The organism is Herminiimonas sp. Marseille-P9896 (genome assembly GCF_903993245.1).
GTDB classification, from domain to species: domain Bacteria; phylum Pseudomonadota; class Gammaproteobacteria; order Burkholderiales; family Burkholderiaceae_D; genus Oxalicibacterium; species Oxalicibacterium contaminans.
Map to the genome: position 1 here is coordinate 286,713 of NZ_CAJEVT010000002.1, position 115,343 is coordinate 402,055.

A 115,343-nucleotide genomic window follows, 5' to 3' on the forward strand; every position below is an offset into this window, starting at 1 on the left:
GCTCATGACCGATATGCCAACATCTCCCGAATCTACGCCGCCAGCAACTCCTGCTGCGGCGCCATCCAACGGTGTGCCGCCGAGCCCGCCGCCTGCGTCATCAACCAAAAGTAATGCCTCCGGCAAGCAGGGCCTGATATATGCAGCCCTGGTGGCTTTGGCCGCCCTGGTGGGTGTGCAATGGTGGATGTCGCATAAAGAACTTTCCACGGTGCGTACCGAAGTAGCGCGCCGTATCCAGAGTGGCGATGCCATCAATACCGAAACCAAGGTCATTGTGAAATCGGCACAGGAAACCATCACCGAATTGCAAGCCAAGGTGAATGTACTCGAAGGTAAGCAGGTTGAAGCCCAAAGCCAGCAACTGGCACTGGAACAGCTGTATCAGGATCTGTTCAAGAAGCGTGAAGACTGGGCCCTGGCAGAAATCGAACAAGTACTGTCGACCGCCAGTCAGCAGTTGCAACTGGCAGGTAATGTACAAGGTGCATTAATCGCCTTGCAAAATGCAGATGCGCGTTTGTCGCGTGCGGACACACCGCAATTCGTCAATGTACGGCGCGCGATCGGACACGACATCGCACGCCTGAAAGCCCTGCCTAGCCTGGACTTGACCGGTATCGCATTGCGCCTGGATAGCGTCATCAGCCAGATCGATAGCATGCCTTTGCTGGCCGATGAAAAACCGGCACAGCCAGCCAGCGAACCGAAGAATCGTCCGGTAGCAGCCAAAGCGCCAGTTAAAAATGCCAAGGCAGGTGCTGCTGCACCTGCGCCTGAACCGGCTGCTGATGACTGGTGGCCAACCGCCAAAGCCAAATGGGACAGCCTGAGCAGCGAAGTGTGGGGCGATATCCAGCAACTGATACGCGTACGCAGTGTCGATACTTCAGACGCTTTGCTGTTGTCACCGACCCAGGCCTACTACGCGCGTGAAAACCTCAAGCTGCGTTTGCTCAATGCGCGTCTGGCACTGTTATCGCGCAATGAAGTCGCTTTCCGTAGCGACATGATCGCGTCGCAGGATGCCATCAGCAAATACTTCGATACACGCGCTAAACAAACACAAACTGTACAAGCGATGCTCAAGCAAGTGCAGTCGAGCAATCTGGCGATCGAGATGCCGACCCTGGCCGAAAGCCTGAATGCAGTTCGTAATTACAAAGCCAAGCCTTGATGCCGGGCGCAAGCCTGGTTTCATCGTCAGCTTTAAAACAACAATGATGGCCTACCGTTTTTAATATGCGCATATTCCTCTGGCTTCTCGTTCTGTTTGCCACTGCCATCGGACTGGCGGTGCTGGCACGCTTCAACGCCGGTAACGTGGTGTTCTTCTACCCGCCGTACCGTGTCGACCTGTCGCTGAATTTCTTTATCTTGCTGTCCGTCCTGCTGTTCTTCCTGATCTATGCGGTGCTGAAGACGGTACGTGTCGCGCAAAAAATGCCAGGCAAGGTCGCGGCTTATCGTCGTGACAAACTGGAACGCAAGGGCAATCTGGCTTTGCGTGAATCGCTGAAAGCATACTTTGAAGGTCGTTTCGGTCATGCTGAAAAAGCAGCGATGCGCGCCACCGACTCCCCGGACAATGCAGGCCTGGCTGCGCTGATCGCAGCGCGTGCTGCACACCGTATGCAGCAAACCGAGCGTCGCGACACCTGGCTGGCGACAGTAGAAGAAGATCAAAGCCTGAAGACAGCGCGTTTGATGACCGCCATCGAATTGCTGGTCGATGAACGTCAGCCGGAACTGGCGCTCGATGTAGTCAAGGAACTCAACGCCAACGGCACCCGCCACATTCACGCCTTGCGTATGGCATTGAAGGCCAACCAACGCGCGAACAATTGGCCTGAAGTCTTGCGCCTGGTGCGTACACTGGACAAAAACAACGCCTTGCATCCGGCCTTGTCGAGCCGCTTGCGCGAGCTGGCGTATCAGGATTTGCTGAAGAACCCATCCAACGACGCTGAATCCTTGCGCAACATCTGGTGGGCGATTCCTGCTGATGACCGTACCAAGGCTTACGTCGCGATGCATGGCGCGAATGCATTCAATCAGCGCGGTTTGCATGACGATGCACGTGCGATTATTGAAAAATCGATGGCGCTGGAATGGGATGAGCGTTTGCTGCGTCCGTATCGTGCTTCGGCGGCAGGCGAGGGTTCACCGGCCTTGCTGGCGCAAATCGAACGTTGCGAAGAATGGACCAAAATACATCCGACCGACCCTGAACTGGCATTGACGCTGGGTACCCTGTGCCTGCGCCAAAACCTGTGGGGCAAAGCGCAACGTCATCTGGAACAAGCGTTATCAGATGCAAACGGCGCGCGCATGTTGCAGGAAGTACATTTGAAACTGGCGCAATTGCATGAAGCGCTGGGTCATGAAGAAGAAGCTGCGTCGCACTACCGCCAATGCGCGGTGGCGACCATACTGTAAATTTGCTGCAGTGGCAGGTGCACCAGGTGGCACCTGCCGGTATCTCCGCCAGGCAACATTTCCGCTGATTTCATCCGTAATACCACCGCAAGAAAAATACTGAAAGCCGCTATAATTCAGGGTTTGCAGCACTGTTCCCCACTTTTGAGAAAACAAATATGAGTCTGAATCACGTCCCAGCCGGCAAAGATCTGCCGAACGACTTCAACGTCATTATCGAAATCCCAATGAACGCCGATCCGGTCAAGTATGAAGTTGACAAGGAGTCGGGCGCGATGTTCGTCGACCGTTTCATGAGTACCGCGATGCACTATCCGTGCAACTACGGTTACATTCCACAAACCTTGTCGGACGACGGTGACCCGGTTGACGTATTGGTGATCACACCATTCCCGCTGTACCCAGGCGTAGTCGTACGCTGCCGCGCAATCGGCATGTTGAAAATGACTGACGAAGCTGGCGGCGATGCAAAATTGCTGGCAGTACCTATCGACAAAATCCTGCCTATCTACAGCCACTGGCAAAAACCAGAAGACATCAACGACCTGCGTTTGCAACAAATCCAGCACTTCTTTGAACACTACAAAGATCTGGAAAAAGGCAAATGGGTGAAGGTTGATGGCTGGGTTGGTCCAGACGAAGCCAAAGCCGAAATCATGTCGGGTGTTGAGAGCTACAAGAAGAGCGCTGGCAAGTAATTGCAGGTGATTCAAAAAAAGCACGCTATATGCGTGCTTTTTTATTGCTTGCCTGGTTTCGTATTTTTGATGCTGATGGTGTTTGCTCTTCGTGGAGAGCGGGGTTGCCGGGGGTGGCCCGGCGGCCACTCACTTTCTTTGCTTCGCCAAAGAAAGTAAGCAAAGAAAGGCGACCACGGCGCCGCTGCCCCTGCGGGGTCCCCGTTTGTGCGGAACAAAAAATGGGAAGTGGGCGAAACTCGCTACGCTCAGACACACCCACTTCTTTTTCCATTTTCTGCCCCGCACAAACGGCATCGTCACAGTGGAATTACGAGCACAGCCTTTATTAGTCGCTGGAGCCATGCTGAGTAAACTGAACTGGCAGTTTTACCTCAAATAATCCCGCGTCGCTCCAGCCATTTCTGTCCAAACTGATTAAACGCCAATCCTCCCAATACCAGTCCGCAAGCAGCAAATTTCCACCACTGCAAAGCCTCGTCCAGTATCAGCGCGGCACACGCCATCCCGATGATAGGGACCAGCAGAGTAAACGGTGCAACCGTAGCGGCAGGGTATTTACGCATCAACACTGCCCATGCGCCAAAGGCAAACATGGTATTCGGATAGGCCTGATAGAGAACCGTGGCAAAGGCGCGCCAGTTCATGTTGTGCGCAGCTGTCACCCAGCCTTGGGTACCTTCCATCAGCAACGACGCAATCAGCAATGGCGGCAGTGAAATGAGCGAGCCCCAGATCATTAAGGCCAAGGGATTTACCTTGCCGATTTTCTTGGTGACGATGTTGCCGCTGGCCCAGCACATGCTGGCGATGATGACCAGCATGAAGCCTATCAGGGTCGCCTTGCTTTCCAGTTTATAGGCCACCAGCGCCATGCCGCAGAAGGAGATGAGGGCGCCAACCAGTTGCGTGATGCGTGGACGTTCACCGACGAACAGGATGGCCAGTGCGATGGTGAAGAATACTTGCAGCTGCATGACGAGCGAAGCCAGGCCGGATGTCAGCCCGAGCTGCATGCCAGTGAACAGGAAGGTGAATTGCAGTGCGAACTGAAACAGGCCGAAGGCGCACAACAGGTGCCATGGAATCGCCGGTCGCTTGATGAAGAAGGCCATCGGCAAAGCAGCGAAGGCGAAGCGTAGTACGGTGAGTGCAATCGGTGACAGGTCTTGCAAACCGATTTTGATGACAACGAAGTTGAGGCCCCAGATGCTGACTATTCCAAGTGCTAGCAGGATATCGGTGGGACTCATGAGAAATACAGCTTTCTAAACATGAGATTTTAATACGATTCCGCTTTGTCGGCAGGACGCTGCCCGGAAGCGTCGGGTAGCGTGTTGTCAGTCGTTAGCCCTGCCAGAAGGTATAGGCGATAACTACCAGCGCGACCAGGCCACCACATATAGGCCAGAACAGCCGTGATTGTTGCAACGGCAAGGATTCGACGTTGGTTTCTATATCTTCGAGCTTGGCTTTGCGACCGTTTTCACGGCGGGTGCGGGCGACGAAACGCTTGATGTCTAGCGCCATGTCCTGCGCATTTTGATAACGCTTGTCGGCTTTTTTACTCATCGCCTTCATGACGATTTTCGATAGTGCCAAAGGCGCACTGATTTCGACCTTGTGCGGTTCTGCAGGAGCTTTGAACGCGATCTGGTGCAGCAGTTTTTCGGTATCGCTGGCCTGGAACGGTTTGCGGCCGGTCAGCATTTCATACATGACAGCGCCCAGCGAATAGATGTCGGTGCGGGCATCGACAGTCAGGCCCATCGCCTGTTCCGGCGACATGTAGTTGGGGGTGCCGAGGATGTTGTCGTGGAATAGCGTGTAGGGTTCTTCGCTCTTGTTCAACTGATCAGCGACGCGGTTCGGCGCGCGTGCGATGCCGAAGTCGACGACCTTGGGTTGCAGGTCGCGGCTGAGGAAGATGTTGGCCGGTTTGATGTCGCGATGTACGACGCCGTTCTTGTGTGCGTGATCCAGCGCATCGGCGATTTTCCAGCTAATGGATGCGACTTCGCTGGCGCTGAACAGGTGACCACCGTCCAGCATTTTATTCAGTTCGCGACCCTGCAGGTATTCCATCGCGATGTAGGTCGCGTCGCCTTCGCTGGACGCTTCGTAAATCGTGACGATGTTGGCATGGGCCAGGCGTCCGGCGGCACGCGCTTCATTGATGAAGTGCTGTTCGTGCTGCTTTTTCTCTACCAGCGATAGTTTGCTGCGGAAGGTTTTGATGGCGACGTCGCGATCTATGATGGGATCGTGCGCCAGATAGACCACACCGATGGAACCGCGTCCGAGTTCATGTTTGATCGCGAAGCGACCGACACGTATTAAGCGGGTTTGGGTGCTGCCGTTGGGAAGGGAATTCATCGTGCAGCTAGCATGCCCTGTGCCGTCAGCGCTGGCAAGGGCAGGCAGTGAAAAAGTTTCCGTGAATCAACGTATATTTGACAATATTTAACGTTTAAATGGGTTTCGCTCGTTCAATTCGTCGATATACGAGTCTATGCCGCCGCTTTCGCGTTTCAGGAAGTCTTCGATTGCATCTGAAAACACCGGATGCGCGAGCCAGTGCGCGGACCAGGTTTTTTGCGGCAGGAAGCCACGCGCCATTTTGTGTTCACCTTGCGCACCACCTTCAAAGCAAGCCTTGCCGGTGGCGATGCAGAACTCCAGCGGCTGGTAATAAGCCGTTTCAAAGTGCAGGCAATCGATATGCTGCAGCGCGCCCCAGTAACGGCCGTAAACGGTTTGTTCGTCGTGTATCAGCAGCGATGAGGCGATAGGGACGCCATCCTTTTCTGCCACGATGAGCAGGATGTTGTGCGGCATGTCGGCACCTATACGCTGGAAGAAGTCCAGGTTCAGGTAAGGCGTCGAATGATGCATCGCATAGGTGCGGTCGTAGCAGCGCTTGAAAAAACCCCAGTCGTCGGTGCTCGCTTCGTGTCCGGAAATATGGCGAAAGCTGACGCCTGCTTCCTGTACCTTGCGTCGTTCGGCGCGTATATTTTTGCGCTTCTTGCGCTCCAGGGTCTCCAGGAATTCTTCAAAATTGCGATAGCCGGCATTGAGCCAGTGGAATTGCACGCCACTACGCAGCATGAAGCCCGCTTCGTGCAATTGCTCCGCCTGCTCCGCTGGCGGATAGAGGATGTGGGTCGACGAGAATGAATTGTTTTCCTGCACATTGCTGATGGCAGCAATCAGGGCCGCCCGGGCTTCGCCGTCGCGTGCCAGCAGGCGGCTGCCGGTAACAGGCGTGAACGGAATGGCGGACAGCAGTTTGGGATAGTATTGCAGGCCGTTGCGCTCATAGGCATCAGCCCAGGCCCAGTCAAATACATACTCGCCATACGAGTGTCCCTTGGCATACAGCGGCAGGGCGGCGGCCAGTTCCTGCTCGTGCCAGAGCGTCAGGAATTGCGGTTGCCAGCCGGATTTGACCGAGGCGGAGCCGCTTTCATGCAGGGCATCAAGAAAAGCATAGGAAAGGAAGGGATTGGCCTCGGGCTGTAGTTGTACCAGTGCATCCCAGGCGTTTTGACCGATTTCTGACAGAGAAGAAACGATACGCGTGCGATAATTAACAGATTGATTAACAGGTTCACTCACTTTGATTCAACTTTATCCTAGCGTTTAGTTGCTTCAGTTTTCTTGATCAGCCAGTTTTTGAGTTTTACTCAGTTTTTATAAATTCACGCCATGACAGTCAAAGTAGCCATCGCGCAAATCAATAGTACCGTCGGCGATCTCGCCGGTAACCGTGCCAAGATTGCCGAATTCTCCCGCCGCGCCGCTGAGCAGGGTGCCGACATCGTATTGACACCAGAGTTGTCGCTGGTCGGTTATCCGCCGGAAGACTTATTGCTGCGCCAGTCATTCTACGCAAAAAGCTCGGAAGCGTTGCTTGCCCTTGCAAGCGATCTCGCTCCGTTGCACGGCTTGCATGTAATCGTCGGTCATCCGTTCGAACAGGACGGCCTGCGCTACAACGCTGCGTCGGTGCTGCTGAATGGTCAGATCGCTGCTACTTACTGCAAACATGATTTGCCGAATGCAACCGTGTTCGATGAAAAACGTTATTTCACTTCGGTCGATGAACCGCTGGTGTTTGAAGTGAAGGGTGTGCGTTTCGGTATCAATATCTGCGAAGACACCTGGTTCCCGCATGCACCTGCACGCGCAGCCGAAGCGGGTGCACAAGTATTGCTGGTACCGAACGGTTCGCCGTTTCACATGAATAAGCAGCATCTGCGTGTCGACGTGATGCATGCAAATGTGACTCAGCATGGCATGAGCCTGGTGTACGCGAATCTGGTCGGTGGCCAGGATGAATTGATTTTCGACGGCAATTCCTTTGTGCTGGATCAGGCAGGCGAGATACGTGCGCAATTGCAGCACTGCGTCGAAGATTTGCAGATTATCGAATTCCAGGGTGGACAACCGGTCGACGGCACCATCGTCGAAGAGTTGTCGGTCGAAGCGCAGGTGTATAAGGCGCTGGTGCTGGGCGTACGCGATTACATAGGCAAGAACGGCTTCCCGGGCGCGCTGATCGGTATGTCGGGTGGCGTGGATTCGGCGCTGACACTGGCGATAGCGGTAGATGCGCTGGGCGCAGACAAGGTGCGCACGATCATGATGCCGTCACCTTATACGGCCGAGATTTCCTGGGTAGATTCGCGCGACATGGTCAAGCGCGTCGGTGTGCGCTACGACGAAATCGGTATTAACGACTGTTTCGAAGCATTCAATCGCACGCTGGCCGAGGAATTCAAAGGCCTGAAGCTGGATACCACCGAAGAAAACATCCAGGCGCGCATACGCGGCACCATCCTGATGGCGCTGTCGAACAAGTATGGCTCTATCGTCCTGACGACCGGTAACAAGAGTGAAATGGCGGTCGGCTATTGCACGCTGTACGGTGATATGGCGGGCGGCTTTGCGGTGCTCAAGGATATTGCGAAAACGCTGGTGTATCGCCTGTGCACCTACCGCAACTCGGTATCGGACGTGATCCCGGAGCGTATCCTGACGCGTGCGCCGTCGGCTGAATTGCGTCCGGACCAGACTGACCAGGATTCGCTGCCGCCGTACGACATATTGGACGGCATCATGCAAATGTATATGGAAGAGAACCAGAGCGGTGCCGAGATCATCGCTGCCGGTTATCGCCAGGAAGACGTGGCGCGTATCACCCATTTGATCAAAATCAATGAGTACAAACGGCGTCAGTCGCCAGTCGGTATTCGCGTCACACATCGTGCTTTCGGACGTGACTGGCGGTATCCGATTACATCCAAATTCCGCGAATGATGGCAAAATAAACGAAAGTTTTCCGCCGGATGCATCTGCCCGGCGTAGACTTATGCAAGTGCACTAATTAACTGAGGGAGTACTGATGAAACAAGTAACCGCAATTATCAAGCCATTCAAACTGGACGAAGTGCGTGAAGCACTGGCCGAAGTGGGCGTTACCGGCTTGACCGTGACTGAAGTAAAGGGTTTTGGCCGTCAAAAAGGTCATACCGAGCTGTATCGCGGCGCGGAATACGTAGTCGACTTCCTGCCTAAGGTCAAAGTGGAAGCGGTGGTGGACGACTCCGGTGTAGAGCAAGCCGTGGACGCGATCATCAAGGCCGCACGTACCGGCAAGATCGGCGACGGCAAGATTTTCGTACAGGCGGTAGAACAGGTAATCCGTATTCGTACCGGTGAAACCGGCGCGGAAGCGGTTTAAGACTTACTTCAACTGCATGCAAGGTTGCTGACCAGCATCGCGTGGCCGTATCCTGAATACGGCCGCGGCTGGTTTTAGCTTGCCCTGAGCAGTACGATCAAGGCGCCGGCGCCACCGTCGGCCGCCTTGGCCTGGCAAAAGGCGATGACTTCGTCTTTCTGCGTCAGCCAATTCCTTACCTTGTTTTTCAAAACCGGCTCTTTATTGATCGAGCCCAGTCCTTTGCCGTGGATCACGCGTACACAGCGCAAGCCGCGTTTCACCGCGCCACGCAGATACTCACCCAATGCCTCACGCGCCTCATCGGTACGCAAGCCATGCAGGTCGAGCTGACTCTGGATGACCCAGTGGCCGCGACGTAGCTTGCGTATCACGTCCGGTCCTATGCCGTTGCGGGCATAGCTGAGTGCTTCATCGGTATCGAGCAGGGTTTCGACGGTGAAGTCATCCGACATGGATTCGCGCAGGGCTGCTTCTTCGTCGGCCAGGCGCTGGCGGGCGATAGGCAGCGGGCGTGGGCTGCTGGTGTGGAGTTTATTGGAGGGGTTGAGGGGAGCGACATCGCCTATGCTGCGGCGAAACAGGTCGGCTTCCAGCGCGGCGGTTTTTTCCGCTTGCAAGCGTTCTGCCTCGGCAATCTTGCGCGCTTCTTCCTGCTTCTTCAAATCCTTGTGCAAAGATTTGAGTGCGGCAAAATCCTTGATAGAAGCAGGCATGGTGGTACGTCCAAATGGCTAGAGGCGGAAGCAAACTAAATACTGAATAAGGCGTCGCATGCCGGCACTCAGACCGGCATGCGCTGAACTACTGCTTACTCCTGGCTTTCCAGGTAGCGCTGTGCATCCAGTGCGGCCATGCAACCGGTACCGGCGCTGGTGATCGCCTGGCGATAGACGTGATCCTGTACGTCGCCAGCAGCGAAGACGCCAGGGACGCTGGTCGAGGTCGCCATGCCTTCCAGACCGGTCTTGGTTTTAATGTAACCGTTGTTCATTTCCAGCTGGCCTTCAAAAATGCTGGTGTTCGGTTTGTGACCGATCGCGACGAAGACGCCGTGTAGTTTGATATCCGTGGTGCTGCCATCTATGGTCGATTTGATGGTCATGCCAGTCACGCCGCTGTCGTCACCGCACACTTGTTCCAGTGTCGAATTCCATTTGACGTCGATTTTGCCTTCTGCGACTTTGGCCATCAGGCGGTCGATCAGGATGGCTTCGGCGCGGAATTTGTCGCGGCGATGAACCACGGTGACCTTGTTCGCGATATTCGACAGGTAGAGCGCTTCCTCGACTGCGGTATTACCGCCGCCGATAACAGCGACTTCCTGGTTACGATAGAAGAAGCCGTCGCAGGTTGCGCAGGCAGATACGCCTTTGCCCATGAAGGCCTGTTCCGATGGCAGGCCCAGATATTGCGCTGAAGCACCTGTTGCAATGATGAGGGAGTCGCAGGTATATTCGCCGGCGTCGCCTATCAGGCGGATCGGTTTTTCATCCAGCTTGGTAGTGTGGATGTGATCGAAAATGATTTCCGTGTTGAAGCGCTCTGCATGCTGCAGCAAACGCTGCATCAATTCAGGACCTTGCACGCCCAGCGGATCGCCCGGCCAGTTTTCAACATCGGTAGTGGTCATCAATTGACCGCCTTGCTCGACGCCGGTGATTAATACCGGTTTGAGGTTGGCACGTGCGGCATAGACTGCAGCACTGTAACCGGCGGGGCCGGAGCCGAGAATTAAAACGTGGGCGTGTTTTGCGCTGGACATGTGGATAATTAATCGTAAAAAGTGAGTCGGAATGCTGTTTTGAACAGTAAAACCTGCTGCCAGGAGCTTATATATGTCGCTCTGGCATGAAATTTCAAGCTGTTCCTGAATTATTCGGTGTAACCGGGAAAAACTGGTTAAGATTATAGACGAACCAGCCGTTCCAGCAGGGGCGGCAGCCAGAAACGGCGCTTACCTGAGCTTTTATTCTGTGCTTTTTGCAGTATTTACGCCGTTTGCCGCGTTACCCGCGGCAGTCGTGCATGTTGATTATTGACGCTACCGCGTCTGGATTTATGACTAAAACAAGCCAAGCCTACACTCGCAAGACCGACGCCACAAAAGCCCCTCCATTACCGGGCAGACTAGTGCGGCTTCTGTCCGAAGCACGCTGGTTGATACTTGCCGCCCTGACCCTGTACCTGATCCTGATTTTCCTGACGTATTCGCCGGTTGACCCGGGGTGGTCGCACGCGAATGTTGTCGCAAAATTGAATAACGTCGGCGGCCGCGTCGGTGCGTGGATGGCCGATTTGCTGCTCTTCATCTTCGGTTTGTCCGCGTGGTGGATTTGCATCTTCCTGCTGCGCCATGTGTGGGTCGGTTATCGCCGCCTGTCGCAGCGCTTCTTGCTGAAAAAAGAACCCGAACCTGAACACCATCAGGAAGGCCTGATCCGTGGCATCGGTTTTTTCCTGCTGATGACAGGCAGCGTGGCGCTGGAATACCTGCGCATGCACTCGCTCAAGGCTGCATTGCCGCGCTCGCCGGGCGGTGTGCTGGGTGAATTGATCGGTAGCGCGGCGCAAAATACCTTTGGTTTCATGGGTGCGACCTTGTTGCTCTTGCTGGTGTTCGGCCTCGGTTTCAGCCTGTTCTTCCATGTTTCATGGCTCGGCGTCGCAGAGCGCATAGGCGAAACCATAGAGTTGTCTTTCCAGGCTATCCGTAACCTGTACGGTGCACGTGAAGACCGCAAGGTCGGTGTGGTTGCAGCCGTCAAGCGTGAAGAAGTCGTCGTCAATGAACGTGCGAAGATCGTCGACGCGCCACCTATCCGCATTGAGCCCCAAATCATCGCCGTGCCGAAATCCGAACGCGTGGAAAAAGAACGTCAGGTCTCGCTGTTCAACGATTTGCCGGATACCAATCTGCCGCCGCTGTCTTTGCTGGATGAAGCGCCGCAATCGCAGGAAACTGTCAGCATAGAAACCCTGGAATTCACCAGCCGCCTGATCGAGAAAAAACTCTCAGACTTCGGCATCTCGGTGAAAGTCGTTGCTGCTTATCCGGGGCCAGTCGTCACGCGCTATGAAATCGAACCGGCCACCGGCGTCAAAGGCAGCCAGATCGTCGGTCTCGCACGTGACCTGGCGCGCTCCTTGTCACTGACTTCTATCCGCGTGGTGGAAACTATCCCGGGTAAAAATTACATGGCACTTGAGCTGCCGAATCCTAAGCGTCAGATCGTGCGCCTGACCGAGATCGTCAGCTCCAAGGTCTACAACGATAGTTCGTCCAGCCTGACCGTCGCGCTGGGCAAGGATATCGCCGGTAATCCAGTGGTCGCCGATCTGGCCAAGATGCCGCACTTGCTGGTAGCGGGTACGACTGGTTCCGGTAAGTCAGTCGGTATTAACGCGACCATCCTCTCGCTGCTGTACAAATCCGATCCTAACCAGGTACGCCTGATCCTGATCGATCCGAAGATGCTGGAACTGTCGATATACGAAGGCATCCCGCATCTGTTGGCACCTGTTGTCACCGACATGCGCCAGGCCGGCCATGCGCTGAACTGGGGCGTCAACGAGATGGAACGCCGCTATAAGCTGATGAGCAAGCTCGGTGTGCGTAACCTCGCTGGTTACAACACCAAAATCGCCGAAGCGGAAAAGAATGAACAAAAGATTCCGAATCCTTTCAGCCTGACACCGGACGCACCGGAGCCACTGGAAAAACTGCCTACCATCGTCATCATCATCGACGAGTTGGCGGATCTGATGATGGTAGTCGGTAAAAAGGTCGAAGAACTGATCGCACGTATTGCGCAAAAAGCGCGTGCCGCTGGTATCCATCTGATCCTGGCAACGCAGCGTCCGTCGGTGGACGTCATCACCGGTCTGATCAAGGCGAATATCCCGACCCGTATCGCGTTCCAGGTCAGCAGCAAAATCGACTCGCGCACCATCCTCGACCAAATGGGTGCGGAAGCACTGCTGGGTATGGGTGATATGTTGTACATGCCGCCAGGCACCGGCTTGCCGGTACGTGTACATGGCGCTTTTGTTTCCGACGATGAAGTACACCGTGTGGTTGATCACCTGAAAGCTCAGGGTGAACCAAACTATATCGAAGGCATCTTAGAAGGGGGCGTTGCTGAAGACGGCGACTTGTCACTCGGTGCCGAAGGTGGAGCCGGTGGCGAAGCGGATGCCTTGTATGACCAGGCGGTGGCTATCGTATTGAAGAACCGTCGTGCATCCATCTCGCTGGTGCAGCGCCATTTGCGCATAGGCTATAACCGTGCTGCGCGTCTGCTGGAGCAGATGGAGCAAAGCGGTCTGGTCTCCACCATGCAATCCAACGGTAACCGGGAAATCCTGGTGCCGGCTGGAAATACTGCTGAATAAAGGATGGTATGAAGCAATCGCAATCTCTTGTTACAAAATTATTTGCCCCGCGTACTTTGCTCGTCAGTGCCTTGCTGGTCGGCGCTGCTCTGGCTGTGCCGCGCTTTGCGCACGCAGCGGCGCTGGAACAATTCAAATCCTTTGTCGCATCGACGCAATCGGCACGCGGTGAATTCACACAGCAACTGGTGAAAATAGAAAGCGGCACCAGCAAGGTCTCGAATAAATCGACCGGTACCTTCACCTTTGCACGTCCGGGCAAATTCATCTGGATCTATCAAAAGCCGTACGAGCAATTGCTGCAGGCTGACGGCGACAAGCTCTACATCTACGATAAAGACTTGAACCAGGTCACGATCAAGAAACTGGGCGATGCGCTCGGTTCTTCACCTGCCGCCATCCTGTTTGGCAGCAACGACCTGGAAAAGAATTTCACGCTGAAGGAAGCAGGTACCAAGAATGGCCTGGAGTGGCTGGAGGCCACACCTAAGGCCAAGGACACTACCTTCGATCACATCGGCATCGGTTTGCGTAACGGCGTGCCGGAAGCAATGGAGCTGCGTGATTCCTTTGGCCAGGTATCGTTGCTGACCTTTACCAAGTTTGAAAAGAATCCGCCTATGCCAGCGAATCAGTTCAAATTCGTCGTGCCTAAAGGCGCTGACGTTTTTCAGTAATTGCTCAATGCTGCCAATGACGGCAGCCCTGTAAAATAATCGCGACGCCAGTTGAAATATTCGACTGGCGTCGATTTCATTCTTACGACCGCTTTTCAGAATCAGGCTTTATGCGTTCCATCCCTCTTGCCGAACCACATGCGTTGATTTGTGGAGATGTACAACATGTCTGATTTGTTTGCACGCGAGCCTGCTGCGCCGCTGGCGGAAGCACTGCGCCCCAAGACCCTGGATGAGGTAGTAGGGCAGTCGCATCTGCTGGGTGAGGGCAAGCCTTTAAGACTGGCTTTCCAGTCGGGCAAGCCACATTCCATGATCTTCTGGGGGCCACCGGGTGTCGGCAAGACCACGCTGGCACGACTCACCGCGAGTGCCTTCGAGTGCGAATTCATCGCACTGTCCGCAGTGTTCTCCGGCGTAAAAGACATACGCGCGGCGATGGAGCAGGCTGAGCAGAATCTGGCGATGGGCAAGCACACCATCCTGTTCGTGGATGAAATCCACCGATTCAATAAATCGCAACAAGATGCGCTGCTGCCGTATGCAGAAAGTGGCCTGGTCACCTTCATCGGTGCCACCACTGAAAATCCTTCGTTTGAAGTGAATTCGGCGCTGCTGTCCCGGGCGCAAGTCTATGTGCTGAAGTCGCTGACCGACGAAGAGTTGAAACAGTTGCTGCAACGCGCGCAGGAAAAAGCACTGGGTGATCTGCAGTTTGACGAGCAGGCGACCGACACCATTATTGGTTATGCCGATGGTGATGCGCGCCGCTTCCTGAACCTGCTGGAGCAAACGAATACTGCTGCCAATACGACCGGCACCAAAATAGTCACAGCCGAGTTTTTGCAAAATGCCTTGACCCTGAATTCCAGGCGCTTTGATAAAGGCGGCGACAACTTCTATGACCAGATTTCGGCTTTGCATAAATCCGTGCGTGGCTCCCATCCGGACGCTGCGTTGTACTGGTTGACGCGCATGCTGGATGGCGGTGCTGATCCTCGTTACCTGTCACGCCGTATAGTGCGCATGGCGTGGGAGGATATAGGTTTAGCCGATCCACGAGCCATGCAGATCGCCAACGATGCGGCACTGACCTATGAGCGACTAGGTAGTCCGGAAGGGGAGTTGGCCCTGGGGCAGGCGGTCATCTATCTCGCTGTCGCGGCCAAAAGCAATGCGGGTTACAACGCATACAACCAGGCTCGTGCGTTCGTGAAGCAGGATAAAAGCCGTGAGGTTCCGGTGCATCTGCGCAATGCCCCGACCAAGCTCATGAAGGAACTGGGTTACGGGCACGAGTACAGATATGCGCATGACGAGCCGAATGCTTATGCTGCTGGCGAAACTTATCTGCCTGATGACCTGGAAGAGCCAGGCTGGTATCAGCCCGTACCTCGCGGGCTGGAGATCAAGATAGCTGAAAAACTAGCCCTGCTGAAAAAGTGGGATGAAGAGGCCGGGGAGTAATACCCCCCCCCGGTTAAAGCTGGATCGCAGCTGTCAGCCTTCGTTACGACGTATCCGGATTTGCTTCAGGAAGGCATACGCGGCACCGATGCTGACACCTGCAAGCACGCCATAGCCGAGGCTGTGACCGGAATTCAGGAACTGCAAGCCGCCCCAGATCGCCAGGGCGAGGGCTATGACCAGTCCGACGATCAGGACAGTGAGGGAAACCGGGCGCGGTGTGTTTGGATCTTCCATGATTCTGCTTGCTGAGTTCGTAAAGTACGGCAATGGTAACGCAGGCCGGCTGCTGGGAGCCGGCTAGCGATGAATTTTTCCGGCCACGTTGGAATTGGCTTGCGGCTTGGTACAATCTCTACTTATCTCATCTTTTAGCGTTTTTCCATGATAGACATTCAACTTCTTCGTAAAGACATCGATAGCGTTGCCGCCCGCCTGGCAGGCCGCAAGTTCAAGCTCGACGTCGCCGCCTTTAATGCACTGGAAGCGGAGCGCAAGCAGATCCAGTCCAGTACCGAAGACCTGCAAAACAAGCGTAATACGCTGTCCAAGCAAATCGGTGCCTTGAAAGGCAAGGGCGAAGACACCTCCGCTGTGATGGCAGAAGTGGCCGGTATCGGTGACGAGTTGAAAGCCTCGGCAGCGCGCCTGGATGTCTTGCAAACGAAAATCAGCGAATTCATGTTGTCCATTCCTAACTTGCCGCATGAGTCGGTACCGGTCGGTACGGATGAAGCAGGCAATGTGGAATTGCGCAAAGTCGGCACCCCGCGCAGCTTTGATTTTGAAATCCGCGACCACGTCGATGTCGGCGCTGCGCTCGGCCTGGACTTTGATGTCGCAGCCAAGATTACTGGTTCGCGTTTCTCGGTCATGAAAGGCGGCATCGCGCGCCTGCATCGCGCACTGGCGCAATTCATGCTGGATACGCATACCGGTGAGCACGGTTACACCGAGTGTTACACCCCTTACATCGTCAATGCTGACTCGCTGCAGGGTACCGGTCAGTTGCCTAAGTTTGAAGCTGATCTGTTTGCCGTGAAAAAAGGCGGCCAGGAAGGTGAGGGCGAAGCGCTCTACCTGATCCCTACCGCTGAAGTACCGCTGACCAACATCGTGCGCGATGAAATCGTCGCCGGTGACGCTTTGCCTATCCGTATGACCGCACATTCGCCTTGCTTCCGTTCCGAAGCCGGCAGCTATGGCCGCGACACGCGCGGCATGATACGTCAGCACCAATTCGACAAAGTGGAAATGGTGCAGGTCGTCCATCCTGAGAAATCCTACGAAGCGCTGGATGAGATGTGCGGCCATGCCGAAAACATTCTGAAGAAACTGGGCTTGCCTTACCGTGTGATCACACTGTGTACCGGCGACATGGGCTTTGGCGCAACCAAGACTTACGATCTGGAAGTGTGGTTGCCAGCGCAAAATACCTATCGCGAGATTTCTTCGGTATCGAATTGCGAAGCCTTCCAGGCACGTCGTATGCAAGCGCGTTTCCGTAATGCGCAAGGCAAAACGGAATCCGTACATACGTTGAATGGATCAGGCCTGGCAGTTGGTCGTACCCTGGTCGCCTTGCTGGAAAACTATCAGCAGGCAGATGGTAGCGTCACGATCCCGGAAGTGTTGCATCCATATATGGGCGGCTTGCAGCGTCTGACGCCACAAGCCTGAAGCTAGGTCAGGCGACGAGCTCCTGCGCTGCGTCGTCGTCGTTCTGCTTCTCCATCGCATAAGGTCCCTGGCGACGGTCTATAAACAGGCTGTTACCAGGGATTTTTTTCGCCTGTTTTTTCGCATCAGCAGTCGCCGCTGCGATCTGGTGATGCGAACCATAGTGACCGGGTTCGACTTTCACCAGCCCGAGTGAGATGGTGGCCAGGGTATGGAAGACTTGTTTGCCGCGGCGGTCTTCGCTGATGTAGCCACCACGCTTGCGATCTTCGGTGCAATAGAAATCAGGGACGGCTGCGACGAAGGCGTCGATGATGGCGCGGCAGCGTTGTTCCCAGTCTTCACTCTGGAACAGGATGATGAAATCATCGCCACCGATGTGACCAACGAAATCCTTTTGCGGATCACAATGGCCGCTCAGTATCTTGCCGGTCAGACGCAACATGTCATCGCCTTTGCGATAACCGTAGACATCGTTATACGGTTTGAAGTGATCCAGATCGATGTAGCAGGCGCAGAAGCGCGTGCCGTTTTCCAGTAAGCGGTCTATGTGTTCATCGATAGGGACGTTGCCTGGCAACAGCGTCAACGGATTTGCATAGCGCGCAGCATTGATCTGCATCTGCGTAATCTCGCGCATCAAATCATGTGCATTACCCATGCCCATGTACTGACCGTTGTCAGTGATGATGAAGCCGTTAAACAAATGGTGGCGATCAGCATCGACAATGATCTGACTCAAAGCATGCAAGGCGGTGTTCTTGTCTGTGATCAGTGGATTGGCATCCATGAACAGGGTGCACGACTTCTTGCCATGCAGCTCGCGCAGGTAAGGGCGGGCGAAGCGGTCAATCAGGTTTGCACGTGTAATCAGTCCGACAGGGATGCCGTTTGACACGACAGGAATCACTTCCAGCGTTGGATCATTGTTGAACATTTCATAGATACGATTGTTGTGTACTTCCGGTGCGACGGCTTTCACGCTGCGTAGTAGCTTCATCGCCGTCAGCATCTTGTGACCACGACCGTTTTCATGCGGATACACGGCGACGCCATTGTGGCGCAGCAGATTGCGTAAATCGATGGAGAGGGTGGTTGCCGGATTCGCGTGTGGCCGCGCGATCTTATAGCCCTGGCCATACACCACGCCGAGATCGCGGATCATCAGCAACTCGGCATCGGTTTCTATACCTTCGGCAATCACGATGGTGCCGGACTTCTCGGCGATCTCCTGGATAGAGCGTACAAATTGCAGCTTGATCGGATCAAGGTTAATGCCTTGCACGAAGTGCATATCGATCTTCACATACTCCGGCCGCAGCTCCGACCACAGACGCAAGCTGGAAAAGCCTTCACCCAGATCGTCGATCGCGATGCGGAAGCCCATCGCACGGTAATGTGTCACGGCTTCGCGCAGCAAATCGTAATCGTAAGTCGGCTGACTCTCGGTCAGCTCGATAATCACGCGTTCCGGATTGATGCCGACTTCATGGATATAACCGAGGGTTTCACCATGTTTGACGTCAGGCTGAATCAGACATTCAGGGCTGACGTTGAGAAACAACTTTCCCGGCAGGCGCAGCTCCGCAAATTTTTCCAGCGTAATGCGACGGCACAGGTGCTCGACTTCGACGCTGAGATTGCAGGCACGTGCGACTTTGAACAAGTTCAAAGGGGAGTGCAGCGGACTATCGGATGGGCCGCGTATCAAGCCTTCGTAGCCGATGATCTCACCGCTTTGCATGCGGATGATGGGTTGGAACAGCGGAGTCAGCTGGCGATGTTCGATGACTTCCTTCAAGCGCTGTACGAGATGATCCGCAGCTTGATCCGTGTCTTCATACTGCGCATTATTTTGGGCGACGGATGACAAATGAGCCTCCTTGGTCTTGAACCGTAAGGGCTGGGGCATAGAAATGGCTGACAGCGCCCATGCTTTATCGGCTAGCGGATACCTTCGTGTCTTGCTGGTCTGTACAGGGGAAAAGAACATCTAAATGACTCTTGGCTTAGTCGCTGCATATGCTGAGCGGATTGATCTCTGCCGAATGTTACTGGCCAATTATGACAAGATGATGATAGGAAACATTATATTTTTGATAATTTATTGAGAGGGGAGCGGATGAAGTTGTGGCGCGAATTCAGAAATTTTTTGCGTACATCTTCAACAAAGTGAAGAGAAGGTTTCCCGTCGCGCAAGACTCTGATATAATTTTTTGCTTCGCGGTATTCGACCATCGCGAAGGCAGTATCCAGGAGAGGTGGCAGAGTGGTCGAATGTACCTGACTCGAAATCAGGCGTACGGTTTTCCCGTACCGTGGGTTCGAATCCCACCCTCTCCGCCAATATTCAGTAAAAAAGCCCGCGCAAGCGGGCTTTTTTATTTTCCGCGGAGAGGAGCAAGCCCAAGGCTTGCGCGTGGGATTCGAAGGGTTGCGCTTGCAAGCGCAACCGCGGCCTGCGGAACGTAGGCGAATCCCACTTTCAATTTAAAAGCCCGCTTATGCGGGCTTTTCTATAAGTGCCGGGAGGGGCGAGCTAATAGCTTAGCGTGAATGTTAGGTATGCAGGGCTAAGGTATGTAGGGGCGCGTGCCACTATCCAGATCGTTCTATGCGATATTTCGCAGTGGTATTCCTGAAACAATTACTTTTTCAGATGGATTTTCGATACCTATGTCGGACAGTAGGGAAATGAAGGCCTCTTTTATTGTCTTAGGAAATTCAGTGGGTCCTATAATTATTCGATTCAGGAGTCCAGGAAGTGCAAGTCCAACCAAGCCATCTTCAGGTTGATCTTGAAGTTGAATTTTTTGAACTCGTTGTGGAATACCATTGATAACTTCAATTGAAGAGTTAAGTAATCCATTTCCATACATTTTGGGCACAGCAATAACTCGCCATTCTTTTTCCTCCAAAAATCCAGTGTGTTTGGTTGAAAGAACAGCAAAATGCAACATCGTAAAGATTGCGTTTCGTACTCGCTCACGCCCTAGAGAAATGAGAAATGCGGGCGAATTTTCTATATTGTTTATTACTGTTTCAAATTGCTGTTTAATTTCATGCGCTGTCATGTATCCGACAGGGCTTGTATAAGCGGACAAAACATCTGAAGCGCCATCCGTAATGACATGGCCATTGAGAATTAAGGCAACGCCTGATCGACCACCATAGGCACGCCACATTGATAGCCTTCCATGTGTATCTTCACTCGGGTTATGTTCGGAGATACAGGTTATGTAGGTATTTTCCTTAAATTGAGGAAGCCAGCCGTTAAACAAATCTTCTACTTCTTTTGTCAGGCCTGGAAATTGCTGGTCGACTACCTTTTTGAATCTCCCTTGCAATGGTTCATCGCGGTAGGCATCAAGCAAGCAATCTAATCCATGTTCGACTTCCATGTAGTCATTCATCATAGTTACATTGCGCATCCAAATTTCATTTTTTTTTAAAATATTGACGGCCGTTTCTGCGTTAGTGTAATAGGCAAAGCGTCCGCCGTTTTCCTTTATTTTTTTTGTTGCCTCATATGCATTTGGAAAAAATACTCGCTTAATCTCATTAATGGTTTCTTGGTCTTTCTGGTTCAGCATGGAAGCCCCCTCCCTTAGATTTTATGAATTCTTTAAAGGTATCGTAGCATGTAGATGAATATTTCCATTTGCTAGTTGTAGTTAAAAAAAAGCCCGCATAAGCGGGCTTTTTGAATATTGAATCTGCTAACTAACAATCAGAAGTTAGCCCGCAAAGTCACCATCACATTACGCGGGTCGCCGTAGTAATAGCTGATACCGGTAGGTCCATATTTCTTGTAGTAGACTTTATCAAATACGTTGTTCACGTTCATTTGTATCGAATAAGTCTTGTCGAAGCGATAGCCAACCATGGCGTTGTAGACAGCATAACCACCCTGGCGCGAGGTGATGGCACCCGAACGGACAAAGGAGTCACTTTGCATCTGCGCGCCGCCGCCGATGGTCCAGCCTTGGGTTTCACCGCCGATGCGGTAGCTGGTGAAGACGCGCAACTGGTGCCGCGGATCTATGCTGCGCAGCGGTTGTCCGGTGTTGGCAACCGTATCCTTCAGATACTTGGTACGTGTGTTCGTATAGCCCGCCATCATTTGCCAGCCTGGAGCCAACTCACCCGACAGTTCCATTTCCCAGCCATCGCTACGCTGTTTGCCGCCAGCGACACGGCAGTAACCAGTGGTGTAGTAGGGCAGGCACGGGCTGTATGAGCTGGTGTCTTCTACTGCCTTGCCATTGTTGTTGATGCGGAAGATACCCAGCGATGCGTTGAGGCGGCCATTAAAGAATTCGCCTTTGACACCAGCTTCATAATCCTGGCCGGTGACTGGTGGCAGGATGTTGCCATTGGCATCCTTGGCGTCTTGCGGCGTGAATATCTCAGTGTAGCTGGCATAGGCGCTGAGCTGTTTCGACAATTCGTAGGTCAGGGCAGCGTAAGGTGTGATTTCCTTGTTGACTTCATAGTTGCTGGCTGGCGTACGCGGTGCCTTGTAATCCCACCAGCTTACGCGTGCACCGATGATGAGCGTGAGCGGATCGGTAAGTGAGAGACGGGCTGTTCCATAAATACCTTGCTGACTGGTCGTGGACGGTGCGCCCGTGCCTGTGATGGTCGGGAAGGTCTCAGGATAGCTGGTGTATGGGTCCCAGTTACGGATGTCGACGCCTGCAAGTTTGTTCTGATTACCTACGCCATTGGTCGCGACCGCTTTGTTGCGCAGTGATTCAGCGCCGACGACTAATTCATGTTTACGGCCGAACAGTGTGAACGGTCCGTTGGCGCTGGTAGCCAATACGAGCTGGTCGCTGGCATCGCCGGTGTACATGGATGTCGTGACATCAAAGAGATAAGGGTTGGTAGTACTTGCACGCGTGAAGTAGCTTTGCTTGAAGCCGTTATCCTTCATGCGTAGTCGGGTGTATGCTGCACTTGCCTTGAAGGTCCAGTCGTTATCGAAGCGATGTACCAGCTCGGTCATCGCCTGCTGGTTATAACGGTTCCAGGTATTCCATGCTGCGCCCAGATACATGTCGCGCGGCAGATTCAATGGTGTGCCGTCGAAGTTGCCTGGCAGATTACCCCATGCGCCGGTGGCGTCCAGGTCGGTGTGTTGCAGGCTGGCGGTGAGAGTGGTGCGCGGACCGAGGTCGGCTTCGAGTACACCGTAGAACACCTTGCGGTCTTCATGCCGTGCTTTCTGGAAGAAGTCTTTGGAATCATCGACTGCGACTATACGGCCGCGCAATGTGCCTGCTTCATTCAATGGCCCGGAGATGTCTGCTTCGAGGCGGCGACGATCCCAGGAGCCCAGTGTCAATGCGGCGGAAACCTGGAATTCATGAGTAGGGCGTTTGCGCACCATGTTGACGGTGGCGGATGGATTGCCTGAACCACGGATCATGCCCGATGCACCGCGCAAGACTTCAACTCTATCCAGTACAGCCGTATCTGGCTGCACGAAGATGGAGCCGCTCTGGTTCATGGTGAGGCCATCGATTTGCAGGGCGTCGATCTGGAAGCCGCGCGAGAAGTAGGTGACGCGTTCACTATCGGTGTAGTCGACGGTAACGCCGGGTGTGTTTTGCAATACATCGGTGAGATCCAACAAGCCGCGATCTTCAATCAGCTGACGAGTCAGCACCGTGACAGGCTGCGGTGTTTCGCGCAGGGTTCTGGTTGATTTACCTACGGTGGTGGCGCGCGCAGCATAGGAGCGGCTGCCTTCTGAATTCGCATCCAGCGTTGGTGCGATGACGGACACAGTCGGCAGGGTGGTGTCGCTGACAGTCTGGCGACGTACCTTATAGCCACCGTTGGCACCCGGTATGGCCTCCAGCTTGTGCGGTGTGAGCAAGATGCTCAAGCCACTCGCGACGCTTTGTTTGCCTTGCAAACCATCACTGCGCAAACCACTGGTCAGCGCAGGATCGATGGCGATCATCACGCCTGCTGCACGACCGAAGCTGCCCAATACCTGATCCAGCGAACCTGCCGGAATATTGTATGACCGCACTTGGTCCGATTGTGCTGTTGCGTCTGCTGTACTTTGCGCCATCGCTGGTATCAGCGTTGCGCCGCCCAGCAGCAGTACGCCGCATAGTGCGATACGCGCAGCATGGGCAATCGGCGTCAGGGTTAGCGGCGCGGGGCGATGCAGACCGGCATCGGACTGGTGGTACAGGGGCATGGTGTTTCCTTTTCGTATCAAGCTGAAGATGCGGTGCCGCTTGTATTTGCAGCACCTCTATCCTGGTTGATGCGCGAAATCGGTAAACCTGCCTACACAATTGAAAATATTTTTATCCGGAGTGGATGACGGTCAGAAATGGTCTTAAGTTTGTGGGCTGGCCACTATCGTGGTCCAGTAACGGGTCATGCTGCGCACTTGCAAAGGCAGGGTTTCTTCCAGCAATGTGAGCACGGCGTCCGGATCGCGCAGCGGATAGGAACCGCTGACCAGCAGATCGGCTACCGCCGGATCGCAGCGTAGTACGCCGGGGCGATAGCGATCCAGCTCTGCGGCGAAATCGGCCAGGCGCATGCGCTCGACTACCAGCACGCCATCTGTCCACGCGGCGCTGCTGTTATCAAGTGCAAATGGAGTAAATGCTGCGAGGTCGGTGAAGTGGGTTTGTTCCCCCGCGTTAACGCGTTGGCTGATGCCGTCAGCGGGTGTGACATTGACTGCACCTTCCAGTACTGCCACTGCGGTGGACGACGGGCTTTCGTTATAGCGCACTGTGAAACGAGTACCGATAGGGCGGATGTGGCCATTGCTGGTGACCAGTTCGAATGGACGACCCGTTTGATCTTTTGCAGTTTCGACCATGATCTCGCCACGACGCAACACGAGCTGGCGTAATTCATCATTGAAATAGACGTCGATCGCTGTCGCCGTGTTGAGCATGATGTGCGTGCCATCGGCGAGGACGATGTTGCGTTGCTCACCGGTTGCAGTCTGGTGCTCGGCCATTGCCGTTTGCCAGACTGGCTGCTTGCGTACTACCGCAGCGCTTGCTCCCAGCAGAACCAGGCCGAACAGCGATTTCAGGACGATGCGGCGATTGCCGTGTTCGCTGTTGCGCAATACCGAACGCAACACAGGTGGTGCCAGGTAGTCACCGCTGCTGCGCAAATCCTGTCCGAGTGCATGCAGGCGTTGCCATGCTTGTTCATGCCTGCTGTCGGACGCACGCCAGGCGGCACATGCCTGACGCTCAGACGGACTGGCGCTACCGGATTGCAACGTGACGAGCCAGACGATCGCCTGTTTGACGATAGTCGAGTCGATCGCGCTGTCGGTGTCGTCATCGCGTTCGACGTGTGGCGAGAATAGTGTGCGGATGTGCATCGGATGACGATGGTCGGAAGTATTTTGCTTAAGCGGCATAGACGGCCGCATAACAGTGTTGAAAGGCGCGGATCATGGATTTCTGTACCGCATTGACGGACATGTCGTACTGTGCGGCGATCTCTGCATAGGTCAGCCCATCCAGTTGTGCCAGCAGGAAGATCTCGCGCACGCGTGGCGACAAGCCATCGAGTACACGGCTGATTGCAGTCAGCGCTTCGACTACCAGCATCCTTGCTTCAGGTGAGGGGACGGTGTCTTCCGGCATCCCGGCCAGTGCATCCAGGTAGGCGCGTTCCAGTGCAAGCCGACGGAAATATTGAGCAGTGAGGCGGGATGCCACGGTGGTGAGATAGGCGCGCGGTTCGCGTATCAGTTCTTCACTACGTATGGTTAGTAAGCGTGTGAAGGTGTCTTGCGCCAGGTCGTTGGCATTGTCTGCATTCCCCAGCTTCCGGCGTAGCAAGCCGACCAGCCAGCCATGATGATGGCTGTATATATGGGCGACTGAATCGGAATGACTGGCGGGATGCACGGTTTGCTCCAGTGGTGCGATGTCTGGCGGACATCGTTAAGCTGGCTTGCAATCCGAGAGACGCTGGCTGGGCTTTGTTGAGAATGATTCTCATTATTGCAAGATGCGCATGCCACGTCAATTTGTATCGGGGCTGGTGTTGCGTGAGGTGTACAGCTGTCGACTATTTCGTTTGCACAGCGAAACACTGGCTGGGTAAGGCTAAGCAGGAATGTAAGCGGGAGATTCGCCAGGCTGCGGATAAAAAAATAGGGCGGCTCCGGTAAGGAAGTCGCCCCAAAGAGTATCGAAGGAAAAGATGCAGGTCGAGTATCACTGAATCTTTTTTGCTTGACGATCCCATGTACATGGGATTTTTTCATTTATTTTTCATTTATTTGTTGGCGCGTCGGTGGATATCTTCATTTTAAGCAGGATAAATAATTTCTTTGAGATCAAACGCTTAGCTCACTAGCCGCATGCTTATCCACAGGACTGTCCACAGAATGCGGGGATAAGTCTGTATGGGTGGGTGAGTTGTACGCTGTCCTCAACTGGATGAGCCACTTCAAGATATCAACACTTGTAAATTCAAAGCCATGTTTGAAAGCAGCCGAAAAAAACATGGGCCGCCTTGTTGCCAGGGCGGCCCGAAGAGACATCAATGGAGTTGTAATTTGTTTGTGATTATCGGGTGTCTCGCTGGCAATAGCGATCCCATGTGTATGGGATATCGTGGTTTTCTATAGACAGACTAAATCTGTCAGGCACATGCTCATGCGTGGATAGCCGCTTCAGCGATGGCATCGAATCTGTAAATGCGGTCCATGTTAGGATGGTCAGGCTGACAAGGAGACAGAGATGCCGTCTGAAAAAATTGGTGAATATGAAGTCGAATGTTCCGCCGTCGAGTTGATAGGCGCACCAGGCTGGGTCGCACACCTGGCGATTTACGGGCATTCACATAATCCCATGCACAGAAATAATGTATTTCCCGATCAGCGTGTGTCGCTGGATGCAGTGTTCCCCACCAAAGAAGAAGCAGAAGCGGAAGCACATCGGGTGGCACTGACCATGCTGACGCCGAATAGCAATGGTCCAAGCGAACACTGATTGAATAGACGTAGCACCACTGTACTTTCCGTTCTCACTGTGTAAATGCATGTGCAAGTAGTGATGCACACTTATTTGAGGAGTGAATCATGAGTCGAGTGCCTGATGCTGTTTATAAGGGATATGAGATTTTCACCATCGTTGTGCCTGTCAGCGAGAACCTGTGGTCTGCCACCAGCGAGATAGAAGTGCATGGTGCGCAGGGCGAAGAAATATCGCAAGGTTTTGCCGGTCCGTTTGAAGCGCATAGCAGCGATGAAGCGAAGGCTCTGGTGATCGCAGATACCAAACAAAAGATAGACGACTTGCTGGCGCAACCGATTTGAATTGCGCAGTCCCTGGCGCAAGCCTTACTAGTAGTCTGCATCCGCTACTTGAATAATCGTTCGCGAACAATGATGCGTATGCCATAAGTGCGTATGCATATGCGGACTCCGAGCGGACAATTACCACCCGGTGGTTTATAGTCGCTTGTTACACGTTTTTTTCTGTTTATGTCCCATGACTGATCCACACACTGCCAACGCCGTCGTCGAACCATTGATCCAGGTCGGCATGTCGCTGCCTGAAATTAAATGGCCTTACCTGGTCAGCCTCACCCGTTTAAGTCTGGCTTTGGCACTGGGTTTGCTGATCGGCCTCGAGCGCGAGCGTCGCGGCAAGGAAGCAGGGCTGCGCACGTTTTCGCTGATTGCGCTATTGGGTGCAATGGGTGGCACACTCGGTGATAACTATGCATACCTGATTCTGTTCCTGGTCGGCATCCTGACGGTCTTCCTGAATGTGCAGCGTTTGCGCACCGATGACAGCAGCGAGTTGACGACTTCGGCAGCGATGCTGATTACCTGCGTGGCGGGGATTTTGTGCGGCAAGGGACATACCGCAACACCGGCTTCCATCATCGTTATCGTCACCGCACTGCTGGCGTGGAAAGATAGGCTGACCGGTTTCAGTCTCGGCCTGACAGAAAATGAAATGCGCTCGGCGCTGTTGCTGGCGATTCTGGCGATCGTGATTTATCCGGCACTGCCCGTTGGTGCGATAGGGCCGTGGAAGCTGATAGAACCGCGCGCGGCATGGGTGACAGTGATCCTGATTGCCGGTATCGGCTTCGTCAACTATGTGTTGTGGAAGTTGTACGGCACGCGCGGCATTGTGATGACGGGCTTCCTCGGTGGTCTGGTGAATAGCAGCATTACCGTCAGCGAGTTGGCTTCGCGGGCGCGTGATAATCAGCGTGATACTGTCAGCGCAGCTTATCGCGGTATTTTGCTGGCTACCGCCGCGATGCTGATCCGTAACGGCGGCTTGCTATTGATACTGGCACCAGCGGCGGCATTTTCGGCATTGATTCCGTTCGTCCTGATGCTGGTCATCAATGCAGTCTGGTTCTTCATCGATACCGATACCGTGAAGAAGACAGCAGAGGCACAGACGCAAACCGTTGCACTGCCTTTGCCGTTCTCTTTAAGCGCTGCATTGAAATACGGTTTGCTGTTCCTGATCCTGCATATCGCGGGTGTGATTGCGCAACAAGGTTTTGGTGAAGCCGGGTTCTATGCGGTCAGCCTGATTGGTGGTGTGGTGTCCAGTGCCAGTGCGGTGGCGGCAGCCGCCAGCCTGGTGACCGGTGGTTCGATACCTGAGCACGTTGCCTCGACCGGCGCGGTGATCGCTTCGCTGGCGAGTGTCCTGATTAACTTGCCGCTGGTATTGCGCGCGCACAATCGTGGACTGACCTTGCGACTGACTATCGCCATGCTGTCGATTTCGGTGGTGGGTATCGTCGGCGCGTTTGTCGCGAAACCGCTGATAAGTTTCCTGATAGAAGCATTTCCGATGTTGTCCCAGTTTAATTAGTGAGTACCGGGGAGAGAGCAGCTTTGCCACGGAGTAAGACAGCGTTATATGAATTCGCAACTATGCAAATAATTAATTGATCCTTGGGTTATATGTTGCGGTGCAGTATAGTGGCTCTGTCTCCTCCAACTCCTCAAGAATTGGATTCAGCCCGCTCCCACAAGGACGCGGGCTATTTTTTTTGCCTGTTCGCAGGGAAATGTTGCCAAGCGAGAATTAAAGTTTCCAGATGCAAACGAAAAACATGTTTTTGTTATCTTTTTGTCAGTGTGATCTCACACGAGAATGGGATATGCGCTGATTTTGATATGCGCTAGCCAGTGCAATGATGAAACCGTGGAAATTTTGACTATCCAGGGAGGAACACATGGCACAGATCGCTAACCATCGAAACACCGTTGCAAGCCATCAGATTGTGAACTCCAACGCGATTGCCGCGTTGAGGATGAAGGGTGACGCTGCTTACGATGCGCTACAGCACAGACCAGTAGCACCCAGGGCTTTGGCCGGTTTGCATGGTCATCACCCGCAACACAATGGTTTGCTGGCAACCTTGCCGGAAGCCGATTATGCTCGCCTGTCGCAGCATCTGGAATTCGTCGACATGCCTTTTGGTACGACGATATGTGAAGCTGGTGAACAGATGCAGTATGTCTACTTCCTCACCAGCAGCATCGTGTCGCTGCTGTATGAAACTGCCGACGGTGCATCCTCGGAAACCGCAGTGATCGGTTACGAAGGTATCGTAGGTGCAGATGTCTTCATGGGTGGTGGTGCATCCTTGCACCGTGCTTTTGTCAAAAGCGCCGGTTACGGTTTCCGTATCAAGGCTTCCATCCTGAACGAAGAATTTGCCCGCGGCGGCGCTATGCAACAATTGCTGCTGCGCTTCACACAGGCTTTGTTTACGCAAATGGCGCATACCGTTGCCTGCAATCGTCATCACACCATCGTGCAACAACTGTGTCGCTGGCTGGTACTCAGCCTGGATAGACTGCCGGGTGACAAGATCAGCATGACGCAGGACCTGATTGCCAATATGCTGGGTGTGCGCCGCGAGAGCGTGACCGAAGCAGCGCGCAAATTGCAGGATGAAGGTTTGATTCAATACAGCCGTGGCCAGATTACCGTGCTGGATCGCGATGGCCTGGAAGCGCATATCTGTGAGTGCTATGCAGGCATCAAGAAAGTGTATGAAGGCTTGCTGAAGAACTAGCTTGCTGCCGCTATGAAAAAAGCCCCGCATGCGGGGCTTTTTTGTGGGCATCAACTAATGCGGATTAGCGCAAAGGCTGTGGCTGATGTTGTTGCGGTTGTTGCTGTTGTGGTTCAGCGACGAAGATTTCAACACGACGATTACGTGCACGACCGGCTGCATCACCGTTGCTGGCGATCGGTTCGCGGCTGCCACGGCCATCTACCTGGATGCGTTGTGGTGAGACGCCACGACCTGCGAGGTAATCGCGGGTACGTGCAGCACGATCAAAGGACAATGGATTGTTGATCGCATCGGTACCGGTGCTATCGGTATGACCGATGATGGTGACAGTAGCGGTTGGGTTTTCTACCAGGCCGGAAGCAAAGCGATCAAGGATAGGTTGCAGGCTAGGATTGATATCGGAACGACCGGTAGCAAACGAAATGTCGCTAGGGATTTCCAGCTTCAGGCGATTGTCCGCGGTCTGGCTGACTTGTACGCCAGTGCCCTGGGTTGCCTGTTCCATCTGACGCTTTTGATTTTCCATGCGGCTGGACCAGACGTTACCTGCGACTGCACCAATCACGCCACCGATTGCTGCGCCGCCTGCGATGTTGCGCGAGCCGCCGGTGATGCCGCCGAGCAGCGCACCCACGCCTGCGCCTATACCTGCACCTTGTGCGGTACCGCGTTCTGTTTCAGACATATTGGCACAGCCGGAGAGGGCTAGTACTGCGGCAAGGCTGCCGATCATTAATGTGCGCATGATGAATTCCCTTATAAAAGATATGGTTTAACAACGCGTAATGAGTATTCGTTGGCCAGGTACACGCTGCAGCGCCGAACATTCATCATAATGCAGTTTCCGGCAAATGACAGTGCAGTTCTGCATGCTGTATCCATGTGCAGCATCGTTTATTTGTTCGATGCTGGTACAGCGCAAATAACGGTTTTTCACTACGATACGTTGACACGCGACTTGATAATTCAAGTGGGAACTATTCCAGATCTGGAATGTCGTTGGTGTATATTTTCAGACGAAAAAGAGGCCACGAGCGTGGCCTCTTTTTTATTGCGCTTACTTGACGATCAGATTGTTTTTAACAGCCTGTACGCCTTTGACACTACGCGCAACACTGGTTGCTTTCGGAATGTCTTGTGCCTGTTTGACGAAGCCGCTCAGTTGGACTGTGCCTTTAAAGGTTTCGACATTGATCTCTGTGGCTTTTAAAGTCGGCTCATTGACGATAGCCGCTTTTACTTTGGTGGTGATCCACGAGTCATCGACGTATTCGCCTGTGCCTTCTGTTTTTGAGGTCGAAGCGCAGCCGACGACAGCGGTCAGCATAACGGCGGTAAACAATGCGGTCATCCATTTCGATTTGGATTTATTCAGGATCATAATTTACTCTCCGGTTGATTTATCAGCAGGGGACAGGTGTCCGATGCATATGGTTGGGTATCAGCTACGACGCAATCATGTCGTCGTCGATGGAGAGAGATTACTGACCTGCAATGAGGGGGTCTGTACGTTAGCGTACACAAGATCAAAATGGCAATTGCTTGCAGCTGTGCATTAAAGCTGCGTGTTAATTTTCTTGCTGCACGGAATGGTGTTTTGTTTGCAGCCATTAAAAAAGCCCCTGCACCGTGTAGTGCAGGGGCTGTCTGATCAGCTCAGTAGTCGTTCAGGACATCAGTCACACAATTGCTGTGGTGTCCTTTGATTGTATGCGGCGACAAAGGCGTCAAAGTCACCGCATTGCGCACGTTCCATTTCTTCCTGCTCGGCAATAGAAGTCTTTGCCAGCGTATCGAAATAGGCATTTTCTTCAGCATTCAAGGGACGCGCACGGAAGTATTCCGCATGTGCCACGCTTTGGCGCAAACCGAATTGCTCGAATGATTTATCGGTCGCTTGCAGTTCCGCCAGTACACGCGCCGATGGTGTCAGGCTGGCATCCAGCAGTTTTTCTTTTTGTGCTGCCAGTGCTTGCGCGTGTTGCTGGTCATTGCGCTGTGCGTCCAGCAGATCGGCGGCTGACTGTATGCGTTCCAGTAATTCCAGTCCCCAGTCCTGCAGCTTGATTGCTACGCCATCGCGTTGCAGTTGCAGGCCAGGACGACGTCCCTCCTTGACGGTGCGGGCAAAGTTTTCGGTGCGTTCACGATTGTTAGCTTCATCCGTAAACGGACTATCGTCCAGTGCGCAGAACAACAGGAAGGCATCAAGGAAACGCGAAGTCGGCAGGCTGATGCCGAGTGGTTCAAACGGATCGATATCCATGCAGCGTACTTCTATGTACTGCACACCGCGTGCGCACAATGCTTCGACCGGACGCTCGCCGCTGTTGATGACGCGCTTAGGACGGATGGTGGCGTAATACTCGTTTTCGATTTGCAGCAGATTGGTGTTGAGCTGTATCCACTCACCATCGCGGCGTGTGCCTATCGCTTCATACGCAGGGTAGGGCTGGCGTACTGCGCGTGACAGGTTGCGCATATAGCTTTCCAGATCGTTATACGGCGGCATCAGCCCCGCTTGCGCATTGTTCTGGTAGCCGAGGTCGCTCATACGCAGGCTGGTGGCGTATGGCAGGTATAGCGTGTCGTCGGACAAGGTTGCCAGTTCGTGCTGACGACCACGCAGGAAGTGCGTGGACAGTGCAGGTGAGGCTCCGAACAGATACATCAGCAACCAGCTATAGCGCTGGAAGTTGCGGATCAGTGCGATATAGCTTTCGGACTGATAAGACTTGTCATCCAGCTGGCTGGCTTCATTTTTCTTAATGACGCGCCACAAATCTTCCGACAGCGAGTAGTTGTAGTGCAGACCGGCGATGCATTGCATCGCTTTGCCATAACGTACCGCCAGGCCGCGGCGATACACATGCTTGATCATGCCGATGTGCGAAGTGCCGTACCAGGCGATAGGAATGTCGGCTTCCTCTGGCAGCGTACACGGCATGGACTGGCTCCACAGTAGTTCATGGTCCAGCTTGGCATTGGCAAAGCGGTGTATGCGATCCAGTTCTTCCAGCGCGGTAGCCACATCGTGCTCGGCCGGGGTAATGAATTCCAGCAGGGATTCGGAATAGTCGGTCGTAATTTGCGGATTGGTCAGCGCCGAGCCTAGCGCACGTGGATGCGGCCCCAGTGCGAGCTGGCCTTGCGCGTCTACGCGTAGCGTCTCCCGCTCTATGCCGCGGCGTCCCTGGTTTAGCAGGCCGCGATGCGCGTCGTCTGCGAGTAGTGCGAGTCGGCGCGTGTATAAATTGCTCAATTGGTGATCCCCTATCGATACTTCCGTCATTTCAAGCGCGGTAACTTTGGCGGAAGAATAACCGAAAATCAGAAAGGAGGTAGGACGCCGGAATTTTTGTGCAAGCGCAAATCAGCTGTTTTATCGCGCCCGTCATAGCTAAAAAACCAGTTAACAACAGGGCGGCACGGGTAACTGGAAAAGCTTACTTGCGGCCGCCACGGTTGCTGACTGTCGTTGCCTTGCGTCCCGGCCTGGCGGTGACGGTAGTGCCCTTATTGCGTGCGACCGGGGTACGGACCACGGCGGCACCTGGACGCGGCTTGTTTTGGCCGAATTTCTTCGCCAGCTGGTTAGGGCCGGGTGTTTCGCGGCGGTGCTCGGCGGCGATGATGGCACGTGACGGTGCCGCATGGCGCGGCACCAGATGATGTTCACCGCTGCCTATCAGGTCGCTGCGCCCCATGCGTTGCAAGCCTTCGCGCAGGATTTCCCAGTTTTCCGGATCGTGATAACGCAGGAAGGCTTTGTGCAGTTTGCGGATTTTGCCGGTACGTACGGTTTCTACCGCTTCCGATTCTTCCGTCACCTTGCGCAAAGGATTCTTGCGCGTGTGGTACATGGTGGTTGCCAATGCCATAGGCGTCGGCATGAAGGTCTGCACCTGGTCGAGGCGGAAATTGTTTTTCTTCAGCCACAGCGCCAGGTTCAGCATGTCTTCATCGGTGGTGCCCGGATGCGCCGCGATGAAGTAAGGGATCAGGTATTGTTCCTTGCCTGCTTCCTTCGAATATTTTTCAAACAGTTCCTTGAACTTGTCGTACGCACCCATGCCCGGCTTCATCATCTTGGACAACGGGCCTTCTTCCGAATGCTCAGGTGCGATCTTCAGCAAGCCGCCAACGTGATGCGACACCAGTTCCTTGACGTATTCAGGTGAACGCACTGCGAGGTCGTAACGCAGGCCGGAGCTGACCAGGATTTTTTTGATGCCCGGAATTGCGCGCGCCTTGCGATACAACTGGATCAGCTTGCTGTGGTCGGTGCCGAGGTTGGAGCAGATGCTCGGGTAAACGCAGGACAGGCGACGGCAGGATTCCTCGATGCGTTTATCCTTGCAGGCAAGGCGATACATATTCGCAGTCGGGCCGCCGAGGTCGGAGATGGTGCCGGTAAAGCCTTTGACCTTGTCGCGTATCAATTCGATTTCGCGCAGGATGGACGGTTCGGAACGGCTCTGGATGATGCGGCCTTCATGTTCGGTGATCGAACAGAAGGTGCAGCCGCCAAAGCAGCCGCGCATGATGTTGACCGAGAAGCGGATCATTTCCCATGCCGGTATGCGTGCCTTGCCATAGCTGGGGTGGGGCGCACGGGCATAGTTCATGTCGTACACGCCATCCATTTCATCCATCGCCAGCGGCAGCGGAGGCGGATTGAGCCAGACGTCACGTTCACCGTGTGCCTGCACCATCGCACGGGCATTACCCGGATTGGATTCGAGATGGAAGACGCGCGATGCATGCGCGTACAGCACCGGATCATCCTTGACCACTTCATATGCAGGCAGTCGTACGACTGTTTTGTTGCGCACTTCGCGTTCGGCTTGACGGCGCTCTTCGCGGCTCATGATTTTGATGACTTTGACCGCGGGTTCCGGTGGTGCTGCATTTTCAGTTTTACAGCCTTCCGGATCCTTCATCTTCATTTCATACGGATCAGGATGCGGCTCTACCTTGCCCGGCGTATCGACGCGGGTCGAGTTGGCTTCGGTCCATTCCGGTGTTGGCTTCCAGCCGGGCGGCACCATGAAGGCAGTACCGCGCAGATCACGTATCGATGAAATCGGTTCACCCGCGGCGACGCGGTGGGTGAGGTCGACCAGTGCACGTTCAGCATTGCCGAAGATCAGGATGTCGGCCTTGGAGTCAGGCAGTACCGAGCGACGTACCTTGTCCGACCAGTAATCGTAATGGGCAATGCGGCGCAGGCTGGCTTCTATGCTGCCGATGACGATATTGACGCCGGGATAGGCTTCACGTGCGCGTTGTGCGTACACCGTGACGGCGCGATCCGGGCGCTTGTTGGGTTCGCCGTGCGGTGTGTAGGCGTCGTCCGAGCGTATCTTGCGGTCGGAAGTGTAGCGATTCACCATCGAATCCATATTGCCAGCGGTGATGCCGAAATACAGGTTCGGTTTGCCGAGCGCACGGAAGGGTTCTGCCGACAGCCAGTCCGGCTGGCTGATGATGCCGACGCGGAAGCCCTGCGATTCCAGCAAACGACCGACCAGCGCCATGCCGAAGCTGGGGTGATCAATATATGCATCGCCTGTCACCAGGATCACATCGCAGCTATCCCAGCCGAGCTTGTCCATTTCTGCACGTGACATAGGCAGGAAGGGCGCGGGCTTGAGGTCGCGGCGGCGCTGGCTGGTATAGGAAAACAGGTTTTTTGGCTGTGCGCTCATGAGATGCAAAGGTGGAAACAGCGGGCCAGCTTACAAACGCCGGGACTACGCCATTTCACGTCAGGCGAGGAAGGCGACAGTATGACAGCTTTGCTGCTTGGCGACGAGGCTTAACGTCGGGTAGCACCTTGATTTACATGGATATTTTTATCTGATGTTGCTTTTGCAGCAATAAAGCGCACGACCTGTTTTGCGTGTTACTCAGCTTTTCTTGTTTTCAGCCGTTAATCCTTATACGATTGCGGCGAATTTGAATGCGGTGTTGTCAATGCGATCATTTTTTACGAATGAACTTATGAATGAAGGAGTTCACATGAGCATTAGTATTTTAAATAGTACGCAAAGACCATCGACTGCCCCTGCCACTCCAGCGCGCGAGGCTGCCCAGCGTCCGGCCGATAAAAGTGACGCCGCTGCTACCGACAAAGTCACGCTGGGCGCGCAGCCCGCAGAAGACGGCACTTACGGTGATTTGCGCAATGCCGCCAGTGCAGCTAATACCACGCAGGCACGTCCGGCGGATGTTGCGGCCATGCTGGAAGAATCGAACCGCAAGGTAAAGGAAATCATCAACCTGATCCTGCCTTTGGTCGAACAGCAAGGCCTGAACCTGGCCAAGGTCGTCAGCGGTGAGCAAAAGCTGACGACGGATGCGGCGACCATAGAGGAAGCGCAAGCTGCGATTGCGGAGGATGGTGAATTCGGTATCAAGGCAGTCGCTGAGCGCATACTGAATTTTGCCAAGAGCGTGATCGGTGGTGATCCATCCAAACTGGAAGCGATACGTGCTGCAGTTGAGAAGGGTTTCAAGGAAGCGACTGAAATGCTGGGCGGTGTTTTGCCGGAAATCAGCCAGAAAACACACAAGGCGATCATGGCTGAATTCGATCGCTGGCAAAGTGATGGCATACCTGAGACGGTCGATATTTCTGCCCAGGCAGATAGCTCGCAAGCAAAAGCAGCCTGAATACGCTTTAGCGCATCGACATAAAAGCGGCTCCCTCGTGGAGCCGTTTTCTTTTTATATTCAATCCTTTATCTGCACGTTGTGCGCTAAAAGGCTTGCAGCGACTGTGCGGCAAGCTGACAATACACCTCTTTTTCAGATTGCATGATCATGGTTGACTCTATCCGCCTCTCCAAACGTGTTGCCGAAGTACTGGCCTGCTCGCGCAGCGTCGCCGAGCAATATATAGAAGGCGGCTGGATCAGCGTGGACGGGAAGGTGATTGAGGAAGCAGGACATCGGGTAGATCCGCAGCAGCAGGTCGTGCTGGCACCGGATGCGACCCTGGTCGCGATAGCACCTGTCACCATCTTGTTGCACAAACCGGCCGGTATGGAGGCCGATGCGGTGCTGCAATGCATTACGCCGGAAAACCTCTATGCCGATGATCGTTCCGGCATCCGTTTCCTGAAAAAACACACGACAGACCTGAAGGCTACCGACCAGCTGGAAACCATGGCCAGTGGTTTGCTGGTGTTGACACAGGACTGGCACGTCGCGCGCAAGCTGGTCGACGACGTTGCCAGCATAGAGCAGGAGTACATCGCAGAAGTAAGCGGTGAGCTGGTGGTCGGTGGACTGGTGTTGCTCAACCATGGTCTGAGCATGAACCGCAAAGCTCTGGCCCCGGTCAAGGTGAGCTGGCAAAACGAGACGCGCCTGCGTTTCGCTGGCAAGGGCATACAGCGCGGCCAGATCGCATACATGTGTGAACAAGTCGGGCTGACACTGGTCGGCCTCAAGCGCATACGCATGGCGCGCATGCCGATGGCAGCTTTGCCGGTCGGCCAATGGCGTTACCTGAAAGGCTATGAGCGGTTCTGAGTCTGGCAGTCTTGTCAGATTTGCTCAGCCTTGCACAGGCTTAACTACGCTATAAAACACGCGGAGTCTTGAGTGTATATCCAGGCCTCATAGAGTCACCAAATTCACATTCCCAATGATGTTTTTCGCTGCCCGTCGCGTGGCAGGGATTTTTTTGTGCATTTATTCATATTTGTTTTTCTTATAAGCATGCACTATTTTTGTGCCTGACCATCAATATTGCTGGTTCGCTGCCGTTAATGACTTACGTATGACATGAGATTTATCTTTGTTTTCATACTTATTTTCAGAATGTCATGTTGTCGGTATTGCACTTACAAGCATGGTGGAAGATTACTCCTATTTTTTAGTGGTAATGGAAATAATGGACTTTTCCTGGTTTTGCAGATGTATGGTGTGCATCGATTTTGGTCTGGAAGATGAAATAGACACAATGTTTTTTGCATTACAAAAATAAAATATTGAAGGAGAAACGATGCGCTTCGCGAATATGAAAATAGGTGTACGGCTGGGCCTGGGTTTCGGCCTGATTTTGTTGCTGGTGGCTGCTATGGGCGCAACCGGCATCATGCGACTGGAAAATATTAATGATGCCAGCCGCAATCTGGTTGATCATTCCCTGAAAAAACAAAAGGCGGCGGAAGACTGGCTGCTGGCAACCAGTGTCAACGGCATACGTACCCTCGCCCTGGTCAAGAGTGCTGATCCGGAAACACAGCAATTCTTCCAGAAAGCAATTACCGCCCAGAGCAAGCAAATTACCGAACTCCAGAACGGTGTCGAAGCCTCGCTCGTTACCCCTGAAGAAAAGCAGCTCTTTGCCGAAGTCGGCAAGAAGCGCGCAGTCTATGTAGACCTGCGTAAAGCGATCTTTGCCGTTAAGGACAAGGGCAACGAGGCAGAAGCCAGACAGCTGATCGATAGCAAAATGATCCCGGCGCTGGATGCTTATGTAGACAGCGTGCGTGACGTGCTGGCGTATTACCAGAACGAAGTGAAACTGGCGGATCAATCGATTACAGCCGATTACGGTTCAGGTCGCATGACGCTAATCATCGGCGCCGTGATCGCATTGATACTCGGCGCATTGATCGCATGGCGTCTGACGGTAGGCATTACCCAACCATTGCAGGAAGCGCTGTCGATGGCGGAATCAGTTGCCGAAGGCGACCTGACTGCACGCAGCACCATGGTGGTGGGCGATGATGAAGCGGGTCTGTTGCTGAAAGCCTTGCGCCGCATGCAGGACAGCCTGGCCAAAACCGTCACGCAAATCCGTATGGGTACCGACACGATAGCGACCGCCTCCAGTGAAATCGCCAGCGGTAACCTGGATTTGTCGTCGCGTACCGAGCAACAAGCCAGCTCACTCGAAGAAACCGCTTCCTCGATGGAAGAACTGACTTCGACCGTAAAACAAAATGCGGACAACTCGCGTCAGGCCAATCAGTTGGCAGTGGCGGCTTCGGCAGTTGCGGTCAAGGGCGGTACGGTGGTATCGGAAGTGGTCAACACCATGGGTTCCATCAATGATTCGGCGAAGAAGATTGTCGACATCATCGGCGTGATCGATGGCATCGCCTTCCAAACCAACATCCTGGCGCTGAATGCCGCCGTCGAAGCAGCACGTGCCGGTGAACAAGGTCGTGGCTTTGCGGTAGTGGCGACCGAGGTGCGGAATCTGGCACAACGTTCGGCTGCCGCAGCGAAGGAAATCAAGGCGCTGATCGGTGACTCGGTAGAGAAAGTTGATGCCGGTAGCAAGCTGGTGGCGGAAGCGGGTACCACCATGGACGAGATCGTCGACGGCGTGAAACGCGTGGCCGACATCATGGCAGAAATTACTGCAGCCAGCCAGGAACAAAGCGACGGTATCGAGCAGGTGAACCAGGCTATCGGCCAGATGGATCAGGTCACCCAGCAAAATGCCGCATTGGTGGAAGAAGCGGCGGCTGCTGCTGAATCGCTGCAGGATCAGGCGCGCAACCTGGCGCAGGCGGTCAGCGTATTCCAGATCGGTAGTGGCTATGCAGCGGGACATGTGGCTGCACCGCGTACGGTACAGTCGACCGCAGTACGTGCTCCGGCACCTGTAGCTGCAGTGACGCGCGCACCGGCACCCGTTGCTGAAACAAGAAAAGCTGCGCCGAGCAAGGCAGCAGTGCCGGGCAATAACGACGACTGGGAAGAGTTTTAAGCAGTCGTTCGTAAGCCGGTAATGCAAAAAGGGAGGGACAGAAATTCTGTCCCTCCCTTTTTTATTTATCTCGCAGAACCTTGCGTGCGTCCTGCTATTTCAGCCTACTTATTCAGGATCGCGCTGTGATAGGCGATGTGATCCTGCATGAAGGTCGAAATGAAATAGTAGTTGTGGTCGTAACCGCGATGACGACGCAGGGTCAGCGGTTGATCGGCGGCCCAGCACGCGGCCTCGAATTGATGTGGCAGCAATTCCGTATCCAGGAATTGATCGTCCAGGCCCTGGTCGATCAGGATGCCTTGTGGGAATGGCGTCTTGCGAGCCCGCATCAGCGCGCTGGCGTCATGATCCAGCCAGGTGCTGCGGTCTGCGCCCAGGTAGTTGGAGAATGCCTTCTCACCCCAAGGGCACTGGCTAGGCGCAGTGATAGGCGCAAATGCGGAAACCGATTTGTAGATGTCCGGATTTTTCAAGGCCAGCGTCAGTGCGCCATGACCACCCATCGAATGACCGAACACACCGATGCGGTCGGCGAGGGCAGGGAAGTTACTGATGATGGTATTGCGCAATTCATGCACGACATACGAGTACATGCGGAAATGATCCGACCACGGTGCTTGTGTGGCGTCGATATAGAAACCTGCGCCATGGCCGAAATCCCAGGCGTCGCTGGCACCCTTGATGCCGGTGCGGCGTGGACTGGTATCCGGCGAGACCAGCATGATGCCGTGCTCAGCCGCGTAGCGCTGTGCGCCACCCTTGATCATGAAGGTTTCTTCGGTACAGGTCAGTCCGGCCAGATAGAACAGCACCGGTACTTTCTTGTGCTTCGCCTGTGGCGGCTGGTACACCGAAAAAGTCATCGGCAAGCCGGTCTCTTTCGATTGTTGTTTATAAAATCCTTGTACGCCATCAAAGCATACGTGTTGGCTGATCAGTTCCACCATCTTCCCCGTATTAGTAAATAACAACCGAGCGTATCGATTCACCGCTCTTCATCAAGTCAAAACCTTCATTGATCCGGTCCAGCGGCAGCGTGTGCGTGATCAGATCATCGATATTCAGTTTACCTTCCATGTACCAGTCGACAATCTTCGGTACGTCGGTGCGGCCACGTGCGCCGCCGAAAGCGGAGCCTTTCCATTCCCGACCGGTTACCAGTTGGAATGGACGGGTGCTGATTTCTGCACCGGCTTCAGCCACGCCGATCACGATCGATTGGCCCCAGCCCTTGTGGCAGCATTCCAGCGCCTGGCGCATGGTGTGTACATTGCCTATGCATTCGAAGCTGTAGTCTGCGCCGCCGTCGGTCAATTGCACGATCGCGTCAACTACGTTTTCGACTTTGCTCGGATTGATGAAATGCGTCATGCCGAATTTGCGTGCCATTGCTTCACGCGCCGGATTCAAATCAACACCGATAATCTTGTCGGCGCCTACCATCTTGGCAGCCTGGATCACGTTGAGGCCGATACCGCCGAGGCCGAATACGACTACATTCGCGCCAGCTTCCACTTTCGCGGTGAACAGTACGGCGCCTACACCAGTGGTGACGCCGCAACCGATGTAGCAGACTTTATCGAACGGCGCGTCTTCGCGGATTTTCGCCAGAGCGATTTCCGGTACCACGATGTAGTTCGAGAAGGTCGAGGTGCCCATGTAGTGGAACAGCGGCTTGCCATCGATGGAGAAGCGGCTGGTTGCATCCGGCATCAGGCCGCGACCCTGGGTTGAGCGGATTTTTTGGCACAGATTGGTTTTGCGCGACAGGCAGAATTTGCATTCGCGGCATTCCGGTGTGTAGAGCGGAATGACGTGGTCGTCTTTCTTCAGGCTCTTTACGCCCGGACCGACTTCGACCACCACGCCCGCGCCTTCATGGCCGAGGATGGCAGGGAAGATGCCTTCAGGATCGGCACCTGAAAGGGTGTAGTAATCGGTATGGCAAATGCCGGTGGCTTTGATCTCGACCAGCACTTCGCCTTCACGTGGACCACCCAGTTCCACTTCTTCGATAGTCAGCGGTTGTCCTGCTTTCCAGGCGACGGCGGCTTTGGTTTTCATGGTGGGGTCTCACTTAATAAAGGAGGTGAAATGATACGTCATCTGCGGGCAGGCTGACGGCGCTGCTATTTTTTTGACACTGCGGGAGAAATTACCGGATTCCGGGCTGGCCGGAATCCGCTATCAAACGTAATAGACGTAATCAGTGATGAGTACGGCCCGGATTACTTGACTGCTTCAATTGCGTCGTCAGGCAGCACGACGTTGACGTCCAGGACTTCCAGGTTGCCCTGGCTGTTGAGCGAGATCTTGATGTCGTCAGGATTGACCTTGACGTACTTCGAGATCACCGCGATCAGTTCCTGATGCAGCGCAGGCAGGAAGTCGGGACCGGCACGACCATTGCGCTCACGCGCGATGATGATCTGCAAGCGTTCCTTGGCTGCACTCGCAGTCTTCGGCTTGCTATTGAAGAGAAAAGACAAAAGCGCCATGATTACTTACCTCCAAAAATTCTCTGCAGAAAGCCAGGTTTTTCGTAGTCGGTAAATCGCAGCGGAACGTCTTCTCCGAGGAAACGCGAGACGACATCTTTATATGCTTCCGAAACTTCACTGCCTTCAATATGGATAGCCGGATTGCCTGCGTTCGATGCGTGCAGGACGGATTCCGATTCAGGGATGATGCCGACCAGCGGTATGCGCAGGATTTCCTGCACGTCGGTGTAGGACAGCATTTCACCCGCTTCTACGCGCTTAGGTACATAGCGGGTAATCAGCAGGTGTTCCTTGACTGGTTCGCCGCCATTCAGTGCGCGACGCGATTTGGCCTGGATGATGCCGAGGATGCGATCCGAATCGCGTACCGACGACACTTCAGGATTGGTGACGATGATGGCTTCGTCAGCAAAGGTCAGCGCCATCACGGCACCGTGTTCGATACCTGCAGGCGAATCGCAGATGATGAATTCGAAGTCCATTGCAGCGAGGTCTTGCAGCACGCGTTCTACGCCGTCTTCGCTCAATGCATCCTTGTCGCGGGTTTGCGAAGCAGGCAGCACGAACAGGTTGTCGCAGTGCTTGTCCTTGATCAGTGCCTGGTTCAGCGTTGCTTCTTTGTTGACGACATTGATCAGGTCATACACCACGCGGCGTTCGCAGCCCATGATCAAATCGAGGTTACGCAGGCCGACGTCAAAGTCGATGACGACTGTTTTATGTCCGCGCATGGCCAAACCAGATGCAAAGCTTGCGCTCGAGGTCGTTTTGCCGACGCCGCCTTTACCTGACGTTACAACGATGATTTTTGCCAAAGGAAACCCCTTTCGTTATTTATTAGAACTGCTAAGTTATTATGCCGCTGCCTTGATAGGCAGCATGTCGATACGATCGCCAACCAGGCGGACTTGCGTCGCCTGTTGTGCGCGATCCTGTGGAAAGCCATTTTCAAAAGTGCGATACATGCCAGCGATGGACACCAGTTCGGCTTCCATGCTGAGGGTGAAAATACGTGCTTCGGTATTGCCGCTGGCACCAGCCAGCGCGCGCCCACGCAGCGGCGCGTAAATATGGATGCTGCCGTCAGCAATGACTTCGGCGCCATTGTTGACTGCGGCAGTGATGATCAGGTCGGCACCACGCGCATAAATGCGCTGACCGGCACGTACCGGGGTATCGACGATCATGGTGTTGGCCGCGAACTGGGTCGCAGCCGGAGCAGGGGCCGCGGTTTGCACCACGACTGGTTCCGGTTCGGCGACAGCGACTGGCGGTGCCAGTTCGATTTCAGCTTGCTGCGGTGTGCTCGGTGCTGCCGCAGCACGTTCCTTGACCGAACCATCCAGGCTCAGGCCGTGTGCCAGTACTTCGCTCGCCATTTCCGGCGTCGCATTGCGTACTGCTACGGCGTTCAGGCGATACGATTTGAGCAGGGCGGTAATGGCTGGCCAGTCGATGACCTGGCCCGCAGGTTCGAGTGAGCCGACGTCGATCACAGCGAATTCATCATCAAAGAAGTCGGCGTTGCCGCCGGTCATTTCCTGCATGGCTGCATCGAGCACGGCGAGGTTGGCATCACGCAGGATGGCCGAGACGGCGACGACGGTGGAAATCTTGATTTCGATCGGCTTGCGAGATGGGCTTTTGGACATTGGGATGATAATTATTGATGCTGTGTACTTAAAAAATCCGTAATCAATTTCTGGCTATCAAGCTTGCCCGTGCGTGCTGCATCGTGCAGGGCTGGCGGCCAGATGATAAGTGAGCGCTATTATACCCGTTACCGTGAGTGTTTCCGCGGTGTTTGCCAGCAGAAGATGGCATTTTTACGAGCTTTCCCGCAGGTAATCACGGATCTTGTTCTGGCCGCGCCTTATCCGGTTTTGCCGCCTGGTATGCCCGCCGTTTTATGAAATTTTGTGTGCGGCAGAGCAGGGTGTCGCGTGTAGAATAGCCCCTTTTTTTGCCGGGGCTAGCCATGTGGTTCAAGAATCTTCAGATATATCGTCTTCCTGCGCCGTGGGCCATTACAGCAGAACAATTGGCGGCTGATCTCGCGCCGCACGCATTCCAGCCTTGCTCCAGCCTGGAAATGCAAAGCCAGGGCTGGGTTTCACCACGCGAAAACGGCGAGCTGGTATACGCACTGAACAAACAAATGCTGCTCTTGCTCGGTACCGAGAAGAAGCTGTTGCCGACTACCGTGATTAACCAGGTCACCAAGATCAAGGCAGCAGAAATCGAAGAGCAGCAAGGCTTCAAGCCGGGCCGCAAGCAAATGAAGGAACTCAAGGAAGAGGTCATCGACGACCTGTTGCCGCGTGCCTTCAGCGTTTGGCGTCAGACCTGGGTCTGGATTGATCCGGTCAATGGCTGGATGGTGGTGGATGCCGGCAGCCCGGCCAAGGCCGACGAAGTGATCAAGCTGCTGGTCAAATCGGTCGACAAATTGCCGCTGGAAACGCTGCACGTTGCTCTATCGCCGGTTACCGCCATGACGGAATGGCTGGCGGCAGATATCGCGCCGCATGGTTTCACCGTGGATCAGGACACCGAATTACGCGCCACCAGCGAAGGCAAGGCGACTGTGCGTTATGTCCGCCACACGCTGGAGCCGGAAGATGTGCGTCGCCATATCGCTTCCGGCAAGCAATGTACGCGTCTGGCCATGACCTGGGCCGACAAGATTTCGTTTGTGTTGACTGAATCGCTGACCATCAAGCGCGTGACGCCGTTGGACGTGCTCAAGGAAAATGCAGAAACCAGCTCGCAAAATGATGATGAACGCTTCGATTCCGACATCATGCTGATGACCGGTGAACTGAGCCAGATGCTGGGCGACCTGGTGGTGGCACTGGGTGGCGAAGTCGAGAAAAAATAATATATAGGGGCGGGGATCGGCTTTTGCCCGTCTCTTGCCTGTCGCGGCCTGCTTCAGGCATGATATCGTGGTGTTAACAGGGCGTTATACGGCCTGTGCCACTACATTTATCCCGTTTAATTTTTTAGAGTACTGCCATGGAAATTCAAGTCGGGGATATAGGCCACATTATCCAGTTATCGGTCGCGCCGGTGTTCTTGCTCACCGGCGTCGGTACCAACCTGATGGTCCTGACCAATCGTCTGGGCCGGATTACTGATCGCTCACGTGTATTGGAAGACAAATTGCGTACGGTGGATCCTATCCATCATGCGGATCTGAACGCAGAACTGGTGACCCTGTATCCGCGGGCGCACCTGATCAATCGCGCGATTGTGCTGAGTACTGCGTGCGCACTGATGGTCAGCCTGGTCATCATCTCGCTATTCCTCGGCGATGCACTCAGCATAGAGTTATCCAAGTTCATCGCGGTCTTCTTCATCATGGCCATGTTGTGCCTGGTATCCAGCTTCGTCATGCTCTTGCGTGAGATTTTGGCTGCGACGGGTTCCCTGTATGAACGCAGGATAGAACCGATAGCGCGTCCGTGATTTTTACGCTCGCATGCAAATAAAAAAGCCCGCGATTTGCGGGCTTTTTTGTGTCTGAAACAAATCAGTAGGTTGGTGGCACGTAACCTTGTGCTGCATCGGCACCGTCGCCGAAGAAGTGTTTTTCCATTTGCGTTGCCAGGTATTTACGGGCGCGTACGTCGGCCAGGTTCAGGCGGTTTTCATTGACCAGCATGGTCTGGTGTTTGAGCCAGGCAGCCCACGCTTCTTTCGATACGGTTTCGTAAATACGTTTGCCCAACTCGCCCGGGTACGGTGGGAAGTCCAGGCCTTCCGCTTCCTTGTCGAGTTTGATGCAATGAATCATGCGTGTCATGGTGCTGTCCTTTTCTATAGCCGCATCGCGTTGCCGTTCAGGTCACGCGGGTACGGCGGGTGTTGATAAGTGTTGATTATCCATCTCGTCGCGTCAGGGGCTTAAGCACCCGGCGCGCCGACATATATCGGGTAAGAAGGCGACATTATAGGTTTTTCGTGAAAACCAGTGATTTTCGCTGCCAGTTATACATTTGCTGACGATTTTTCGGCAGGCTGTCCACGGTCGCCGGGACGAAGCCGCGTTTCAGGAACCAGTGTGCGGTACGGGTCGTCAGCACGAACAGTTTCTTCAGGCCAGCGGCACGGGCGCGGTTTTCCATATGCTTGAGCAAACGCTCGCCATCGCCTTGCGTCTGCACTTCCGGATTGACGATCAGGCAAGCCATCTCGGCCATTTTTTCTGCCGGGAAAGGGTAGAGCGCAGCGCAGGCGAAGATCACGCCGTCATGCTCGATGACGGAGAAGTAATCAATTTCGCGTTCTATCAGTTCGCGACCACGCTTGACCAGCGTACCGTCGGCTTCATACGGCTCGATCAGTTTCAGGATACCGCCGACGTCTTCAATCGTCGCATCACGCAGGCTTTCCAGGTTCTCGAAAGAAACCATGGTGCCGACGCCATCATGCGTAAACAATTCCAGCAAGGCTGAGCCATCGGTAGAGTACGGCACGATGTGCGCACGCGGCACGCCAGCGTTACAGGCTTGCATCGCATGTTGCAAATAGAAGGCGGCGTCGGCTGGCACGCAGTCGTGCTGTAGTACTGCGTCGACCTGGTGCGATGACAGCTCATGGATATCGGCCCCGGCCATATCCTTGATCATTGGTGTTTCGGTGATGAAAATCAGTTTGTCGGCGCGCAGCGCGACGGCGGCATTCACCGCAACGTCTTCCATCGTCAGGTTGAAAATTTCGCCGGTAGGCGAGAAACCGAGTGGCGACAACAAGACCAGGCCACCGGCATTCAGGATGGGGTGGATGGCTTCATACGCGATCTTGCGCGTAACGCCTGTTAATTCCAGGTCTACGCCGTCTATGATGCCGACCGGACGAGCGGTGACGAAGTTGCCGGAAATAATGCGGATCGCGGCATGCGCCATCGGTGTATTCGGCAAGCCCTGGCTGAAAGCAGCTTCGATATCGAGGCGCAATTCACCGGCCGCTTCTTTCGCGCACTCCAGCGCAGCGGCGTCGGTAATCCGTACGCCGTCGTGGAAACGCGCTTCGACGTGGCGCAGCGCCAGTTGTTCTTCGACTTGCGGGCGTGAGCCATGCACGATGACGACCTTGATGCCGAGCGCGTGCAGCAGGGACAGATCCTGTGCCAGCACCGGCAGCGCGCCATCCTTGACCAGTTCACCCGGAAAGGCGACCACAAAGGTCTTGCCGCGAAAGGCGTGGATGTACGGCGCGACCGAACGCAGCCACTGGACGAATTGATCTTGGTTTTCCATGAGACGCATTATAACCACGGCAACCCGTATCGATTGTGCGAACTGACGACGAAATGCGACACTGCTCTGTATAATTCTGCCCTACATGTCCGCTCCAGAATCCAAGTCCAAGCCGGGTGCTCCATCCCGGCGTCCTGCGCCCCGGGCACAGGCTCCATCCGCTCCGCCGGTACGCAACCCTTTGCCGGCGATCAGCTTTCCCGAAGAGCTGCCGGTTTCCGGCAAGCGCGACGATATCGCGCGCGCGATCCAAAACAACCAGGTCATCATCGTCAGCGGTGAAACCGGCTCCGGCAAAACCACGCAATTGCCGAAGATTTGCCTGGAGCTCGGGCGCGGCCTGAACGGCCTGATCGGTCACACCCAACCACGTCGTATCGCGGCGTCATCGACTGCCAAGCGCATTGCGCAGGAAATCGGTACGCCGCTGGGCGAGCACGTCGGCTTCAAGGTGCGCTTCAACGACACCCTGACCAAGGGTGCGTGGATCAAGCTGATGACCGATGGTATTTTGCTGGCGGAAACGCAAACTGATCCGCTGCTGCGTCAGTACGACACCATCATCATCGATGAGGCGCATGAACGCAGCCTGAACATCGACTTTCTGCTCGGCTACCTGAAGCAGTTGTTGCCCAAGCGTCCCGACCTGAAAGTGATCATCACCTCGGCGACTATCGATGCCGATCGCTTTGCGCGCCACTTTGGCAGCAACGGCAAGCTGGCACCAGTGATAGAAGTGTCAGGTCGTTTATATCCGGTTGAGGTGCGTTATCGCCCGGTCGAGCCGTTTGACAAGAATGCCGATAGCAACCCGAATGCAACCTCGGATGCAGCGGCAGCACGACGCTCCGCACTCGCTGCCAAGGAACGCGGTCAGCGCGACCTGATGGATGCTGTGGTAGATGCAGTTGATGAACTGGCGCGTATAGGTTCCGGTGATGTGCTGGTGTTCCTGCCCGGCGAGCGCGAGATACGCGATGCTGCTGAGGCATTGCGCAAGCATCATCCGCCGCATGTCGAAATCCTGCCGCTGTTTGCCCGTCTGTCGGTGCAGGAGCAGGAGCGTGTATTCAAGATATCGAATGCACGTCGTATCGTGCTGGCTACCAACGTCGCCGAAACGTCGCTGACTGTGCCTGGTATCCGCTTTGTGGTCGATGCCGGGCTGGCACGCGTCAAGCGCTACAGCTATCGGAATAAGGTTGAGCAGCTGCAGATAGAACCGATTGCACAATCGGCAGCGAACCAGCGCGCCGGTCGTTGTGGTCGTGTCTCGGCTGGTGTCTGTATCCGTCTGTATGACGAACAGGATTATTTGCTGCGACCTAAATTCACCGAGCCGGAAATCCTGCGCTCGTCGCTGGCTTCCGTCATCCTGCGCATGAAGTCGCTGCATCTGACCGATGTGGAAACTTTTCCCTTCATCGAACCGCCGCTGGGCCGTGCGATCGCAGACGGTTATCAGTTGCTGCAAGAGTTGGGCGCAGTGGATGATGAAAACAAGCTGACACGCCTGGGTCGTGAACTCGCCAAACTGCCACTGGACCCGCGCGTAGGGCGCATGATCCTGGCGGCGAAAGACAATGTCTGCCTGAGTGAAGTGCTGATCATTGCTGCCGCCTTGTCGGTGCAAGACCCGCGTGACCGGCCGATGGAAGCACAGGCTGCGGCGGACAATGCGCACAAAAAATTCGCCGATGAAAAATCGGAATTCAGCAGCTATCTGAAAATCTGGAAATGGTTTGAAGATGCGATCGCGCACAAGAAATCGAATCGCTTGTTGCAGGAAGAGTGCCGTGCCAACTTCCTGTCGCAATTACGCCTGCGTGAATGGCGCGATGTGCATTCGCAGTTGCTGACTATTGTGCGCGAGCAGGGCTGGCGCCTGAACGAAGCACCGGCTACCTATGAACAGTTGCACACCGCACTGTTGACCGGTTTGCTCGGCAATATCGGCTTCAAGGCTGAGGATGAGCCGCATTACCTAGGTGCCCGCGGTATCAAATTCCATATCTGGCCGGGTTCCAGCCTGATCAAAAAAGCAGGCAAATGGGTGATGGCGGCCGAGCTGGTCGACACCACGCGCCTGTATGCACGCTGCATCGCGCAGATACAGCCGGAATGGCTGGAGCGTGTGGCCGGTCATTTGCTGAAGAAATCCTATGGCGAACCGCGCTGGGAAAAACGTACGGCTCAGGTATCCGCCTATGAGCGTGCGACTCTTTACGGCCTCGTGGTGTATAGCCAGCGTCGCATCCAGTACGGCCTGATCAATCCTTCCGATGCGCGTGAAATCTTTATTCGTGATGCACTGGTCGGCGGTGACTTTGAAACGCGCGCGCCTTTCTTTGCGCATAACCACAAGCTGGTGCGCGAGATAGAAAACCTCGAACACAAATCACGTCGCCTCGACGTGCTGGTCGATGATGAGCTGATCGCCGCGTTCTACGACAAGCTGATCCCGGCTGATGTCCACAATGGCATCAGCTTCGAGAAGTGGCACAAGGATGCGACGGCCAAAGAGCCGAAGTTGCTCTACCTGAATCGCGATGACCTGATGCGGCATGAAGCAGCCGGTGTCACCACCGAGCTATTCCCGAAAGTGATGAATGTCGCTGGCGTCGATATGGCCTTGTCCTATCACTTCGAGCCGGGTACGCCGCGTGATGGCGTAACGCTGGCGGTTCCGTTGTATGCGCTGAACCAGGTGTCGGCTGATCGTTGCGAATGGCTGGTGCCGGGCATGCTGAAGGAAAAAGTGCATCTGCTGCTGAAGTCCTTGCCGCAAAAGCTGCGTCGTCATTGCGTACCATTGCCGGATTACGCGGCTGGTTTCTGTGATCGCGTACAGGAAGCCCATGCCTTCGGCAAAGGCAGTCTGCTGGATGCAGTGATTGCTGACGTACGTGAACAAACCGGCATCGCCAGCAAAACCACAGACTACAAACTGGAAACCTTGTCCGCCCATCAATTCATGAATTTCAAGGTGATCGATGAGCATGGACGCCAGCTGGAGATGGGACGCAACCTCGGAGCTTTGCGCGCAGAATTTGGCGGCCAGGCACGTGAAAGTTTCCAGCGTATCGCTGAGAAAACCGCAACGCCGGTGACGTCGAATGTGCAGCCGCAGGCGGCAGCCGGCGGTAAGGCAATAGCGCCTGTTGCGAATAACAAGGCTGCGCCTGCGGCGGCTGGCATCCATCAAAACCTGACCAGCTGGACCTTTGGTGAATTGCCCGAGTTGCTGGAGATCCAGCGCGGCAAACAGACACTGATCGGTTTCCCGGCGCTGGTGGAAAAAGGTGCGCATTGCGATCTGGAAGTGTTTGATGATCCGGATGAAGCAGCACGCGTGCACCGCATAGGCTTGCGTCGCTTGCTGGCTTTGCAACTGAAGGAACAGCTGAAGTATCTGGAAAAGAATGTGCCTGGCTTGCAGCAAATGGGCATGCAATTCATGGCGCTGGGTACGCAGGAAGAGTTGCGCGACCAGATCATCCACGCCGGACTGGAACGCGCCTGCCTGCAGGAACCGTTGCCTAAGAATGCCGAGCAATTCAATGCACGCAAGGATGAAGGAAAATCACGCCTCGGTTTGCTGGTGAATGAGATCGCACGCCTGGTAGGCCTGATCCTGACCGAATACCATGCGTTGCCGAAGAAGCTGCAAACGGTAAAAGCACATGCACAGGCCGTGGCCGATCTTCAGTCGCAACTGCAAGGTCTGGTTGGCAAGCGCTTCATCGCCGACAACGATTACAGCAATCTCACGCATTTCCCGCGCTACCTGAAAGCCATCAATGTGCGTATCGATAAATTGCGCGCCGATCCGGCACGTGATGCACGCTCGATGGCCGAGTGGCAGCAGGCGGCGGCATCGTGGCAGCGTGCGCTGAAAGAGCGGCACGGCGATCCGAAAATGACGGAGTTCCGCTGGTTGCTGGAAGAGTTGCGGGTGTCCCTGTTTGCGCAGGAATTGCGTACGCCTATGCCGGTATCGGTCAAGCGTTTGCAAAAGGTGTGGGAATCTATGCAGCGCTAAGTTTCGGGTTTCAGGTATTCGATATTGATTTTAATAAGCGGGACAAATGAAAACAGTGAGTAAGGTGGCCCTGGCGGCAATCATTTCATGCATGCTGGCGGGTAGTGTTGCTGCAGCGGATGGTGATAGTTTCGCTGTGCAAGGCGAACGACTTGATTTCGAGCCTCCTGCTGGATGGCGGCTGGCATGGATGGAAGGCGAGGCTGACGGTAATTACTACGTTGAATACATCCCTCAAGATGAAACAATCGAATCTTGGCGTGGCGGTTATTTATTGGTCAGGCGATTCAAGTATCCAGCTCCTGAAATCCTGCAGCAGATCAGGGACCAGAAAATGAATTTCGCGGCGATTCTTTTGCAAAAATTCATGGAAGATGCGCAAAAAGCTTGTCCCGGTAAAAATGCCCAAATGGTGCAAAGAATAAATACCTTCAATGGCATTCCATTTGCCGTGAGTGGTGGTTTTTGCGATGCTTATGGTCCTGCCGCGCCACACGGGGAAGGGGCATTCATTGCCTATGCCGAGGGCAGGGATTATTTTTTCCAGATTCAATATGGCTGGAGGCCGGCGACGATGGAGCAGCGAGCCATGAACCTGCCGTGGAGACTTGCGCCGGAAAAAGCCGCACAGTATCTGAATGCGATGAAAAAATACACCTTGTGCGGTGGTGCCGGACAAGCTGCCTGCAAGCTGAGTTATGCCGTGAAGCAGTAAAAAACGCGTAAAATTGCGGAAATTCCTTACAACACTCACTTAAATCGAAGAATATGACCATCAAATCCGATAAATGGATACGCCGTATGGCAGAGCAAACCGGCATGATCGAACCGTTCGAGCCGGGTCAGGTGCGTCAGTCCAACGGCCAGAAGATCGTCTCTTACGGCACTTCATCCTACGGCTACGATATACGCTGTGCCGATGAATTCAAGATTTTCACGAACATCAATAGCACCATCGTCGATCCGAAGAACTTTGATGAAAACTCCTTCGTCGATATCAAGAGCGATGTCTGCATCATCCCGCCTAACTCTTTCGCACTGGCGCGTACCATCGAGTACTTCCGCATCCCGCGCAATGTGTTGACCATCTGCCTCGGCAAATCAACTTACGCACGCTGCGGCATCATCGTCAACGTGACGCCATTCGAACCTGAATGGGAAGGCTATGTGACTCTGGAGTTCTCCAACACCACACCATTGCCAGCGAAGATTTATGCCGGTGAAGGTTGCGCCCAGGTGCTGTTTTTTGAAAGCGATGAAGTCTGCGAAACATCGTACAAAGATCGTGGCGGCAAGTATCAAGGCCAACACGGTGTGACCCTGCCTAAAACCTGATGCCTCTGAGCGGTTTCCCCATGAAGAAATATGCGCGCATGGTCGCGTTGCTGTGCGCGCTGCCTGCGCTGTCGCATGCACAAGCGTTGGTACCGGCCGGGAAGATGTTTTCCAATGCTTTCCTGGACGTGCGTGCACCGCTGACCGGTGACTGGATGATCGCCAAGTCATCGCAGGCAGAGCTGGCTTTTGCCCGTCCCGGTGAGGCCGTCAATGAAAGCTTTATCGCACAAGTCAGTTTGTTTGCCTTGCCCGATTTCCAGGGCAAGCGTGAGTTTGAGGAGCTGGTGAAACAAGGCGTGCAAGCCGATTCGCCAGTCGAGCGCTTCAAGCCAGTCTCGGCTGATTTTGAATATACCGAACAGCGTGGTTACCCATGCGTAAAGTATGTCGGTGTAACCGAAGACATGAAGGCAAAGACCGCTACTTCAGCGACTGAAACCGTGAAGTTGATGCTGCAGTTTAATTCGCTGTACTGCCAGCATCCTACGGTGCCAGGTGTAGGCTTCATGGTCGGCATGTCGCACCGCGGCGACGCGGTGGTTGAGGATCTGGCCAAAGATGCAGCAAGCTTTATCGAAGGCGTGCAGGTTGCCAAACATACGGCCAAACCTCCGGTAGTACAGACCGAAGCACCGAATCAGGTGCAGCCTGAAGTGCAGCCGCAAGCGCAACCAGAAGTGAAACCAGAAGCACAGCCTGCTGTGCAACCGGCAGAAGCCGAAGAAGAAGTGCGCGGCTAAAAGTATCAGCGTCGCACTAAATTCCATGAGCAGGTTTTAAATACTTCAGAGAAGGTATAGCTGTCACCATGATGTCCCCCAGATTTTTGCTTCTCTTAACCTTGTCTGCTGCGCTGGCAGGGTGTGCCTCCAGTTATAACCTTAGTACGGGAGAACGCGCTCCTTTGGGAGGTGGTGTGGCCACTCGTTTGGTCAAGCCTGGTTTGTACTATGTCAAAGTACAAACCAATGCGGGACCTATTCCCAATTATGGCTCCGCGCAAACCATGTGGAATGAACAAGCTGCTTTAGCGTGTAAGGGCGTGGAGTATAGCGAAACCATGATCGACTCCTATGATTATGATTTCGTCCCAGCTTTTTTGGGTTTGATCCCGTACAAGATTGTGTCGCGTAGCGGCTATTGTATTTGTGCAGACCATAAACTTTCAGAGCAAGAGCTGACTGCTTTGTATGATCGCAGTTTCCAGGAATAGATTTAATATCTTCAACGCTGCGCCAGCTTCCTCGCTTCGATAATCATCTTCTCCGCAGCACCCGATTGCGCTTCATCGCGATATGCCAGATGCAGCGGCGCACGTAAGTCGGGTGCCTGTTCTAGTTTCAGGTAAACCACTTCCTTCAATTGTACGTGCCGCATCGAGGCGGGCACGATAGAGACTCCCAGTCCTGCTGCGACCAGGCTCAGCGTCGATAAATTCTTTTTTGCTTCCTGTACGACACGCGGGCTGAATCCGGCCGCACGGCACGCAGCGATCACACTGTCGTACAGGCCGGGACCGCTCGGGCGACGGTTGAGGATGAAGTCATCTTCAGCTAATGCCGTCAGCGGCAGGCTCTTGCGTCGTTGTGCCAGCTTGTGGGTGATCGGCAGCGCGACGATCATTTCTTCCACCAGCATGGTTTCCATTTTCAGGCCAGCAGCGCTGCCTATAGGCGAGCGTATGAAGGCGACGTCGAGGCGATTGTGGCGCAAGTCCTCGACCAGCTCATTGGTGTTGCTTTCTTCGACCGCCATGATGACGCCCGGCGATTTTTGCCGGAACGCGCGTATCACGGCCGGAATGAAAGGATGCAGTGCCGCCGACTCGGTGAAGCCGACTGCGAGGCGGCCGCTTTCACCGAGCGAGATGCGGCGTACGCCTTCTATCGTCGTGTTGACCTGCTCCAGTATCAGGCGCGCATCGATCAGTAGCGCCTGACCGCTTTCGGTTAGTTCCATCCCGCGTGGCATACGGCGGAACAGGGTGACGCCCAGCTCATTTTCCAGTGCACGGATTTGCTGGCTCAGCGGCGGCTGCTGTATGCCTATACGCTGCGCGGCTTTGGTCAGATGGCCTTCTTCCGCTACCACGACAAAGTAGCGCAGCAGGCGCAGGTCTATGGATGACATATATTTTATGTATGTTTAATGACGATTCCATATATTAGACTGAATGACTCGGCAAGCGTAAACTTCCGTCTATTGAGATGTGAGACGGAAGCACGATTATGGAAAGCAGTACACACACAGCAGAAGTCGCGATGGAGCAGGGCGCAGCACCAACGTTGCGGCAACTATTCCTTGGCTTTCTCGGGCTGGGCATGATGGCCTTCGGCGGTGCTTTGCCGCTGGCGCATCGGATGCTGGTCGAAGACAAGCGCTGGCTGAGTGAAACCGAGTTCACTGAATTACTCGGTCTGTGTCAGTTTCTGCCCGGCGGCAATATGATTAATCTGTCGGTCGCGGTCGGTATGCGCTTTCACGGTGTGAAGGGAGCTTTTGTTTCCATCATGGGCCTGGTCGTAATGCCGTCTGTAGTCTTGGTGTTGCTCGGCATGTTGTATGAACGTTTCCAGAATGATGCGCAGGTAGCGCATGTATTTGCCGGCTTGGCGGCAGCCGCAGCCGGCTTGCTGGTGGCGATGGCGCTGAAGATAATCGTGCAGCTGCGTGGAAAATATTTGATGGCGCTGGTGGCGATACTTTGTTTCATCGCGATCGCATTGCTACGCTGGCCTTTGCTGTGGGTGATGCTGGTGATGACGCCGCTGAGTATCTGGGTCACCGCGAGGAGCAAGAAATGACGCAGACCCTGATCGCCTTATTCCTCATTTTTTCGCAACTGTCGCTGCTGGCTTTTGGTGGCGGCAATGCCATCCTGCCGGAGATGCAGCGCCAGGTCGTCGAGGTGCATCAATGGATGACGGCCAAGGAATTCAGCGCCTTGTTTGCCTTGAGCCAGGCTGCGCCGGGGCCGAACATGATGATAGTGAATCTGGTTGGCTGGCAGGTGGCGGGTTGGGCCGGGATGCTGGTGACTGCGATTGCCAAATTCGGTCCATCGTCGTTGCTGACCATCATGTCGCTACACGCATGGGAGCGTTTCAAGGATAAACCGTGGCGTGTTTACATACAGTCAGGCATGGTGCCGGTGACGGCTGGGATCGTGGCGGCCAGTGCGGCAGTGATTGCACATGCATCGGATAGCAACTGGCTACTGACCGTGATTACAGTCGTCAGCGCTTTGCTGGCGTGGAAGACGCGCATCCATCCGCTGTGGTTGCTGCTGGTGGGTAGCCTGGTGGCTTTGCTGGGGAATAGCTGGGTGTGAACGGGTGAAAGTAGCGTCTCACCCGTCTGTTTCATTTCTTATTTGCCGAGCTTTTTCTTCAAGGCCTGTATCGCATCCTTGCCGGCATCCATGCCTGCAATCGAGGTGACGAGTTGCAGGTTCTTTTTGCGCAGACGGAAGGCGTCGACCGTGACGTAGTTGCCGCTGCCGACATAGCGTGTGGTGACAATGATTTCCGGTGTGCCGTCGCGGTCGATGTCGGCGAACGTCAGGCTTTCCACCGTGCCGTTACGCGGGCGTATGGTGCCGGTGAGAAATTCATCGTATGGATAGGCCGGATCATTCTTTGCATAGACACGCAGCGTGTAGCTGCCTATACCACGCGGTTCATAGTCCCCTTCGGCGACGACTACCATGCCTTTGGTCGCAGGGAAGAGTCCGCTCTTGATGACACGACCGCCGTTGTCGGCTGCAAAGCTGCTGGCTGTAGCGATCAGCACAGCGAGTAAGAGTGCGATTTTTTTCATAAAACATTTCTGATTGACTGATGCTGCTGTGTTCAGTCCGGTGCATCCCATGCCGGGTTCCAGACGACTTCCCACAGATGCTGGTCGGGGTCCTTGAAGTAGCCTGCGTAGCCACCCCAGAAAGTATCGTGTGCCGCCTTGACGATTTCGGCACCGGCATTCCTGGCTTGCAACATCACCGCATCCACTTCGGATTTTGATGAGACATTGTGGCCGAGGCTGAGTTCGCTGGAGCTGGCGGGAGAGAGCGGGATGCCGGCATCGTGTACCAGGCTGGCGCGTGGCCACAATGCCAGTTTGAGACCGGCCTGCAAATCGAAGAAGGCGACGGCGCCGTGTTCGAATTCCTTGCCTATGATGCCTTGTGTGGCCAATCCCAGACCGTCGCGATAGAAACGCAGCGCTCGTTCCAGGTCATCGACAGCTAATGTGATGACGCTGATACGAGGCTTCATTGCATATCCCTGTTATTGACGGACGCAATCGACGAAGTAACCGCGTTTGCCGTCGACTTCGCGTGTGACCAGACCGTGGACATCGGTTTCGAAGCCCGGGAATTTTTCATTGAAGTCACGTGCAAAGCGCAGGTAGTCGACGATGGTCTTGTTGAAGCGTTCGCCCGGGATCAGCAAAGGAATGCCCGGTGGATACGGTGTCAACAGGATGGAAGTAACGCGACCTTCCAGTTCGTCGATAGGTACGCGATCGATTTCACGGTGCGCCATTTTTGCAAATGCATCCGACGGTTTCATCGCTGGCTGCATGTCGGACAGATACATCTCTGTCGTCAGGCGTGCCACGTCATAGGCTTTGTAGAAGTCATGAATCTGCTGGCACAGGTCGCGCAGACCGATGCGCTCGTAGCGTGGATTCGCAGCTGCGAATTCCGGCAGAATGCGCCACATAGGCTGGTTCTTGTCGTAGTCGTCCTTGAACTGTTGCAGCGCAGTCAACAAGGTATTCCAGCGGCCTTTGGTAATGCCGATGGTGAACATGATGAAGAATGAGTACAGGCCGCATTTTTCAATGATGACGCCGTGCTCCGCCAGGTATTTGGTGACGATGGATGCAGGAATACCGGATTCGCTGAATTTGCCATCGAGTGACAAGCCCGGATTGACGATGGTCGCCTTGATCGGGTCCAGCATGTTGAAGCCCGGAGCCAGGTCGCCAAAGCCGTGCCATGCGTCTTCGGCGCGTATCATCCAGTCGTCGCGCGAGCCTATGCCATCTTCCGAGAAGCTGTCCGGTCCCCAGACCTGGAACCACCAATCCTGGCCCCATTCCTGATCGATTTTTTTCATCGCGCGGCGGAAGTCCAGCGCTTCAAGAATGCTTTCTTCCACCAGTGCGGTACCGCCTGGTGCTTCCATCATCGCCGCCGCGACGTCGCAGGACGCGATGATCGAGTATTGCGGCGAAGTTGAGGTGTGCATCAGATAGGCTTCATTGAACGCGTCCTGATCCAGCTTCACGGTTTGCGATTCGCGCACCAGGATTTGCGATGCCTGTGACAGGCCAGCCAGCAATTTGTGGGTCGATTGGGTCGAGAAGATCATCGATTTCTCGGCGCGTGGCCGGTCCTTGCCGATCGCGTGCATGTCTTTGTAGAAATCGTGGAAGGTCGCGTGCGGCAACCATGCTTCGTCGAAGTGCAGGGTATCGATTTCGCCGTCCAGCAAGTCTTTCAGGGTTTCAACGTTGTAGATCACGCCGTCATAGGTCGATTGCGTGATGGTCAGGATGCGTGGCTTTTTATTCGCCGCTTCGCGCGCAAATGGATTCGCTTCGATTTTCTTGCGGATGTTTTCCATCGAGAATTCCGACAGTGGAATCGGGCCGATGATGCCGAGGTGGTTACGGGTCGGCATCAGGAAGACCGGGATCGCGCCGCACATGATGATGGAGTGCAGGATGGATTTGTGGCAGTTGCGGTCAACCACGACGATATCGCCAGGTGCGACGGTCGAGTGCCAGACCATCTTGTTCGAGGTCGAGGTACCGTTGGTGACGAAGTAGCAGTGGTCAGCATTGAAGATGCGCGCAGCATTGCGTTCGGAAGCGGCAACCGGACCGGTATGGTCGAGCAGCTGGCCGAGTTCTTCCACCGCGTTACAGACGTCGGCACGCAGCATGTTTTCACCAAAGAATTGGTGGAACATCTGGCCGATAGGCGATTTCAGGAAAGCGACGCCGCCGGAGTGACCCGGGCAGTGCCACGAGTAGGAACCGTCCTGCGCGTAGTGCACCAGTGCGCGGAAGAATGGTGGCGACAGGCCATCCATGTAGGACTTGGCTTCGCGGATGATGTGGCGCGCGACGAATTCCGGCGTGTCTTCAAACATATGGATGAAGCCGTGCAGTTCGCGCAGGATGTCGTTAGGGATATCGCGCGAGGTGCGGGTTTCGCCATACAGGTAAATCGGGATGTCGGCGTTCTTGTGGCGGATTTCTTCGACGAAGGCACGCAGCGATTTCAATGCGTAATCGGTTTCTTCAAACGAACCGGCGCCGAACTCTTCATCATCGATCGACAGGATGAAAGCGGACGCGCGTGATTGCTGCTGCGCGAACTGCGACAGGTCGCCATAACTGGTCGCGCCCAGCACTTCCATGCCTTCTTTCTCGATCGCTTCGGCCAGCGCGCGGATACCGAGCCCGGACGTGTTCTCGGAACGGAAATCTTCATCGATGATGACGATGGGGAAGCGAAATTTCATGAGGTCTCCAACAAGACGAAAAGTGCGGCGCACCAGCTAATCTGGTACGTCAGATAAAGAATGCGAATTTTCGCAGATATGTGTGCGATTTGGGGAGAAAAAAGCCGCCAATCAAAGGATAGGCGGCATAGTGCGTCCCTACTGTGACGCCAGTGTTACAAAACCGTTCAGATTAGCGGATACGTTCGTAAGTGACGTAGGCATAATCGTAGCCATTGGCCTCTGAATGGTGCTGTTCACGGGCGGTTTCCTTCCACAGTTTTGGGTCTATGGCAGGGAAGAAGGCGTCGCAATCAAAGGACTTGTCGATTTTGGTCACGATCAGGCGGTCTACCTGTCCCACCGTGTCGGTGTAGATTTGTGCGCCACCGATGATGAAAGCCTGGTTGTCGCCGACCAGCGCCTTGGCAGCGTCCAGTGAGGTGACGGCTTCCACGCCTGCATGTTGCCACTCTGCATTACGGGTGATAACAATATTGCGGCGATTCGGCAGCGGACGGCCGATCGAATCGAAGGTCTTGCGACCCATGATGATAGGGTGGCCCGAGGTCGTGCGCTTGAAATGCGCCAGGTCTTCCGGCAGATGCCAGGGCAGGGTGTTGTTGATACCGATGCCGTTATTGCTATCGGTAGCGACGACGATGGTTAGGTGTGCAGGCATAGTCTCTTCTGATTAAACAGCCATAGGCGCGGTCAGCGGCGCGTGGTGTTGATAGTTTTCCAGGCTGAAATCGCTCGGTTCGAGTTTTTCCAGCCACTCTGGTTCGTATTTGCCGGTGACAGCGTAATCGGGAATCCGGTCCGACAGCACCAGCTTCGGAGCCGGATGTGGTTCACGGGTCAGTTGCTCTTTGAGCATGTCCAGGTGATTCTCGTAAATATGCGCATCGCCTATGAAGTAGGTGAACCACTTCGGCGTATAACCGGTCAGGCGGCCGACTACGTGTAGCAGGGCAGCGGCTTCCGCCAGGTTGAATGGCGTACCGAGGCCGATATCGTTGCTGCGGATGTAGAGGCAGAGCGAGATTTCCCTGGTCGTCGCATTCGGGATGAACTGGTACAGCAAGTGGCAGGCTGGCAGTGCAATCGCATCCAGGTCGGCGCAGTTCCAGCCGTGGAACAGGATGCGGCGGCTGCCCGGATTCTTGATGATGGTGTCCAGGCAATCACGCAACTGGTCGATCGCCTTGTACAGCAAGACCTTGTCCTTGCCTTCATCGCTGACAGCCGACACTACGCGGAAGCCGCGCTTTTGCGCATCGGCGATTTGCGCCTGCTGATCGGCGTCCAGCAATTTATAGGCTGGCCACTGACGCCATTGCACGCCATACACCGGTCCCAGGTCGTCCGGGCCGGTACGGTAAGGATTGTTCAGCCAGTCGGTATTTTCATTGGCATTCTGGTCCCACACCTTGCAACCGAGCGCGCGGAAGTCAGCGGCGCTGCGTGTCGCGCGCAGGAATCCTATCAATTCGCCTATCACTGATTTGAAAGCGAGGCGTTTGGTGGTGATCGCGGGGAAGCCGTCTTTTTGCAGATCGAAGCGCAACATTGCGCCTGGGATGCTGATGGTGCGGATGCCGGTACGATTTTCCTGCCAGGTGCCTGTATCGAGTACTGTTTGCACCAGGTCAAGATACTGTTTCATGCGTAGTCCGTTTTCTTGGTTGAGTTGTCAGAAATATAGGTATTTCTATATTTCCCGGGAATTCGCTATTTTAACGGGTTCCGGCCCGGGTCTAGCAGAACCGCTTCAATGCTGGCCAAACTGGAGTGCGGCGAGGCTGGCGTACAGGCCACCAGCGGCGACCAGTGAGGCATGGGTGCCGGTTTCCACGATGCGACCATGTTCCATGACGATAATGCGGTCGGCACGTTGTACCGTGGCCAGCCTGTGGGCGATTACCAGGGTAGTACGTCCCACCATCGCGGCTTCCAGCGCGCCTTGTACCAGACGTTCGGATTCGGCATCGAGTGCGCTGGTGGCTTCGTCCAGCAGGAGTAGCGGTGGATTTTTCAGCAAGGCGCGGGCGATGGCGATGCGCTGTCTTTGACCGCCGGATAAACGTACGCCGCGTTCGCCGAGGAAAGATTGATAACCTTCAGGCAGGCGTTCTATGAATTCGTGCGCGGCGGCCAGACGGGCAGCCGCGATCACTTCATCATCCGTCGCTTGCGGCCGACCATAGCGTATGTTTTCCATCGCGTTGGCGGAAAAAATCACCGTGTCTTGCGGCACGATGCCTATGGTGTTGCGCAGCGCATGCAAATCGAGTTCACGAATATCGATGCCGTCGAGTTCGATTACGCCTTCCTGCGGATCGTAGAAACGCAGCAGCAATTGGAACAATGAAGTTTTACCGGCACCGGACGGACCGACGATGGCGACGGTTTCACCGGCCTGTATCGCGACCGACAGATTCGACAAGGCCGGTGTCAACGGACGTGAAGGGTAGTGGAAGGTCACCAGGTCCAGCGTCAGTGCCGCACCATTGGCCCGACGCGGCGGCAATGCGCGTGGCTGCGCTGGCGATGAAATCGGTGACTGTACCGACAGTAATTCCAGCAGGCGCTCGGTGGCGCCAGCGGCGCGTTGCGCATCGCCCAGTACTTCCGACAAGGCACCTATCGCGCCAGCCACGATAGCCGAGTACAAGATGAACTGGCCGAGCTGGCCGCCGCTCATGGTGCCGTCTATCACTGCATGTGCGCCCAGCCACAGTACGAAAACAATCGCGCCGAATACCAGCAGGATAGCGATCATGGTCAGCAGCGAACGGGCGCGTATGCGGCGCATCGCCGTTTTGAATGCGTTCTCTACGGTTTTGCCGAAGCGCTGCGCTTCGATTTTTTCATGGGTATAGGCTTGCACGGTCGGCATCGCATTCAGGATCTCCCCGGCCAGTGCCGAGGCATCGGCGACACGATCCTGTGAATCGCGCGACAGGCTGCGCACGCGTCGACCAAACCAGACAATAGGGAGCACCACGAAAGCCAGCGTGACGAGAATGATGGAGGAGAGCTTGATGCTGGTGATGAAGAGCATCACCAGACCACCGGCAAACAGCAGTGCATTACGCAATGCCATCGAGATGCTGGTGCCGATCAGGGTCTGGATCAGCGTGGTATCAGTGGTGATGCGCGATAGCACTTCACCGCTTTGCGTGGTCTCAAAAAATTGCGGGCTTTGTGTGACCACATGTGAATACACAGCATTACGCACATCGGCAGTCACGCGTTCGCCCAGCCAGGACACCATATAGAAACGTGCCGCAGTCGCGATGGCGAGTACGCAGGCCACGCCGAACAATGCGATGAAGTAAGTATTGATGCTGGAAGTATCGTGCATGCCGTTCGCGCCGAAGCCGAGGTCTATCATCTGGCGGAAGGCATAAGGTATCGCCAGCGTGGCAGCGGCCGCAACGATCAGCGCGATGCCGGCCAGTACAAACTGCTTCTTGTAAGGCAACAAAAATTTAAGCAAACCGCGCAGGGTGGCGATACTACCTTTTTGCAATTCTCTGGACGTCTGGATGGCCATGGATACCGTGTTTTGATGTACTGATGAATGAAGACCTATAACTGGCGTCCTGTCACAGGGATTTAACGCTTATTTAATATACTGCGCTGCGGCGGGCGTGCAGGCGTAGCTTAACACCAGTCGAGGCGCGCTATTTTTCCTGCAAACCGTGTAAAAAATACCGAAAAGCGCTGCTTCTCAGGCAATATGGGGGCAGCTTATCCAGCTGCAACCGTTATCTTGGCCGGATAAATAAACTGTCATCCCGGAACTGTCATCGCTAAACGGGGTCATTCAGATTCACGCATCACGGGAGCGCAGATTGCTGCAATTCATCCAGTGTACCGAACAGAATGACCAGAATGTCCGTGACGAACTGCTCGCGGGCCTGAGCGCAGCACAGCCTTTTACCTCACCCAAGTATCTGTACGACGCGCTTGGCTCCAAATTGTTTGAAGCAATCTGCGAGCTGCCCGAGTATTACCCGACCCGTACTGAAGCGCTTATCTTTCGCTCGCATGCCAGCGCGATTGCGCAAGCAGTAGGCAGTGGCAGCACCCTGATTGATCTCGGTGCCGGTAATTGCGCCAAGGCCGCGCGCCTGTTCCCGGTGCTGCAGCCGGTGCAATATGTGCCGGTCGATATTTCAGTCAATTTCCTGCGCGATGCCTTGCAGCGTTTGCAGCAGCAATTCCCATCCATCGTCATGACCGGTATAGGCATGGATTTTTCCCATGAGCTGCTACTGCCGGATAGCGTGCGCGAGGCCAAACGTTTGTTCTTTTATCCCGGTTCGTCGATAGGCAATTACACGCCGGATGAAGCGCTGCTGTTCCTGCAACGCATACGCGCTGCCTGCGACGACGACGGTGGCTTGCTGATAGGCGTGGACCTGGTCAAGGACAAGGCGATACTCGATGCAGCTTACGATGACGCGCTGGGTGTGACGGCGGCGTTTAACCTGAACCTGTTGCGTCATCTGAATCATTTGCTAGGTACGGATTTCGACGTACAGGCATGGCGGCATCGTGGCTTTTTCAATGCGCAGGAAAGCCGGATAGAAATGCATCTGGAAGCTGCATCCGCACTCACGGTGCGCTGGCCCCAAGGTGAGCGGCACTTTGAACGCGGTGCACGCATCCATACAGAAAATAGTTATAAGTACACACAGCGCAGCTTTACAGATTTGCTGGAGCAGGCAGGATTCGGCCGCCTGTCTTTTTGGACTGACCCGCAGCAGTGGTTCATGGTGTGCCATGCACATGTGAACTGAACATGCGATTGTGCGAACTGCGTCGGACAGCAGTAGACTGTAGCAAGAGGCATCCCGTAACTGTTCTATCAATAACATGACGGATTGCAATGAACGTACAGACAGAAACCATCCATCTGCTGCTACCGCATCAGAGCCTTACGCGTTATCTGGCAGTGCGCGCACATACACTGACGCTGGCCGCGCCACTGTCGGAAGAGGATTGCGCCGCGCAGTCGATGCCGGATGCGAGCCCGGTCAAATGGCACCTGGCGCATACCACCTGGTTTTTTGAAACCTTCATCCTCGAGCGCTACGAAGCCAATTTCCAGCCGCATCATCCGGCGTTTCGTGTGCTTTTCAATTCCTACTACAACGGTGTCGGTGACAAGCATGCACGTGCGCAGCGCGGCTTGTTGACGCGTCCGCCATTTGATGAAGTACTGGCTTATCGCCGCGATGTGGATGCACGTATACAGGCTTTGCTGTCGCAAACGTGGTCGGCATCACAGCAGGCAGAAATCAACTCTTTGCTGGAACTGGGTTTGCAACACGAGCAGCAGCATCAGGAATTGATACTGACCGATGTCTTGCATTTGTTTTCGCGTAATCCCTTAAAGCCAGCCTATGCTGCAACTCCCTATGCGATGGCGGACCTGCCACCGGCATTGGAGTGGTTGTCATTCGATAGCGGGGTAGTGCAGGTCGGGCATGAAGGCGGCGGCTTTTGTTTTGACAATGAATTGCCGCGGCACCGCCAGTTTGTAGAAGCGTATGCGCTGGCGACACGGTTGGTGACGAATCGCGAATACCTGGCTTTCGTCGAAGCGGGTGCTTATGAAGACCCGGCCTTATGGTTATCGGAAGGCTGGGACTGGGTGCAGACCCAGCAAGCCGCACATCCGCTGTACTGGCAGCACGACCGTGGCTGGCATGCGTTTACCTGGCACGGTTTGCGGCCGCTCGACCTGAACGCGGCGTTGACGCATGTTTCCTATTTTGAAGCGGATGCTTATGCGCGCTGGAGTGGCGCGCGCTTGCCGACCGAGGCGGAGTGGGAGCATGCGGCGCAGAGTTCGGTGGAATTGACGCAGCTGTTAGGCACCTGCTGGCAATGGACCAGCAGCAGTTACGCTGCATATCCCGGTTATCAGACTGCCGCTGGTGCGCTGGGCGAGTACAACGGCAAGTTCATGTCCAACCAGTATGTATTGCGCGGTTCATCGTGTGCGACGCCGGACGGTCATGCGCGCATCAGTTACCGCAACTTCTTTCCTTCCTCTGCACGCTGGCAATTCAGCGGTATCCGGCTGGCGCGCTAGACGCTAGCTTCCTGCCGCAGACTAGCGCAGTTCCAGCCGGTTGTAATCCAGTATGCCTGCTTCCAGTGCCTGCTCAGTGAAATAGCGCTGGTGCAGCGTATCGCTGAACGCCCAGAAATCCTTGTTATCCCGTCGTACTGCCCAACGTAGCGTAAAGGCGGCGTAGTCACGTTCCGAGCGCAAGCCTTGCAGTGCTGTGACCATGGCCGGTAAATCGGTCGCGCTGACGCGATAGAAGGCATTCGGATAGCTGAAGCCTATGCCGGGAGTCAGGGTCAGTGTGTCTTCCTCGGGTACCAATGCTTTGCTTTCACCCAGCAGATGCGAGACGCTGGCGTGTGCAGTGTTGCGCATGATGCTGTAGCTGCGTGCCTTGCCATCCGGTGCTTCGACCACCAGTACCGCAGTTTCAGGCAGCCATTGCAAAGCAAGGCCTTTGCTGGCAGCGAGTTTTTGTAGCGGTGCCTGCAAGGATGTCGGTGTTTGTTTGCGCCAGTCCAGATTGGTAGCGATGACGGGAGCGAGTCGTTTGCGCATCAGTTCCAGCAATTCCTTTTTCGGATCATTGCTGGCATAGCGTATGCCACTATCGACATTCAGGGTGGTCGCCGGTCCGCCATAGACTTGTTCGCGCACCGACTGGCTGTCACCGCGATACCAGCTGTCACGGACTGCGTTACGTTGTGCCTTCGGCAGCAGCATCAGGAAAGTCGATTCGCCTTCCGAACGCAGGTAATCCATATACAGCCTGGACGCCAGTTGATGGCCGACGTTGCCATACACATCGTAGTTGGCAACCAGCAGATAGTGGATGCGTTCCAGTAGCGGATAGCCTATGACCCAGGCAGTTTTCGGTGTGTCACCGACAAAGCCTTTGACCACGCTCGCATTGTCGAAATGACGGAATACGGTGAGTGCGGCATTGTCGTTGTTGCCGTCGCCATCCCAGATCAGATTGAGGTTCACATCGGCAGGCTTCTTGATAACTTTGGCCAACAACTCGGAGCGTGCTTTCAGATATTCGTTTTCCAGTTTGCCGTAAGCCAGCCACGGCGCGAGGATGCCGGTCGTGCGGTTGCCTGTCGGCAGGCGTGCCAGTTCTGAGCTTTGCTGCAGCAAGGCGTCGACATCCTTGTCATAGTTGTCGGAAGGTGCGAGGAAGGTGACCCAGAACTGATCCTGGATCACATTCAGCGCGACCTGGCCGCGACATACCGGGCCTTTGATGAAACCCATGATGGTGAATTCCGCTTCATCCAGCATGAAGCGATAACGCGCACCGACCGGTAGCTGGGCGAAGGTGGCGAATGGATTGGCCGCGGTTTCTTCACTGTAGCCCGGCAGCTTGTTCACGTCATACGGTGCTGCAAAGAAGAGCTGACGCCAGCGTGCCATGCGCTTTGCATCGAGGCGATATGGCATATGCGTTTTCGCGACTATGGTTTCGCGTTCTTCCGCCAGGCGATAGTAGACGCGGCTGGTTTTGGGATCGTCGACCGGCCTTGCGGTCGCGATGATGTTGACAGGCTGTCCCGGCGGTGTAGTTGAGCGCACCAGCTTGAAGTAGTTACGCTGCTTGTCGTTGCTGATACCGTCACCAAAGTACAGGTGCGCGAGGAATAGATGCTCGTAGGCATAGCGTGCGAACAGCTGCTCCTTCAGCGTGTCGCCGTTGAGGAATTTTTCCCACAGGCGAACCTTGGTTGTTACTGCTGCCGGTACCGCAGGCTGTCCTTCATACGGCGCGCCTTGTTCCAGCCATGTCGTCACTTTGCGATGTTCTTCCGGCGACAGGCCGGGCAGGCCGAAAGGCATGCCTGCCAGTGGCTCCTTGCGTTCGTAGGCTGCCATTTCAAAATCGGTCGGGCACATATTGGCGCGGTCTGCCGAGATATCCAGCTTGCTGTGCTGGTCGGCTTCTGCCGGCCACGGATGCTGCTGTTTCAGCATCAGCATGCGATGAATCAGACCCACCGCGCGATTCGCTTCCGGCGTAGACATGTGTTCATTCATGACCGGGAAGAAGGCACGCTGGCGCCATTCCGAAGGTTTTTGCGCATCGATGTAGAGGCGCGAAGGATCTGCCGCCAGCAGGCGCGACGCATCGTACACAGTGGTCTTATTGGCGCCGCGCGCCAGGCCATCCCAGCTGGTGGTTTTAAGCTGGCACGGAGCGTCATAGCAGGCATGACAGACGACGCAGCGCTGGTTGAGTATCGGTTGTATGGTTTGCAGATAGGACGCGTCGGCGACTGGCTTCAAGGGCACGTCAAAGCGGGTCGGATCGGGCGGGCCGTACAGGCTGTCCAGCTGCGTGCTGAGCAAGGTGCCGCAGGCAGCGATCAGGAGGATTAAAGGTAAGAGGAAAATCCGGCGCATACGACTTACCGTGGAAACTGGAGGTGAGGTGACCTTGCCGTATTTCGTGCCAGGTGTCAATTTACAGGCGTAAAAAAGCCGCTGACAGGCAGCGGCTTTTTGTTTGCTGACGTAGCTGATTAGCTGGCCAGGGCGATGTCACGGTTAACCGCGCTCAGTACGGCGCGGAAGGAGGCGGTGACGATGTTGCCATCAATACCGACACCGAAGCGGGTGACGCCGTTGTTGACGCGCAGTTCTACATAGCTGGCGGCATTCGCGCTGGCACCTGCACCAATTGCGTGCTCATGGAAATCCATCAATTTGATGTTCAGGCCGAGTGCATTGATGAAGGCGTCGATAGGACCGTTGCCGCTACCTTCCATCGAGACCGGCTGGCCATCTTTTTCCAGTTCTACCTTGATTTGCACTTCGCCGTCTTTCGAGTCGTCGATGTGGTGGTTGCGGTAGTGGTAAGGCGTGACCGCGTTCAGGTATTCGCTGTTGAAGATGGTGTGGATGTCGTTGGCTGCGACTTCGCCACCGGTTTCATCGGTGATGCGTTGCACGGCGCGGCTGAATTCGATTTGCAGCCGGCGTGGCAAGACCAGGCCATATTCCTGTTCGAGCAAATAAGTCATGCCGCCTTTACCGGACTGGCTGTTGACGCGAATCACGGCGTCGTAGCTACGGCCGAGATCGGCCGGATCAACCGGCATGTATGGCACTTCCCAGATTTCATCCGGCTTTTGTTTGGCAAAACCTTTTTTGATTGCATCCTGGTGCGAGCCGGAGAAGGCGGTATAGACCAGGTCGCCGACATATGGGTGACGCGGATGGACCGGGATCTGGTTGCACTCTTCCACACATTGACGGATTTCATCGATGTCGGAGAAGTCGAGGCCAGGATTGATGCCTTGCGAATAGAGATTTAGTGCAAGCGTGACGAGGTCGACGTTGCCGGTACGTTCGCCATTGCCGAACAAACAGCCTTCGATACGATCGGCACCAGCCATCACTGCCAGCTCGGCAGCAGCGACTGCACAACCACGGTCATTGTGTGGGTGCACGCTGAGGATGATGGAGTCGCGGCGCGCCAGGTTGCGATGCATCCATTCAACCTGGTCGGCGTAGACGTTAGGGGTGCTGGCTTCAACCGTGCCTGGCAAGTTGATGATCATCTTGCGCTCAGGTGTAGGCTGCCATGCTTCGGATACGGCGTCGCAGACTTCCTTGGCGAAATCGAGTTCGGTCATGCTGAAGGTTTCCGGCGAATACTGGAATACCCATTCAGTTTCAGGATGTGCATCGGTCAATTCACGGATCAGCTTGGTACCGGCGACCGCGAGTGCCTTGACTTCTTCTTTCGACATATTGAAAACGATGCGGCGGAATGCAGGTGCCGTCGCGTTATACATATGCACGATGGCGCGACGTGAGCCAACTACGGAGTCCACGGTACGGCGGATCAAATCTTCGCGTGCCTGGGTCAGGACTTCGATGGTGACATCGTCCGGGATGCGCTTTTCGTCGATCAGCTTGCGCACGAAATCGAAATCGGTTTGCGAAGCGGAAGGGAAGGCGACTTCAATTTCTTTCAGGCCGATTTTCAGGAGCATGTCGAAGAAGCGCAGCTTCTTTTCATGGTTCATCGGTTCGATCAAAGCCTGGTTGCCATCACGCAAATCGGTGCTCATCCAGATCGGCGGTGTGCTGATCACGCGGTTTGGCCAGGTGCGGTCCTTGAGTTGCACGGGAGGGAAGGCGCGGTATTTCGCAGCCGGGTTAGTCAACATCATGATAAGTCCTTAAATTCTTCGTTCAATCGGGGTAAGCGTCAGGGGTGGCGATGGGCTACCTGACTGCCACGTGCGCTAGGTCAGGTAACCGATCGGTAGCAATAGCAAAGCCAATGAACGAGCGAAGCTCATCCCGGCGAACAAATCGCCATTGATGCGCACTGCTGAAATCGGCTTGATAGGCATGATGGTTACGGATAACTCGGTTGTACTGCTGTATTTACTGCGACGGTATTACTGGTGTGTTGCGGGCAACACAGGGGGCACGCTACTAAGCTAGTAGTAGCGATAGCAGCGTCGATAGCGAGATGCCAGCGATGTGCTTGGATGCGGAAGGAATGTGGTGTGCAGAAAACATAGGGCTAACTTTAGGTGATGCAGGGGCGCACTGTCAAGCCCGATATAGCTTAGCGCAGTGTTGCGTTGTAGATTTGATAATGCAACCAGGCCGCGCCAGGCCTGGTTTCGCTCTTGTCTATGTGCAAAAGGCAGGCCGTTTTCAGGCCTGCACTTCGACGCTGGCAGCTCCTGGCGACATTTCCCCTATGACCGCCGCATGGGCAAAACCTTCGCGTTGGAATAATGCCAATACCTCGTCCACTGCGGCCGGATCGCAGGCCACCAGCAACCCCCCCGAAGTCTGCGGATCGCTCAGCAAGGCTTTTTCTACGGCGCTGACACCCGTTGCCAATGTCACATCATGACCATAGGCATCCCAGTTGCGGCCTGAAGCGCCGGTGACGCAACCTTGCTCAGCCAGTTGCAGCACGCCAGGCAACAAGGGGATGGACGGCATTTTCAGCGTCGCCGTCAGATTTGCGCCGCGCGCCAGTTCCAGCAAATGGCCGAGCAGGCCGAAACCGGTGACGTCCGTCAACGCATGCACGCCATCCAGTCTGGATAAAGCCATGCCGGGTTTATTCAGTTTGGTAGTGTTGGCGATCATCGCGGCGTAGCCAGCGTCATCCAGGACGTTTTTCTTTAGTGCCGCAGACAGTATGCCTACACCCAGTGGTTTGCCGAGTATCAGTTTGTCGCCCGCTTTGGCATCGGCATTGCGTTTGACTTTGGATGGATGGACCAGGCCGAGTACGACTAAGCCATAAATAGGTTCGACCGAATCGATGGTGTGGCCACCAGCGATCGGAATACCGGCTTCGGCACAGATGGATTCGCCACCTTTGATGATCTGGCCTATGGTGTCCAGTGGTAGCTGATTGATAGGCATGCCGACCAGCGCGAGTGCCATGATCGGCGTGCCACCCATCGCGTAGACATCGGAGATCGCATTGGTCGCTGCGATGCGGCCAAAGTCATAAGGATCATCAACGATGGGCATGAAGAAATCAGTAGTTGCAATCAGTGCCTGCTCATCATTGAGCTTGTAGACGGCAGCATCATCGGAGGTTTCTATCCCGACCATCAACTCCTTGGGAACCGGAAAGCCGCTTGAGTTCTTGAGGATATCAGCCAGCACGCCGGGCGCGATCTTGCAGCCGCAACCGCCGCCGTGGGAAAAGGAAGTGAGTTTGATGGTCGTATTCATTTGATCTCTTTAAGGATGCTGTTGCAGTCTTGCACGCTGATTGAAATTTATTTTCTGCAAGGTGCAAATAAGGACCGTTGTCCGGATTAATAAATGAACTGGTGATTGCGAGTGTAGTGCAATCGACTATCTCGTGCATGCGCTTTGGGAAACAATGCAAGGCGGCGCGGATATCAATGCGTGTTACTGCGGGGATTTAAGAGTCGTGTTTGAGGCGCGTGAAAATGCACCATCAAATGAAAACAGCACGCCTGAGAGTGGCTCGCAGGCGTGCTGTGTTGTGCTCGGGTTCAGGCTCCTGGATTAGCAGTTACCTTTTTTTGCTTGTCCCGGTGGGCAGTGATAGCCGTGATCATCCCTGTAATGTTTGTCCTTGTAGTGCTTATCATAGTGTTTGTCTTTATGATGCGGACGGTCGTAGCGGCTTTGCTGCCATCTCTCATTCTGCAGATACCAGCGCCCATTATCCTGACGCCATTCCGGGCGGTGATAGACGTAGCCAGGACGAGCCGTTACCCAGTGACCCTGCGCCCATACGTGCTGGTGACCATTCCAGTTCCAGTAACCCGGTGCCCATACGTAACCACTGCGTGGTGGCGGCACTTGTTCATAACGTAGTGGTGGCGGAGCGGTACCGATATTCAGGTTGACGCTGACTTGCGCCATCGCTTGCATAGGTACGACTGCGCTGCTGGTGACGGCAACTGCGGCCAAGGCTAAAAGTAGACGTTTCATGGTGTTGAGTGTTGAGAGTGTTGATAGCTAAACTATATAGCCTCTGCCAGAGATATTTAAGCAAAGTATTCATCTGCTTACAATTGTTACGAATTCTGCGGCCGACTGTAAACGGCGGCAGCCGCAAGCGAAGTCACGCAGAAATAAAAAAAGCCCGCATCGGTGAGGAGGCAGGCTGGTGTTGCGTTCACCCAAACCTATAGTGGAGTGTGGCAAACAGGGTGTACTGTACAGACCGAAAATGACAGTACGATGACAGCGGCAGTGGTCAGGTAAAAATTTTGCCTGTCTGATCGCATCATGCCCAGACTGTCACCCAGATGGACGCTGCTCCCTATCCGACATAGAATCCCGCTCGCTGCCTTTGCCAGTTGTGGTGCTCTAGCCTCATCCGGCACAAGACTTGGGGCAATTGTCATTAAGTTGAAATGTTTGCTGACTAACATTGGCCAACAGCAACTTTGCGCTCACAGCGCCATTCATCCAGCATCCACGCGTCATTCATATTCGCATCCGTCACCTTGCAATCCGTCCTCCACTTCCTGAAAAAGCACGGCAATAATCTGATCCTCGGGGAAAAAGGTCTGGTTCCCGTTACCTTTTTGCTGGCGTTCGCGATGCTGGCGATCATCTGGTGGGGCACTTTGTCACGCATGGCGCATGAGAAAGAGCTGGTGCTGGAAAGCTCGATTTCAGACGGTCAGAATATCGCATCCATTGTCGCCACCAATCTCAATGAGGTATTGGAGCGCGCCAGCCATTACGCCAGGATAGGGCGTTCCATGATGGAAGAGGAGCGCTTCTCCGAGCTGCAACTCAAACCTTTACTCAGTGGCGACCCGGCTTATCTGCGGATAGCAATCTTTGACGGGCAAGCCAGGCTGCTGCAATCATCCGCCAACCGCCAGTCGGAACCAGAGCTGATGCAACTGGTACAGACGGTCCAAGAAAAGTCATTAGCGAGCGGGAATGATATCCAGCTGATAGTAGGGCGGCCATCGGTTAGCGATAGCTCGGCATGGCGTGTACCGATTGTGATTCCATTTGCAACAGCAGACCGGCAGCAAGGATTTTTGGCAGCGGTAATCGATCTCGGCTATTTTTTGCGTTTGTATAAGGACATTCATCTGGGTCATGGCGGTCGCATAGAGATCCTGACGCGTGACGCATACCAATTGGCTGAACTAAACGGCGCGGGCCTGGCTGCCGGTGTCGACTATGCCGGGTCGGATTACGGCAAATTCCTGCTGGGTCAGGATGAGGAGGGCGTAATCAGCGCCAACCGGCCTGGTGCAGCAGAGCAGGAAATTGCCGTGTTCCGCATGTTGGCCAGTTATCCGTTTACGGTTGTCGTCACCCGCGACCAAAGCTATGTAATGGCACGCCTGACCGCGCGGCATCGCGATTACCTGCAGCGGGCAATCGTGGTTTCGATCGCGGTAGTCTTGTTGATGTTTGGTTTGTTGGTGATCGCATACCGCCAGCGTCGCCTGTACAACGTATTGGCCGCGTCAGAACAGGAAAAACGCAGTCTGATCGGGCAACTGGAGCAAGAAAAAGGACGTGCGCTGCTGCAGGCTTCGCATGATTACCTGACCGGCATTCCCAACCGCATGCTGTTTTATGAACTGGCTGCCGCCGAACTGGCACGCGCGAGGCGTAGTCGCAAGTTGTACGGGATGTTCTTTCTCGATCTCGATAAATTCAAGTTGATCAACGATACGCTGGGTCACGCCGTGGGCGATCTGCTGCTGCAGGGCGTGGCGCGCCGTTTGCGCGAATCACTGCGGGAATACGATTTGCTGGCCCGCCTTGGTGGTGATGAGTTCGTCATGCTGATTTCAGAAATGACATCTGAAAACGATATCGCCAAGGTTGCAGCGAAGCTGGTGGAGGTAGTACGTGCGCCTTTCCCTGACCTCGATGGCCACGATATTGAAATCAGCCCGAGCATAGGTATCGCGCTGTATCCGCGTGACGGACAAAACGTGGAGACCCTGCTAACCCATGCTGACGCGGCGATGTATAACGCGAAAGCGGCCGGGGCCGGGACTTATCGCTTCTTTGATAGTTCGCTGAATGCATCGTCGGCACGTGACGTGGAATTGCTGACGCGCTTCAAGCGTGCGATACGTGATGATGAGTTTTGCCTGCACTACCAGCCGCGTGTGGAGTTGCAGGAGTTCGACCTGGTTGGTCTGGAGGCACTGGTGCGCTGGCAGCATCCGGAACATGGTTTGATTTTCCCTAACGACTTCATTGCACTGGCGGAAGACAATGACCTGATCGTGTTGCTGGGCCGTTGGGTAATCGACGCCGCTTGTCGGCAGATAGCCGAATGGCGTGCTGCCGGTCTGCCTTTGGTGCCGGTCGCGATTAATGTCTCGCCCAAGCAGCTGAAAGACAGCGCCTTGCTGGAAACCGTGATGGATACGCTGGCGCGCTATCAGATAGAACCCGAATTGCTGGAAATAGAAATTACTGAAGGTTGTTTCATCGAAGACTTCGATACCGCGAATCGCGTACTCGAGCAGTTGAAAGCGAACGGTTTGCGAATTGCTCTCGACGATTACGGCACCGGTTTTTCCGGTTTGAAGAATCTGAAGAAACTACCTATCTACGCGATCAAGATCGATCGCTCATTCGTCCGCGATATCCGCAATGACAATAGTGATGCGGTGATTGTCGCATCTACCATTTCGCTCGCACATAACCTCGGCTTGCAGGTCGTTGCCGAAGGCGTGGAAAGCAAGGAACAATTGGTGCATCTGAAGACAGCGGGTTGCGATCAGGTGCAGGGTTTTTATTTCAAGCGGCCGGTAGAAGCCGCCGGAATAGTCGAGATTTTGCGTCGTGGCAGGTTCACGCCTACATAAGGGGAGATTACATGCACACCATAAGCGATATGTTCCGCGCCCTGGCTTGGGGTCTGTTATTGCTGACGACATCGGTATATGCCGCTGAATGCGAGCGACCAGCACGTCTGCATTTTTCGCTGGTGCCGCAAAGTGATTTGCAAAAAGATGTGGCCTCACTCAAGCCCTTGTTTGCCGATTTGCAGACTGCACTCGGGATACCGGTGGAGGTGGTAATGCCGACTTCATATGGCGCTGTGATAGAGGATTTATTGTCGGGCGCGGTTGATCTGGCACGCCTGGGGCCTGCTGCTTATGTATCGGCGAAAAAACAGGACCCGGGTATCACTGCCTTTGCGACGGTGTCGCGCAAGATGCCGGGGCAGAATGAAGAAGACACCTTCTATCACTCAGTCCTGATTGTGCGCAGCAATGGTCCATACCAGACCATAGAATCATTGCGTGGCAGGAGCGTGGCGCTGGTTGATCCGGATAGCACTTCGGGCGCCTTGATACCGCGCCATGTTTTTCCTCGCGTGATCCAGACGCCTTTGGAAAAATACTTTGGTCAGTTGATATATAGCGGTGCGCACGATCAGTCGATGCAAAACCTGAAGAAGGGCAAGATAGACGCCGCTTTTATTTCCAGTGCCAGCCTGGCGATGCCGATAGAAAACAGTGGCGTCAAAAAAGAAGACTTCCGGGTGCTGTGGCGTTCGGCCGCAATCCCGCGTAATCCTTTTGTCTTGCGCAGTCGCTTGTGCGCCGATATCAAGAAAAAGATCATAGGCGTCTTCCTCGATAGCGGTGGCAATGCGAATGAAAATCTGATGCGCAAACTGAACGTGACGCGCTTTGTCCCGGTCAGCGACAAGGATTATCAGATCGTGCGGGACTTGCCCTGATTTTGTGTGGCTTGCTGCTTAGGCGGCGGGCAATACCTTGGCCCATGGGTAGCGCGCATCGTGTCCGGCCTCGAAGCGTTCTATCTCGGGTAATAGCTGCATGGTCGCACCTATCATGTCCAGCCCTTCAACTATCATTTGACGGTGACGAGCTCCCAGCGTAAACGGGAAGCTGTGCTGTGCACTGCTGACTGTCATCGCATCAAGGTCTATCGTCAGTTGATGATTGCCATCATCCATGTCGGCTAACAATGCTGCGATTTTTTCTTCTTCGAGTGCGATCAGCAGCAAGCGATTATTCAATGCATTGCCAAAGAAAATTTCACCGAAGCTGGGCGCAATAATGGCCTCTATCCCTAGTTGCTGCAGTCCCCAGACTGCATGTTCACGGCTGGAGCCACAACCGAAGTTGGGGCCTCCGACCAGGAACTTGCTGGAGCGGAAGTCGGACTGATTCAGGATGAAGTCCGGGCGCGGGCTGCCATCCGGATGAAAGCGCAAGTCGTACAGTACACCTTGCGCCAGACCTGCCTTGTCGATGATGCGCAGGAATTGTTTGGGCATGATTTGATCGGTGTCGAGATTGGCCAGCAACAATGGTGCTGCGACTCCTTGCATTAATGTTGCGTCAGACATGGGCCAGCTCCTTATCCAGTTCACGTACATCCGAGATGCAGCCGCGTATCGCTGCTGCTGCCGCCATCGCCGGACTCATTAAATGGGTGCGGCCTTCGCGTCCCTGGCGTCCTTCGAAGTTACGATTGGTGGTCGACGCACAGCGCTCACCCGGTGTCAGCACATCGTCATTCATTGCCAGGCACATCGAGCAACCTGGTTGACGCCATTCAAAACCGGCTTTGATGAAAATATCGGCCAGGCCTTCCTGTTCGGCCTGGCGTCGCACTGTACCGGAACCTGGTACCACCATTGCACGTACGCCTTTGGCGACATGGCGACCGGCGATGATGCTGGCGGCGCTGCGCAAGTCTTCGATGCGGCCATTGGTGCAGGAGCCGATGAAGACGCGTTCTATCGGCATGCCGAGCAGGGATGCACCGGCGGACAAGCCCATGTAGTGCAAGGCCTTGTTATCGTTGTGTGCGGTGTCCGGTATGTGGCCGTCGATCGGTATCGCCTGATCCGGGCTGGTACCCCAGGTGATGTAGGGTGCGACTTCAGTGGCGTTGAAATGATGGTCAGCTTCAAACTGTGCTTCCTGATCTGAGTACAGTGTCAGCCAGTCTTGCTGCGCCTGTGCAAACGCAGCTTCGTCGAGTTCGAGCGCGTGTTCGCGGATGTAAGCAAAGGTCGTTGCATCTGGACGGATCAACGCGGCACGGGCACCGGCTTCGACTGCCATATTGCATAAGGTCATGCGTGCTTCTGCCGATAATGCATCGATGGTGCTGCCGCAGAATTCCACCGCATAGCCGCGTGCGCCTTGTGCACCGATACGGCTGATGATGAGCAAGACCAGATCCTTGACCGAAGTGCCGACAGGTAAAGTGCCATCGACGCGTATGCGCATGTTATCGGCGAGGCGATAGACCAGGGTCTGCGTCGCAAGTATATGTTCGACTTCTGAGGTACCGATGCCGAAACCGAGTGCGCCCAGTGCGCCATAAGTCGTGGTGTGGCTATCGCCGCACAGCACCACCATGCCCGGACGGACCCAGCCGTGTTCCGGCGCGATGATGTGTTCTATCCCTTGTTCGGCATCGTTGGTATCGAGCAGCTTGATGCCGTATTCGCGGCAATTCTTTTTCAGGTTGCTGGCCTGCAGCGCAGATGGCGGATCGAAGATGACGCGTTGGCCGACCTGTACCGGATGGGTAGGAATGATGTGCGAGACGACGGCCAGTTGCTGGCGCGGGCGCAGCACTGTGCGTCCTTGTGCCTTTAAACCGGCGAAGGCTTGCGGGCTGGTGTATTCATTCATGATGTGCAGGTCGACATACAGCAGTACGTGCTGTGTATCGAGACGGCTGACTGTGTGCGAGTCCACCAGTTTTTGGTATAGCGTGCGTGTAGACATGGTGCGTGTTCTTGGTGGGTGCTTAGTTGGAGAGGAAGGGCAGCACTTCATCGAGCAAGAGCTGCGGCTCGTCTTCCGGTATGTAGTGGCCGCAATCGAGCGCATGGCCGTGTACGTTGGCGGCGAGGTGCTGCCATTCTTCGAGCGGCTGGAAGCATTGTTCGATCACGCCATGTTTGCCCCACAAGGTCAGCATAGGTGCTTGTATCTTGTTACCGGCGGCGAGGTCTTCCCGTTCGTGTTCGAGGTCTATGCCGGCGCTGGCGCGATAGTCTTCGCAAATGCCGTGTATGGTGGCCGGGTCGCGCAGACAGCGCAGGTATTCGGCATAGGCTTCAGGTGTAAATGGCTTCATCCCGGCGCTGCGTCCGGCGATGGTGTGTTGCAGGTAGACGTCCGGATGCGAGTTGATCAGTGTTTCCGGGAATGGTGCCGGGCGCGTCAGGAAGAACCAGTGGTAGTAAGCGGTGGCGAAGGCGCGATTTGCTTTTTCATACATGGCGAGGGTAGGGGCGACGTCGAGCACCACCAGCTTGCGTATGACTTCCGGATGATCGAGTGCCATGCGATAGGCGACGCGGCCACCGCGATCATGTCCCATCAACAGGAATTGATCGAAGCCCAGATGCGCCATCAATTTGATCTGGTCTACACCCATTACGCGTTTTGAGTAATTGCTGTGGTCGGGCAAGCCTTGCGGTTTGTCGCTGTCACCATAACCGCGTAGATCGCTCGCGATGACGGTGTAGTGCTGCGCCAGGGTCTGGGCCACCTTGTGCCAGATCACATGGGTTTGCGGATGGCCGTGCAGCAGGAGCAGGGCCGGGCCACTACCGCCCTTGATGTAGGCGATCCGGACGCCGTTGACTTCTGCGGTGTGTCGTTCAAATCCAGCGAATCCTGGAAACCCTTCTAACATAGTTGACTCCTGACGGCGGCGGCTTATCGTGTAGAGGATTGTATAGCTGTTAAAGCGGCATATAATTCATCTTTATTCAGTCTATTATTTCTTTTAATTTAATAATGAATGAGCTCTCCGATCTGGCGTTTTTCTCTGTCCTGGTAAAGCAGGGCAGCCTGGCTGCGGTCGCGCGTGAGCTGGGCGTGACGCCGCCAGCCGTGACCAAGCGCCTGGCCAACCTGGAGCAGCGGCTGGGCGTGCGCCTGCTCAATCGCACCACGCGCACCATGAGCGTGACGCACGAGGGCGAAATTTACCTGGCCGAAGGCGCGCGCATCCTGTCCGAGATCGAGGAGCTGGAGCGTACCGTCAGTCGCAGCCGCGCGGTGCCTAAGGGCTTGCTGCGTATTAATGCAAGCTTTGGTTTCGGGCGCAAACACATCGTGCCGGCGGTATCCGACTTCATCGCGAAATATCCGGAAATAGAGGTGCAGCTGCAGTTGTCTGACCGGCCTGTGAACCTGATAGATCAGGCTTACGACGTAGGCATACGGATAGGTGAGATGCCGGACGCGCGCATCATTGCGCGCAAGATCGCTTCCAATCGCCGCCTGCTGTGCGCGGCACCCGCATATATCAAGCGCCACGGCCAGCCCTCAGTGCCGCGCGACTTGCAGAAACAGCAATGCATCGTGTTGCGCGAGAATGATGCCGCCTATGGCAGCTGGCATTTGCACCGTGGCAAGCGGCAGGAAAGTATTAAGGTGCGTGGCGCGCTGAGCAGCAATGATGGTGAGGCCACCCTGGCCTGGGCGCTGGCCGGGCATGGCATCCTGATGCGTTCGCAATGGGATGTCGCGGCATATTTGCGTTCCGGGCGGCTGGTCGAGGTGCTGGCGGACTGGAGTTTGCCGCCCTCGGATATCTATGTGGTCTACCCGGAGCGCCTGAACCTGTCTGCCAAGGTGACGGCTTTTGTTGACTTCATGAGTGCGCGCTTTGCATCGCACCTGTCGGAGTTGGGCGATTCCTGGTAGGGGATTGTGTTACACGCAACACCTGCTGCATGGGTCAAATCAGCTCATGCCTGGCCGTTTGCTTGCCGGATGTGTAATTGATCCGTCAATTGGCGGTCTGGAAGGGCGCAAATCCTTTAAAATAGCGGCCTACTCCGAGATTATCTATGTCCATTTCAACTACCCAAGAAATCGTTGCAGAATTGCGTGCCGGTCGCATGGTGATTCTGGTCGACGAAGAAGACCGTGAAAACGAGGGCGACCTAGTATTGGCCGCCGAGTTCGTGACCCCGGAAGCGATCAATTTCATGGCCAAGTTCGGCCGCGGCCTGGTTTGCCTGACGCTGACTGAAGAGCGTTGCGACCAGCTGGCGCTGACCATGATGACAACGCGCAACGGGACCTCTTACGGCACCAACTTCACTGTCTCTATCGAGGCGGCCGAAGGCGTGACCACCGGTATCTCGGCAGCGGATCGCGCCAAGACCATCCAGGTCGCCGTTGCCAAAAATGCCAAGCCATCCGATATTGTGCAGCCTGGTCACATCTTCCCGCTGAAAGCGCAAAAGGGCGGTGTGCTGATGCGTGCCGGTCATACCGAAGCAGGTTGTGACTTCGCCGAACTGGCAGGCCTGACCCCGGCAGCGGTGATTTGCGAAATCATGAAAGACGACGGCACCATGGCGCGTCTGCCGGATTTGATCGAATTCGCCAAAGAACACGGCCTGAAGATAGGCACCATTGCCGACCTGATCCACTACCGTAGCCAGCATGAAACCATTGTCGACCGCGTCGGCGAGCGTACGATGGAAACCGTGTACGGCAGCTTCAAGACTATTGTCTACCGTGACAAGCCTAGCGGCGGCGCGCATCTGGCGCTGGTGCATGGCGATATCTCGGCCGACAAGGAAACCCTGGTGCGTGTGCATCAGCCAGTGTCGGTACTGGACTGGCTGGAAACCAAGGCGACCACGCACTCGTGGAACCTGGCGTCGGCGATGCAAGCGATCAAGCAATCGGAGCGTGGTGTGATGGTCTTGCTCAATTGTGAAGAATCGGCCGATGAGTTTTTTGCCCAGTTCGAGGCACTGAACAATCCGGAAACGCGCCCGCAACAACGTGCGGCCCATATGGATTTGCGTACCTACGGTATAGGCGCACAAATCCTCAAGGACCTGTCGGTAGGCAAGATGAAGTTGCTGGCAAACCAGCGCAAGATGCCTTCGATGGCCGGTTTTGATCTGGAAGTGACTGGTTATCAGGCGCGCACAGGCGATTGAACATTCGTTCAAATTTTATTGAATTGAGCAATCATTTCAATAACTTGTTGGTGCTGGTAGTAAAGTCGAAAAGAATTAGTTGAATTAAACGCGCTAGTCGCATGAAGGGGAACACCATGACAGTAGGCAGCTACGAAATGAATTTGGCAGGACAGGGTTTGCGCATCGGTATCGTGCAGGCGCGTTTCAATCAGGATGTGTGCCACGGTTTGCTGGCATCCTGCCTGGCAGAGTTGAAACACCTGGGTGTCGAAGACGAAGATGTCTTGCATGTCACGGTGCCGGGCGCGCTGGAAATTCCACTGGCCCTGCGCAAGATGGCAGAAACCCTGCAGTTTGATGCGCTGATCGCTATCGGTGCAGTGATCCGTGGCGAGACGTATCACTTCGAGCTGGTCTCGAACGAATCCGGCGCTGGCATCACCCGCGTAGGCCTCGACTTCGGCTTGCCGATCGCGAATGCAGTGCTGACCACCGACACCGACGAGCAGGCTGAAGCACGGATGGAAGAAAAAGGCGCGGACGCGGCTCGTGTCGCAGTTGAAATGGCGAACCTGACGATCGCGCTGGAAGACCTGGCTGACGCCGCCGACGACCAGCAGTAATCCTGCACCTTAAGAACTGCGCAGCAGGCATGCGGCGCAAGTATTGTTAACCTTTGATGCGCGCCTGGCTTCTATATATATGCAGGTGCGCTGTTTGTGAGCCATGACCCAAAAAACCGACCACGCTAATCCGAGCAAAAACCGTACGCCGCGTCATCGCGCCCGTGAATTTGCCTTGCAAGGCCTGTATCAATGGCTGCTGAATAATGAAGATGTACGCGTGATTGAAACGCATATCCGCCAGGCCCATGGTTTCGACAAGGCTGACGCTGAGCATTTCGACGCGCTGCTGTATGGCACCGTCAAGCAAGTCGGCGAATTGCGCGCCGGCCTGGCACCATTGATAGACCGTGAAATTTCGGCGTTGTCGCCAGTAGAGCACGCCGCTTTGCTGATAGGCGCGTTTGAATTGAAGAATCACATCGAAATCCCGTACAAGGTAGTCATCAACGAAGCAGTTGAGCTGACCAAATCCTTTGGCGGCATAGACGGCCATAAATATGTGAATGGCGTGCTGGATAAGTTTGCTGTCAGCGCGCGCGAAGTGGAAATCAACGCCGGACGCAAAGGCTGATCACACACTTCCGCTATTTATCTAGACAGTAAGTTCGGTCGCCACCTGCTCCGTTAGCCTCATTTCAGGCTGTAACGGATGCCGGTGGCGGTTTTCATTGAGGAATCTGCTTTGTCTTCGCATCTCACACAACTTGCCTCCCGCCTGCAAAACATCGCGCCTTTCCATGTCATGGAGCTGGCGAAGATGGCGGCCGAGCTGGAGCGGCAAGGGCGTCACATCATCCACATGGGCATAGGCGAGCCCGACTTCACGGCCGCGCAGCCTGTCATAGACGCGGCGACGCGCGCGATGGCGGACGGCAAATTGCAATACACGTCGGCTACCGGCTTGCCTGAATTACGGGCGGCGATCGCGGCGCATTATCAGACGGTCTATGGTGTCGAAGTCGATCCTGCGCGCATCATCGTGACGGCGGGAGCTTCGGCGGCCTTGTTGCTGGCGTGCGCTGCTTTGGTGGAAAAGGATGCGCAAGTCCTGATGTCGGATCCGTCCTATCCGTGCAATCGTCACTTTGTCGCAGCTTTTGATGGTCAGGCCAAAATGATCGCCAGCGGTCCCGAGCATCGCTTCCAGTTGTCGGCGGAGATGGTCGAGCAAAACTGGTGTGAACAGACGCGCGGCGTATTGCTGGCATCGCCATCGAATCCGACCGGTACCTCGATAGAGGCGGGCGAGCTGCGCAAGATAGTCGAGACTGTGCGCAGCAAGCAGGGCTTTACCATCGTCGATGAAATTTATAACGGCTTGCGCTACGACGCCGAGCCGTTCTCAGCCTTGTCGCTGGGCAGCGATGTCATCGTGATCAATAGTTTTTCCAAGTACTTCAATATGACCGGCTGGCGGCTGGGCTGGCTGGTGGTACCGCCGGAGCTGGTACAGCCTATCGAAAAGCTGGCGCAGAACCTGTTTATCTGCGCATCGAGCCTGGCGCAACATGCGGGGCTGGCTTGCTTCCAGCCGGAAGCATTGGCTATCTATGAGGCGCGCAAGGCTGAGTTCCAGCGCCGCCGCGACTATATAGTACCGGCGCTGGAAGGGTTGGGCTTCAAGGTGCCGGTCATGCCGGATGGTGCTTTCTATGTGTATGCCGATTGCAGCGCCTGGTCTGACGATGCGGATCAGCTGACGGTGGATATATTGAATAAGGCGGGCGTGGTGATCGTGCCGGGGCTGGACTTCGGTCCGTCTACTGCGCATCAGTATGTGCGCGTTTCGTATGCGACTTCGATGGAGAATCTGCAGGAAGCGGTGGCACGGTTAAAGGCGTTTCGCGAGCAGCATGTGAAATCCTGAGTCGATGTGCTGATAGTGCAGACGTAAAAAAAAGAGCCTGAGGCTCCTTTTTTATTGATGCTTCAACCATTACAGCGAAGTGAATTTATCGCCATCCAGCTTCTGTGTGTTCTTGTCTTCCAGTGCTGCCGACTTTTCCTGGATCACGACTGGCTGCGCTTTTGGTGCTGCGCGGCTGGCCATGGTTGCAAAAGCGGAAACACGTTTGCCGCTGGCAACTGCTTTCAGGCGGTCATACTCGCCCAGGACTTTGGCGCCGTAACCAGCGTCGCTATCCATGCCTGCAGCGCCTACATAGCGTTTCAGGCCAGCTTCTACCGAGCCGCCACGTGAGACGTACTCTTTCAGGATCAGCGAACCGACGCGGATGTTGGCAACCGGGTTCAGCGCTGCTTGTGTGCCGCCCATTTCAGCAAACTTGTCGTGATGCACTTTAGACATGACTTGCATCAGGCCTTGCGCGCCCACTGGGCTTTCGGCAAACGGGTTAAAGCGCGATTCAATTGCCATCACAGCCAGGATCAACAGCGGATCGAGGTTGATTTCCTTGGCGGTCAGGTAGGCCGCCGAGACCAGCATATTGGTAGCGTCGTTCGCTACGCGATAGCGCTTGGAGATCCATTGCGTTACGCGTTGCTGTTGCACGTCGGTGCCCAGCATGGCCGGATTGGCGCTAACGACGGGAGCATCTTCGATTGCAGCCGAGGCTGGATCGTCCATCAGGTTAGCGATAGGCGACAGGTCATCATCCGATGGTGCGGCCGCTACGGCGTCCGAGAACGGCGAGATGGCTTGGATTTTTTCTGCGACTTCCGGCTTGAAGAACATCAAAGCCAGGGTTGCGATTGCTGTCAGACCCAGCGCCATGACGGCGTGGCGTGCGGTTGCGACGACTTTGTTATTGGTAGTGCGCATTGCGGTTGAATGCGCAATTACCTGTCGTGCAGACTGCTTGGCGGCTTTACGCATCGCCGAGGTAATTCGATTTAACATTAAAAACTCCAGGATTGACGCGGCAAGTAAAGGGCTCCACCACAAAACAAATGAATTATTTCGTAGAACCCTGCACATGCCGTGAATCAGAGAAATCGTTTGCAGTCGCTTGGCGTACGGCAAACGTCGGAGTTGGTTACTTATAGGGTCGCGCATTCTGCAGCGGTGCCCTTGGCAAACAACTTTTTCGGGGAGAAGGCTAAGCGCCTTTTGAAAACACTCCTAAAATGTCATGTGGGACCCCGATCCCGTGAAATGAAGAGAGTTTCTTTTCTGCCCGGTTTGGTGTTCAAATACGGGGCCTGCTCTTCAAGTTGCGCGAATTGTAGGAGGCGGTTTATATCAAGTCAACACTATAAAATCAATATTCTATAACTTTTGAATCTAGCATTTTTAGTCCAGACCCGGTAAAAGCCAAAGGAATCAGGTACTTGGGCGTTTTAATTGAATAATCAAGTCCAAAGTACAAAACGGCGAAAAAAATATGAAATATTCTGATTTACGCGACTTCATTTCTCAATTGCAACAAATGGGCGAACTTAAGCGCATAAACGTGCCGGTTTCGCCTTATTTAGAGATGACGGAGATCTGCGACCGCACTTTGCGGGCCGCTGGTCCGGCACTGCTGTTCGAGCAACCGACCGGTCAAAAGATTCCCGTGCTCGGCAATCTTTTCGGGACACCGCATCGCGTCGCGCTCGGCATGGGTGCCACGGATGTGAGTGAATTACGCAAAATTGGCCACGTGCTGGCCATGCTGAAGGAGCCGGAACCACCGAAAGGTTTCAAGGACATCATGGGCCTGGGTTCGCTCGTGAAGTCGATCTGGGACATGGCGCCGAAAGAACTGCGCGGTGCTCCTTGCCAGGATATCGTGTGGGAAGGCAATGACGTCGACCTCGCACGCCTGCCTATCCAGCATTGCTGGCCCGGCGATATCGCACCTCTTATTACATGGGGTCTGGTTATTACTAAAGGCCCGCACAAGAAACGCCAGAATCTGGGGATTTATCGCCAGCAGGTGATAGGCCGCAACAAGGTCATCATGCGCTGGCTCGCCCATCGCGGCGGTGCGCTCGACTTCCGTGAGCACAGTATAGTTAACCGCGGCAAGCCGTATCCGGTCGCGGTCGCGCTGGGTGCTGATCCCGCTACTATATTAGGAGCGGTGACGCCGGTACCGGATAGCTTGTCCGAATACCAGTTTGCCGGTCTCTTGCGTGGCAGCCGTACCGAGCTGGTCAAGGCGCTGGGCAGCGAGTTGCGCGTACCGGCTTCGGCCGAGATCGTGCTGGAAGGGCACATCTACCCGGACGAGTCGCATCCATCCGGTTACGAGCATGCGCTGGAAGGTCCATATGGCGACCACACTGGTTACTATAATGAGCAGGATTCTTTCCCGGTCTTCACGATAGACCGCATCACGATGCGGCGCGATCCGATTTATCACTCTACGTATACCGGCAAACCGCCGGATGAGCCTGCGGTACTGGGCGTGGCGCTGAATGAAGTCTTCATTCCCTTGCTGCAAAAGCAATTCTCCGAGATTCTCGACTTCTATTTGCCACCGGAAGGTTGCAGCTACCGGATGGCGGTGGTGCAGATGAAGAAGGCTTATCCGGGGCATGCCAAGCGCGTCATGTTTGGCGTCTGGAGTTTCCTGCGCCAGTTTATGTATACCAAGTTCATCGTAGTGGTGGATGAAGACGTCAATATCCGCGACTGGAAGGAAGTGATCTGGGCGATTACCACCCGCGTCGATCCGACCCGCGATACCACCCTGGTAGAAAATACGCCTATTGATTACCTGGACTTTGCATCGCCGGTCAGTGGTCTCGGCAGCAAGATGGGGATAGATGCGACCAATAAGTGGCCGGGTGAAACCAATCGCGAATGGGGGCGTACCATCACCATGACCGATGAGGTGAAGCAGCGCGTCGATCAGATCTGGCAGGAGCTGGGTATTTAATAGCTGCGGTCATCGCAGTTGCTGATGTCAGAAAAAGTGGTGCTTCTATATATCTATATAGAAGCACCATTATTTTTTGTGTTCCTGAACAGATGAGCTGCAGGTCATCCATGGAAAATTTATAAATCCCTGCATACGCAGAGGACAGACTGCGCCTTTGCTGTTAAAATTCGTGTCGGCGGGCCCCTGCGCATTGTGGCATGGCCAACCTGGTCAGGTCGGGAACGAAGCAGCCACAGCCATTTCCTGCAAGTGCCGTAGACAAGGCTCGCCTCTTTATAGATGTCTATATATAGATAGATAGCTGTAATTATCCTCGTAGTTCAGTATTACCCTCCCGGCATTGCAATTCCTTTCGCTTCGATACTGCGCTTGCGCCGTAATTCGTCGTACTCGCGATAAATAATCCACAATTGTTCATTTGCCTTAGTCCTGCAGACCACGTATGTTTGTGTCCTTGCTGGGCTTGCGCCCCGGTTTTGGCAGGTATCGCTAACGAATTGACGCCTGCTAAGGTTAAACTTGCGCATGCAATTTTCGATGCAGCTCTGCAACTAACTCTCTAAACGCCGTATCGGCAGCTCAGGATAAGTAGTCTCTATGCAAGCAAGTAAAAAATATCTGTGGATAGGCGTGGGTGTCGCAGTGGTCGCAGGCGCCGCTTATCTGGTGTTCGGTGGCAAAGCTGAGCGCGGCAGATCCGGCGGCGACGGTACGCAATCTGTCAAAACTGTCATCGCCACGCAAAAGACCATACCGATCACCGTCACTGCAAATGGCTATGTGACCGCCGTCAGTACCGTTGATGTCCGTCCCAAGGTGCAAAACATAGTCCGCACCATCCACGTCAAGGAAGGGCAGTTCGTCAAAGCCGGACAACTTTTATTCACCCTGGATGAGCGCAGCGACCAGTCGAATGTGGCCAAGGCTTCGGCGCAACTGGCGGCAGGGCAGGCCGACCTGGCCGATGCCGAGCAGGTATTGAAGCGCAATCAGGATTTGTTATCGAAAAACTTCGTTTCTCAGGCGGTGGTCGATACTGCACGCAACAAGGTGGAAGCGCTGCGCAATACGGTGAAGGCCAACCAGGCAGCGATCCAGTCGAGTGCGGTTGCCCTGAGTGACAATAAAATCACCGCCGGTATCTCCGGTCGCATCGGTGTCATCAATGTCCATCCGGGTAGCCTGGCGCAACCAACCGGTACCGTGATGGTGACCATCGTGCAGATAGATCCGATCATGATCAGTTTTACCTTGCCGGAACGCGAGCTGCGCAATATCCGCGCCACTTATCCGCAAGGCAATGCTCCGGTACACGCGCAACTGCCAGGGCAGGAAGTCCTGACCGGCAAGCTGACCTTTATCGATAACCTGGCTGACACCCAAAGCGGCACCATACGCATGAAAGCGGAATTCGCGAATGCCGAGCAAAAGCTGTGGCCGGGCGCCTATGTCAACGTGAATCTGGTGTCGCGTGAAGTACCCGATGCGGTGCTGGTGCCAGCGCAGGCAGTGGTCACCGGGCCGGTCGATAAATTGCTCTATGTGGTACAGCCGGATGACACGGTGCAGGAACAAAAGATAGAAGTGCTGGCGATAGAAGATGGTCAGGCCGCCGTATCAGGTGTGAAAGCCGGTAGCCGCGTGGTAGTGGAGGGCACCAAAAACCTCCGCCCCGGCACCAAAATCCGTGAAGTGAAGAAAGCAGCTGCCACACCTGCTGCTCCGACCTGAGTTGGTTTCTGGCCTGATCATATTTCGCGTGTGATCAGGCTTTAATTTAATCCTTGCTGCATTCCTTATCCCCATGACTTTGCCTGGGCAAAATACATAGTGAATATTTCCGAACTTTGCATACGCCGGCCAGTCATGACTGTGTTGCTCTCGATCGCAGTGGTCGTGCTCGGCACTTTCTGTTATTTCAAATTGCCGATTGCGGCACTGCCGAGTTACGACACACCAGTCATCAACGTCACCGGTTCCTTGCCCGGAGCCAGTCCGGAAGTGATGGCCGCTTCGGTCGCGACCACGCTGGAAAAGCAATTTTCGACCATCGCCGGGCTGTCGACGATCAGCTCCAGCAGCACACTCGGCAATACTTCGATCACACTGGAATTCGATCAGAATCGCGATATTGATGCTGCTGCGGTCGACGTGCAGGCGGCGCTGTTGCGTGCGCAACGCAGCTTGCCGATAGAGATGACCGCCTTGCCTGCCTATCGCAAGGTCAACCCGGCAGATGCCGCCATCCTCTTGCTGGCGCTGACATCACCTTCGCTGTCCTTGTCCGAGCTGAATGACTATGCAGAAAACCTGATTTCACCGTCGCTGTCGACCATCAATGGTGTGGCGCAAGTGCAAGTCTATGGTCAGCGTCGTTACGCGGTACGCGTCAAGGTCAAGCCGGATGAGCTGGCGGCGCGCAATATGACGCTGGATGAAGTCGCGCAGTCCTTGCGCGCATCGAATGCGAACTCGCCAGTCGGTGTGCTGGATGGTACGCGCCAGACGCTGACGTTGCAGGCGAACAAACAGTTACGCAATGCCGAAGCATTCAGCAACCTGGTTATCAGCAGCCGCAATGGCCAGACCACACGCCTGCGCGATGTGGCCATCGTTGAAGACAGCGTCGAGTCAATCAAAAGCGGTAGCTGGGTCAATGGTGAGCCGTCTATCGTGCTGGCCGTGCAGCGTCAGCCGAATGCAAATACGGTAGCAGTGGTGGACGCGGTGAAGGCGACCCTGCCGCAGTTCAAGGACCAGATGCCGGCGTCTATCAATGTCCAGGTTTTGAATGACCGTTCAGTATCCATACGCGAAGCGATCCACGATGTGAAGCTGACTTTGCTGCTGACTATCGCGCTGGTGGTACTGGTGATTTTCCTCTTCCTCAAACGCTTGTCAGCAACTGTCATCCCGGTACTGTCCTTGCCGATTTCATTGATAGGCTGTTTCGCGCTGATGTATTGGCTGGGCTACAGCCTGGATAATATTTCGCTGCTGGGCATTACGATCGCAGTTGGTCTGGTGGTCGATGATGCAATCGTGATGCTGGAAAATATCGTGCGTCATATCGAGGACGGTATGGAGCCGCTGGCCGCCGCACTCAAGGGTTCGCGCGAAGTCAGCTTTACCATTATCTCGATCTCGATTTCGCTGGTGGCGGTGTTCATTCCTATTTTCTTCATGCCGGGTGTAATCGGTTTGCTGTTCTATGAATTTGCCGCCGTCGTGTCGCTGGCGGTGATGGTGTCGGCAGTGATGTCGCTGACGCTGGTGCCTATGTTGTGCAGCCGTTTCCTCAAGCATGAAACGCCCGCCGAGCATGCACAGGAAAACTGGCTCAGTCGTTCATTCGAGAAATTATTCAATCGTGTGCTGGATGGTTACACACGCGGCCTGGACTGGTCGCTCAGCCATCGTAAAAGCATTTTGTGGCTGGCAGTCGCAACCTTCCTGTTGACGGCTGTACTGTTCATCACGATACCGAAAGGTTTCTTCCCGACTGAAGATATAGGCCAGATCAGCGTCACGATAGAAGGGCCGGAGGACGCATCCTATCCAACCATGGTCAAGCTGGTTGCAGCGGCGGCAGAGATAGTACAAAACGATCCGAACGTGGCAACTACCACATCCCGTACGCGTGACAGCAATGTCGGCAATATGTTTATCGGCCTCAAGCCACGCGGTGAGCGTGAACCCATGGACAAAGTCCTGCGTGATTTGCGCCGCAAGGTGAGTGGCATACCGGGCTTGTCGGTGTACATGATGCCGGTGCAAAACTTGCGTCTCGGCGGCCGCAGTAGCAAGAGCCAGTACCAATACGTGATGCAGAGTGTGCGTCCGGATGAGTTGAATGACTGGGCGGAAAAAATGCAGGCGCGCATGCGTGCTGATCGCGCCTTCATCGACGTCACCAGTGATTCGCAACTCAAGGGTTTGCAGGCGGTGGTGAACATCAATCGTGATCGTGCCAATGAAGCGGGCGTCAGCATCCAGGATATCCGTACCGCCTTGTACAGCGCCTACGGTGATAGACAGATCTCGACCATATACACCAGCAACAACAGCTACTACGTCATCATGCAGGACATGAATGTAGGGCAGCAGGATGAGGCCGACCTGAACAAGATTTACCTGCGTGCCAAGACCGGGGTGCTGGTGCCGCTGCTTAGTCTGGCGACGGTGGAGCGTACCGCCGGGCCGATCTCGGTGAACCATCAGGGACAGCTGCAGGCGGTGACAATTTCATTCAACCTGGCGCCCGGGATTCCGCTGGGCGAAGCTACCGGAAAAATCGACCAGATCCGTAGCCAGATCGAATTGCCATCCAGCGTCATCACTTCCTATGCCGGTGATGCAGCGGTGTTCCAGTCATCGCAAGGTAGTCAGGTGGCCTTGCTGCTGCTGGCGGTGGTGGTGATTTATATCCTGCTGGGCGTGCTGTATGAAAGCTACATTCATCCGATCACCATCCTGGCAGGTTTGCCTTCTGCTGCAGTCGGGGCGTTGTTGACGCTACGTATATTCGGCTTTGAACTGACGATGATCGCGACCATCGGTATCTTGCTGCTGGTCGGCCTGGTCAAGAAGAACGCGATCATGATGATCGACTTTGCGCTGGAAGCGCAGCGCAATCAGGGTATGACGCCAGCCGAGGCAATACGCTCGGCGTGTATCCTGCGTTTCCGTCCCATCATGATGACGACGATGGCGGCGGCAGTCGGTGCCTTGCCGATAGCATTGGGTCTGGGTGCTGGTGCCGAGTTGCGCCAGCCGCTGGGTCTGGCCGTGGTCGGCGGTTTGATGGTGTCGCAAGTGATCACGCTATTCATCACGCCGGTGATCTATCTCTTCTTCGATCGCTTTAGCGGCGATGGTCCATTGCAGATTACGCCTGAGCAGGAATTGGCGGCACGCTAACTATCAAGCTGGCCATGCACGCTGCAGGATGTCCTGTGCTGGCAGCGGCGTGGCGAGTGTGCCAAACACCCGGCCACATTCCGCATCCAGACGGCTGTTAACAAATGCTTCGGCAATCTCAGGCGGAGCAGACTGCAACATCAGGCAGGACTGTGCCACCAACACCAGGCGCTGCGTAAAGCGTCTGGCCTGCATCTCTTGCTGTGCTGCTGGCAGTGCGAGGTCGGTACGTAACTCTGCGATGAGTTCACGCAAACCTTTGTGTTCCAGCGCGATATCCAGCAATGAATCCAGCAGCAATTTGAACGCGTCGCTTTCTTTTGCGATGGCACGCAGTACATCCAGGCACATTACATTGCCCGAACCTTCCCAGATTGAATTCACCGGCGCTTCGCGGTACATGCGCGCCATAGGTGCATTCTCTACGTAGCCGTTGCCACCCCAGACTTCCATGCATTCGCCGCTGAATTCGAGCGCACGTTTGCAGACCCAGAATTTGGCGGCCGGTGTGACGACGCGTCGCCATGCCCGTTGCAGCGGATCATCTATCGCTTCCGCTGCTTGCGCCAGGCGCAGCATCAGACGCGTCGCGGCTTCGCTTTCCAGTGCCAGGTCGGCCAGCACGTTTTGCATCAGTGCTTGCTCGGCTAATGGCAAGCCGAAGGCATGGCGATGGCGTGCATGGTGTATCGCCTGCACCAGGGCATTGCGCATCAGTCCGGCGCTACCGATCACGCAGTCCAGGCGTGTGTGGTTGGCCATTTCTATGATGGTTGGTATGCCGCGCCCGTCTTCACCGACCATCACGCCATAGGCGTCCTGGAATTCGACTTCGCTGCTGGAATTGGAGCGATTGCCCAGTTTGTCTTTCAGACGCTGTATCAGGATGGTGTTCTTGCTGCCGTCTGGTCGCCAGCGCGGCACGAAGAAACAGGATGGCCCGGCTTCGGTACGTGCCAGCACCAGATGCGCATCGCACATCGGTGCGGAGAAAAACCATTTATGCCCGGTGATGGCATACGCGTGGCCTCGGCCTGCGGTTTCCAGTGGCCGCGCGACGGTGGTGTTGCTGCGTACATCGGAACCGCCTTGCTTCTCGGTCATGCCCATACCTATCAGCATGGAATTCTTTTCAGCCAGTGGCAGGTCGCGTTCATCATGTTGCAGTGAAAACAATTTCTCCTGCAGCGTTGCAAACAGCGCAGGCTCCTGTTGCAGCAGCGGAATGGCGGCATAGGTCATGGTGACAGGGCAGAGCGAGCCTGATTCGACCTGCGCCTGCAAATAGTAGGCAGCAGTGCGGGCGATGTGGGCTCCGGCGCGTGGTTGCGCCCACGGCAGGGCATGCAGCTGGGCGTGCCTTTGCATGCCCAGCAGGCGGTGCCAGCTAGGATGGAAGTCGACGCGGTCTATGCGATTGCCAAAACGATCATGGGTTTGCAGTTCCGGCACATGCTGGTTGGCAAGTTGGCCCAGTTGCAATGTTTCCTGGGTGCCCAGTTCGGCACCCAGATGCTTTAATTCCGCTGCATACCAGCTGGCGGCGCTGTCTTGTATCGCTGCCTGCAGCACGGTATCGCTGCTGTACAGGTTGTAGTCATGCAAGTCCGGAACCTGGTTGCTGACTTCGTGGGTAGTCCATTGCATGGTGCACTCCCTGGCCTGGCCGTAGAGGATGGAAGCTTCAGTCTATCGCCAGATGCGCGGATCTGCCAGTTTTGATCTATTTACAGTGCCCATATGCAGAATAAAAAGCGTGATTATTCAATGGGATAGCGCGCTGCGACCGGAGAAAGCAGGAACACTGTAAATCCGGTGCCGGTGTCAGGTAAAATGCGGTTTGCCCTTATTCACGAACGGCCCTATGTCCTATCAAGTTCTCGCCCGCAAATATCGTCCGAAAAGCTTCGACACCCTGGTCGGGCAGGAGCACGTCGTGCGAGCCTTGACCCACGCACTGGATAATCAGCGCCTGCATCATGCTTATCTGTTCACCGGTACCCGCGGCGTCGGCAAGACCACACTGTCGCGTATCCTGGCCAAATCCTTCAACTGTGTAGGTCCGGATGGCAATGGTGGCATCACTTCCACCCCGTGCGGTGTGTGTGAAGCCTGCGTGGCGATTGATGCCGGTCGTTTCGTTGACTATATAGAGATGGATGCGGCGTCCAATCGCGGCGTCGATGAAATGGCGCAGTTGCTGGAGCAGGCGGTGTATGCACCGTCGAATGCACGCTTCAAGGTCTATATGATCGACGAGGTGCACATGCTCACCAACCATGCGTTCAACTCCATGCTGAAGACGCTGGAAGAACCGCCGGAACACGTTAAATTTATCCTCGCGACAACCGACCCGCAAAAAATCCCGGTCACCGTCCTGTCGCGCTGCCTGCAATTCAACCTGAAGCAAATGCCGCCCGGCCATATCGTCTCGCATCTGGACAATATCCTCGGGCAGGAAAACATCGAATTTGAAACACCCGCGCTGCGCCTGCTGGCACAAGGTGCGCACGGCTCCATGCGCGATGCCTTGTCGCTGACGGATCAGGCGATCGCCTATGCAGCTGGCAAGGTCACACTGGATGCAGTGCAGGGCATGCTGGGTGCGCTGGATCAGTCTTTCCTGATTCGCCTGCTGGATGCGCTGGCGCAAAAAGACGGCGCCGGTTTGCTGGCAGTCGCCGACGAGATGGCAACGCGCAGCCTGTCGTACAACGCAGCCTTGCAAGACCTTGGTTCCTTGTTGCACCGCATTGCGCTGGCGCAGACGGTACCGGCTGCAGTGCCGGAAGATTTGCCTGAGTACGCCGATGTCATGCGTCTGGCCGGATTGTTCGATGCCGAAGAAATACAGCTGTTCTATCAAATCGCTGTGCATGGTCGGAATGAACTCGGACTGGCACCAGATGAATACGCTGGCTTTGCGATGACTTTGTTGCGCATGCTGGCTTTCCGTCCCGGCTTTGGCCCGGCTGAAGCCAAGCCTGCGGCAGCACCTACACCTGCTGTTGCCCGTCCTGCGGCGGCTCCTGCAGCAACGGCCCAGGCGGCACCTGCACCCGCGGCACGTCTGAGTGCAGCGCCGCAAGCAGCCACGACTAGCGCACCTGCGCGTCCGGCCGGAGCAATCAGCCCGGCTCGCGCGGCACTGGAAGCAGCACGTGCTGGTATGAAAGGTGGCACGTCATCTGCTCCGGCCGCAGCTGCAGCACCTGCTGTTGCTGCGCCGGTCGCGACTCCGGCCGTACCTGTAGCACCTGCAGCGCCTGCAGTCGTGGACCGCTCGCCAGCCATTGATATGGCACCTGCACCGCCGTGGGATGATGAGCCGCCGTTTGCCGGTAGCAATGGCGAAGAATTCTCCAGCCCTGTGGCTCAAAAAAAAACTGAACCGCAACCTGCAGCAGTAGCGGAAGCTGCCGCTGAACCGACGCCTGCACCTGCTGCGCCACGTGAGCCGCGTCCGTTCCGGTTACATCCGGTAGAGAGCCTGAACTGGGATGGCAACTGGCCTGCCCTGGCTGCCGTCCTGCCGGTACGCGGCGTGGCGCAGCAATTGGCTTTGCAGAGTGAATTGCTCAAATGCGGCCCGACGGCAGAAAGCCACCTGATTACCTTCGACTTGCTGGTTGCCGTCGATGTCTTGCTGGCAAATGGCAGTGCAGAAAAATTGACGGCTGTATTGTGCGAACATTTCGGCCAGACAGTGCGTTTGCAAACCACCATCGGTGCCGTCGAGCACACCGCCAGTGCCGCCGCGATTGCTGATCGTGCCGAGCGTCAGCGTGATGCCGAACATTCGATGGAGGAAGATCCCTTCGTACAAAAACTCATGCGTGAATTCGGTGCGACCATCGTGCCGGGATCGGTCCGACCGATTTAAACGCAGATTCCCAACCTTCAATCCGAATTATTTAAAGGAGCAAGATCATGATGAAAAACCAATTGGCTGGCTTGATGAAGCAAGCGCAAGCAATGCAAGACAACATGAAAAAAATGCAGGACCAATTGGCTGCCATCGAAGTGGAAGGTCAGTCCGGTGCCGGTCTGGTCAAGGTCGTGATGTCGTGCAAGAACGATGTGAAACGCGTTTCCATCGACCCATCGCTGCTGGCTGATGACAAAGACATGCTGGAAGACCTGGTTGCTGCTGCATTCAACGATGCAGTGCGCAAGGCTGAAGCCACTTCGCAAGAAAAAATGTCGGGTGTAACGGCAGGTATGCCTTTGCCACCTGGCTTCAAAATGCCATTCTGATCAAGTACTGAAGCATAGCCATTGAAAACACCGTCCAGCCTAGATTTCCTGACTGAAGCATTGCGTCGGCTGCCGGGCGTCGGTCCGAAGTCTGCGCAGCGCATGGCTTATCACCTGATGCAACACGACAGGGATGGTGCCGCGATGCTGGGTCGTGCCTTGTCGCAAGCGGTGGAGAAGGTCCAGCACTGCGCCATGTGCAATACCTTCACCGAGCATGAAATATGCGAAACGTGTCTTGATGGCGAGCGCAATCCGGAACTGCTGTGCGTGGTGGAAACGCCGGGCGATCAGTTAATGATAGAGCAGACGCTGACTTACAAAGGCTTATACTTTGTGCTGATGGGACGCCTGTCGCCGCTCGACGGTATAGGCCCCAAGGATATACACCTGGAAAAGCTGATAGCCCGTGCTACTGACGGTATCGTGCAGGAAGTGGTACTGGCGACCAACTTTACCAATGAAGGTGAAGCGACTGCGCACTACATCAGCGAAACGCTGAAAGCGCGCGGCCTGAAAGTCAGTCGACTGGCGCGTGGCGTACCGGTCGGTGGCGAGCTGGAATATGTGGATGCTGGCACGATCGCACGTGCGATGCTGGATAGGCGGGCAACCTAAGACCCGGTCGCGGGCAGCCTGATGTTTCATCTTTCATGAAGGTGATACCTGATGTCGACAGCTACTTCTATAGATCATGCCTGGTTGCAGCAAAAATGGCAGGCGCTGACTGCATCTGTCTTTGCTGATCCCGCTGCCGCAGATGCGGTGTGGGCTGAATTGCTGCGGCACTATTCAGAACCGAAGCGCAAGTATCACAATCTGTCGCATGTCTCGGCTTTGCTGCGGCGTGCCGAACAGCATCAGGAACAGATACGGCAAAAGGAAATGGTGGAATTTGCCATCTGGTTCCACGATGTCATCTACGATACGCATCTGAAAGACAATGAAGAGCGCAGTGCAGAGTGGGCGCGCTGCGCGATGATCGCGATGCACATCGACGAATACCATATCCCGCCTGTCATGGAGTGCATAGCCGCAACCGCCATGCATGCCGTGAGTTCACCCGAAATTCCCGACCTGCCTTTATTCCTCGATATGGACCTCGCCATCCTTGGTGCGGATGAAGATATCTATCATGCGTACAGCGCGGCGATACGTTCCGAATATGCATGGGTGGCAGAGGACGACTTCCGGCATGGACGTGGGCGGGTGATAGAAGACTTTCTGGAACGCCCCAGCCTGTTCTACACGCCTATGATGGTGGCCGCACTGGAGGCACAGGCGCGGCACAATCTCAATACTGAATTGCGTGAGCTGGGTCAGGCGCGCAGCAACTAATAACAAGTAAAAGCAAGTAAACCCAATTACAAGATATGGAAAAAACTGCTGCATCCGGGCCATTGGCCGGTATCAAGGTTCTCGAGCTCGGCACGCTGATTGCCGGACCTTTTTGTTCACGCATGTTGGCTGAGTTCGGTGCCGACGTCATCAAGATAGAATCGCCGGACGGTGGTGACCCGATACGTCAATGGCGCGTACTGAAAGACGGTACTTCGCTGTGGTGGTCAGTGCAGTCGCGCAATAAAAAAAGCCTGACGCTGAACCTGAAGGATGCTCGCGGCCAGGAAATTGCGCGCAAGCTGGCACTGGAAGCCGACATCATTATTGAAAATTACCGACCCGGCGTATTGGAAAAATGGTCGCTCGGTTACGATCAATTGAAGACTATCAATCCGGCCACCATCATGGTGCGCCTGTCCGGCTTTGGCCAGACCGGACCCTTGAAGGATCAACCTGGTTTTGGTGCGATCGGTGAGTCTATGGGCGGGTTGCGCTATGTATCCGGCTTTCCGGATCGGCCGCCGCTACGAGTCGGCATCTCGATAGGCGATTCGGTCGCGGCCTTGCATGGCGTGATCGGTGCGATGATGGCCTTGCGCCATCGTGATGCGACTGGTGGTCGCTGGAACGGCGAAACAGGTGAGGCGTCGCAGGCAGGGCAGGGTCAGATGATAGACGTGGCCTTGTATGAAGCCGTGTTCAACATGATGGAATCGCTGGTGCCTGAGTATGACTATGCCGGCGTGGTACGTGAACGTACCGGCGGTGCCTTGCCTGGCATCGTGCCGTCGAACACTTATACGACAGGTGATGGTGAAAACATTGTAATCGCCGGTAATGGCGACGCCATCTTCAAACGCCTGATGCTGGCGATGGGGCGCGATGACCTCGCCAACGATCCACAACTGGCGCGCAATGACGGGCGCGTGCCGCGTACTGCTGAAATCGATACGGCGATCCAGCAATGGTGCGCGACCCAGACCATAGACAGTGCATTGCAGATCTTGCAGGAAGCGGATGTGCCGGTCGGTAAAATCTATTCGATACGCGACATGATGAGCGACCCGCAATTTCTCGCGCGCAAGATGTTCGAGCAGCATACCTTTGCCGATGGCACGCCGATCAAACTACCGGCCATCACGCCCAAGTTGTCGGCCACGCCGGGTGAGACCAAATGGCTGGGACCGACGCTGGGTGAACATACAGATGATGTATTGAGAACACTGGGTTATGATGAGGCGGGTATTGCCGAATTGAGACGCGACGGCGTAGTGTAAAAAGCGCCGCGAACAGAGGACGACATGAATAAACAATTCCTGAAACAGTTTGTTATTGCGCTGGCGCTGTTCCTGCTGGGCTACTGGACTTTCAACGGTTTGATCTTCAAATAAATTGCTGTGCATGGCGGGGATGGCTATCCCTGCCTGTCAGGAATTTATTTGGTGTTTTTTGCGGTATATGTTTTATCGCACGGCAGTAGGCAGTATAGATTCCATCGACTTTCCGATTTTTTAAAGGAGCTACATCATGGGTATACTCAGCACTATCTTCAGCAAGATCTTTCCTTCCTCTCATGCCGCTCCGGCACCCGCAGCACCGTCGGCTACGGCGGCAGCACCAGCCACCGCACCAGCAGCACCTGTCACGCAAGTCGACGTCGAAGCCATTCTGAATGGTATGGCGCAAAAGAATGCACAAAAGCTGAACTGGAGCACATCTATCGTCGATCTGATGAAACTGCTCGACCTCGACAGCAGCCTGACCGCGCGCAAGACACTGGCGCAAGAGTTGAAGTACACAGGTGATACCAATGATTCGGCGACCATGAATATCTGGCTGCACAAGCAAGTCATGATCAAGCTGGCTGAGAACGGCGGCAAGGTACCGGATGCCTTGAAGCACTGATCCCGACACTTAATAACAATGCGGCTGGGTACACTGCAAGAGTGACCCAGCCGCATTTTTTATGCGCAGCTTTGATAGCAGGTTTTGTCAGGACTTGCGTTCGGCTTCGCGCTTGCGCAGTGTGGTCACGGTTTCGCGTGCTACGCCCCAGTTATCGGTATCGACTTCATCAATGATGACGAAGGTGGTTGCCGGGTTTTTATTCAATACGTGACTGAGCAAATCAGTCGCGCCTTCGATGAGCTGTAGTTTCTGTTCGGCCGTCACCCCTTCGCGGGTAACGCGGATATTGACGTAAGGCATGGTAAATACTCCTGGTTTGCAACAATCAGATTAGTAAAATTTCAGCAACGATTTCAGGTTCACCCACCGGGCTCATGAGCATGAGACCGTGCGGTCAAATGCTGCATGAGCCAGTGTAGCTTTACCAGGTGCCAGTAGTGGCGCCACCATCGACATTCAGGATGGTTCCGGTCGTGAATTTTGAATCGGTGATGTACAGCACCGCATCCACGATATCTTGCGTATTGCCGGTCTGGCCGCTGGGCGCCAATGCCTTGCGGAAGTTGGTGGTGCCTTCGTCCGCGCTATGCAAGGGAGTGTCGATGCTGCCCGGTGCGACAGCATTCACGCGCACATTGGATTGCGCCAGTTCCAGCGCCAGGCCGCGTGTTGCATGGTTCAAACCGCCTTTGATCAATACTGGCAGCAAGGCGGGCAGTTTCACATTCGGATGCATCGCGATGCTGGCGGTGATGGTGACGATATGACCGTCCTTGTTTGCACTCATGTGAGCTGCAGCTTGTTGCGATGGATAGAAGAAGCCCTTGAGATTGGTGTTGACCAGTGCATCGAGATCTTGTTCGCTATAGTCGCCTATGGTTTTGGCGATGAAGATGCCGGCATTGTTGATCAGGATGTCCACTTTGCCGTAAGCCGCAACGGCCTGTTTGAATAATTCCTGCGCAGTCTCTGGCAGCGAGATATCGCCTGCAACCTGCAGGAAGTTTTTCGGATGGCCGAGTTTGGCTGCCGCCGCTTGCAGACGCTCAGCAGTACGGGCATTGCCGACCACGTTATAACCACGTTGCAAATATGCCGCTGCCAATGCGTAGCCTATGCCACTGGATGCGCCGGTGATGATGACTGTTTTGTTTGCTGCAATCATTTGGAAACCTCTTTTCATTTAATTAGCGATGTGATGACAATTGGTGTTGGCTGGACTGTCTGGAGTCGAAAGATGTGTGCTTCCGATGTGGTGAACTATACTTATGCAAAATAAGTAGATAAATTAGGTATTTGGTAATTTAGCTGATACATCATGTAATCAATTGGGTAAGCGATGAAACGCAATTTCGACGATGTTTTGCTCGGGAGTATTGAGCTGTTTTGCCTGGCGGCTGAGCTGGGCAGCTTCACGCAGGCAGCCAATACTGCAGGCGTTACACCAGCCGCGGTGAGTCGCTCAGTCTCGCGACTGGAAGCGCGGCTTGGTGTACGGCTCTTTGTGCGCACTACCAGGCAGATCAGGCTGACTGATGGCGGTCGTACTTATTTTGAGCAATGCAGGGAGGCTTTGGCACAACTGGTTGATGCAGAGCGTCAGGTCACAGGCGGGCAGTTAAAGCCCGCGGGTTTGCTACGCATCAGTGTGCCGACGCCTTATGGTCATTACCGCTTGCTGCCATTGTTGCCGGAGTTTCGCCAGCGTTATCCGGATGTACAGGTGGAAGTCCATATCAGCAACCGGAATATTGATTTTGCGGATGAGGGTTATGACCTGGCGGTACGTGGTCGCGCGCCGACCGATTCAAATCTGATCGCGAGAAAGCTGGAAGATGCTGAACTGGTGTTGGTGGCCGCGCCGTCTTACCTGAAGCGTGCGGGTAAGCTCAAGAGCCTGGAAGATTTGCAACAGCACGAGTGCATACAATTCGAATTACCAAGTACTGGACGTCGTATCCCATGGCTGTTCCATCCGCATGGCAAGAGCAAGGGGAAAGCTGAGGATGTCGTCACCAACGGTACTTACTCATGCTCAGGTGATGTACTCGGTATCGTGACGCTGGCGCGTAACGGTGCCGGGCTGGTGCAAACCTATCGCTACATCGTCGAACAAGATCTTAGGGATGGCAGCTTGCTTGAATTGCTGCCGCAGTTCGGTGGTACATCGCGGCCGTTCATCCTGCTGTATCCGCATGCCCGTCATTTGTCTTCAAGGGTCAGGGCGTTTGTGGATTTTCTGGTGGAGAAATCGGTTCAGGCGGGCCGTTGAATAAAGACGAGTACGCAATACACCGCGGCTGCCGCTATGCTGCCATGTCCGCACCAAATGACCAAGCCCAACGCCCATCCTATCGTCTGTACGGCAATCATGAGTGCGAGCGCGAGCAGCAACCAGGCGCAGAGGTAAATCGACAGCGCCAGGCCTCTATATTTCTTCCTGAAAGCGGCAGGACGGTGCCGCTCTGAAGTGATGGCCAGACATGCAAATGCTGTCAATAATAAGGTGAGGATTAACAGATGGAACATGCTAGACCTGAGCGTCCCTGGTCCGGGTTCTATGCATCTTGATTGCCAGCACGCCATGCACGGCTGCCAGCGCGAGGGCAGTTAGATCAAACATGACAAACATGATGTGCGGATTGGTGAGTTTATCCAGCACGGGCAATAGCGCAAGCAAGGCGGTCGCCAGCCATAATTGTTCCAGCCATGCGCGCCGCACCGGCCTGCCGCAGGCATGCAACAAGGTGCTACCCCAGACGATAAAGAACAAATGGATTTCCCATGCAGAGCGCTGTGCCATTTCGAGTGGCAGCAGGCGATTGCCCCATAGGTAAGCAGTCATGGCTATCGATAGTCCGGCGATGCAGGCAATATTCATGCGTTCGACCAGTTTTAATCCCGGCGCTGCGGTTTCTGCCTGATTCAGTCTTTGCCTGCGCTTCACGGTCCACAGTATCAGGCCGGTAGCTACCATTGCTGTCCCGGCCAGACTGATAATGAAGTAGAGCCAGCGTGTAACGGTGTCTGCATAGCGCCCCAGATGCAAGCCATACATCACGCCCCAGCTGGTGACGGCGGCGCTGGCCTGATCCTTGACTTGCAGGATGTCACCGTTCTGCCCGTTGAATAGCATGTAGTGCGGGCTGACGGAGATGCGTCCGGCATTACCCCGGACCAGCATGATGCGGGCAGTGGTATCGCCAGGGTTGCTGACGATGACACGCTCGACATTGCCAGGCCCCCATTGCTGGTCTGCTGCTGCAAACATGTGCGCGATAGGTGCCAGCGTCGCAGGCTGGCCCGAGCGGGTTTCCGGAGTGAGCAGGGCGTGCATTTCTGCGGTCAGCGCGGCACGTTCCTGTGGCGTCGTTAATGCGGCATCACGTCCCCACGGCATATACATAAACATCAGCATGACCAGGCCGGTATAGGTGATCATCAGATGGAAGGGCAGGCCGAGTACGGAGCATGCATTGTGTGCATCTAGCCATGAACGCTGACCTTTGCTCCAGCGGAAGGTAAAAAAATCCGCGAATATTTTTTTGTGGATGATCAGTCCGCTGATGATGCCGATCAACATCAGCATTGCGCAGAAGCCGGTAATCCAGCGTCCGAGTGAGCGAGGAAAGTAGTGCAGGCTAAAGTGGAAGTAATAAAAGAATTGACCGCCAGCGGTATCTCGTGGCGTGTATTGTTTGCCGCTCAGCGGGTCGTATGCGATGCGCTCAAAGCCATCGCCAGCCTGCCACGTCGCATAGGCGGTATTGCCGCGTGCATCGGGTAGTTCTATTGTCCACCGCGCGTTATCCGGTGCAATTTCCTGCAGCATTTGCATGCCATGCTGTGTGGTGTGCAAGGCATCGGGAGTGGCAGCAAGCGCGGGAATTTCGGGGTGCATCCATTGCGTCAATTCTTCGCGGAAGTAACTGACGCTGCCGGTCAGAAACATCGCATAGAGAATCCAACCCGCCAGCAAGCCTACCCAAGTGTGTAGCCAGGCCATGCGTGGCCGCAAGCTCGATGATTGCAGGTGGGTGGTAGTTTGCTTGCGCATCATGCAAATGAACTCATGGAGTGCAGGCAGGCAAGCTGCAGCAAGCCTCTATCTGTATGCGTCGCCAACAATGCAATAACCGTGGTGCTTGTGCGACCACGGTTATTGCACAAGGGCGCGGATTGCGCCTGCTGCATCAGAAGCGATAGATGGAACTGACGTTGATAGTCCGCTCGGCGTTGCGATAGCAGAAGGTGCCATTGCAATCGGTCAGGAATTGCTTGTCCAGCAAGTTATTCACATTAATGGAGAAACGCCATTGTCCCTGGTCAAAGCCGAGAGCCGCATCCATCAACGCAAAGCTCTGATTGCTGATGTTGAGATTGTTATCGTCTGCATCAGAGCGCGCTTTTCCCAAGTAACGTATGCCGAGGGCCGAGTATGCTTTGACCGAGCTGCCGAGATTGAAGTTATATTTTCCCCATATCGACGCGCTATGTTTAGGAGCACCTTGTTGGCGCAAACCAAGATCTTTGTCATTGCTTTTGGTGACTTCCGTGTCGAGGTAAGTGTATTGCGCAATCAAACTAATATTGCGGTTCAACTCGGCGCGCGTCTCCAACTCGAGGCCGCGTGAAGTTACTTCACCAGTTTGCACAACTTCTCTACGATCTTGTGGCGCAGGTGTGGATACATTCCGCCGTACTAAATTGAATACCGACGCGGTGTAACTAACACGTTGTCCGACCGGCTGATACTTTACGCCAGCCTCAAATTGCTTGCCGGTAGAAGGTTTTAATACATTGCCATACACATCGTTACCGATCTCGGGTGAGAATGAACTGGCGTAGCTAATGTAAGGTGCCCAACCAGAGTCGAATAAGTAAACTGCGCCGAGGCGGCCGGTTGTAGCGCTGGCAGACTGGTCATAGGCGATTACGCTTGTGCCTGAAGCCGGGAAAATCCGGTTGCCCGTCGTTTCTGCTTTATCGTGCCGCAATCCCCCGGTGACAACCCATCGATCAAATTTCATTTGATCTTGAATATATAAGCCAGTTTGGCTCGAAGGAATACGTTGGATCTCAGGGTTGCTCGCACGTGTGATGGTTTGCTGTCCTGTGTAAACAGGATTGAATAGATCAATTGATTGGATGTTGGGTGTGTCATAGATGTATTCATTAGTGGTGCGCGATTTGGCGTAATCAACGCCCACCAGGACGTTGTGCTCTATCGCACCACTCTTGAGACGTCCTTGCACGCGAGTATCAAGCAAGAGACCTTTCCAATGCGATTCACGTGGCGAAAATCTGCGTGTCAAGGTTCTGCCATCGGGCTGCAATACCATCGGGAAGACATTGGTTTCGTCACGATCAAATTCGCTATATCGGAAATTTTGCTGAACCGACCATGTGTCATTAAAGCGGTGCTCGAATTCATAGCCGACCATTCTGTTGTCGCGCTTCCAGCGATTATCCAGACCACCGATATTTACTTTTGGATCGACCTGGCCGAGCGCGCCAGGATTCTGCAACTGATTTGGCCAGGAGTAAGCCTGGTCATCCTTTTGATAGTTTGCCATCAAGGTCAACTTGGTTGCCGCATTCGGCTTCCATGTTATGGCCGGGGCGATAAAGAAGCGGTTGTCCTTGTCGAAAGCAAGCCGTGTTGCTGACTCACGCGCCAACATGGTAACGCGGTAAGTCCATTCCGGATCGCCATTAAACATGCCGCCGATATCAGCTTTGATTTGCTTGCGATCATAGGTGCCGTACTCAACTCCAATCTCGCGTATCGCTTCAGCAGTCGGTCTTTTGCTCACTGCGTTGACCATTCCGCCTGGCGGCGTCTGGCCATATAGTACAGAGGCCGGGCCGCGCAATACCTCAAGGCGTTCAAGGCCATAAGGTTCGATAGGTGCGGCGTAGGCACGTCCGGACGTCAATAAGCCGTCAAGGAAAATGCCGGCTGTGCCAAGCGGAAAACCGCGCAGCTTCGAGAACTCGTCAACTGCCCATGGTTTCAGGTTTGGTGTAACGCCAGCGGTGTAACGCAAGGCCTCATCGAGCGATTCTGCTTTCCGGTCACCAATTTCATCCGCCGTGATGATGGAGATCGACTGCGGAATCTCGATCAGCAGCGTATCTGTTTTGCTGCCGGTAGCACTACGCTTGGCGACATAGCCTTTGACCGGTCCGCTTGCCGTTTCGTCGTAAGCAGACTTGACTATCACAGCTGGCAACACCGCATCTGAATTGGCGTTCGTTGATTTACGCAGTACATATTCGTTATTGCTGGTATTCACGCCTTCCAGGCCGGTACCGACCAGCAAGGCTGCCAGTCCTGCCTGGGCGCTGAAGTTGCCCTGCAAACCAGGGCTGGTTTTTCCTTGCGCCAGTTCACTGGTGCCGGAGAGGTAAATGCCGGATTCGCCGATGAAGCGGCTCAGCACCGTGGATAAAGGGCCTGCCGGGATGTTGTAGCTTTTGCTGGTGCTTGCGGCTTGCTGTGCGTGGGCAACGGAGAAGGCTGGTGACAATGCCAGGCCGGCAAATGCGAGATGGATGGCCAGCATCAGCGGGCGCACCATGGGCGGCGTTGCAGCGTTGATAGTGTCGTGATGACGCGATAAGCGGGAGAGGCGGGATTGCATCGGCGTATCTTTCTTCGGTAAGTAAGGTAACAAAATGAGTTCTTCATCTTGTGAACCGAACGAGCCGTCGAAATCCGGAACCTGATTACTCAAAAAAATGAAAAGATTTTTTACAGGCTGATGCAGTCCTTAGCCAGACGCCTTTTTGGCCTCGATAGTGATCCACCATGGCATGGTGCGTCTGATGTGGATAGGCAATACTTCTTCCAGCATGCTGAGGACTTTGTCCTTGTCCTGCAGTGGATAGCCACCCAGCACCCGCAGGTTGGCCACTTCCGGCGCGACATGCAGGTAGCCGTGGTGGTAGCGATTCAATTCCGCAACCAGATCCTGCAGCGACATATCTTCCGCCAGCAGGATTTGCTTGATCCAGGCTTCGCGTGCCGCTTCGGCTGGCGTGGACTCGCTGATCGCCGTGTTGCTAAAGCTGATTTGCTGACCTGCTTCTATGATGCGGGTCGCATCCGTACCGGCAGGGCTGACTTCAACCGCACCTTCGAATACTGTCAGCTGCGTGATGTCGTCGTTCTGTCTGACCGTGAAGCGGGTGCCCAGCGCACGCATGCGGCCTTGCTTAGTGTCGACGACAAAAGGACGTGTCTTGTCAGCGGCAGTCTGGATCAGCATTTCCCCTTCCAGCAAATGCACGCGGCGCAGCGTGGTCTGATAGTCAGCGTTAAATGCGCTGGCAGTATTGAGCCAGATATGCGTGCCATCCTGCATGGCTATCTCGCGTACTTCACCAGTAGCGGTACGATAGTCAGCGTTCCATGCCAATACTGCATCCGGTACCAGTTGATGTCGGCTCGCTACCCAGCCCAGCAGCCCGCCACCAGCGAGGAGGGCGATGCCGTTGAGTATCTGGCGACGCTTGACCAGCTTGTTGCGAGCGTTATGAAATGCCGCGACTGCTGCGTCCTTGCGGTTGTCGGATTGCACCGGCTCGAAGCGACGGCTGATGTTTTCTACATAGCCCCAGGCATCCTGGTGGCTGGAATCCTCTTGCAGCCAGTTGCGCCAGTTGCTGCGATCTTCATCGCTCGCGGTTCCCGAGCGCAGAAGCACAAACCATTCGGCAGCCTGCTGCAGGACCTGTGCCGATGGTGCCCGTGACGGTAGCCCGGATGAGCGTAGTTTGATATCCAGTGTAGACAAGATGCGCTTTATTCGGAAAGGTGGGTAGCCAGATGCTGCGCTTCCAGCTCCATGCAATGCAGCATGGCCTGTGTCATGTATTTGCGCACCATGCGATCGGAGACGCCGAGTTCTGTTGCCACTTCCTTGTCGGTCATGCCATACACCATCGCCATGACAAAGGCGCTGGCAGCTTTATTGGGTAGCTGGCTCAGCATTGCATCAATTTCCAGCAGCGCCTGGATCACCATCACCTGGTGCTCGGCCGACGGCATGATGGCTTCCGGTCGCGCGGCGACAGCTTCCAGCCATGCCTGCTCGATTTCGCGCCGACGCCACAAGTCTATGCACAAACCTTTGGCGATCGTGCTCAGGCAAGCACGGGCACCATCGAAGCTGTCAAAGCCGCGTGGCTTGTTCAGCAGTCGCAGAAAGGTGTCTTGCGCCAGATCGGCCGCATCGAAAGTATTGCCCAGGCGTCGCCTGAGCCAGGTCGTCAGCCAGCCGTGATGGTCGCTGTAGAGCGTGTGCATTTCCTGCTGGAAGACGGGTTCGGCGGAGGACATGGGCAGACGGGCAGGGAGTCAATAAAAATGAGAACGATTCTCATTGTAATCTATGCTGCCGGCACACTGCAATTTCTGTTGCAAGAGTGTTGTTTGCCGGTCGTTACGGCTGTCGACAGGCGGTTCCGGGGCGAGATACTGACCGGTAATGGAGAGCTTTTCCCGGGCGGAAATAGCATTCTGATCCAAGTGTATAGCTGTCGGATCACAGATAATCCGCCGCATATGATGATTTCTAAAAGGTATTCCATGTACCTGATGTCTATCGGCGCTGGCGTATTGGTCGGGGTGATTTACGGATTGCTGCATGTACGCTCCCCCGCGCCGCCAGCTATCGCCCTACTGGGACTGCTTGGGATGTTGATCGGCGAGCAATTGGTACCGATTGCCAGCCGCATCATCCAGCGGGAACCCATCACGCTCTCCTGGTTTTGTGAAAATTGTTCTTCCAAAATCACAGGCGTTGACGCTGCAGAGCCGGACAAGAAATAACGACCTTATCCCTTCCACGCTTACTCTCACCAGATGGGGCTCCTCATGAATAACAATCGCAGAAATATACTGAAGTCCGTTGCTTCCGGTGCCGCACTGGCAACCCTGGGCGCGATGGCAGGTCGTTCCACTCCAGCTGCAGCGGCATCGGCCGGTGCCAGCCTGCCTGCTACCGCACGCGGGCCAGCTGACAAGGTCGCAAAGGTGGCAGCAGGTGCGGGTACGACGATGATTTTGATTAATGGCCGTTTCCACACGGTGGATAAGAGTCGCCCACTGGCGACTGCGGTCGCGATCAAGGATGGCAAATTCCTGGCAGTCGGTGACCTGGAAGATGTGATGCGTCATCGTACGCCGGAGAGCCAGGTGATAGACCTGAATGGCCGTACCGTGATCCCGGGTTTGAATGACTCGCACATCCATCTGATACGCGGCGGCTTGAACTACAACCTCGAATTGCGCTGGGAAGGCGTGCCATCTTTGGCCGATGCTTTGCGTATGCTGAAGGAACAGGCATTGCGCACGCCAAGTCCGCAATGGGTGCGTGTGGTCGGTGGCTGGACCGAGTTCCAGTTTGCCGAGAAGCGCATGCCGACGCTGGATGAAATCAATGCTGCGGCACCTGATACCCCGGTCTTTGTCCTGCATCTGTATGACCGTGCTTTGCTGAATCGCGCTGCCTTGCGTGCAGTGGGTTATACCAAGGACACGCCGAATCCACCGGGCGGTGAAATCCAGCGCGATGCGGCCGGTAATCCGACCGGCATGTTGATCGCGAAACCGAATGCACTGATCCTGTACGCGACGCTGGCCAAGGGGCCGAGCCTGCCGCGTGAGTTGCAGGTGAACTCAACCCGCCAGTTCATGCGCGAGCTGAATCGCCTCGGCATCACCAGCACCATCGATGCAGGCGGCGGCTTCCAGAACTACCCGGAAGATTACGAAATCATTGATCAGCTCGCACGTGAACAGCAGTTGACTGTGCGCATCGCCTACAACTTGTTCACACAGAACAAGGGCAAGGAGCTGGAAGATTTCCAGAAGTGGACAACCATGATCAAGCCCGGCCAGGGCGACGATTTTTACCGACATAACGGTGCGGGTGAGATGCTGGTGTTTTCAGCTGCTGACTTTGAAGACTTCCTCGAGCCGCGCCCTGAGTTGGCGGCGGGGATGGAAGATGAACTGGAAAAGGTCGTGCGTCATCTGGTGTCGCAGCGCTGGCCGTTCCGCCTGCACGCTACTTACGACGAGTCTATAGGTCGCATGCTGGATGTGTTCGAGAAGGTCAATCGCGATACGCCGTTCAATGGCTTGCGCTGGATGTTCGATCATGCAGAGACCATTACGCCACGCAATATCGACCGTGTACATGCACTGGGCGGTGGTATCGCGATTCAACATCGGATGGCATTCCAGGGTGAGTATTTTGTTGAGCGTTATGGTGCCGAGGCGGCGGCACACACACCACCTATCAAGCGCATGCTCGAATCAGGCGTGCCGGTCGGTGGTGGTACCGATGCGACCCGCGTCGCCAGCTATAACCCGTGGACTGCTTTGTACTGGCTGGTATCCGGCCGCACGGTCGGCGGCATGAAGCTGTACCAGACCGGTGCACAGTTATCACGTGATACCGCTTTGGAATTGTGGACCAATGGCAGTGCCTGGTTCTCCAGTGACCAGGGTAAGAAAGGCCGGATCCAGGAAGGTCAGCTGGCCGATCTGGCGGTACTGTCGGCAGATTTCTTCAGCATACAAGAGGACGACATCAAGTCGCTGGAGTCCGTGCTGACCGTGGTGGGTGGCAAGGTTGTGTTTGGTGCCAATGAGTTTGTGAATCTCGCACCGCCACCGATCCCGGTATTGCCGGACTGGTCGCCAGTGAAAACCGTGCCTGGTCATTACCGTCGTGTGAATGCCAAGCAGCAAGTCGCAGCCTTGCCGCATCAATGCGCTGGTGCGTGTGGTGTACATATGCACGCACATGATGTGGCACGCAAATCCAACGTACCGATTTCAAATTACTCCGGCTTTTGGGGCGCACTGGGTTGCAGCTGTTTTGCGTTCTGATGATATGACGAAAAATTTACCTTTCCTGTCCGTGCCGCAGATCGATCTGGGCTTGTTGTTCTTGCGCGTGAGCGGCGCTTTCATGCTGTTCCATGTGCATGGCTGGCCCAAGATCATGCATTACAGCGAAGAGCTGGTTCGTATCGAAGATCCGTTTGGTTTCGGTACCAGCTTCTCTTTGCTGGCGGCGATTTTTGCCGAAGTGGTATGTGCGATCCTGATCGCACTTGGTTTGCTGACACGCCTGGCCAGCCTGCCAGTGATTGCCGTACTGCTGGTGTCGATGTTGATCGTACATACGCAATGGTCAATCGCAGAAGGGCAGTTTGGCTGGCTGCTGATGATTATCTTCGGCACGATCGCACTGTGCGGTCCCGGCAAGTTTTCATTTGATGCAGTACTGCAGCGTAAGCGGGTGGCGTGATGGCAAATTCTTCGTTTAGTCCGCTCAGCAACAAACTGTTCCGTGCATTGTGGCTGGCCACGGTTGCATCGAATATCGGTACCTGGATGCATGACGTGGGTGCGGGCTGGATGATGACTTCACTCAGCACCGATCCTTTCATGGTGGCGCTGGTGCAGGCTGCGACCAGCTTGCCTATGTTTTTGTTTGCCTTGCCCTCTGGCGTGCTGGCCGACATTATTGATCGTCGCAAATATCTGTTATTTGCGCAGTTATGGATGCTGATTACCGCAGCGGTACTGAGCGCACTGGCCTTCGTCGGCATGGTGACACCTGAAATCCTGTTGGCGGCGACCTTCTTCCTCGGTGTCGGTGCAGCGATGGCTGCGCCACCGTTCCAGGCGATAGTGCCGGATCTGGTAGCGAAGGAAGACCTGGCCGCGGCGGTTGCCCTGAACTCGCTGGGGATTAATATCAGTCGCGCGATCGGGCCAGCACTGGCCGGTATTATTTTGTCCTTCGCCGGACCAGCCGTGGTGTTCACCCTGAATGCCTTGTCGGTACTGGGTGTAGTCGCTGTGCTGTACTTCTGGCAATCGCCGAAAAAGGTACAGCGTTTGCCAGCCGAGCATTTCCTGCCCGCAGTGCGTGCCGGCCTGCGTTATGTGCATGCAGCGCCAGTACTGCGCGTGGTCCTGATCCGTGCGGTTGCTTTCTTTGTATTCGGCAGTGCCGCCTGGGCCTTGCTGCCGCTGGTGGCGAGGAATGGCCTCGGTCTTGGTGCCGGTGGTTACGGCATCCTGCTGGCATGCATAGGACTCGGCGCTGTCGTTGGTGCGCTGGTCTTGCCGGGTATGCGCAAGCGCTATTCGAACGATGTATTGGCACTTGGTGCGACGCTGATATTTGCCGCTTCCATGCTGGCGCTGGCGATGATGAAAAGCGCAGTGCTGCTGGGCGTGATCCTCTTGTTTTCCGGTTTCGCCTGGATTGCGATGCTGTCCATCCTGAACGTCGGCGCACAACGCAGCTCCGCAGGCTGGGTCAAGGCTAGGGCACTGGCCGTGTATCTGGTGGTGTTCTTTGGTTCGATGGCGGCGGGCAGTGCGATCTGGGGGCAGACCGCGGGCAAGCTCGGTACATCCAATGCACTGATTACCGCGGCGGTCGGCATGGTCCTGTTCTGTGCGACGGCATTGCGCTGGCGTCTGGATTTATCGCCAGACCTGAATCTGGCACCGTCCAAACACCTGAGCAAACACGATGTGGGCGATGGGGCAGCAGGCCCTGCGCATGATTCCGGCCCGGTCATGATCACGGTCGAGTATTTGGTTGCGCCTGAAAACCAGGCCGAGTTCAAGATTGCGGTGCAGGAAATGCGTCGCGTACGCCGTCGTGGCGGCGCACTGACCTGGGGCATCTTCGAAGATACCGTACAGCCTGGTCGCTACATCGAAACCTTTGTCGTTGAATCCTGGCTTGAGCATTTGCGTCAGGAAGATCGTTTTACCGAGAACGATAAAGCCATCACCTTGCGTGCGCACAGCTTCCACATCGGACCTGACGCGCCGCGTACTGAACATTTTATTGCAGCTGTATAGGGCAAGTGCCTGGCATTTTTGCAGGTTTTATTTATGCGACTCACTATTCGTAGTCGCTTTCAATTGAATGGAGCATGGTATGAGCAATCCGAAACTGGAAGTATTGACCCCAAGTAATTCGCAACTGATCTTCATCGATCATCAGCCGCAAATGGCTTTCGGTGTGCAATCGATAGATCGCCAGACCCTGAAAAACAATACGGTTGCACTAGCCAAGGCTGGCAAGGTATTTAATATCCCTACCATCATCACGACGGTGGAAACAGAAAGCTTCTCCGGTCACACCTATCCGGAATTGCTGGATGTATTCCCGGGCAAGGAAATCCTCGAGCGCACTTCGATGAATTCATGGGATGACCAAAAGGTGCGTGACGCCTTGAAGAAAAATGGTCGCAAGAAAGTCGTGGTTGCTGGTCTGTGGACCGAAGTTTGCAATAACAGCTTTGCGCTGTGCGCGATGCTGGAAGGCGACTATGAAATCTACATGGTGGCTGATGCTTCCGGCGGTACCTCGCTGATGGCGCATGACCTGGCGATGCAACGCATGATCCAGGCTGGCGTGGTTCCTGTCACCTGGCAACAAGTCATGCTGGAATGGCAGCGCGACTGGGCCCGCAAGGAAACTTACGATGCAGTGACCTCCATCGTGAAAGAACACTCCGGTGCTTACGGCATGGGTATCGACTACGCCTACACCATGGTGCACAAGGCTCCGGCACGCTCGGTTGGCGCACACGAAACACTGGCACCAGTACCAGCTCCGGTACGCTGATAGCGGCAAGCTTGCTGCACAGGTGTGCAGCAAGCGCAGATCGCATGCGTAAGGCCATCGTCTGCATGGACGGTGTCTGCCTTACTCCTGTCATCTTTATCCGGCTACCTATGGCTGCGGTATCAAGTAAACTGCTCGCTCGACGACTATGCTCCCGTCGCTGATCGCAGCGGGAATTGGTCGTAAATTGGTCGTATCATGCAGACAGCGACTGTTTTATCCCATCCGACCATCATGAATGTGTTCCATACCCTGGTAGCGACGATATGTAAGCCTGCCAGGCTAGGCCGGGTCACGCTTGTTTACGGCTGTCTGGTTTTGCTGGCGCTGCTGACAAGCGTTAGCGTGCTGGCAGCGAGTATTCCATCACTGGAACATCTGGAACATAGGCGCTGGCTGGCCGCTGACGGCGGCCCCAGCCAGGTCGGTGCGATCGCGCAGACACGCAACGGCTATCTCTGGCTGGGTACCAATGACTCCTTGTACCGTTTCGACGGTTCCCGTTTTGTCCGCTATGAAGCGCCGGATGGCAAGGCGTTGGGCATAGTCTCGGCGCTGCTGGCGGATGGTGATGATTTATGGGTGGGCTTGCGCGCCGGAGGCGTGGTGCTGATCAATCCCCAAGGGATGCATCGCTTTGCTTCCGACACCTCCCTGCCTGCCGGTGTGGTTTATAGCCTGGCGCGCGATCGCAAAGGCGTCATCTGGGCCGCTGCCGAAGACGGGCTGGCACGCTACGACGGCAAGCGCTGGCAGTCTGTTGCCGTAGATTTGAAATTCCCTGGCCGCAAGGCGCGTACTGTATTCGTAGACCGTAGCGGCACCGTGTGGGCGGTGAATGAGTATCGGCTGTTTTATTTGCCGGAGGGCGCGCAGGCTTTCATGGATAGCGGGCTCGCGGTGGAAGGTGTCAGCAATATTGCACAGAGCGCAGATGATTCCATCTGGATCGCTGAACGTTATAGCGGGAAATTGCATAGGATCGTGTCGGCCGCAGGCAAGCTGTTCATCAGCCGCGCAGGTAGTGCGACTTCCAGTGGTTTGCTGTTTGATCGCAGCGGTGCCTTGTGGATCAGTACCCTGGGGCGTGGCCTGAAATATGTCGCGACACCGACTGATGTCTATGCGACCGGGGCACGCGAACGTTTTACCAGCAAGGATGGTTTGAGCTCCGACTACGTCTGGCCCATGCTGGAAGATCGTGATGGCAATGTGTGGGTCGGCACCAACGCCGGTCTGGATCGCTTTCGCCCGCGCACCTTGATGCCATCCGACTTTCCGATAGATGCATTGAACTATGCATTGGTCGCAGGTGCGGACGGCAGTATCTGGGCCGGGAGCAGTAATCGTCCGGCCATGCGTGTGCAGGGCGGCAATCTATATACATTGACGATGCCTGCACCGGTCACCAGTGCTATCCGCGATAACAGCGGACACATCTGGATGGCGGGGCCGGGTGGTATCTGGCGCTCGGAAGGAGAGCGTCTGGTTTTTGCTGCACACTTGCCGACCGGCGCGCCCGCGGATTCTTCGGTGCGCGCCATGGTGCATGATGAAGATGGCAATCTGTGGGTTGCGATTAATCGCCTGGGGCTGTTCAAACTGCATGCAGGTGCATGGAGCCAGGTCCCTGCGCCGACCTCGGTAGCCAGTCAGTTGATGCCGGTGGTGGCTGCCGCCGGTACGCAAGGGCGACTATGGTTTGGTTATCGTGACAATCTTGTCGTGATGCGCGATGCGAGCGGCGAAAAGCAGTGGAGCAAGGCGGATGGCCTGAATATAGGACACATCACCGCGATTGCGCCGCAGCGGGGACGTACCTGGATAGGTGGTCAGCATGGGCTGGGCTTTATCCAGGATCAGCGTTTCCATGCGGTACAAATGCCGGGCAACGGCTTGTTCGACAATATCTACGCGATCCTGGCCGTGCCCGGTAAGGACAGCGAGGATCTGTGGATACATACCAAGGCCGGGATATTCGAGCTGACCGGCATCGAACTGCAGCGTGCGTTGGCCGATCCGGCTTACCAGATACGCTACCGTTCCTATAACCTGATGGGTGGCCTGGCGAATGATCCGTATCAGGTTTTGCCTTTGCCAACGGCGGTGCGGGCCGAAGATGGCTTGTTATGGTTCTCCACCAGCAATGGCGTGATGTGGATAGATCCGCAGCGGCCACGACAGGATGATGCGGTACCTGAAGTCACCATCGAGTCGGTCAGTGTGGATGGTGCGTATCTGGCGCAAACCACGGCGACCACACTGGCAGCGAATGCACAGCGTATCGTGATTGACTATGCGGCCCTGAGTTTGTCTGCACCGGAAAGTCTGTCATTCCGCTATCGCCTTGATGGCTACGACCATGGCTGGCATGACGCGGGACGGCAGAGCGAGGCGACCTACACCGCGCTGGCGGCGGGTAATTATCGCTTCCGCGTATTGGCTTACAACAAGGATGGTTTGCCCAGTTCGCAGGAAGCCGTGTTTGCTTTCACGATTCCACAGGTGTTCTACAAACAACCGTTGTTCCTGTTGATTGCTGGCGTGGCGATCTTTGTGTTGCTGTGGATTTTTTACCGTATCAATGCGCGTCGTGCTGGCGAGCACATGCGCACGCGGATGGAAGAACGGCATGCCGAGCGCGAACGTATTGCGCGTGAATTGCACGATACTTTATTACAGAGCGTCTATGGATTGATCCTGCGTTTCCAGGCGGTGGCGCAATCGATACCGGCTGATCATCCGGGCCGGATAGGCCTGGAAAAAGCACTGGATCGTGCCGACGAAGTATTGATAGAAGGGCGTGACCGGGTACGTGATTTGCGCAATGAAGTGGTGACAGGTGATTTGCATGATTGCATACGGGCCCTGGGCGTCAGCCTGGCGTATGACGGCAGCGCTGCCTTCCATCTGTCCGTGATCGGCACGCCACTGCCATTGCGTGCGACTGTGCGCGATGAGATTTACCGCATCGCGCATGAAGCAATTAATAATGCGTTCCGCCATGCCCGGGCACAGCAGGTGCTGGTAACAATCGAATATACGCTGCGTGGCTTCCGCATGATCATCAGTGACGACGGCGTCGGCATAGACCAGGCCTACATCAGCATTAAAGGGCGCCCGGATCATTGGGGCCTGCGTGGCATGCACGAACGAGCGCACAAGATAGGTGCGAATCTGAATATCAAGAGTATCCGGAATGCCGGTACCGAGATCGTACTCAGCATGTCGGCCAGGTTGGCTTACCGTAATATCATGCGCTGCTGGTTAAACCGGATCAGCTGGCGCAAGAAACCAGGAAGTGAGTAGTGATGACTGCAAATAAAACCATACGTGTACTTGTCGCGGATGACCATCCGTTAATGCTGGAGGGGATCGCTGCGGTGATCGGCAGTCAGAGCGATATCGAGCTGGTCGGTGAAGCTGCGGACGGTAATGAGGCGCTGGTTCTGTTTCGCACGCTGCAGCCGGATGTGACGCTGATCGACCTGCAAATGCCGAATGCGAATGGCATAGATGCAGTGCGCATGATACGTGCCGAATTCCCGCAGGCGCGCATTGCAATACTCACGACTTATCGCGGTGATGTACGCGCCTTGCATGCGATCAAGGCTGGTGCACAGGGCTATTTGCTCAAGAGTGCCTTG

The 115,343-nt window shown here is 55.1% G+C and carries 97 protein-coding genes, 1 tRNA gene and 1 other RNA gene (2 of these 99 cut by a window edge); 54 read left to right on the forward strand and 45 right to left on the reverse strand.

From position 1 onward, the window contains the following. From H7U06_RS06900 to ppa, 4 genes are all read left to right on the forward strand, one after another. A protein-coding gene (locus H7U06_RS06900; RefSeq protein ID WP_175625439.1) for a uroporphyrinogen-III synthase crosses the window boundary here: on the forward strand, window positions 1-8 show its 3' end. 763 nt of this gene lie to the left of the window's left edge; only the last 8 of its 771 coding nucleotides appear in the window; the start codon falls outside the window, past its left edge; its stop codon occupies window positions 6-8. Further along, complete coding sequence (locus H7U06_RS06905) at window positions 5-1,177, forward strand: uroporphyrinogen-III C-methyltransferase (protein WP_370458608.1); 1,173 nt, start codon at window positions 5-7, stop codon at window positions 1,175-1,177. The genes H7U06_RS06900 and H7U06_RS06905 overlap by 4 nt, the downstream gene beginning before the upstream one ends. 65 nt (window positions 1,178-1,242) lie before the next feature. Beyond that, window positions 1,243-2,439 carry a heme biosynthesis protein HemY gene (locus H7U06_RS06910; protein WP_175625441.1) on the forward strand — a complete coding sequence of 399 codons (1,197 nt, stop codon included), beginning with the start codon at window positions 1,243-1,245 and terminating at the stop codon, window positions 2,437-2,439. A 158-nt stretch (window positions 2,440-2,597) separates the two neighbouring features. After that, window positions 2,598-3,137, forward strand: a complete 540-nt coding sequence (ppa, locus tag H7U06_RS06915; protein ID WP_175625442.1) for an inorganic diphosphatase — start codon at window positions 2,598-2,600, stop codon at window positions 3,135-3,137. A gap of 374 nt (window positions 3,138-3,511) precedes the next feature. Here ppa and H7U06_RS06920 read toward each other — a convergent pair whose 3' ends face one another. The 3 genes from H7U06_RS06920 to H7U06_RS06930 all read right to left on the reverse strand — a co-directional run bounded on the left by H7U06_RS06920 (window position 3,512) and on the right by H7U06_RS06930 (window position 6,758). Then, the gene (locus tag H7U06_RS06920; RefSeq protein ID WP_175625443.1) at window positions 3,512-4,390 is read right to left on the reverse strand and encodes an EamA family transporter; all 879 of its coding nucleotides are present in this window, start codon (window positions 4,388-4,390) and stop codon (window positions 3,512-3,514) included. A gap of 94 nt (window positions 4,391-4,484) precedes the next feature. Next, window positions 4,485-5,513, reverse strand: coding sequence for a serine/threonine-protein kinase (locus H7U06_RS06925; RefSeq protein ID WP_175625444.1), 1,029 nt, complete (start codon window positions 5,511-5,513; stop codon window positions 4,485-4,487). A gap of 87 nt (window positions 5,514-5,600) precedes the next feature. Continuing rightward, window positions 5,601-6,758, reverse strand: a complete 1,158-nt coding sequence (locus H7U06_RS06930; RefSeq protein ID WP_175625445.1) for a GNAT family N-acetyltransferase — start codon at window positions 6,756-6,758, stop codon at window positions 5,601-5,603. Window positions 6,759-6,848: 90 nt separating this feature from the next. Between H7U06_RS06930 and H7U06_RS06935 the strand changes: the two genes are divergently transcribed. Together H7U06_RS06935 and H7U06_RS06940 are read left to right on the forward strand one after the other, a co-directional pair. Next, entirely contained in the window at window positions 6,849-8,462 is a 1,614-nt protein-coding gene (locus H7U06_RS06935) for an NAD+ synthase (protein ID WP_175625446.1), read from the forward strand. An 85-nt stretch (window positions 8,463-8,547) separates the two neighbouring features. Then, window positions 8,548-8,886 carry a P-II family nitrogen regulator gene (locus tag H7U06_RS06940; RefSeq protein WP_124573628.1) on the forward strand — a complete coding sequence of 113 codons (339 nt, stop codon included), beginning with the start codon at window positions 8,548-8,550 and terminating at the stop codon, window positions 8,884-8,886. A gap of 74 nt (window positions 8,887-8,960) precedes the next feature. On the opposite strand, the gene H7U06_RS06945 is transcribed toward H7U06_RS06940, so the two are convergent. Both H7U06_RS06945 and trxB read right to left on the reverse strand, forming a co-directional pair. Beyond that, window positions 8,961-9,602 (reverse strand): Smr/MutS family protein, encoded by a 642-nt coding sequence (locus H7U06_RS06945; protein ID WP_175625447.1) that lies wholly within the window; start codon window positions 9,600-9,602, stop codon window positions 8,961-8,963. A gap of 95 nt (window positions 9,603-9,697) precedes the next feature. Further along, window positions 9,698-10,651: a thioredoxin-disulfide reductase gene (gene trxB, locus H7U06_RS06950; protein ID WP_175625448.1), complete on the reverse strand. Its 954-nt coding sequence runs from the start codon at window positions 10,649-10,651 to the stop codon at window positions 9,698-9,700. Window positions 10,652-10,947: 296 nt separating this feature from the next. Between trxB and H7U06_RS06955 the strand changes: the two genes are divergently transcribed. The 3 genes from H7U06_RS06955 to H7U06_RS06965 all read left to right on the forward strand — a co-directional run bounded on the left by H7U06_RS06955 (window position 10,948) and on the right by H7U06_RS06965 (window position 15,425). Next, window positions 10,948-13,281, forward strand: coding sequence for a DNA translocase FtsK (locus H7U06_RS06955; RefSeq protein ID WP_175625449.1), 2,334 nt, complete (start codon window positions 10,948-10,950; stop codon window positions 13,279-13,281). 8 nt (window positions 13,282-13,289) lie between these two features. Next, the gene (gene lolA, locus H7U06_RS06960) at window positions 13,290-13,958 is read left to right on the forward strand and encodes an outer membrane lipoprotein chaperone LolA (protein ID WP_175625450.1); all 669 of its coding nucleotides are present in this window, start codon (window positions 13,290-13,292) and stop codon (window positions 13,956-13,958) included. 165 nt (window positions 13,959-14,123) lie between these two features. Further along, on the forward strand, window positions 14,124-15,425 hold the full coding sequence (locus H7U06_RS06965) for a replication-associated recombination protein A (RefSeq protein WP_303049234.1): 1,302 nt from the start codon (window positions 14,124-14,126) through the stop codon (window positions 15,423-15,425). Window positions 15,426-15,458: 33 nt separating this feature from the next. Here the strand turns inward: H7U06_RS06965 and H7U06_RS06970 are convergent, their stop codons facing one another. After that, on the reverse strand, window positions 15,459-15,662 hold the full coding sequence (locus H7U06_RS06970; protein WP_175625452.1) for a hypothetical protein: 204 nt from the start codon (window positions 15,660-15,662) through the stop codon (window positions 15,459-15,461). 147 nt (window positions 15,663-15,809) lie between these two features. Here H7U06_RS06970 and serS point away from each other — a divergent pair, with 147 nt between their 5' ends. Then, window positions 15,810-17,105, forward strand: coding sequence for a serine--tRNA ligase (gene serS, locus H7U06_RS06975; RefSeq protein WP_175625453.1), 1,296 nt, complete (start codon window positions 15,810-15,812; stop codon window positions 17,103-17,105). 7 nt (window positions 17,106-17,112) lie between these two features. Here the strand turns inward: serS and H7U06_RS06980 are convergent, their stop codons facing one another. Next, window positions 17,113-19,098: a GGDEF domain-containing protein gene (locus H7U06_RS06980; protein ID WP_175625454.1), complete on the reverse strand. Its 1,986-nt coding sequence runs from the start codon at window positions 19,096-19,098 to the stop codon at window positions 17,113-17,115. A 262-nt stretch (window positions 19,099-19,360) separates the two neighbouring features. Here H7U06_RS06980 and H7U06_RS06985 point away from each other — a divergent pair. Further along, a tRNA-Ser gene (locus H7U06_RS06985) sits at window positions 19,361-19,451 on the forward strand. Between the two features lie 266 nt (window positions 19,452-19,717). On the opposite strand, the gene H7U06_RS06990 is transcribed toward H7U06_RS06985, so the two are convergent. The 4 genes from H7U06_RS06990 to H7U06_RS07005 form a co-directional block, all read right to left on the reverse strand. Continuing rightward, window positions 19,718-20,698: a DUF2971 domain-containing protein gene (locus tag H7U06_RS06990; RefSeq protein ID WP_175625455.1), complete on the reverse strand. Its 981-nt coding sequence runs from the start codon at window positions 20,696-20,698 to the stop codon at window positions 19,718-19,720. A gap of 137 nt (window positions 20,699-20,835) precedes the next feature. After that, entirely contained in the window at window positions 20,836-23,325 is a 2,490-nt protein-coding gene (locus H7U06_RS06995) for a TonB-dependent receptor (protein WP_175625456.1), read from the reverse strand. Window positions 23,326-23,469: 144 nt separating this feature from the next. After that, window positions 23,470-24,528 carry a FecR domain-containing protein gene (locus H7U06_RS07000; RefSeq protein ID WP_254873163.1) on the reverse strand — a complete coding sequence of 353 codons (1,059 nt, stop codon included), beginning with the start codon at window positions 24,526-24,528 and terminating at the stop codon, window positions 23,470-23,472. Further along, window positions 24,518-25,024: a sigma-70 family RNA polymerase sigma factor gene (locus H7U06_RS07005; RefSeq protein WP_175625457.1), complete on the reverse strand. Its 507-nt coding sequence runs from the start codon at window positions 25,022-25,024 to the stop codon at window positions 24,518-24,520. Before H7U06_RS07005 ends, H7U06_RS07000 begins: the two co-directional genes overlap by 11 nt. An 840-nt stretch (window positions 25,025-25,864) precedes the next feature. On the opposite strand from H7U06_RS07005, the gene H7U06_RS07010 reads away from it, so the two are divergent. From H7U06_RS07010 to H7U06_RS07025, 4 genes are all read left to right on the forward strand, one after another. Beyond that, window positions 25,865-26,116, forward strand: coding sequence for a hypothetical protein (locus H7U06_RS07010; RefSeq protein WP_175625458.1), 252 nt, complete (start codon window positions 25,865-25,867; stop codon window positions 26,114-26,116). An 89-nt stretch (window positions 26,117-26,205) separates the two neighbouring features. Further along, window positions 26,206-26,442, forward strand: a complete 237-nt coding sequence (locus H7U06_RS07015) for a hypothetical protein (protein ID WP_175625459.1) — start codon at window positions 26,206-26,208, stop codon at window positions 26,440-26,442. Between the two features lie 175 nt (window positions 26,443-26,617). Next, window positions 26,618-27,976: an MgtC/SapB family protein gene (locus tag H7U06_RS07020; RefSeq protein WP_175625460.1), complete on the forward strand. Its 1,359-nt coding sequence runs from the start codon at window positions 26,618-26,620 to the stop codon at window positions 27,974-27,976. 367 nt (window positions 27,977-28,343) lie between these two features. Continuing rightward, complete coding sequence (locus H7U06_RS07025) at window positions 28,344-29,192, forward strand: Crp/Fnr family transcriptional regulator (protein WP_175625461.1); 849 nt, start codon at window positions 28,344-28,346, stop codon at window positions 29,190-29,192. A gap of 64 nt (window positions 29,193-29,256) precedes the next feature. Here the strand turns inward: H7U06_RS07025 and H7U06_RS07030 are convergent, their stop codons facing one another. The 4 genes from H7U06_RS07030 to H7U06_RS07045 all read right to left on the reverse strand — a co-directional run bounded on the left by H7U06_RS07030 (window position 29,257) and on the right by H7U06_RS07045 (window position 34,828). Then, the gene (locus H7U06_RS07030) at window positions 29,257-29,940 is read right to left on the reverse strand and encodes an OmpA family protein (RefSeq protein WP_175625462.1); all 684 of its coding nucleotides are present in this window, start codon (window positions 29,938-29,940) and stop codon (window positions 29,257-29,259) included. 312 nt (window positions 29,941-30,252) lie between these two features. Next, window positions 30,253-30,576 (reverse strand): BON domain-containing protein, encoded by a 324-nt coding sequence (locus H7U06_RS07035; protein WP_175625463.1) that lies wholly within the window; start codon window positions 30,574-30,576, stop codon window positions 30,253-30,255. A gap of 294 nt (window positions 30,577-30,870) precedes the next feature. Then, on the reverse strand, window positions 30,871-32,457 hold the full coding sequence (gene gshA / locus H7U06_RS07040; RefSeq protein WP_175625464.1) for a glutamate--cysteine ligase: 1,587 nt from the start codon (window positions 32,455-32,457) through the stop codon (window positions 30,871-30,873). Between the two features lie 184 nt (window positions 32,458-32,641). Next, a complete protein-coding gene (locus tag H7U06_RS07045; RefSeq protein ID WP_217703456.1) occupies window positions 32,642-34,828 on the reverse strand; it encodes a YgiQ family radical SAM protein in 2,187 nt (728 codons plus the stop codon). Window positions 34,829-35,219: 391 nt separating this feature from the next. On the opposite strand from H7U06_RS07045, the gene H7U06_RS07050 reads away from it, so the two are divergent. From H7U06_RS07050 to H7U06_RS07060, 3 genes are all read left to right on the forward strand, one after another. Then, window positions 35,220-35,873, forward strand: a complete 654-nt coding sequence (locus tag H7U06_RS07050; protein ID WP_175625466.1) for a hypothetical protein — start codon at window positions 35,220-35,222, stop codon at window positions 35,871-35,873. Window positions 35,874-36,023: 150 nt separating this feature from the next. Next, a complete protein-coding gene (locus tag H7U06_RS07055; RefSeq protein WP_175625467.1) occupies window positions 36,024-36,737 on the forward strand; it encodes an rRNA pseudouridine synthase in 714 nt (237 codons plus the stop codon). Between the two features lie 475 nt (window positions 36,738-37,212). After that, window positions 37,213-38,934 carry a methyl-accepting chemotaxis protein gene (locus tag H7U06_RS07060; RefSeq protein ID WP_175625468.1) on the forward strand — a complete coding sequence of 574 codons (1,722 nt, stop codon included), beginning with the start codon at window positions 37,213-37,215 and terminating at the stop codon, window positions 38,932-38,934. 104 nt (window positions 38,935-39,038) lie between these two features. On the opposite strand, the gene fghA is transcribed toward H7U06_RS07060, so the two are convergent. The 5 genes from fghA to minC all read right to left on the reverse strand — a co-directional run bounded on the left by fghA (window position 39,039) and on the right by minC (window position 43,090). Continuing rightward, the gene (fghA, locus tag H7U06_RS07065) at window positions 39,039-39,884 is read right to left on the reverse strand and encodes an S-formylglutathione hydrolase (protein WP_230089373.1); all 846 of its coding nucleotides are present in this window, start codon (window positions 39,882-39,884) and stop codon (window positions 39,039-39,041) included. 10 nt (window positions 39,885-39,894) lie between these two features. Beyond that, window positions 39,895-41,001 carry an S-(hydroxymethyl)glutathione dehydrogenase/class III alcohol dehydrogenase gene (locus H7U06_RS07070; RefSeq protein ID WP_175625470.1) on the reverse strand — a complete coding sequence of 369 codons (1,107 nt, stop codon included), beginning with the start codon at window positions 40,999-41,001 and terminating at the stop codon, window positions 39,895-39,897. Between the two features lie 164 nt (window positions 41,002-41,165). Next, the gene (gene minE / locus H7U06_RS07075; protein ID WP_012079030.1) at window positions 41,166-41,435 is read right to left on the reverse strand and encodes a cell division topological specificity factor MinE; all 270 of its coding nucleotides are present in this window, start codon (window positions 41,433-41,435) and stop codon (window positions 41,166-41,168) included. 2 nt (window positions 41,436-41,437) lie between these two features. Continuing rightward, window positions 41,438-42,253 carry a septum site-determining protein MinD gene (gene minD / locus H7U06_RS07080; protein ID WP_012079031.1) on the reverse strand — a complete coding sequence of 272 codons (816 nt, stop codon included), beginning with the start codon at window positions 42,251-42,253 and terminating at the stop codon, window positions 41,438-41,440. A 39-nt stretch (window positions 42,254-42,292) separates the two neighbouring features. Then, a complete protein-coding gene (gene minC, locus H7U06_RS07085; RefSeq protein ID WP_175625471.1) occupies window positions 42,293-43,090 on the reverse strand; it encodes a septum site-determining protein MinC in 798 nt (265 codons plus the stop codon). A 326-nt stretch (window positions 43,091-43,416) separates the two neighbouring features. Here minC and H7U06_RS07090 point away from each other — a divergent pair, with 326 nt between their 5' ends. Next, a complete protein-coding gene (locus tag H7U06_RS07090; RefSeq protein ID WP_175625472.1) occupies window positions 43,417-44,319 on the forward strand; it encodes a recombination-associated protein RdgC in 903 nt (300 codons plus the stop codon). Between the two features lie 137 nt (window positions 44,320-44,456). Further along, a complete protein-coding gene (locus H7U06_RS07095) occupies window positions 44,457-44,909 on the forward strand; it encodes a DUF2721 domain-containing protein (protein ID WP_175625473.1) in 453 nt (150 codons plus the stop codon). A 64-nt stretch (window positions 44,910-44,973) separates the two neighbouring features. Here the strand turns inward: H7U06_RS07095 and H7U06_RS07100 are convergent, their stop codons facing one another. Continuing rightward, a complete protein-coding gene (locus H7U06_RS07100; protein WP_012079035.1) occupies window positions 44,974-45,246 on the reverse strand; it encodes an oxidative damage protection protein in 273 nt (90 codons plus the stop codon). 145 nt (window positions 45,247-45,391) lie between these two features. Further along, window positions 45,392-46,702 (reverse strand): amino-acid N-acetyltransferase, encoded by a 1,311-nt coding sequence (argA, locus tag H7U06_RS07105; protein ID WP_175625474.1) that lies wholly within the window; start codon window positions 46,700-46,702, stop codon window positions 45,392-45,394. Window positions 46,703-46,787: 85 nt separating this feature from the next. On the opposite strand from argA, the gene hrpA reads away from it, so the two are divergent. The 5 genes from hrpA to H7U06_RS07130 all read left to right on the forward strand — a co-directional run bounded on the left by hrpA (window position 46,788) and on the right by H7U06_RS07130 (window position 53,295). Further along, window positions 46,788-50,744 (forward strand): ATP-dependent RNA helicase HrpA, encoded by a 3,957-nt coding sequence (gene hrpA / locus H7U06_RS07110; protein ID WP_175625475.1) that lies wholly within the window; start codon window positions 46,788-46,790, stop codon window positions 50,742-50,744. A gap of 46 nt (window positions 50,745-50,790) precedes the next feature. Next, window positions 50,791-51,459: a hypothetical protein gene (locus H7U06_RS07115; RefSeq protein ID WP_175625476.1), complete on the forward strand. Its 669-nt coding sequence runs from the start codon at window positions 50,791-50,793 to the stop codon at window positions 51,457-51,459. Window positions 51,460-51,512: 53 nt separating this feature from the next. Further along, the gene (gene dcd, locus H7U06_RS07120) at window positions 51,513-52,079 is read left to right on the forward strand and encodes a dCTP deaminase (protein ID WP_012079041.1); all 567 of its coding nucleotides are present in this window, start codon (window positions 51,513-51,515) and stop codon (window positions 52,077-52,079) included. 20 nt (window positions 52,080-52,099) lie between these two features. After that, window positions 52,100-52,822, forward strand: coding sequence for a hypothetical protein (locus H7U06_RS07125; RefSeq protein WP_175625477.1), 723 nt, complete (start codon window positions 52,100-52,102; stop codon window positions 52,820-52,822). Window positions 52,823-52,998: 176 nt separating this feature from the next. After that, a complete protein-coding gene (locus H7U06_RS07130; protein ID WP_175625478.1) occupies window positions 52,999-53,295 on the forward strand; it encodes a hypothetical protein in 297 nt (98 codons plus the stop codon). Window positions 53,296-53,306: 11 nt separating this feature from the next. On the opposite strand, the gene H7U06_RS07135 is transcribed toward H7U06_RS07130, so the two are convergent. Then, window positions 53,307-54,212: a LysR family transcriptional regulator gene (locus H7U06_RS07135; protein ID WP_175625479.1), complete on the reverse strand. Its 906-nt coding sequence runs from the start codon at window positions 54,210-54,212 to the stop codon at window positions 53,307-53,309. A 98-nt stretch (window positions 54,213-54,310) separates the two neighbouring features. Here H7U06_RS07135 and H7U06_RS07140 point away from each other — a divergent pair, with 98 nt between their 5' ends. Then, window positions 54,311-54,886 (forward strand): chromate transporter, encoded by a 576-nt coding sequence (locus H7U06_RS07140; RefSeq protein ID WP_175625480.1) that lies wholly within the window; start codon window positions 54,311-54,313, stop codon window positions 54,884-54,886. Continuing rightward, a complete protein-coding gene (locus tag H7U06_RS07145) occupies window positions 54,883-55,413 on the forward strand; it encodes a chromate transporter (RefSeq protein WP_175625481.1) in 531 nt (176 codons plus the stop codon). Before H7U06_RS07140 ends, H7U06_RS07145 begins: the two co-directional genes overlap by 4 nt. 38 nt (window positions 55,414-55,451) lie before the next feature. Here the strand turns inward: H7U06_RS07145 and H7U06_RS07150 are convergent, their stop codons facing one another. From H7U06_RS07150 to H7U06_RS07175, 6 genes are all read right to left on the reverse strand, one after another. Continuing rightward, window positions 55,452-55,901: a PliI family lysozyme inhibitor of I-type lysozyme gene (locus H7U06_RS07150; RefSeq protein WP_175625482.1), complete on the reverse strand. Its 450-nt coding sequence runs from the start codon at window positions 55,899-55,901 to the stop codon at window positions 55,452-55,454. 32 nt (window positions 55,902-55,933) lie between these two features. Further along, window positions 55,934-56,356, reverse strand: coding sequence for a VOC family protein (locus tag H7U06_RS07155; protein ID WP_175625483.1), 423 nt, complete (start codon window positions 56,354-56,356; stop codon window positions 55,934-55,936). A gap of 12 nt (window positions 56,357-56,368) precedes the next feature. Beyond that, on the reverse strand, window positions 56,369-58,621 hold the full coding sequence (locus H7U06_RS07160) for an arginine/lysine/ornithine decarboxylase (protein ID WP_175625484.1): 2,253 nt from the start codon (window positions 58,619-58,621) through the stop codon (window positions 56,369-56,371). 172 nt (window positions 58,622-58,793) lie between these two features. Continuing rightward, a complete protein-coding gene (locus tag H7U06_RS07165) occupies window positions 58,794-59,282 on the reverse strand; it encodes a dihydrofolate reductase (protein ID WP_175625485.1) in 489 nt (162 codons plus the stop codon). A gap of 12 nt (window positions 59,283-59,294) precedes the next feature. Further along, a complete protein-coding gene (locus H7U06_RS07170) occupies window positions 59,295-60,269 on the reverse strand; it encodes a thymidylate synthase (protein ID WP_175625486.1) in 975 nt (324 codons plus the stop codon). A gap of 105 nt (window positions 60,270-60,374) precedes the next feature. After that, complete coding sequence (locus H7U06_RS07175; RefSeq protein ID WP_175625487.1) at window positions 60,375-62,162, reverse strand: ABC transporter transmembrane domain-containing protein; 1,788 nt, start codon at window positions 62,160-62,162, stop codon at window positions 60,375-60,377. Window positions 62,163-62,463: 301 nt separating this feature from the next. On the opposite strand from H7U06_RS07175, the gene egtD reads away from it, so the two are divergent. Next, window positions 62,464-63,414, forward strand: a complete 951-nt coding sequence (gene egtD, locus H7U06_RS07180; protein WP_175625488.1) for an L-histidine N(alpha)-methyltransferase — start codon at window positions 62,464-62,466, stop codon at window positions 63,412-63,414. A gap of 89 nt (window positions 63,415-63,503) precedes the next feature. Next, the gene (egtB, locus tag H7U06_RS07185; protein ID WP_175625489.1) at window positions 63,504-64,715 is read left to right on the forward strand and encodes an ergothioneine biosynthesis protein EgtB; all 1,212 of its coding nucleotides are present in this window, start codon (window positions 63,504-63,506) and stop codon (window positions 64,713-64,715) included. Between the two features lie 21 nt (window positions 64,716-64,736). Here egtB and H7U06_RS07190 read toward each other — a convergent pair whose 3' ends face one another. The 4 genes from H7U06_RS07190 to H7U06_RS07205 form a co-directional block, all read right to left on the reverse strand. Continuing rightward, the gene (locus H7U06_RS07190) at window positions 64,737-67,094 is read right to left on the reverse strand and encodes a fatty acid cis/trans isomerase (RefSeq protein WP_175625490.1); all 2,358 of its coding nucleotides are present in this window, start codon (window positions 67,092-67,094) and stop codon (window positions 64,737-64,739) included. 119 nt (window positions 67,095-67,213) lie between these two features. Then, window positions 67,214-68,872, reverse strand: a complete 1,659-nt coding sequence (leuA, locus tag H7U06_RS07195) for a 2-isopropylmalate synthase (RefSeq protein WP_175625491.1) — start codon at window positions 68,870-68,872, stop codon at window positions 67,214-67,216. A 499-nt stretch (window positions 68,873-69,371) separates the two neighbouring features. Next, complete coding sequence (gene selD / locus H7U06_RS07200; protein ID WP_175625492.1) at window positions 69,372-70,418, reverse strand: selenide, water dikinase SelD; 1,047 nt, start codon at window positions 70,416-70,418, stop codon at window positions 69,372-69,374. A gap of 303 nt (window positions 70,419-70,721) precedes the next feature. Then, a complete protein-coding gene (locus tag H7U06_RS07205) occupies window positions 70,722-71,153 on the reverse strand; it encodes a YXWGXW repeat-containing protein (protein WP_175625493.1) in 432 nt (143 codons plus the stop codon). A 521-nt stretch (window positions 71,154-71,674) separates the two neighbouring features. On the opposite strand from H7U06_RS07205, the gene H7U06_RS07210 reads away from it, so the two are divergent. Further along, entirely contained in the window at window positions 71,675-74,029 is a 2,355-nt protein-coding gene (locus tag H7U06_RS07210) for a putative bifunctional diguanylate cyclase/phosphodiesterase (protein WP_368492558.1), read from the forward strand. Between the two features lie 11 nt (window positions 74,030-74,040). Beyond that, window positions 74,041-74,913: a phosphate/phosphite/phosphonate ABC transporter substrate-binding protein gene (locus tag H7U06_RS07215; RefSeq protein WP_175625494.1), complete on the forward strand. Its 873-nt coding sequence runs from the start codon at window positions 74,041-74,043 to the stop codon at window positions 74,911-74,913. Window positions 74,914-74,931: 18 nt separating this feature from the next. On the opposite strand, the gene leuD is transcribed toward H7U06_RS07215, so the two are convergent. Genes leuD through H7U06_RS07230 form a run of 3 tightly spaced genes read right to left on the reverse strand, consistent with a single transcriptional unit; the run spans window position 74,932 to window position 77,867 of the window. Further along, window positions 74,932-75,549: a 3-isopropylmalate dehydratase small subunit gene (gene leuD, locus H7U06_RS07220; RefSeq protein ID WP_175625495.1), complete on the reverse strand. Its 618-nt coding sequence runs from the start codon at window positions 75,547-75,549 to the stop codon at window positions 74,932-74,934. Beyond that, window positions 75,542-76,948, reverse strand: coding sequence for a 3-isopropylmalate dehydratase large subunit (leuC, locus tag H7U06_RS07225; RefSeq protein ID WP_175625496.1), 1,407 nt, complete (start codon window positions 76,946-76,948; stop codon window positions 75,542-75,544). The genes leuD and leuC overlap by 8 nt, the downstream gene beginning before the upstream one ends. A gap of 22 nt (window positions 76,949-76,970) precedes the next feature. Further along, window positions 76,971-77,867: an alpha/beta fold hydrolase gene (locus tag H7U06_RS07230; RefSeq protein WP_175625497.1), complete on the reverse strand. Its 897-nt coding sequence runs from the start codon at window positions 77,865-77,867 to the stop codon at window positions 76,971-76,973. A gap of 104 nt (window positions 77,868-77,971) precedes the next feature. Between H7U06_RS07230 and H7U06_RS07235 the strand changes: the two genes are divergently transcribed. The 5 genes from H7U06_RS07235 to H7U06_RS07255 all read left to right on the forward strand — a co-directional run bounded on the left by H7U06_RS07235 (window position 77,972) and on the right by H7U06_RS07255 (window position 82,620). Then, window positions 77,972-78,886: a LysR substrate-binding domain-containing protein gene (locus tag H7U06_RS07235; RefSeq protein ID WP_175625498.1), complete on the forward strand. Its 915-nt coding sequence runs from the start codon at window positions 77,972-77,974 to the stop codon at window positions 78,884-78,886. A gap of 146 nt (window positions 78,887-79,032) precedes the next feature. Then, entirely contained in the window at window positions 79,033-80,145 is a 1,113-nt protein-coding gene (ribBA, locus tag H7U06_RS07240) for a bifunctional 3,4-dihydroxy-2-butanone-4-phosphate synthase/GTP cyclohydrolase II (RefSeq protein ID WP_175625499.1), read from the forward strand. A 116-nt stretch (window positions 80,146-80,261) separates the two neighbouring features. Next, complete coding sequence (ribH, locus tag H7U06_RS07245; protein WP_124573688.1) at window positions 80,262-80,750, forward strand: 6,7-dimethyl-8-ribityllumazine synthase; 489 nt, start codon at window positions 80,262-80,264, stop codon at window positions 80,748-80,750. Between the two features lie 103 nt (window positions 80,751-80,853). Beyond that, a complete protein-coding gene (gene nusB, locus H7U06_RS07250) occupies window positions 80,854-81,324 on the forward strand; it encodes a transcription antitermination factor NusB (RefSeq protein WP_012080191.1) in 471 nt (156 codons plus the stop codon). A gap of 78 nt (window positions 81,325-81,402) precedes the next feature. Then, the gene (locus tag H7U06_RS07255; RefSeq protein ID WP_175625500.1) at window positions 81,403-82,620 is read left to right on the forward strand and encodes a pyridoxal phosphate-dependent aminotransferase; all 1,218 of its coding nucleotides are present in this window, start codon (window positions 81,403-81,405) and stop codon (window positions 82,618-82,620) included. Window positions 82,621-82,689: 69 nt separating this feature from the next. Here the strand turns inward: H7U06_RS07255 and H7U06_RS07260 are convergent, their stop codons facing one another. After that, window positions 82,690-83,613 carry a lytic transglycosylase domain-containing protein gene (locus H7U06_RS07260; RefSeq protein ID WP_175625501.1) on the reverse strand — a complete coding sequence of 308 codons (924 nt, stop codon included), beginning with the start codon at window positions 83,611-83,613 and terminating at the stop codon, window positions 82,690-82,692. A 484-nt stretch (window positions 83,614-84,097) separates the two neighbouring features. Between H7U06_RS07260 and ubiD the strand changes: the two genes are divergently transcribed. The 4 genes from ubiD (at window position 84,098) to H7U06_RS07280 (ending at window position 90,505) form a co-directional block, all read left to right on the forward strand. Beyond that, a complete protein-coding gene (ubiD, locus tag H7U06_RS07265) occupies window positions 84,098-85,582 on the forward strand; it encodes a 4-hydroxy-3-polyprenylbenzoate decarboxylase (protein ID WP_175625502.1) in 1,485 nt (494 codons plus the stop codon). 177 nt (window positions 85,583-85,759) lie between these two features. Beyond that, an RNA gene (gene ffs, locus H7U06_RS07270) (signal recognition particle sRNA small type) lies at window positions 85,760-85,858 on the forward strand. 324 nt (window positions 85,859-86,182) lie between these two features. Next, window positions 86,183-87,316 carry an efflux RND transporter periplasmic adaptor subunit gene (locus tag H7U06_RS07275; RefSeq protein WP_175625503.1) on the forward strand — a complete coding sequence of 378 codons (1,134 nt, stop codon included), beginning with the start codon at window positions 86,183-86,185 and terminating at the stop codon, window positions 87,314-87,316. Between the two features lie 99 nt (window positions 87,317-87,415). Continuing rightward, entirely contained in the window at window positions 87,416-90,505 is a 3,090-nt protein-coding gene (locus H7U06_RS07280; RefSeq protein WP_175625504.1) for an efflux RND transporter permease subunit, read from the forward strand. A 3-nt stretch (window positions 90,506-90,508) separates the two neighbouring features. Here H7U06_RS07280 and H7U06_RS07285 read toward each other — a convergent pair whose 3' ends face one another. Further along, entirely contained in the window at window positions 90,509-92,152 is a 1,644-nt protein-coding gene (locus H7U06_RS07285; protein ID WP_175625505.1) for an isovaleryl-CoA dehydrogenase, read from the reverse strand. Between the two features lie 217 nt (window positions 92,153-92,369). Here H7U06_RS07285 and H7U06_RS07290 point away from each other — a divergent pair, with 217 nt between their 5' ends. The 6 genes from H7U06_RS07290 (at window position 92,370) to H7U06_RS07315 (ending at window position 98,008) form a co-directional block, all read left to right on the forward strand. Then, a complete protein-coding gene (locus H7U06_RS07290; RefSeq protein ID WP_175625506.1) occupies window positions 92,370-94,388 on the forward strand; it encodes a DNA polymerase III subunit gamma/tau in 2,019 nt (672 codons plus the stop codon). A 47-nt stretch (window positions 94,389-94,435) separates the two neighbouring features. Continuing rightward, window positions 94,436-94,762, forward strand: coding sequence for a YbaB/EbfC family nucleoid-associated protein (locus tag H7U06_RS07295; RefSeq protein WP_175625507.1), 327 nt, complete (start codon window positions 94,436-94,438; stop codon window positions 94,760-94,762). A 21-nt stretch (window positions 94,763-94,783) separates the two neighbouring features. Then, window positions 94,784-95,380, forward strand: coding sequence for a recombination mediator RecR (recR, locus tag H7U06_RS07300; RefSeq protein ID WP_124573697.1), 597 nt, complete (start codon window positions 94,784-94,786; stop codon window positions 95,378-95,380). 51 nt (window positions 95,381-95,431) lie between these two features. Then, on the forward strand, window positions 95,432-96,100 hold the full coding sequence (locus H7U06_RS07305) for a hypothetical protein (protein WP_175625508.1): 669 nt from the start codon (window positions 95,432-95,434) through the stop codon (window positions 96,098-96,100). A gap of 35 nt (window positions 96,101-96,135) precedes the next feature. Further along, window positions 96,136-97,380, forward strand: coding sequence for a CaiB/BaiF CoA-transferase family protein (locus H7U06_RS07310; protein WP_175625509.1), 1,245 nt, complete (start codon window positions 96,136-96,138; stop codon window positions 97,378-97,380). Window positions 97,381-97,630: 250 nt separating this feature from the next. Further along, window positions 97,631-98,008, forward strand: coding sequence for a DUF3597 domain-containing protein (locus tag H7U06_RS07315; protein WP_175625510.1), 378 nt, complete (start codon window positions 97,631-97,633; stop codon window positions 98,006-98,008). An 87-nt stretch (window positions 98,009-98,095) separates the two neighbouring features. Here the strand turns inward: H7U06_RS07315 and H7U06_RS07320 are convergent, their stop codons facing one another. Together H7U06_RS07320 and H7U06_RS07325 are read right to left on the reverse strand one after the other, a co-directional pair. Next, on the reverse strand, window positions 98,096-98,311 hold the full coding sequence (locus tag H7U06_RS07320) for a 2-hydroxymuconate tautomerase family protein (protein WP_175625511.1): 216 nt from the start codon (window positions 98,309-98,311) through the stop codon (window positions 98,096-98,098). Window positions 98,312-98,432: 121 nt separating this feature from the next. Beyond that, complete coding sequence (locus H7U06_RS07325) at window positions 98,433-99,176, reverse strand: SDR family NAD(P)-dependent oxidoreductase (RefSeq protein ID WP_175625512.1); 744 nt, start codon at window positions 99,174-99,176, stop codon at window positions 98,433-98,435. 174 nt (window positions 99,177-99,350) lie between these two features. On the opposite strand from H7U06_RS07325, the gene H7U06_RS07330 reads away from it, so the two are divergent. Further along, entirely contained in the window at window positions 99,351-100,283 is a 933-nt protein-coding gene (locus tag H7U06_RS07330; RefSeq protein WP_175625513.1) for a LysR family transcriptional regulator, read from the forward strand. Here the strand turns inward: H7U06_RS07330 and H7U06_RS16380 are convergent. The 5 genes from H7U06_RS16380 to H7U06_RS07355 form a co-directional block, all read right to left on the reverse strand. Then, window positions 100,268-100,597, reverse strand: coding sequence for a DUF3325 family protein (locus tag H7U06_RS16380; RefSeq protein WP_368492560.1), 330 nt, complete (start codon window positions 100,595-100,597; stop codon window positions 100,268-100,270). The two genes, H7U06_RS07330 and H7U06_RS16380, sit on opposite strands and share 16 nt — an antisense overlap. Beyond that, complete coding sequence (locus tag H7U06_RS07340) at window positions 100,542-102,071, reverse strand: PepSY domain-containing protein (protein ID WP_175625515.1); 1,530 nt, start codon at window positions 102,069-102,071, stop codon at window positions 100,542-100,544. Before H7U06_RS07340 ends, H7U06_RS16380 begins: the two co-directional genes overlap by 56 nt. A gap of 133 nt (window positions 102,072-102,204) precedes the next feature. Further along, window positions 102,205-104,658 carry a TonB-dependent siderophore receptor gene (locus tag H7U06_RS07345; protein ID WP_254873165.1) on the reverse strand — a complete coding sequence of 818 codons (2,454 nt, stop codon included), beginning with the start codon at window positions 104,656-104,658 and terminating at the stop codon, window positions 102,205-102,207. A 129-nt stretch (window positions 104,659-104,787) separates the two neighbouring features. Then, window positions 104,788-105,813, reverse strand: coding sequence for a FecR domain-containing protein (locus H7U06_RS07350; protein WP_254873166.1), 1,026 nt, complete (start codon window positions 105,811-105,813; stop codon window positions 104,788-104,790). 8 nt (window positions 105,814-105,821) lie between these two features. Continuing rightward, window positions 105,822-106,358 (reverse strand): sigma-70 family RNA polymerase sigma factor, encoded by a 537-nt coding sequence (locus H7U06_RS07355; RefSeq protein WP_175625516.1) that lies wholly within the window; start codon window positions 106,356-106,358, stop codon window positions 105,822-105,824. A 249-nt stretch (window positions 106,359-106,607) separates the two neighbouring features. On the opposite strand from H7U06_RS07355, the gene H7U06_RS07360 reads away from it, so the two are divergent. The 7 genes from H7U06_RS07360 to H7U06_RS07390 form a co-directional block, all read left to right on the forward strand. Then, on the forward strand, window positions 106,608-106,850 hold the full coding sequence (locus H7U06_RS07360; protein WP_175626073.1) for a DUF1427 family protein: 243 nt from the start codon (window positions 106,608-106,610) through the stop codon (window positions 106,848-106,850). 228 nt (window positions 106,851-107,078) lie between these two features. Next, on the forward strand, window positions 107,079-108,920 hold the full coding sequence (locus tag H7U06_RS07365; protein ID WP_217703457.1) for an amidohydrolase: 1,842 nt from the start codon (window positions 107,079-107,081) through the stop codon (window positions 108,918-108,920). A gap of 4 nt (window positions 108,921-108,924) precedes the next feature. After that, entirely contained in the window at window positions 108,925-109,344 is a 420-nt protein-coding gene (locus H7U06_RS07370; protein WP_175625517.1) for a DoxX family protein, read from the forward strand. Further along, window positions 109,344-110,924 (forward strand): MFS transporter, encoded by a 1,581-nt coding sequence (locus tag H7U06_RS07375; RefSeq protein ID WP_175625518.1) that lies wholly within the window; start codon window positions 109,344-109,346, stop codon window positions 110,922-110,924. Before H7U06_RS07370 ends, H7U06_RS07375 begins: the two co-directional genes overlap by 1 nt. Before the next feature lie 79 nt (window positions 110,925-111,003). Continuing rightward, entirely contained in the window at window positions 111,004-111,696 is a 693-nt protein-coding gene (locus tag H7U06_RS07380; RefSeq protein WP_175625519.1) for a hydrolase, read from the forward strand. A gap of 198 nt (window positions 111,697-111,894) precedes the next feature. Then, window positions 111,895-115,005 (forward strand): two-component regulator propeller domain-containing protein, encoded by a 3,111-nt coding sequence (locus H7U06_RS07385; RefSeq protein ID WP_175625520.1) that lies wholly within the window; start codon window positions 111,895-111,897, stop codon window positions 115,003-115,005. Between the two features lie 2 nt (window positions 115,006-115,007). Next, window positions 115,008-115,343: the 5' portion of a response regulator transcription factor gene (locus H7U06_RS07390; protein WP_175626075.1), read on the forward strand. 294 nt of this gene lie beyond the right edge of the window; only the first 336 of its 630 coding nucleotides appear in the window; the start codon lies at window positions 115,008-115,010; the stop codon falls past the right edge of the window.

Excerpts from the sequence above, each read along its gene's own strand:
- H7U06_RS06905 (WP_370458608.1), top strand. The coding sequence starts at position 5 with ATGACCGATATGCCAACATCTCCCGAATCTACGCCGCCAGCAACTCCT.
- H7U06_RS06910 (WP_175625441.1), top strand. The coding sequence starts at position 1,243 with ATGCGCATATTCCTCTGGCTTCTCGTTCTGTTTGCCACTGCCATCGGA.
- ppa (WP_175625442.1), top strand. The coding sequence starts at position 2,598 with ATGAGTCTGAATCACGTCCCAGCCGGCAAAGATCTGCCGAACGACTTC.
- H7U06_RS06920 (WP_175625443.1), bottom strand. The coding sequence starts at position 4,390 with ATGAGTCCCACCGATATCCTGCTAGCACTTGGAATAGTCAGCATCTGG.
- H7U06_RS06925 (WP_175625444.1), bottom strand. The coding sequence starts at position 5,513 with ATGAATTCCCTTCCCAACGGCAGCACCCAAACCCGCTTAATACGTGTC.
- H7U06_RS06935 (WP_175625446.1), top strand. The coding sequence starts at position 6,849 with ATGACAGTCAAAGTAGCCATCGCGCAAATCAATAGTACCGTCGGCGAT.
- H7U06_RS06940 (WP_124573628.1), top strand. The coding sequence starts at position 8,548 with ATGAAACAAGTAACCGCAATTATCAAGCCATTCAAACTGGACGAAGTG.
- H7U06_RS06945 (WP_175625447.1), bottom strand. The coding sequence starts at position 9,602 with ATGCCTGCTTCTATCAAGGATTTTGCCGCACTCAAATCTTTGCACAAG.
- trxB (WP_175625448.1), bottom strand. The coding sequence starts at position 10,651 with ATGTCCAGCGCAAAACACGCCCACGTTTTAATTCTCGGCTCCGGCCCC.
- H7U06_RS06955 (WP_175625449.1), top strand. The coding sequence starts at position 10,948 with ATGACTAAAACAAGCCAAGCCTACACTCGCAAGACCGACGCCACAAAA.
- lolA (WP_175625450.1), top strand. The coding sequence starts at position 13,290 with ATGAAGCAATCGCAATCTCTTGTTACAAAATTATTTGCCCCGCGTACT.
- H7U06_RS06965 (WP_303049234.1), top strand. The coding sequence starts at position 14,124 with ATGTCTGATTTGTTTGCACGCGAGCCTGCTGCGCCGCTGGCGGAAGCA.
- H7U06_RS06970 (WP_175625452.1), bottom strand. The coding sequence starts at position 15,662 with ATGGAAGATCCAAACACACCGCGCCCGGTTTCCCTCACTGTCCTGATC.
- serS (WP_175625453.1), top strand. The coding sequence starts at position 15,810 with ATGATAGACATTCAACTTCTTCGTAAAGACATCGATAGCGTTGCCGCC.
- H7U06_RS06980 (WP_175625454.1), bottom strand. The coding sequence starts at position 19,098 with ATGTTCTTTTCCCCTGTACAGACCAGCAAGACACGAAGGTATCCGCTA.
- H7U06_RS06990 (WP_175625455.1), bottom strand. The coding sequence starts at position 20,698 with ATGCTGAACCAGAAAGACCAAGAAACCATTAATGAGATTAAGCGAGTA.
- H7U06_RS06995 (WP_175625456.1), bottom strand. The coding sequence starts at position 23,325 with ATGCCCCTGTACCACCAGTCCGATGCCGGTCTGCATCGCCCCGCGCCG.
- H7U06_RS07000 (WP_254873163.1), bottom strand. The coding sequence starts at position 24,528 with ATGCCGCTTAAGCAAAATACTTCCGACCATCGTCATCCGATGCACATC.
- H7U06_RS07010 (WP_175625458.1), top strand. The coding sequence starts at position 25,865 with ATGCCGTCTGAAAAAATTGGTGAATATGAAGTCGAATGTTCCGCCGTC.
- H7U06_RS07015 (WP_175625459.1), top strand. The coding sequence starts at position 26,206 with ATGAGTCGAGTGCCTGATGCTGTTTATAAGGGATATGAGATTTTCACC.
- H7U06_RS07020 (WP_175625460.1), top strand. The coding sequence starts at position 26,618 with ATGACTGATCCACACACTGCCAACGCCGTCGTCGAACCATTGATCCAG.
- H7U06_RS07025 (WP_175625461.1), top strand. The coding sequence starts at position 28,344 with ATGGCACAGATCGCTAACCATCGAAACACCGTTGCAAGCCATCAGATT.
- H7U06_RS07030 (WP_175625462.1), bottom strand. The coding sequence starts at position 29,940 with ATGCGCACATTAATGATCGGCAGCCTTGCCGCAGTACTAGCCCTCTCC.
- H7U06_RS07035 (WP_175625463.1), bottom strand. The coding sequence starts at position 30,576 with ATGATCCTGAATAAATCCAAATCGAAATGGATGACCGCATTGTTTACC.
- H7U06_RS07045 (WP_217703456.1), bottom strand. The coding sequence starts at position 34,828 with ATGTCACGTGCAGAAATGGACAAGCTCGGCTGGGATAGCTGCGATGTG.
- H7U06_RS07050 (WP_175625466.1), top strand. The coding sequence starts at position 35,220 with ATGAGCATTAGTATTTTAAATAGTACGCAAAGACCATCGACTGCCCCT.
- H7U06_RS07055 (WP_175625467.1), top strand. The coding sequence starts at position 36,024 with ATGGTTGACTCTATCCGCCTCTCCAAACGTGTTGCCGAAGTACTGGCC.
- H7U06_RS07060 (WP_175625468.1), top strand. The coding sequence starts at position 37,213 with ATGCGCTTCGCGAATATGAAAATAGGTGTACGGCTGGGCCTGGGTTTC.
- fghA (WP_230089373.1), bottom strand. The coding sequence starts at position 39,884 with ATGGTGGAACTGATCAGCCAACACGTATGCTTTGATGGCGTACAAGGA.
- H7U06_RS07070 (WP_175625470.1), bottom strand. The coding sequence starts at position 41,001 with ATGAAAACCAAAGCCGCCGTCGCCTGGAAAGCAGGACAACCGCTGACT.
- minE (WP_012079030.1), bottom strand. The coding sequence starts at position 41,435 with ATGGCGCTTTTGTCTTTTCTCTTCAATAGCAAGCCGAAGACTGCGAGT.
- minC (WP_175625471.1), bottom strand. The coding sequence starts at position 43,090 with ATGTCCAAAAGCCCATCTCGCAAGCCGATCGAAATCAAGATTTCCACC.
- H7U06_RS07090 (WP_175625472.1), top strand. The coding sequence starts at position 43,417 with ATGTGGTTCAAGAATCTTCAGATATATCGTCTTCCTGCGCCGTGGGCC.
- H7U06_RS07095 (WP_175625473.1), top strand. The coding sequence starts at position 44,457 with ATGGAAATTCAAGTCGGGGATATAGGCCACATTATCCAGTTATCGGTC.
- H7U06_RS07100 (WP_012079035.1), bottom strand. The coding sequence starts at position 45,246 with ATGACACGCATGATTCATTGCATCAAACTCGACAAGGAAGCGGAAGGC.
- argA (WP_175625474.1), bottom strand. The coding sequence starts at position 46,702 with ATGGAAAACCAAGATCAATTCGTCCAGTGGCTGCGTTCGGTCGCGCCG.
- hrpA (WP_175625475.1), top strand. The coding sequence starts at position 46,788 with ATGTCCGCTCCAGAATCCAAGTCCAAGCCGGGTGCTCCATCCCGGCGT.
- H7U06_RS07115 (WP_175625476.1), top strand. The coding sequence starts at position 50,791 with ATGAAAACAGTGAGTAAGGTGGCCCTGGCGGCAATCATTTCATGCATG.
- dcd (WP_012079041.1), top strand. The coding sequence starts at position 51,513 with ATGACCATCAAATCCGATAAATGGATACGCCGTATGGCAGAGCAAACC.
- H7U06_RS07125 (WP_175625477.1), top strand. The coding sequence starts at position 52,100 with ATGAAGAAATATGCGCGCATGGTCGCGTTGCTGTGCGCGCTGCCTGCG.
- H7U06_RS07135 (WP_175625479.1), bottom strand. The coding sequence starts at position 54,212 with ATGTCATCCATAGACCTGCGCCTGCTGCGCTACTTTGTCGTGGTAGCG.
- H7U06_RS07140 (WP_175625480.1), top strand. The coding sequence starts at position 54,311 with ATGGAAAGCAGTACACACACAGCAGAAGTCGCGATGGAGCAGGGCGCA.
- H7U06_RS07145 (WP_175625481.1), top strand. The coding sequence starts at position 54,883 with ATGACGCAGACCCTGATCGCCTTATTCCTCATTTTTTCGCAACTGTCG.
- H7U06_RS07150 (WP_175625482.1), bottom strand. The coding sequence starts at position 55,901 with ATGAAAAAAATCGCACTCTTACTCGCTGTGCTGATCGCTACAGCCAGC.
- H7U06_RS07155 (WP_175625483.1), bottom strand. The coding sequence starts at position 56,356 with ATGAAGCCTCGTATCAGCGTCATCACATTAGCTGTCGATGACCTGGAA.
- H7U06_RS07160 (WP_175625484.1), bottom strand. The coding sequence starts at position 58,621 with ATGAAATTTCGCTTCCCCATCGTCATCATCGATGAAGATTTCCGTTCC.
- H7U06_RS07165 (WP_175625485.1), bottom strand. The coding sequence starts at position 59,282 with ATGCCTGCACACCTAACCATCGTCGTCGCTACCGATAGCAATAACGGC.
- H7U06_RS07170 (WP_175625486.1), bottom strand. The coding sequence starts at position 60,269 with ATGAAACAGTATCTTGACCTGGTGCAAACAGTACTCGATACAGGCACC.
- H7U06_RS07175 (WP_175625487.1), bottom strand. The coding sequence starts at position 62,162 with ATGGCCATCCAGACGTCCAGAGAATTGCAAAAAGGTAGTATCGCCACC.
- egtB (WP_175625489.1), top strand. The coding sequence starts at position 63,504 with ATGAACGTACAGACAGAAACCATCCATCTGCTGCTACCGCATCAGAGC.
- H7U06_RS07190 (WP_175625490.1), bottom strand. The coding sequence starts at position 67,094 with ATGCGCCGGATTTTCCTCTTACCTTTAATCCTCCTGATCGCTGCCTGC.
- leuA (WP_175625491.1), bottom strand. The coding sequence starts at position 68,872 with ATGATGTTGACTAACCCGGCTGCGAAATACCGCGCCTTCCCTCCCGTG.
- selD (WP_175625492.1), bottom strand. The coding sequence starts at position 70,418 with ATGAATACGACCATCAAACTCACTTCCTTTTCCCACGGCGGCGGTTGC.
- H7U06_RS07205 (WP_175625493.1), bottom strand. The coding sequence starts at position 71,153 with ATGAAACGTCTACTTTTAGCCTTGGCCGCAGTTGCCGTCACCAGCAGC.
- H7U06_RS07215 (WP_175625494.1), top strand. The coding sequence starts at position 74,041 with ATGCACACCATAAGCGATATGTTCCGCGCCCTGGCTTGGGGTCTGTTA.
- leuD (WP_175625495.1), bottom strand. The coding sequence starts at position 75,549 with ATGTCTGACGCAACATTAATGCAAGGAGTCGCAGCACCATTGTTGCTG.
- leuC (WP_175625496.1), bottom strand. The coding sequence starts at position 76,948 with ATGTCTACACGCACGCTATACCAAAAACTGGTGGACTCGCACACAGTC.
- H7U06_RS07230 (WP_175625497.1), bottom strand. The coding sequence starts at position 77,867 with ATGTTAGAAGGGTTTCCAGGATTCGCTGGATTTGAACGACACACCGCA.
- H7U06_RS07235 (WP_175625498.1), top strand. The coding sequence starts at position 77,972 with ATGAATGAGCTCTCCGATCTGGCGTTTTTCTCTGTCCTGGTAAAGCAG.
- ribBA (WP_175625499.1), top strand. The coding sequence starts at position 79,033 with ATGTCCATTTCAACTACCCAAGAAATCGTTGCAGAATTGCGTGCCGGT.
- ribH (WP_124573688.1), top strand. The coding sequence starts at position 80,262 with ATGACAGTAGGCAGCTACGAAATGAATTTGGCAGGACAGGGTTTGCGC.
- nusB (WP_012080191.1), top strand. The coding sequence starts at position 80,854 with ATGACCCAAAAAACCGACCACGCTAATCCGAGCAAAAACCGTACGCCG.
- H7U06_RS07255 (WP_175625500.1), top strand. The coding sequence starts at position 81,403 with ATGCCGGTGGCGGTTTTCATTGAGGAATCTGCTTTGTCTTCGCATCTC.
- H7U06_RS07260 (WP_175625501.1), bottom strand. The coding sequence starts at position 83,613 with ATGTTAAATCGAATTACCTCGGCGATGCGTAAAGCCGCCAAGCAGTCT.
- ubiD (WP_175625502.1), top strand. The coding sequence starts at position 84,098 with ATGAAATATTCTGATTTACGCGACTTCATTTCTCAATTGCAACAAATG.
- H7U06_RS07275 (WP_175625503.1), top strand. The coding sequence starts at position 86,183 with ATGCAAGCAAGTAAAAAATATCTGTGGATAGGCGTGGGTGTCGCAGTG.
- H7U06_RS07285 (WP_175625505.1), bottom strand. The coding sequence starts at position 92,152 with ATGCAATGGACTACCCACGAAGTCAGCAACCAGGTTCCGGACTTGCAT.
- H7U06_RS07290 (WP_175625506.1), top strand. The coding sequence starts at position 92,370 with ATGTCCTATCAAGTTCTCGCCCGCAAATATCGTCCGAAAAGCTTCGAC.
- H7U06_RS07295 (WP_175625507.1), top strand. The coding sequence starts at position 94,436 with ATGATGAAAAACCAATTGGCTGGCTTGATGAAGCAAGCGCAAGCAATG.
- H7U06_RS07305 (WP_175625508.1), top strand. The coding sequence starts at position 95,432 with ATGTCGACAGCTACTTCTATAGATCATGCCTGGTTGCAGCAAAAATGG.
- H7U06_RS07310 (WP_175625509.1), top strand. The coding sequence starts at position 96,136 with ATGGAAAAAACTGCTGCATCCGGGCCATTGGCCGGTATCAAGGTTCTC.
- H7U06_RS07315 (WP_175625510.1), top strand. The coding sequence starts at position 97,631 with ATGGGTATACTCAGCACTATCTTCAGCAAGATCTTTCCTTCCTCTCAT.
- H7U06_RS07320 (WP_175625511.1), bottom strand. The coding sequence starts at position 98,311 with ATGCCTTACGTCAATATCCGCGTTACCCGCGAAGGGGTGACGGCCGAA.
- H7U06_RS07325 (WP_175625512.1), bottom strand. The coding sequence starts at position 99,176 with ATGATTGCAGCAAACAAAACAGTCATCATCACCGGCGCATCCAGTGGC.
- H7U06_RS07330 (WP_175625513.1), top strand. The coding sequence starts at position 99,351 with ATGAAACGCAATTTCGACGATGTTTTGCTCGGGAGTATTGAGCTGTTT.
- H7U06_RS16380 (WP_368492560.1), bottom strand. The coding sequence starts at position 100,597 with ATGGCGTGCTGGCAATCAAGATGCATAGAACCCGGACCAGGGACGCTC.
- H7U06_RS07340 (WP_175625515.1), bottom strand. The coding sequence starts at position 102,071 with ATGATGCGCAAGCAAACTACCACCCACCTGCAATCATCGAGCTTGCGG.
- H7U06_RS07345 (WP_254873165.1), bottom strand. The coding sequence starts at position 104,658 with ATGCAATCCCGCCTCTCCCGCTTATCGCGTCATCACGACACTATCAAC.
- H7U06_RS07355 (WP_175625516.1), bottom strand. The coding sequence starts at position 106,358 with ATGTCCTCCGCCGAACCCGTCTTCCAGCAGGAAATGCACACGCTCTAC.
- H7U06_RS07360 (WP_175626073.1), top strand. The coding sequence starts at position 106,608 with ATGTACCTGATGTCTATCGGCGCTGGCGTATTGGTCGGGGTGATTTAC.
- H7U06_RS07365 (WP_217703457.1), top strand. The coding sequence starts at position 107,079 with ATGATTTTGATTAATGGCCGTTTCCACACGGTGGATAAGAGTCGCCCA.
- H7U06_RS07370 (WP_175625517.1), top strand. The coding sequence starts at position 108,925 with ATGACGAAAAATTTACCTTTCCTGTCCGTGCCGCAGATCGATCTGGGC.
- H7U06_RS07375 (WP_175625518.1), top strand. The coding sequence starts at position 109,344 with ATGGCAAATTCTTCGTTTAGTCCGCTCAGCAACAAACTGTTCCGTGCA.
- H7U06_RS07380 (WP_175625519.1), top strand. The coding sequence starts at position 111,004 with ATGAGCAATCCGAAACTGGAAGTATTGACCCCAAGTAATTCGCAACTG.
- H7U06_RS07385 (WP_175625520.1), top strand. The coding sequence starts at position 111,895 with ATGCAGACAGCGACTGTTTTATCCCATCCGACCATCATGAATGTGTTC.